This window comes from Pseudomonas paraglycinae, assembly GCF_021601625.1.
GTDB classification, from domain to species: Bacteria; Pseudomonadota; Gammaproteobacteria; order Pseudomonadales; family Pseudomonadaceae; genus Aquipseudomonas; species Aquipseudomonas paraglycinae.
This window is the reverse complement of the sequence record NZ_BQHR01000003.1, coordinates 1-110,132: the sequence shown is the minus strand read 5'-3', so window position 1 is coordinate 110,132 and position 110,132 is coordinate 1. Positions and strand designations below refer to the sequence as shown.

Here is a 110,132-nt window from a genome sequence, read left to right as displayed (position 1 = left end):
ATCTGAGCGACATGTTCATAAAGGAACGCGCGACTTCCAACATTTCCGCTGTTTTGCCGATGGGAAGCGGTGCTATTTTCGGTAACGAAACTGTAACATTCGCATCCGCAGTCAAAACAAGAAATCTGGAGCTCTTGAATGTTTGCTTTCTTTCGTCCTGCCGCACATCAGGCTCCATTGCCTGAAGAAAAAATCGACAGCACCTACCGACGCCTGCGTTGGCAGATCTTCGCCGGCATCTTCTTTGGCTATGCGGGTTACTACCTGCTGCGCAAGAACTTCTCGCTGGCCATGCCGTACCTGATCGACGAAGGCTACAGCCGTGGCGATCTGGGTCTGGCGATGTCGGCCATCGCCATCGCCTACGGTCTGTCCAAGTTCCTCATGGGCCTGGTGTCCGACCGCTCCAACCCGCGTTACTTCCTGCCGTTCGGCCTGCTGGTATCGGCCGGAGTCATGTTCATTTTCGGTTTCGCGCCTTGGGCAACCTCCAGCGTGACCATGATGTTCATCCTGCTGTTCATCAACGGTTGGGCCCAGGGCATGGGCTGGCCGCCGAGCGGACGCACGATGGTGCACTGGTGGTCGCAGAAGGAACGTGGCGGCGTCGTGTCGGTGTGGAACGTGGCGCATAACGTCGGCGGCGGCCTGATCGGCCCGCTGTTCCTGATCGGCATGGGCCTGTTCAACGACTGGCACGCCGCGTTCTACGTCCCGGCCGCCGTGGCTCTGGCAGTAGCGGTGTTCGCTTTCGTGACCATGCGCGACACCCCGCAGTCGGTCGGCCTGCCGCCGATCGAGAAGTACAAGAACGACTACCCGGAAGGCTACGACGCCAGCCACGAAGACGAATTCAGCGCCAAGGAAATCTTCGTCAAATATGTGCTGCGCAACAAAATGCTCTGGTACATCGCCATGGCCAACGTCTTCGTCTACCTGCTGCGCTATGGCGTGCTGGACTGGGCGCCGACCTACCTGAAGGAAGCCAAGGGTTTCACCGTGGATAAAACCTCGTGGGCCTATTTCTTCTACGAGTGGGCGGGGATTCCCGGCACGCTGCTGTGCGGCTGGATGTCGGACAAGATCTTCCGTGGCAACCGTGGCCTGACCGGTATGGTGTTCATGGCCCTGGTGACCGTCGCGACCCTGGTGTACTGGCTGAACCCGGCCGGCAACCCGACCGTCGACATGATCGCGCTGTTCTCCATTGGCTTCCTGATCTACGGCCCGGTGATGCTGATCGGCCTGCAGGCACTGGAACTGGCACCGAAGAAAGCCGCCGGCACTGCCGCGGGCTTCACCGGTCTGTTCGGGTATCTGGGTGGTTCGGTCGCGGCCAGTGCAGCGATGGGCTACACCGTGGACCACTTCGGCTGGGATGGCGGTTTCGTGCTACTGGTGGGCGCTTGCCTGCTGTCGATGGCCTTCCTGGCCCCGACTCTGTGGCACAAGCAAGTCGCCAGTCAGAGCCGCGAAGCAGTCGCCTGATCGGCCTTTGACTTACAGCGCTTGAGCCGCGCCTCCAGATTCCGGTCTGGCATGGCGTGGCTGCGCAGGGCGTGGGCGGTCTGCTCGACATAATCGCGAGTGGTGCCGTAACGCCCGCAAGCGCTTTCGAACACCTGGCTCAGCACATGATCCGGCAAGTTACCGGCATAGCTGGGCAGGTGTCGCTCCAATACGAATCCCAAGGCCTGAACCTGGCTGCCATCTTCGAGTCGGCAGCTGAGCCAGTGTGGCCGATAGGACGGGAACGGCATCTCGCGCTTCCATAATGCATACAGCGCGCTGTCCAGATTGTCTTCCGGCAACCGGTAGGCGAAGCCGCTGCACGAGCCGCCACGATCCAGACCAAAGACCAGTCCCGGCATTTCCGGCGTGCCGCGATGCTCGTGGGACCACAAGTACAAGCCACGGTGATAGCCATGTACGCGCCCACGCACCCGCTCCACGGCTGTGCATTCCGGCCGCCAGATCAGCGAACCGTAGGCGAACAGCCACACCGGCCCGCCCTTGTGGCGCGCCATGGTCGATTGCATGGAAGCGAGAAGTTGTTCGTGCGTCAGCTGCGGCCCAAGATCGAGCCGCGGAGGGTAAGCCAGGTTCAGAAAAGCGTTTTCAATGGCGCTCATGGCGAATAGCGTTCAGCTCCCCGCGGGTGAAGAATTACTTAATAGAACGCACCGCTGTAACAATAAGGCACATATGTTTTAAGGCAATTTGAGTGCCATGGCACAGTTCTTAATTGATTGCCTGATGGATATATAACCTACCGGCATTTATGCAATTACATAAATACCGATCGGCTATATGAAGAGTTATAACGAACTCAGGCGCGGGGTGCGTAAGCAAACACATCCGCACGCATCTGATGGGCATCCATCCCTGCTTCCACCAGCGCATCCAGCGTGCCGTAGACCATGGCCGGCGAGCCGCTGGCATAGACGTGCAGCGGTTTCAGATCAGGGAAATCCTCGCACACCGCCTCATGCAACATGCCACAGCGCCCTTCCCAGCCGCACTGGTCACTGACGACCTTGTGCAGGAACAGATTGGGCAACTTCAGCCATTCGTCCCAATGTTCGATTTCGTAGAAATCTTCCGGACGACGCACGCCCCAGTACAAGTGCACCGGATGCTTGAAGCCGCTGGCCCGGCAATGTTCGATCAGGCTATGGATCTGGCCCATGCCGGTGCCGGCGGCGATCAGCACCAGCGGCCCGTCCGGCAGTTCCGCCAGGTGGGTATCGCCGAATGGCAGTTCGACCCGCACCATCGGGTTGCGCGTGAGCTGATCGATCAGGTTCAGCGCACTGGATTCGCGCGCCAGCACATGGATTTCCAGATCGCGCCCGCCGTGGGGCGCCGAGGCCATGGAGAACGCCGACTTCTCGCCGTTCTCGCGCTCGATCATCAGATACTGGCCAGCGTGGTAGCGCGGCGGCTTGCCGGCTGGTGCCCGCAGGCGCACACGAAAGGTATCGCCACCGACGTCCCGGCATTCGATGACCTGACACGACACGCTGCGCACAGGCAGTTCTCCCAGCGCGAGCACGCCATCCCACAGCACGATGCAGTCTTCCAGCGGCTCCGCTATGCAAGTGTAGAACTCACCGTGGTCGTGCACCTTGCCGGCCTGTTCGACCCGGCCTTCCACCAGCAGCGCCGCACACACATGGCAATTGCCGTTGCGGCAGCTTTGCGGGCATTCGTAGCCCAGGCGCCGCGCACCATCGAGAATCCGCTCTCCGGGCCGTATCTCGAGTACCGCTCCGGAGGGCTGCAGGGTTACACGCATCAATCTATTCCTAACTGATTCCAGATGGCATCGATCCGTTGGGTGACGGCGTCATCCTTGACGATGACGCGGCCCCACTCGCGAGTGGTTTCGCCCGGCCACTTATGGGTGGCGTCCAGGCCCATCTTCGAGCCGAGCCCCGACACCGGCGAGGCGAAGTCGAGGTAGTCGATCGGCGTGTTGTCGATCATCACCGTGTCGCGCTTGGGGTCCATGCGCGTGGTGATGGCCCAGATCACGTCGTTCCAGTCCCGCGCGTTGATGTCGTCGTCGGTGACGATAACGAACTTGGTGTACATGAACTGTCGCAAAAACGACCAGACACCCAGCATCACGCGCTTGGCATGCCCCGGATACGACTTCTTCATCGTCACCACGGCCATGCGGTACGAGCAGCCTTCCGGCGGCAGGTAGAAATCGGTGATCTCCGGAAACTGCTTCTGCAGGATCGGCACGAACACTTCGTTCAGCGCCACGCCGAGAATCGCCGGCTCATCCGGCGGACGGCCAGTGTAGGTGCTGTGGTAGATCGGCTTGATCCGGTGGGTGATGCGCTCGACGGTGAACACCGGGAAGCTGTCGACTTCGTTGTAATAACCGGTGTGGTCGCCGTACGGGCCTTCATCGGCCATTTCGCCCGGATGGATCACGCCTTCAAGGATGATTTCGGCCGTGGCCGGCACTTGCAGGTCGTTGCCACGGCACTTCACCAGTTCCGTGCGGCTGTCGCGCAGCAGACCGGCGAAGGCGTATTCGGAGAGGCTGTCCGGCACCGGAGTAACGGCGCCGAGAATGGTCGCCGGATCCGCACCAAGGGCCACGGACACCGGGAACGGCTGACCCGGATGCTTCTCGCACCACTCTCGAAAGTCCAGCGCGCCGCCACGGTGGCTGAGCCAGCGCATGATGACCTTGTTGCGGCCGATCACTTGCTGGCGGTAGATGCCGAGATTCTGCCGGTCCTTGTTCGGGCCCTTGGTGACGGTCAGGCCCCAGGTGATCAGCGGCGCCACGTCGCCCGGCCAGCAGGTCTGTACCGGCAGCATCGCCAGATCGACGTCGTCGCCTTCGATGACCACTTCCTGGCACGGCGCGTCTTTGACGACTTTCGGCGCCATCGCGATGATCTTGCGGAAGATCGGCAGCTTCGACCACGCGTCCTTCAAGCCCTTCGGCGGCTCCGGTTCCTTGAGAAACGCCAGCAGCTTGCCGATTTCGCGCAGTTCGCTGACCGACTCGGCGCCCATGCCCATGGCCACCCGCTCGGGAGTACCGAACAGGTTGCCGAGCACCGGGATGTCATAACCGGTCGGTTTCTCGAACAGCAGCGCCGGGCCCTTGGCCCGCAGCGTGCGGTCGCACACCTCGGTCATTTCCAGCACCGGCGAGACGGGAATCTGGATGCGTTTCAACTCTCCGCGCTGCTCAAGCTGCTGCACGAAATCCCGAAGATCCTTGAATTTCATTGACGATGGCACCCTCAAAATAGGCGTACATCCTACCTGCTCTGTCGGCCGCTGGCAGCTATCGTGGCTCTGCAAACAGCAATCAGTGTCTCCCGGAAGGTCGGGGCAGCCGAACCGTGGCAAAAAAAATGGCGCCCTCCAGGGGCGCCATTTTTCTGAACCGACCAGCGATGTTACTTGCGTTTCATCGACAGGAAGAATTCGTCGTTGGTCTTGGTCGTTTTCAGCTTGTCGACCAGGAACTCGATGGCGGCAACTTCGTCCATCGGGTGCAGCAGTTTGCGCAGGATCCACATACGCTGCAGTTCGTCGTCGGCGGTCAGCAACTCTTCGCGACGAGTACCGGACTTGTTGATGTTGATGGCCGGGAACACACGTTTCTCGGCGATACGACGGTCCAGTGGCAGCTCCATGTTGCCGGTGCCCTTGAACTCTTCGTAGATCACTTCGTCCATCTTCGAGCCGGTTTCAACCAGCGCGGTGGCGATGATGGTCAGCGAGCCGCCTTCTTCGATGTTGCGCGCAGCGCCGAAGAAACGCTTCGGTTTCTCCAGGGCGTGAGCATCGACACCACCGGTCAGCACCTTGCCGGAGCTCGGGATCACGGTGTTGTAGGCACGGGCCAGACGGGTGATGGAGTCGAGCAGGATCACCACGTCCTTCTTGTGTTCTACCAGGCGCTTGGCCTTCTCGATCACCATTTCAGCCACTTGCACGTGACGGGTCGGCGGCTCGTCGAAGGTCGAGGCAACCACTTCGCCGCGCACGGTGCGCTGCATTTCGGTCACTTCTTCCGGACGTTCGTCGATCAACAGCACGATCAGGTGAACTTCAGGGTTGTTACGGGCGATGTTCGCTGCGATGTTCTGCAGCATGATCGTTTTACCGGCTTTCGGCGGTGCAACGATCAGACCGCGCTGGCCTTTGCCGATCGGGGCGCACAGGTCGATCACACGACCGGTCAGGTCTTCGGTGGAACCGTTGCCGGCTTCCATCTTCATGCGCACGGTCGGGAACAGCGGGGTCAGGTTCTCGAAGAGAATCTTGTTCTTCGCGTTCTCAGGACGATCGAAGTTGATCGTGTCGACCTTGAGCAGGGCGAAATAACGCTCGCCTTCCTTCGGCGGGCGGATCTTGCCAACGATGGTGTCACCGGTGCGCAAGTTGAAACGGCGGATCTGGCTCGGCGAGACGTAGATGTCGTCAGGGCCGGCGAGGTAGGAAGCGTCAGCGGAGCGCAGGAAGCCGAAGCCGTCCTGGAGAATCTCCAGCACGCCATCACCGGAGATTTCCTCACCGCTTTTAGCGTGCTTTTTCAGCAGGGAGAAAATCACGTCCTGCTTGCGCGAACGGGCCATATTTTCTATGCCCATCTGTTCGGCCAATTCGAGCAGTTCGGTAATCGGCTTTTGCTTGAGTTCAGTCAGATTCATATAGGAATGACGTAATCATTTATGGAGGGGGGAAATTAAGCTTTTGGCTTAATGAGGCCGCGCCGCGGAGAAGGCGACAGGATCGCGTACTTATTCGAAAAGGAGTGCGTCGGCGACGGCTAGCAGGGGGCAGTGGAGAAACCAGTGCGGGGCCGAATGTATCACCTGAGTTTCGGAGCGTCTAGCCCTGAATACGCAAAAAGCCCCGCAATTTGCGGGGCTTTTTGAGGACAATCTTTACAGCGACGCTTAGATGTTGGCGTCGAGGAAAGCAGCCAGTTGCGACTTCGACAGAGCGCCGACCTTGGTCGCTTCAACGTTGCCGTTCTTGAACAGCATCAGGGTCGGAATACCACGTACGCCGTGCTTGGCAGGGGTTTCCTGGTTTTCGTCGATGTTCAGTTTGGCAACGGTCAGCTTGCCTTTGTAAGTCTCTGCAATCTCGTCCAGAACCGGAGCGATCATTTTGCAAGGGCCGCACCATTCAGCCCAGTAGTCGACCAGGACAGCGCCTTCGGCCTTGAGTACGTCGGCTTCGAAGCTAGCGTCGCTAACGTGTTTGATCAGATCGCTGCTCATGGAATTCTCCAGGTTGTAAGCAAAAAAACGTGGCCCATCATAGCCGCCCTTCCCTTGTTCAGGAAGCCGCAGATGATTGAGTCTTGCTATGGCACTCGATGAGTTTGGGTATAGCTCAAGTCACGCGCTGGCGGGGGCAATGAAGGAAATTCCGGTGCGCAGCGCCGCATTGCGCACGTGCTCCTGCATGGCTTTCTGCGCGGCAGCGGAAGCCCGACGGGCCAGTGCGCGGAGGATCTTGCGGTGTTCCTGCCAGGTTTCCATGGCCCGTTCGGCGCGGATGAACGGTAGTTTCTGGCTCTCCAGAAAGATGTCGGCGCTGGCGGTGAGGATGCTCAGCATCGCCTGATTGCCGCTGGCCAGCAGGATCCGCCGGTGGAATTCGAAATCCAGTTTCGCCGCGGCCTCGAAGTCGCCGGCGCGCAGTTGTTCGCGCATGGCGGCGACATTGTCTTCCAGTTCGTCCAGATCAAAGGTGCTCAGCGTCACCGCCGCCAGACCGGCCGCGAACCCTTCCAGCGCATAGCGCAACTGAAAGATTTCCAGCGGCGAAGCCTGGGCTGCAAACGGCCAGGCCGGAGCGCCCTCGCCGCGCGGCAATTCCACCGGCGCCTGCACGAACACGCCCTTGCCCGGCTGAATGCTGACCACACCCAGCGCGCTTAAGGACGACAACGCCTCACGCAACGACGCGCGGCTGACACCCAGCTGAACCGCCAGATCCCGTTGCGAAGGCAGAGCATCGCCGGGGCCGAAGCCCTGCTCGGTAATCAGTTTGCGGATCGCTTGCAGCGCCACTTCGGGTACGGCGCGGGAGATCGAGTTCATGGTTTTCCAGACGGACCAGGCCAAGGTGCGGCCAGTTGTAATGCTATTCGAGGCATCAGGCAAGTCGTGCCCCAGCGGGGTTCGACGGTGCGCGTCGATGCGCTATCGCAGTGCGAAACCCGAACTCACTGTTCAGACCAGTAAGACCGAACAAACCCGCTAAACCCGTGGCTTTGCGGGGCCGAACCTCAGTCTTGGCACGGCCCATGCTCTGTCCGATCGCAGAATTCACTTCCCGCCGATCCGGAGATTGTCCATGACGAAGCGTTACAGCGCCCTCCTCGCCGCCCTGTTTGCCGGTTTGATGCTGAACCAGGCCCCTGCCCATGCCGACGGTCTGGATGACGTGGTCAAGCGCGGCACTTTGAAAGTCGCGGTGCCTCAGGACTTCCCGCCGTTCGGTTCGGTCGGCCCGGACATGAAGCCGCGCGGCCTCGATATCGATACGGCGAAACTGCTGGCCGACCAGCTCAAGGTCAAACTCGAACTGACCCCGGTCAACAGCACCAACCGCATCCCGTTCCTTACCACCGGCAAGGTCGACTTGGTGATTTCCAGCCTCGGCAAGAACTCCGAGCGCGAGAAGGTCATCGATTTTTCTCACGCCTACGCGCCGTTCTACCTCGCCGTGTTCGGTCCGCCGGACGCAGCCGTCAGCACCCTCGACGACCTCAAGGGCAAGACCATCAGCGTCACCCGTGGCGCCATAGAAGACATCGAGCTGACCAAGGTCGCCCCTGAAGGCGTGACCATCAAACGCTTCGAAGACAACAACTCGACTATCGCCGCCTACCTCGCAGGCCAGGTCGACCTGATCGCCAGCGGCAACGTGGTAATGGTCGCAATCAGCGAAAAGAACCCGAAACGCGTACCCGCGCTGAAAGTGAAGCTCAAGGATTCGCCGGTCTACGTCGGCGTGAACAAGAACGAGCCAGCATTGCTGGGCAAGGTCAACGAAATCCTGGCCACCGCCAAGTCTGACGGCGCACTGGAAAAGAACGCGCAGACCTGGCTCAAAGAGCCGCTGCCGGCCGACCTCTGACCGGCGACGCGGGAGACTTTCATGGCCTATCAGTTCGATTTCTTGCCGGTGGTGGAAAACACCGACCTGCTGTTGCGTGGGGCGTTGTTTACCCTTGAGCTGACGGCCATCGGCGCGCTGCTCGGGGTTGGCGTGGGCATCGTCGGGGCGCTGGTGCGGGCGTGGAACATCCGCCCGTTCTCGACGATCTTCGGCGTTTATGTGGAGTTGATCCGCAACACGCCATTTCTGGTGCAACTGTTCTTCATCTTCTTCGGCCTGCCGTCCCTCGGCGTGCAGATTTCCGAGTGGCAAGCGGCGGTGCTGGCGATGGTGATCAACCTCGGTGCGTATTCGACCGAGATCATCCGCGCCGGCATCCAGGCGATTCCGCGTGGGCAGCTGGAGGCCGCTGCTGCGCTGGCGATGAGCCGGTTCGAAGCGTTTCGCCACGTGGTGCTGCTACCGGCGCTGGGCAAGGTCTGGCCGGCGCTGAGCAGCCAGATCATCATCGTCATGCTCGGGTCGGCGGTGTGTTCGCAGATCGCCACCGAAGAGTTGAGCTTCGCCGCCAACTTCATTCAGTCGCGCAACTTCCGCGCCTTTGAAACCTACGCCCTGACCACCCTCATTTATCTGTGCATGGCGCTGCTGATCCGTCAGTTGCTGAACTGGCTCGGCCGGCGTTACCTGTCGAAAAGCAGTGCAAGGAGCAGCCAATGAGCGACTTCACGTTCTGGGACATCCTGCGCAATCTGCTGACCGGCCTGCAATGGACGCTGGCGCTGTCGCTGGTGGCGTTCATCGGCGGCGGGATCGTCGGGTTGCTGATCCTGATCATGCGTATCTCGAAGAACCCGCTGCCCAGCAGCATCGCCCGCACCTGGATCGAACTGTTCCAGGGCACGCCGCTGTTGATGCAGTTGTTTCTGGTGTTCTTCGGCGTGGCGCTGGCCGGGGTGGAGATTTCGCCGTGGATGGCGGCGGCGATTGCCCTGACGCTATTCACCAGCGCCTATCTGGCGGAGATCTGGCGCGGCTGCGTCGAGGCGATTCCCAATGGTCAGTGGGAAGCTTCGTCGAGCCTGGCGCTGAATCCGCTGGAGCAACTGCGCTACGTGATCCTGCCGCAAGCGCTGCGCATCGCCGTAGCGCCGACCGTGGGTTTCTCGGTGCAAGTCGTCAAGGGCACCGCGGTGACCTCGATCATCGGCTTCACCGAACTGACCAAGACCGGCGGCATGCTCGCCAACGCCACCTTCGAACCGTTCATGGTCTACGGCCTCGTTGCCCTGGGCTACTTCCTGCTCTGTTACCCCCTGTCCCTCAGTGCGCGCTATCTGGAAAGGAGACTGCATGCCTCTGCTTAGAATTTCCGCCCTGCATAAATACTACGGCGATCACCACGTGCTCAAAGGCATCGACCTGAGCGTCGAGGAAGGCCAGGTGGTGGCGATCATCGGCCGCAGCGGCTCGGGCAAGTCCACCCTGCTGCGCACCCTCAACGGTCTGGAGTCGATCAACGACGGCGTGATCGAAGTCGATGGCGAATACCTCGACGCCGCCCGCGCCGATCTGCGCAGCCTGCGGCAGAAAGTCGGGATGGTGTTTCAGCAGTTCAACCTTTTCCCGCACCTGACGGTCGGCGAAAACGTGATGCTCGCGCCACAGGTGGTGCAGAAAGTGCCCAAGGCCAAGGCGCAGGAACTGGCGCGGCAGATGCTGGAGCGCGTCGGTCTGGGCGAGAAATTCGATGCGTTCCCGGAACGCCTCTCGGGCGGCCAGCAGCAACGGGTGGCGATTGCCCGGGCGCTGGCGATGTCGCCCAAGGTGCTGCTGTGCGACGAGATCACCTCGGCGCTGGACCCGGAGCTGGTCAACGAAGTGCTCAGCGTGGTCCGCCAGCTCGCGAAAGAAGGCATGACATTGATCATGGTCACCCACGAAATGCGCTTCGCCCGGGAGGTGGGGGACAAACTGGTGTTCATGCATCAGGGCAAGGTGCACGAGGTGGGGGATCCGAAAGTGCTGTTTGCCGATCCGCAGACGCAGGAGTTGGCGAATTTCATTGGCACCGTCGAAGCGACTGCCTGAAACGGCTGCTACCCGATCATTCCCACGTCGAGGCGTCGAACCGTCCGCGTGGGAATGCAGCCCGGGACGCTCCGCATCCCAAAAGCGGACGCAGAGCGTCCATTGAGGCATTCCCACGCAGAGCGTGGGAACGATCAGCGTCATTGAGTGCACAGCGGTCCCTGGCTTTTATGCGCAGGATCAAGGGTTTGAACCATGCGCGTTGGCGGCAGCGTTTGATCGTGGCACGATGTCGGGGTTATCGACCGAGACCCCCACACCATGCCGCAATCCCAAGCCAAGAATCTGTCCCTGATCGCCGCGATCGACCTGGGCTCCAACAGCTTCCATATGGTCGTGGCCAAGGCCCAGAACGGCGAAATCCGTATTCTCGAACGGCTCGGTGAAAAGGTTCAGCTGGCCGCCGGCATCGACGATGAGCGTCAGCTCAACGAAGAATCCATGCAGCGCGGCCTCGACTGTCTCAAGCGCTTTGCTCAACTGATCAACGGCATGCCACTGGGCGCCGTGCGGATCGTCGGCACCAACGCCCTGCGCGAGGCGCGCAACCGTGGCGAATTCATCCGCCGCGCCGAAGAAATCCTCGGCCATCCGGTGGAAGTCATCTCCGGCCGTGAAGAGGCCCGCCTGATCTACCTTGGCGTGTCCCACACCCTCGCCGACACCCCGGGCAAACGCCTGGTCGCCGACATCGGCGGCGGCAGTACCGAATTCATCATCGGCCAGCGTTTCGAACCGCTGCTGCGCGAAAGCCTGCAAATGGGCTGCGTGAGCTTCACCCAGCGCTATTTCAAGGACGGCAAGATCACCCCGGCGCGCTACGCCCAGGCGTACACGGCGGCGCGGCTGGAAATCATGAGCATCGAACACGCCCTGCACCGCCTGACCTGGGATGAAGCCATCGGCTCCTCGGGCACCATCCGCGCCATCGGCCTAGCGCTGAAGGCCGGCGGTCACGGCACCGGCGAAGTGAACGCAGAAGGTCTGGCGTGGCTCAAGCGCCGCCTCTTCAAGCTCGGCGATGTCGACAAGATCGATTTCGAAGGCATCAAGCCGGATCGTCGGGCGATCTTCCCGGCAGGTCTGGCGATTCTCGAAGCGATCTTCGACGCCCTAGAACTGCAACGCATGGATCACTGCGAAGGCGCGCTGCGTGAAGGCGTGCTGTATGACCTGCTCGGCCGCCATCACCACGAAGACGTGCGCGAACGCACCCTGACCTCGCTGATGGAGCGCTACCACGTCGACCTGGAACAGGCCGCGCGCGTCGAGCGCAAAGCCTTGCACGCGTTTGATCAAGTGGCCGTGGACTGGGAGCTGGACGACGGCATCTGGCGCGAACTGCTGGGCTGGGCGGCGAAAGTGCACGAAGTCGGGCTCGACATCGCTCACTATCACTACCACAAGCACGGCGCTTACCTGATCGAGCACTCGGACCTCGCCGGGTTCTCCCGCGAAGATCAGCAAATGCTCGCCCTGCTGGTGCGTGGCCACCGCCGCAACATCCCCAAGGACAAGTTTGCCGAGTTCGGCGACGACGGCGACAAGCTGATCCGCCTGTGCGTGCTGCTGCGTTTCGCCATCCTGTTCCACCACATCCGTGGTACCCAGGCGATGCCGCAAGTGACACTGCATGCCAACGGCAACAACCTCGACGTGGAATTCCCGGAGAACTGGCTGGATGAAAACCAGCTGACCCAGGCGGATTTCGGGCTTGAGGCGGAGTGGCTGACTCGGGTGGGGGTTGTTCTGACCGTGCATTGAGTAACGGGCAGGCACAAAAAAAGGCGATCCGGGTGGATCGCCTTTTTTATGGCTATGAAATCTGCGGTCAGCTGCTCACCGGCAGAATCGGGCTGCCCAATCGCTCCAGCAACGTCGCCTGGGCACTGCGCGGGTTCTGGTTGCCGGTCGGCGTATTGCGGATGTAGCGGCCGTCCGATTGCAGGCTCCAGCTGTGGGTGTTGTCGGTCAGGTACAGCTCCAGCTCTTTCTTGACCCGGGTCAGCAGCTTCTTGCCTTCCACCGGGAAGCAGGTCTCGACGCGCTTGTCGAGGTTGCGCTCCATCCAGTCGGCGCTGGACAGGAACATCTGCTCCTCGCCGCCGTTCAGGAAGTAGAAAACCCGGGTGTGTTCAAGGAAGCGGCCGATGATCGAGCGCACGTGGATGTTGTGCGATACCCCGGCGATGCCCGGACGCAGGCAGCACATGCCGCGCACCACCAGATCGATGCGGACGCCGGACTGGCTGGCTTTGTACAGCGCGCGGATGATCTTCGGATCGGTCAGCGAGTTGAACTTGGCGATGATGTGCGCCGGTTTGCCGTCGAGCGCGAATTGCGTCTCGCGCAGGATCATGTCGAGCATGCCCTTCTTCAGGGTGAACGGCGCATGCAGCAGCTTCTTCATGCGCAACGTTTTACCCATGCCGATCAACTGGCTGAACAGTTTGCCGACGTCTTCGCACAAGGCGTCGTCGGAGGTCAGCAGGCTGTAGTCGGTGTACAGACGGGCGTTGCCGGCGTGGTAGTTACCGGTGCCGAGGTGCGCGTAACGCACGATCTCGCCGGCCTCGCGGCGCAGGATCAGCATCATCTTGGCGTGGGTCTTGAAGCCGACCACGCCGTAGATCACCACCGCACCGGCCGCTTGCAGACGGCTGGCCAGCTGCAGGTTGGATTCTTCGTCGAAGCGCGCACGCAGCTCGATGACCGCCGTCACTTCCTTGCCGTTACGCGCGGCGTCCACCAGCGCATCGACGATTTCCGAGTTGGCGCCGGAACGGTACAGGGTCTGGCGCACGGCCAGAACGTGTGGGTCTTTCGCGGCCTGGCGCAGCAGGTCGACCACCGGGGTAAACGACTCGAACGGGTGCAGCAGCAGGATGTCCTGCTTGCTGATCACGCTGAAAATGTTTTCGCTGTTTTGCAGCAGTTTCGGAATCTGCGGCGTGAACGGCGTGTATTGCAACTCCGGATGGCTGTCCAGACCGGTGATGCTGAACAGACGCGTCAGGTTCACCGGGCCGTTGACCTGATACAGCTCGGTCTCGCTCAGGTTGAACTGCTTGAGCAGGTAGTCCGACAGGTGTTTCGGACAGGTGTCGGCGACTTCCAGGCGCACGGCGTCACCGTAACGACGGGAGAACAACTCGCCACGCAGGGCGCGGGCCAGGTCTTCGACGTCTTCGGAGTCGAGCGCAAGGTCGGCGTTCCGGGTCAGACGAAACTGGTAGCAGCCCTTCACCTTCATGCCCTGGAACAGGTCATCGGCGTGGGCGTGGATCATCGACGAAAGGAACACATAGTTGTCGCCAGGGCCGCCGACTTCTTCCGGCACCTTGATGATCCGCGGCAGCAGACGCGGCGCCGGGATGATCGCCAGACCGGAGTCGCGGCCGAAGGCGTCGATACCTTCGAGCTCGACGATGAAGTTCAGGCTCTTGTTCACCAGCAACGGGAACGGGTGCGTCGGGTCGAGACCGATCGGGGTGATGATCGGTGCGATCTCGTCGCGGAAATAGCGGCGCACCCAGGTCTTGAGCTTGGTCGTCCAGTTACGGCGACGGATGAAGCGCACCTGATGCTTTTCCAGCTCCGGCAGCAGGATGTCGTTGAGGATTGCGTACTGGCGGTCGACATGACCGTGTACCAGTTCGCTGATGCGGGCCAGGGCCTGATGCGGTTGCAGGCCGTCGGCGCCGGCCTGTTCACGGGCGAAGGTGATTTGTTTCTTGAGGCCGGCGACGCGGATTTCGAAGAATTCGTCGAGGTTGCTGGAGAAGATCAGCAGGAACTTCAGCCGCTCCAGCAACGGGTAGGACTCGTCCAGCGCCTGTTCCAGCACGCGGATGTTGAACTGCAGTTGCGACAACTCACGGTGGATGTACAGGCTGCTGTCATCCAGGCCGGGAATCGCGATCGCCGGAACCGCCGTGGCAGGCTCGGTTGCCGGCGCGGGTGGCGCAGGCTCCAGTTCCGGCGGGGTTTCGGTAATCTGCTCGACCACGGGTTGAGCTTCTTTTACGGCAACTTCAGTGAGTCCTTCGGTATTCATCGAATGTTCCTGGGAGGGCTATTTCTGCTCTCGTAACAATTGAGCGGCACGGACAGCAAAGTAAGTCAGGATGCCATCAGCGCCGGCACGTTTAAAGGCGGTCAGGGATTCGAGGATCACGCCTTCGCTCAACCAGCCATTCTGGATCGCCGCCATGTGCATGGCGTATTCGCCGCTGACCTGATAGACGAAGGTCGGCACTTTGAAGGCATCTTTTACCCGGAACAAAATGTCCAGGTACGGCATGCCGGGTTTGACCATGACCATGTCCGCGCCTTCAGACAAGTCCGCGCCCACTTCGTGCAGCGCTTCGTCGCTGTTGGCCGGGTCCATCTGATAGGAGGCCTTGTTCGCCTTGCCCAGGTTCGCGGCCGAACCCACGGCATCGCGGAACGGGCCGTAATAGGCGCTCGCGTACTTGGCCGAGTAGGCCATGATCCGCACGTTGACGTGGCCAGCCAGTTCCAGCGCTTCGCGGATCGCCTGGATGCGGCCGTCCATCATGTCCGACGGGGCAACCACCTGGGCGCCCGCAGCGGCGTGGGACAAGGCCTGTTTGACCAGTGCATCGACGGTGATGTCGTTCTGCACGTAGCCTTCTTCATCGAGAATGCCGTCCTGACCGTGAGTGGTGAACGGGTCGAGGGCGACGTCGGTGATCACGCCCAGCTCGGGGAATCGGTCACGCAGCGCACGGGTGGCTCGCTGGGCGATACCTTCGGGGTTCCAGGCTTCGGCGGCATCGAGGGATTTGAGTTCGGGCGGGGTAACCGGAAACAGCGCCAGCGCCGGAATTCCCAGCTCGACCCATTTGGCGGCTTCTTCAAGCAGCAGGTCGATGGTCAGGCGCTCGACACCCGGCATCGAGGCCACGGCTTCGCGGCGGTTTTCACCGTCGAGCACGAACACCGGCAGGATCAGGTCATCGACCGTCAACACATTCTCACGCACCAGCCGACGGGAAAAATCATCACGGCGATTGCGACGCAGGCGGGTGGCAGGGAACAGACGGTTGGCTGGGGTAAAGCTCACGGCAGACTCCTGAGCCCGCGCAAACGGGCGAGCGTGACAGTTATAGACGGCCATTATGACGAACAGATGACAGTTGTGTGAGACCTGTGACGTGTAGCCGCATTCCATTCTCAGCGTAGGAAATGTTCACGTCGAGACACATTTCGACACTTTCCTGAATGTGTCCGAAGGGTTAGGCTGCGCGTTCATTTCGCCAGCACCCAGACAATGCTCCAACAATTTCTGCATGACTTCGGCTACTTTGCCCTGTTTCTCGGGACGTTTTTCGAAGGCGAAACCATCCTGGTGCTCGCGGGCTTCCTCGCGTTCCGTGAATACATGGACATCAAACTGGTGGTGGTCGTGGCGTTCTTCGGCAGCTATGCCGGCGATCAGCTGTGGTACTTCCTGGGCCGCAAACACGGGCGCAAATTACTGGCGCGCAAACCGCGCTGGCAGATGATGGGCGACCGCGCGCTGGAACACATCCGCAAGCACCCGGACATCTGGGTCCTGAGCTTTCGCTTCGTGTACGGCCTGCGCACGGTGATGCCGGTGGCGATCGGCCTGTCGGGCTATCCGCCGGGACGTTATCTGCTGCTCAACGGTATCGGCGCTGCGATCTGGGCCACCGCCCTGGCCGCTGCCGCCTACCACTTCGGCGCCGTGCTCGAAGGCATGCTCGGCAGCATCAAGAAGTATGAGTTGTGGGTACTGGGCGCGCTGCTGGTGCTTGGCCTGGGCCTGTGGCTGCGCCGCCGGTTCAAGAATGCCCGGCTGGCGAAAAAGGTCTACGAAGAAGAACAGGCCGAGCAATTGGCCAAGGCCGAACGGCACAAAGCCGAAATGGCCAAGACCGCCGACCCTAAGACGCCAGCCGAGTAAGTCGCTGGCGGCAGCAATACAGCCCGATGCCGCTGAGCAGGCTGTAACTGAGCAGGCCGACCCACATTCCCGGGCTGGCCGGCCAGAGTCCGACCAGCGGCGCCAGCCACACCAGCGGCAGATTCGATGCCAGCCGCAGCACTTCCAGCCTCCCCGCCCACGGGCGATTCTCAAGGGCCACGCCCAACACGAACAAACCGAAGGCCACCGCGCCCCAGCCGAGCAGCAATGCTCCGGTGGGCAGGCTGTGTTCCAGATTCATCAGATAACTGCCCAGCGCGACATAGACGCCGAACTGCAACCCCACGTACCACTGCTGACGGCAGTCCAGCGGCACCTCGAACTTGCGGAACTGACTCAGGTCAGGCTTGCTCATCGGGTACTTCGCCGCGACGTCCGCCGGACGCCAGCCGGTGCGCATGAACCAGATCCGGATCTTGTCCCACGTACGCTCGGCCCGGCGCGCGTCGCCCCACAGCTGCGCGTAGAACTGCAGGTTGGCCCATAACGGATTCCAGCTCGCCAGCGGCGTGGTCACGCCGAAAATCACCGGTTCGTTGTCATCCTCTTCCTGAAACGAGCCGAACAGACGGTCCCAAATAATGAACACCCCGCCGTAGTTGCGATCCATGTAGAGAGCGTTCTGTGCATGGTGGGCCCGATGATTGGATGGCGTGACGAAGCACCACTCGAACCAGCCGAGCTTGGGAATGTGCCGGGTGTGGACCCAGAACTGATACAGCAGATTCAGCGCCGCAACGCTGACAAACACCAGCAGCGGCACCCCGAGCACGGCCATCGGCAGGTAGAAGATCCAGCTCAGCAGGAACCCGGTGCTGGTCTGGCGCAAGGCCGTGGAAAGGTTGTAGTCCTCGCTCTGGTGATGCACCGAATGCGCGGCCCAGAGGATGTTGCGTTCATGGCCCATGCGATGCAGCCAGTAATAGCAGAAGTCATAGAAGACAAAGGCAAACACCCAGACCCAGACGCTGTCCGCAGGCAACCTGACCAGCGCCAGATGCTCCAGGGCAAACGCATAGGTCACCAGGCCCACGCCCTTGGTCAACAGGCCGGTGGTGGTCGACAACACCCCGGTGCTGATGCTGCTCACCGCATCGGCCAGGCGATAGTTGCTCACCCCGCGCCAGCGGTCGGCGATGAGCTCCACCGCAATCAACACGAAGAAAAACGGTACCGCATACAGGATGAAGTTCATGACGCGCCCTGGTCGGAATCTGTAGCACAGATCCTAGGTGTAGCCGCGGCTTGATCCTATGGCAACGAACGACAAATTAGAGGACATTTAGCGCCATGAATCTGGAGAGAAACCCATGAGCAAAAAAGTTGCAGTGATCCTGTCCGGTTGCGGCGTGTACGACGGCGCCGAGATCTACGAAAGCGTCATTACCCTGTTACGCCTTGACCAGCGCGGCGCACAGGTGCAGTGCTTCGCCCCGAACATCGCGCAATTGCATGTGATCAACCACCTGACCGGTGAAGAAATGCCCGAATCGCGCAACGTGCTGGTGGAATCGGCACGCATCGCCCGGGGTAACGTCAAGGATCTGCGTGAGGCCGATGTCGAGGACTTCGATGCGCTGATCGTGCCAGGCGGTTTCGGTGCGGCGAAGAATCTGTCGAACTTCGCCATCGAAGGCGCCGGCTGCACCGTACAGCCGCAAGTGCTGGCGCTGGCCGAAGCCTTTGCCGAAGCGGGCAAACCGGTGGGCCTGATCTGCATCTCGCCGGCACTGGCCGCGAAGATCTACGGCCCGGGCGTGACCTGCACCATCGGCAACGATGCCGACACGGCCGCCGCCATGAACAAGATGGGCGCCACCCATGAAGACTGCGCGGTGACCGATATCGTCGAAGACAAGGCGCGCAAACTGGTGACCACCCCGGCGTACATGCTGGCGCAGTCGATCAGCGAGGCGGCTTCGGGGATCAACAAGCTGGTGGATCGGGTGCTTGAGCTGACCCACGAAAACGACGCCTGACCGGCGATAGCGATCGTTCCCAGGCTCCGCGTGGGAATGCAGCCTTGGACGCTCCGCGTCTGCCTTGCATCGGTGGTGAGGCTGGGACGCGGAGCGTCCCGAGAGGCATTCCCAGGCAGAGCTTGGGAACGATCAATCAACTCAGGATTGGCGCGCCAGCCGTGTCAGGATCCGGTCCAGCGCATTGGCGAACGCCTGCTTCTCACGGTCACCGAACGGTGCCGGGCCGCCGCTGACCTGCCCCTGCTCTCGCAGATCGGTGAACAGGTTGCGTGTCGCCAGCCGCTCACCCATGTTCTGCGCGTCGAACTCCTTGCCGCGCGGGTCCAGCGCCGCCACGCCCTTCTTCACCAGCCGGTCGGCCAGCGGGATGTCACTGCAGATCACCAGTTCACCCGGCACCGCGTGTTCCACCAGATAATCATCCGCCGCATCCGGGCCGCTCGGCACCACGATCAGCTTGACGATCGCCAGCGCCGGTTTGCTCTGCGGCTGCCCCGCCACCAGCACCACTTCGAAGCGGCGCTTGAGGGCGAACTTGACCACCAGCTCCTTGGCCATCTTCGGGCAGGCGTCGGCATCGATCCATACGCGCATCATCTCAAGCCGCCATGCGGCGCTTTTCAGCCACCCAACTGCGACCGTACAGCACGATAATCGCCGCAATCGCCACGGCCTGCGCCGTCAGCGAATAGGCATCGGCATGAATGCCCAGCCAGTCGAAATCGAAGAACGCCACCGGCCGGGTGCCGAACATCCCGGCTTCCTGCAACGCCTTCACGCCGTGGCCGGCGAATACCACCGACAACGCACAGAGCAGCGCTGCGTTGATGCTGAAGAACAGCGTCAGCGGCAGTTTCGCCGAGCCGCGCAGAATCACCCACGCCAGACCGAACAGCAGCACCAGCGCCGTCGCGCCGCCGGCGAGTACCGCGTTATGCCCGGCAGGGCCGGCCTGCAGCCAAAGGGTTTCGTAGAACAGGATCACTTCGAACAGTTCGCGGTACACCGAGAAGAACGCCAGGATCGCGAAACCGAAACGCCCGCCTCCGCCAACCAGGCTCTGCTTGATGTAATCCTGCCAGGCCGCCGCGTGCCGACGGTCGTGCATCCACACCCCGAGCCACAACACCATGATGCTGGCGAACAGCGCCGTGGCGCCTTCGAGCAGTTCACGCTGGGAACCGCTGACGTCGATCACATACGCCGCCAGTGCCCAGGTGCCGAGGCCGGCCAGCAGCGCCAGCCCCCAACCGACGTTTACGCTGCGCACCGCCGATTGCTGGCCGGTGTTGCGCAGGAACGCGAGGATCGCTGCCAGCACCAGAATCGCTTCCAGACCTTCGCGCAGCAGAATCAGCAGACCGGAGATGTAGCTCAGCGACCAGCTCAGACCATCGCTTCCCAACAGGCCGGCGGATTCCTTGAGTTTGGCCTTGGCCGCGTCCAGACGCTGCTCGGCCTGCTCCACCGGCAAGCCGTCCTGCAGCGATTGCCGATAGGCCATCAGGGATTTTTCGGTGTCCTTGCGCACGTTGGCGTCGACGTTGTCCAGCGAGCTTTCGACCAGTTCGAAGCCTTCCAGATACGCCGCCACCGACAGGTCATAGGCCTGATCGTGCTCACCGGCGCGGTACGCCGCCAGGCTCTTGTCCAGCGTCGCGGCGGTGTAGTCGAGCAACTGCGCCGGGCCGCGCTTGACCTGCGGCGGCTGCGCCCGTTGTACACGGAAGATCGCGGCGGCTTCAGCGCCTTCGGCAGCCTGCACTTCGGCCGGGGTCTGGCGGGCCAGGTCGGCGATATTGTAGGTCTTGTCGGATTTGGCCGTGGCCGGATCGGCGCTGAACTGTGCGATGTAGGTCGCCAGGTCCCAACGCTGACGGTCATCCAGTTGATCGGCGAACGCCGGCATGTCAGTGCCTTCGACGCCCTGGCCGAGGGTGCTGTAGATCGCGTACAGGCTCAGGTGATCCATCCGCGCAGCGTCGCGCAGATTGGCCGGCGCCGGCGTCATGCCGAGACCCGCCGGGCCGTCGCCGGCACCGGTGTCGCCGTGACACACCGAGCAGTTTTGCGCGTACAACGGCGCACCACGGGTCGGATCAGGGGTGATGATCGGGGCCTGGCTGACTTCATAAGCCACCGCCAGTTTCGCCCCCAGTTGCCGGGCCTGACGGGCGACGTCCGCGCCGTCCTGTTTCGCCGAGATCGCGGCGTGCAAGGCGGTGACGCCCTGTTCGAGAGCCGCTTTCTCAGGCTTGGCAGGCAGGCCGGCGATCAGCCCTTGCAGCACCTGGGTGAACTCCAGCTGCTCGCGGTATTCGCCGTCGTCGATGACCTTGCCTGCCTGTACCGTCGGCGGGTAATCGGCGCTGATGTAATCGAGCAGGTGCAGCGCTTGCGGCGCGCCTTCCACGGTGTCGGCCAGCAGATTGAAGCTGCTCAGGGCGCACAACGGGAACACCAGCCAGGCCAGAAATCGGGACGCGGCAGTCATGAATGAGTCTCAAGTGGAAATGCGAAGTTACATATTGTTCACGTCGAGCGCGTTTCCCTCAAGCTTTCTTGGCGGCCCGACGGCTTTTAGCGCAAGGGTGCACTCGCCTTGCGGTAGTGTTCGGCCATGAATTCGACGAACACCTGCACCTTCAGCGCCACATGCCGGGCGTGAGGATAGAGCGCGTAGTAATGCCGCTGACCGAGGCTGTAGTTGGGCAGGATCTGCACCAGCCGGCCACGCAACAGATCGTCCTGCACCGTGGCCCGGGTGAACGCGGCAATCCCGACACCGGCCAGCGCCGCCGCATGCAGCGAGCTGATCGAGTCCGCCTTGAACCGCCCCTGAGCCCGCACCGCTGTCGTCAGCCCGCGCGCATCGGTCAGCGACCAGTCGCCACCGCCGGCGAACGCGAGCAATTGATGTTCGGCCAGCTCACTGACCTGGCGCACCAGACCGTGTCGCGCGACGTAGGTCGGCGAGGCCACCAGCACCAGCTCGGATACCGTCAGCAGACGCGCCACCAAGGATGAATCCGCCAGCGGCCCGCAGATGCGCAGCGCGACATCGAAGCCTTCGGCGATCAGGTCGACAAAACGGTCATCGCAGGACAGATCGACCTCAACCTCCGGATATCGCTGCTGAAACGCCGGCAACCAGCACGCCAGCTCCAGCGTGCCGATCACCACCGGCGCGCTGATGCGCAAAAGCCCACTGGGTGTCTCACGGGCCTGCCCGACCGCCAGTGCGGCCTGATCGACGCGATCGAGAATGTCCACGCACGCGGCGTAATACTGCTGCCCGGCCGTGGTCAGGCTGAAGCGCCGGGTGTTGCGGTTGATCAGGCGCGTGCCGAGCTCCGCCTCCAGTTGCTGGAGCTGGCGGGAGATCGTCGAATGCGTGGTGTCGAGCCGCTCGGCGGCGGCAGTGAAGCCGCGACACTCGACGATGCAACGGAACGCGCGCATGGCCAACAGCTGATTCATCGAAGCCCTCAGTCGAGTGGCAGGCGAACGATCTGCTGCGTGGTCATGACGTCACCGAAGGTGTCTTCGATTTCGGCCAGCGCCGCGCGGTGCAGGCTGTCCTTGTCGACGGTGTCGCCGTTGACGCGGGTGATCGCCCGGGTCGCCGAAGCATCGGATGCTACCACGACCTGATAGCCCAACGGCGCAGCGTCCCGGGCACCGCCGGCAACGCAGGCGTGGGTCATCAGCCCGGCGAAAATCACGGTCTTGATGCCGGCCTGCTTGAGCTGCCGATCGAGATCGGTGCTGGCGAACACGCTGACCGTTGTCTTTTGCAGCACGTGATCCTGCGCCCTCGGCTGCATCAGCGGATGAAACTTCACGGTCTCGCCGCCCTGTGCGAACACTGGCGAACCGGCGGGCGCGACGTGCTGGACCTGGAACACTGGAATCTTCGCCTGATCGGCAAAGCGGATCAGCTCACGGGCCTTGTTCATGGCTGCGATGCCGTCGGGAATCGGCAGGCGTCCGCTGAAGTACTCGTTCTGGAAATCGATCACCACCAGCGCGGTGGTCTTCGGGTCGAGGCGTTCGATCGGCGCCGCGCCGGATATTGCACGAAGGGTTGGATGAGCATCCGGTGCAGTACTGGCCATCGCACTGCTGACCGCAGCGAGACCAAGACTGGCGAACAGGATTCTGAAAACTGAGCTGCAGCGATACGTTTGCGAGAGAGTCATGACGCGGTTCCTGTAGAGAGGCGTATAAGTCGGGCCAAGTCTAGAAATCCGCAAACGGCCTGACCACGGCAGTATTGGCACATGATCTGTGCAACTTTTGCACAGACCATGTCAAAAAATCTGCCCGGCAATTAGCCATCATCTCCCACTATAATGCGCCACTTCAGCCGCCCTTCTGTTCAAGGAAGAACCCCTCGCCATGCGCCATTGCCTGCTGTTTTCCCTGTTGTTCAGCATCGTCTTGCAATTGAGCGGTTGCGGGGCCTACCGCAATTACGACCTGGAACTGCAACAGACCACCGATCAGTTGAAAGCGGGCGACACCAACGGTGCGCTGGCCCTGATCGAGGCGCATAACCCGGATGAAGAAAAAGACCTGCTGTATTACTTCGAGAAAGGCGCGGTACTCAGCGCTGCCGGGGAGTTGCCGCAAAGTCAGGTCGCCTGGCGCAGCGCCGAACAGATGGTGATCCAGCGTCAGGACACCATAGAAACCGCCGGCGACAAGTTGCTGTCCGCCCTGGGCAATCAATGGGGCAGCATCATCAACGACAAGATTCGTCGCTACGATGGTTACGACTATGAAAAGGTCATGCTGACCACGCAAATGGCCTTGAATCAGTTGGCCGTGAATGACTTCGACGGTGCCCGTGCGGACATCAAGAAAACCCACGAACGCGAAACAATGATCGCCCGGCAACGGGAGCTGGAATACGAGCGCATTGAAAACGCCGCCAAGGCCCAAGGCGCGCGTGTGCATTACAAGGATCTGCAAGGTTACCCGGTGGTCATGCTGGACTCGCCGGCGGTCATCGCTCTGAAGAACGGCTATCAAAGTGCGTTCAGCCACTATCTGGCCGGCTTCACTTATGAAGCCCTGGGTGAAAAGGATCTGGCCGCACCCGGTTACCGTCAGGCCATAGAACTGCGTCCTGACATGCCGTTCTTCCAACAGGCATTGCATGACCTCGACAGCCCCGGGCTCAAGGCGGGCGAAAGCGATGTGCTGATCATCGTGCAAAGCGGGCTGGCGCCGGCTCGCAGTTCGGTGCGAGTGCCGTATCCGGTGAAGCTTGAGGACGGTCAGGTGATCGTGGCCAATGTGTCGTTTCCGGTGATGGTGCCCGACACGTCCACCCCACCCTTCGATCAGATCAGCCTCGACGGTCGTCCAAAGAAGCTGATCACGGTCAACAACATTACCGACATGTCCTTGCGCACTCTGCGTGACGACATGCCCGGGATCATCCAGCGCACCACGTATCGCGCGTTCCTGGCGGCAGACGTCCAGGGCACCGACAATCGGCGCAACCCGGCCAAGGCGTCCTATGTGACCCATTACGATGGATTCGAGCACGCAGACACCCGCACCTGGCGCACCCTGCCCAACCTCACCCAGGTACTGCGCCTACGGCTGAAGAAAGGCGAGCACATGATCAATCTGCCTACCGCACCCGGTGTCGCACCGCTTAAAATCCGCATCGATCAGGATCGTCAGATCATCGGCCTGCGCGCCCTGGGCGACAGAATCTATGCCAACGGCAGCGCTTTCCAGGCCTCCACATCGCCGGAAAGCCGCGTGGTATCCGGCCTGAAATAAGTAATGGCACCTTACCAACCGGTGCAATTAAAAAGCTATTACATAGCCAGCACCGCCCGCTTATAATGCCGCGCCCGCGCTATCGCGTTGCGGCATTAAAGCTCCTCTTGTTATGAGGAATTGGCAGGAGGCCAGCGCCACTGTCGATCGGTCCCAGCAGCCCGACCCGCACCCGAGGCTGTCGCTACTCATGGAAGAAGTACCCCATGGCATTCCGCGCTCCCACTCTGATCGCGCTCAGCGCTGTCACCCTGCTGTCCGGCTGTTCGGCGTTTCGCAACTACGATTCCGAACTGGCCCAGACCAACCAGCAACTGGCCACCGGCAACGTCGACGCCGCCCTGACCCTGCTGGAAAAGAACAACACCAGCCCGGACAAGGACCTGCTCTATTACTTCGAGAAGGGTGAACTGCTGCGCGCCAAGGGCGATTTGTCCGGCAGCCAGAATGCCTGGACCAGCGCCGACCAGGTGGTGGGCAAGTGGGAAGATTCGGTCAAGCTCGACACCGACAAATACCTGGCCCAGTTCGGCAGCTTCCTGGTCAACGACAAGGTGCGCCGCTACGAAGGCTACGACTACGAAAAAGTCATGCTGACCACGCAGATGGCCCTGAACCTGCTGGCGGTCAACGATTTCGACGGCGCCCGTACCGCGATCAAGAAGACGCACGAACGTGAAGCGGTGATCGCCGACCTGCGCGACAAGGAATACCTCAAGAGCGAAGAGGAAGCCGAGAAGGAAGGCGTCAAGACCGAATACAAGGACTTGCAGGGCTACCCGGTCGCCAGCCTCGACGCGCCGGAAGTGGTCGGCCTGAAAAACAGCTACCAGAGTGCGTTCAGCCATTACTTGGCCGGTTTCGTTTATGAAGCCCTGGGCGAGAAAGACCTCGCTGCGCCGGGCTATCGCAAGGCTGCCGAACTGCGCCCGAACACCCCGCTGCTGGAGCAGGCGCTGGTCAACCTCGACAAGCCGGTCAAGAGCGACGACAGCGACATCCTGATCGTGGTGCAAAGCGGTCTGGCGCCAGCCCGCGATTCGATCCGCGTGCCGCTGCCGCTGCCAATCTCCAACAACGTAGTGATCACTCCGCTGTCGTTCCCGATCATCAAACCTGACACCTCCACCGCGCCATTCGCGCAGATCGGTGTCGATGGCCAACAGGTCGACCTGACCGCGCTGAACAGCACCACCGCCATGTCCCGCCGCGCCCTGCGCGATGACATGCCGGGGATCATCCTGCGCACCACCGTGCGCGCAATCACCAAAGGTGTGGCGCAGAAGAAGATCAACGAAACCAACCCGCTGGCCGGTCTGGCGGTCGGTATTTCTTCAGCTGTGCTCGAAGGTGCCGATACTCGTACGTGGCGCACCCTGCCGGACACCACTCAAGTGGTACGTCTGCGCTTGAAGAAAGGCGAGCACCAAGTCACTCTGCCGAGCGCCGTCGGTGGCTCTCAGGTCAAGGTGACCGTCGATCAGCGTTATCAGGTGATCACCCTGCGCGCCGTCGGCAATCAGGTGTTCGCCGCAGGCCTCGCCGCCCACGTGACCCCGAGCGCTGGCGCCACCGCCGTGGCCAGCCTCAAACAACCTTAAGAACGGAGTCTTTGCATGCGCTTCAAACTCATCGCCGTCGCCGCCCTCGCCCTGTTGGCGAGCGGTTGCGCCACCCCGCCACCACCGGAGCCGGGCAGTGCCGCGAGCAAGGTCGTGGCCATGGGCCCGCAGAAACACATCGTGGTCGGCGCGATGCGCGTGGCCCGCGAAAACGGCTTCATGACCGTCAACGTGCAGTTGAGCAACACCCTCAACAGCAACAAGACGTTCTACTACCGCTTCGCCTGGCTCGGGCCGGAAGGTTTCCCGATCGCCGAAGAAGAAGTCTGGAAGAGCCAGATGATGTACGGCGCCCAGACCAGCTTCATCCAGGGCATCGCCCCGACCCCGAAAGCCGTGGATTTCCGTCTGGAACTCAAGACGCCTTAAGCCCGACACCCTATTCCCGATTCAGAGAGCATTCCCATGTTTGCACGCTTTTCCTTCATCGCCGTCCTCGCCCTGCTGGCCTCCGGTTGCGCCAACACTTCGCCGACCCTGGGCAGCAAGAACATCAGCTACGGCGACACCAAGGCCGTTGAAACCGTGACCAACGAGTTCGGTTCGACCGACCTGCAGATGATCGCCGAGTCGATGACCCGTTCCCTGGCCCAGTCCGGCATTCTGCAGGGTCGCCCTGTAGTGCAGGTCTACGACGTGAAGAACAAGACCAGCGAATACATCGACACCCGCGAAATCACCACCAGCATCAAGACCCAGCTGATGAAGTCCGGTACCGCCCGTTTCGCCAGCGACAACACCGCGATGCAGAGCCAGGTCGACCAGCTCAAACTGCAAAACCAGAGCGGCCTGTACAAGAAGAGCACCGTGGCCAAGACTGGCAACATGATCGCTGCCAAATACCGTCTTGAAGGTTCGATCAGCTCGATCGTCAAGCGCAGCAGCGACTACAAGGACGTCTTCTACAAATTCAGCCTGCAACTGATCGACGTTGAAAGCGGTCTGGCCGAGTGGATGGACGAGAAAGAGATCCGCAAAACCACGGAGCGTTAATCGATGCGCACATGGATTGGCATGATGGCCCTGGCTTGCGCGTTCAGCGTGCAAGCGGCCCCGAAAGTCGCGGTAACGGATCTGGCGTACCAGGAACGTGTGGAGCAATACATCCACATCGTTTCGTCGAAGAACAACTACCGCGAGGGCTACTACAGCTCCAGCGGTTCTTCGAGCTACGACGAATTCGAAGCCAACACCAGCTACATCGAACAGACCGAACTGCGTAAGTTCACCGGCGACATCAAGGGTGAAATCCTGCGTACCGGCATGTTCCAGCTGGTGCAGGGCACGCCGTACACAGCGTCGTCCAAGGGTGACATCTACGATGTGATCAAGCGGATCAAGGCCGGCAACTTCAAGGGTGCCGACTACGTGCTGTTCGGCACCGTGTCGGACATCGACTTCACTCAGGACATGAACGAGCTGGCGCACACCGACAGCTATTCGGCCGTGCTGGGCCTGACGCTGGTGGCCGACTTCAGCCTGATCAATACCAAGACCTACGAAATCACCTCGGCCTTCACGGCGATGGGTGAAGCGCAGGACACCAAACTGGTGAACCACCGCGACATCAAGATCTCACTCAACCGCCCGCGGGTGGTGCGTGAAGTCTCGAAGGCACTGGGCGAAGACGTGGCCGGACAACTGAGCATGCAGCTCGGTGGTGGCGGTTACGAGCAGCCGCGCGAACCGCAGCAGCGCAACAATCTGCCGCGTGATACGGCGCCAGTGATTCTTCACTGACCGATGATCGTTCCCACGTCGAGGCGTCGAACCGTCCGCGTGGGAATGCAGCCCGGGACGCTCTGCGTTCCAGACACAAAAAAAGGCGACCTGAGAAGGTCGCCTTTTTTTGTGTCTGTACGCTTTACACGGCGGCTTTGCGCAACGTCGCCATGAACGCCGCGGCGCCAATGAACAGTCCGGCAAACGTGCGGTTCATGCGTCGCTGCTGTGTCGGTGTGCGCAACAGGCGCAGCACCTTCGACGCCAGACCGGTGTAGCCGGCCATGACGATCAGGTCGACCGCGATCATGGTCACGCCGATCACCACGTACTGGATCAGCAGCGGCGCATGCGGATTGATGAATTGCGGCAGCACCGCGAGCATGAACACCAGCGCCTTGGGGTTGCTGATGTTCACCAGAAAGCCACGGAACACCAGAGCCAGCGGTTTACCGATCGGGCGTACCGCTGCGTCATCGCTCATGTCCATAGGTAATGCGCGCCACTGCTTGATCGCGAGATAAACCAGGTAGGCGACACCGAACCATTTGATCGCATGGAACGCGGTGGCCGAAGCCGTGAGGATCGCGCCGACACCGGCGCCGACGATGGCAATCTGCACAGCCAGGCCGATCTGCAGGCCCAGGGCATTCCAGTAGCCGCGCCAGAAACCGTATTGCAGGCCGCTGGACATCGACGCAATGGCGCCGGCACCCGGAGAAAGACTGATCACCCAGCAAGCGGCAAAAAACGCCAGCCATGTTTGAAGCTCCATCGCACACCTCGACTTCGGACTCGTGACAATCCTCAAAGCTAATGCGGATTTGGCTGGATGACTACCGATTTTTTGCAGGATGTTGCGGCCGCCGACCAACGTGGCCGGCGTCCGATCACTTTTCGAAACCGCTGGAAGGGAAGATATCCGTGCCGCGCCAGCGGCGCACCGAGCGCTGGAAGAACAGGCTGTTGGGCACTTGCACCATGGCGCTGCCGGTGCCGAGTTCTTCAGCCTCGATCAACGTGGTGTAGAGCAGATTGATCGCCACCACCCGGCCTTTGACGCCGGGCTTGTCGGTGGTGTCGACCAGTTCGACCACGTCGCCGAGACGGAACGGGCCGACGGTGAAGATCAGAATCGCGCAGAGCAGGTTCGACAGCACGCTCCACATGGCGAAGAACGCCACCGCCGCCACCGCGACGAAGCCCGACAACGCAGTCCACAGCACTGTGGCCGAGACCCCGAGGCGTTCCAGCACGAAGATCAGCGCACTGCCCATGATCAGCCAGCGCAGACCGCCGCGCAGCGGCATCAGCAGCTGCGGCGGAAACGGATACTTCTCGCCCAGGCGGGTCAAGAATCGGGCGACGACGCGCTGGGCGAAGTAGCCGGCCAGCAGGATCAGCAGAATCTGCACGCCGAGCCAGATCGGCTCGACCCACATCGCCGGCAATGGAAGTTTGAAGGCGTCCATCAGGACAACGCCTCCAGCTCCGCCTGCATGCTTTCCAGCGTTTCCAGGGCTTGCATCCACGCTTCTTCAAGTTCGCCTTCGCGGACTTTCAGCTTGGCCTGTTCGGCCAGCAGGTCTCGCAATTCGTTCTTGCGCGCCGGCTCATAGAGGTCGCTGTCGCCAAGGCTGGCATCGACCTTGGCCAGTTTCTCGTGCAGCTTGCCGAGCTCGGCTTCGAGCTTGTCGGCTTCGCGCTTGTGCGGCGCCAGTTGCTGACGCAACGCAGCGGCAGCCTGACGCTGGGCCTTCTTGTCGGTCTTGTCCGGGTTGACCGGTGTGTTGCTGACCGGGGCATTGCGCTGACGGTATTCCACCAGCCAGCGGGCGTAGTCCTCGAGGTCGCCGTCGAACTCTTCGACCTTGCCGTCCGCGACCAGGAAGAAGTTGTCGGTGGTGCTCTTGAGCAGGTGCCGATCGTGGGAAACCACCAGCACCGCGCCGCTGAATTCCTGCAACGCCATGGTCAGCGCCAGGCGCATTTCCAGGTCGAGGTGGTTGGTCGGTTCGTCGAGCAGCAGCAGGTTCGGCCGTTCCCAGGCGATCAACGCCAGGGCCAGACGGGCCTTTTCGCCACCGGAGAAATTCAGCACCGGCTCATCGATGCGCGCGCCACGGAAGTCGAAACCACCAAGGAAATCGCGCAGGGTCTGCTCGCGCTCGGTCGGCGCCAGACGCTGCAAGTGCAGCAACGGACTGGCCTTGGCGTCCAGCGAATCAAGCTGATGCTGGGCGAAGTAACCGACCACGGTGTTCTCACCGCGAGTCAGGCGCCCGGCCAGCGGTTCGAGCTCACCGGCGAGGTTTTTGATCAGGGTCGATTTACCCGCGCCGTTGGGGCCGAGCAAGCCAATCCGCGCGCCGGGGGTCAGTTGCAGCTTGACCTTCTCCAGCACGGTTTTCTCGCCATAACCCAGACGCGCATCAGATAGGTCGATCAGCGGGCTGGAGATCTTGGTCGACTCGCGGAACACGAAGTCGAACGGCGAATCGACGTGGGCCGCCGACAGTTCTTCCATGCGCTCGAGGGCCTTGATCCGGCTCTGGGCCTGACGGGCCTTGGTGGCCTGGGCCTTGAAGCGGGCGATGTAGCTTTCCATGTGCGCACGCTGCGCCTGCTGCTTCTCGTAGGCCTGTTGCTGCTGGGCCAGACGCTCGGCACGGGCGCGTTCGAACGCGGTATAGCCGCCACGGTAGAGCGTCAGCTTGCGCTGATCGACGTGGGCCACGTGATCGACCACCTCATCGAGGAAGTCCCGGTCGTGAGAAATCAGCAGCAAGGTGCCGGGGTAACTTTTCAGCCACTCTTCGAGCCAGATGATGGCGTCGAGATCCAGGTGGTTGGTCGGTTCGTCGAGCAGCAACAGGTCTGATGGGCACATCAAAGCCTGCGCAAGGTTCAGACGCATCCGCCAGCCACCGGAGAAATCTCCTACCTGACGATCCATCTGCTCGTTGGTGAAACCGAGGCCGGCCAGCAATTTGCGCGCACGGGCGTCAGCAGTGTAACCATCGGCGCTGTCGAGTTCGGCGTGCAGGCGGGCCAGCGCGGTGCCGTCGTGGGCCTCTTCGGCTGCCGCGAGCTCACGCTGCACTTCGCGCAGGCGCATATCGCCGTCGAGCACATAGTCGACCGCCAGGCGTTCGAGCGTGTCGACCTCCTGGCGCATGTGGGCGATACGCCAGTCGGCCGGCAACAGGCAGTCGCCCGAGTCCGGGTGCAACTCACCGCGGAGCAAGGCGAACAGGCTGGATTTGCCGGCGCCGTTGGCACCGATGAGGCCGGCTTTGTGGCCGGCGTGCAGGGTCAGCTCGGCGTCTTCTAGCAGACGTTGCGGACCACGCTGTAAAGTCAGGTTCTGAAGTCGGATCATAATGGCGGCGGAGTCTACCAGCTTCCCCCGCAACTGGCGCGAGTAGCACGATGTCCTCTGACCTGTGGAGCTTTGCCCTTGCCGTCTACGCCCGTCCCGGCGTGGAGGATGCCTGCCTGCGCCTGCAATCGGCGGGGGCCAACGTGTGCCTGATGCTGTGCGGTTTATGGCTGGAACAACGCGATGCGACCTGTGACGAGGCGCGTGCCCGGCAGTTGCTGCAACTGACAGAGCCCTGGGACCGGGAAGTGGTCCAGCCGTTACGCGCATTGCGCATGCAGTGGAAAACCCTGGCCGACACCGATCCGGTGCTCAAGGGCATGCGCGAGCAGATCAAGGGATTGGAGCTGGAGGCGGAGCGTGCGCTGCTGTCACGACTGGAAGGTGCCGCGCAAGGCTGGAAGCGTCATTCGAAGGAATCGAGTGACTGGCTGGAAGTGCTGGCCGGCCCTGCGGCCAACCTGAACCGCGACGCGCTGCAAGTGCTGCGCGTCGCGGCGACCGACACTTAGGAAGCGCTGGACGGGTTGCTGGTGACGCTCGACACCGGCGCCGACGATGGCGTGGTTGCGGTGGTCGAGGTAGTGGCGGCGGATGCCGGTGCTGCGGTCGGAGCCGGGGTTGCCGGTGCGGCAGGTTTGGCAGCAGGTGCAGTGGCCGGTTTTGCTGCAGCTGGTTTTGCTGCTGGCTTGGCGGCAGCTGGCTTGGCGGTAGCCGGCTTGGCAGCGGCAGGTTTTTTCACTGCTGGTTTTGCAGCAGGTTTCGCGGCTGGCTTGGCGGCCGGTTTTGCAGCGGCCGCTGGCTTGGCGGCGGTCGTTGCAGGCTTCGCTGCAGCAGCCGGTTTGGCCGCTGGTTTTGCAGCGGATTTTGCCGCAGGCTTGGCCGCTGGTTTCGCCGCCGCTTTGGCTGCAGGTTTGGCAGCAACCGGCTTGGCAGCGGTTTTCGCCGCAGGCTTGGCAGCAGCAGTTTTAGCGGCTGGTTTAGCGGCGGCTTTAACGGCTGGTTTTGCTGCCGGCTTGGCGGCTGCTTTGGTGGCTGGCTTGGCAGCTGGTTTTGCAGCGGCAGTTCTTGCCGGAGCCGCTTTCGCAGCAGCGGTTTTCGCCGCAGGCTTGGCAGCTGGTTTTGCAGCAGCCGGCTTGGCGGCAGCTGGTTTGGCCGCTGTGGTTTTAGCCGCAGGTTTGGCAGCGCTGGCTGCTGCGGGTTTCTTCGCGGCTGGTTTTGCAGCGACTTTCACTGGCGCTTTGGCAGGCGATTTGGCCGGTGCTTTTGCAGCAGGTTTGGCGGCCGCTTTTTTCGCAGGTGCCGCTGCAGGTTTAGCCGAACGCAGGGACAACGCCTTGCCGACAGCCTCTTGAACACGACCGACACCCTGGGCCAGTTTCAGGCTTTCCTGGGCATCGCGTTTGAGTTGCAGAATGTAGCTGCGGGTATCGGACTGACGATCCTTCAGCGCATCGAGCAGGTCTTCGAGTTCCTTCACGGCAGCCTTGGCCTTGGTCTGCGCCTTGGCTTTACCGGCTGCTGCTGCGTCCTGCAATTTGGTGCGGGATTTGTGCAGTTTTTCTTGCGCCTTGCCGCGTTGCTTTTCCAGTTTGGCGAGCAGTTTTTCAGCATCAGCCAAGGCTTGGGAGCAAGCGTTTTCCAGATGCTCGAGCAGGCTGCCCGAGAGTTGTTGGAGTAAATGCAACGGAGTGTTTACAGGCTTCTTGGTGGCCGACATGGTTTACCTCCTGGCTGACGTGAGTGCGGCTCATACTAGACCTCTGCTGCTACCGCCGCTAGGGCATGTTGACAGTATCGAAAGCACTCGGTTGCAGGCTTGCGAAAAACTTCTGTGCATTGGCAAAAGCAGTTCACCGTTGCAGACGTTCGCGCTGGCATAATCCACCGCAATTCAGGACGGAGAGTGCCCATGTCGCGCTACCTTTTTTTATCCCTCTGCATGATTTTTTCCGTGGCTCAGGCCGACGAAAAAACCACCGCGAATGACGCTCACGATCTGGCTTACAGCCTTGGTGCCAGCCTCGGCGAACGGCTGCGTCAGGAAGTGCCGCAGCTCCAGATCCAGGCGTTGATCGAAGGCCTGCAACAGGCCTATCAAGGCAAGCCGCTGGCATTGAGCGAAGCACGCATCGAGCAGATCCTCGCCGATCACGAATCGCAGACAGCCGAGCAGGCGGCGATGCCTTCGACTGAAGCGGCGATGGAAAGCGAGCGACGTTTTCTCACCGCCGAAAAAGCCAAACCGGGTGTGAAGGAGTTGGCCGACGGCATCCTGCTGACCGAGCTGGCGCCGGGGAATGGCACGAAGGCCGGCCCGGATGGAAAAGTGCAGGTGCTGTACATCGGTCGACTGCCCGACGGCACCGTGTTCGATCAGAACAGCCAGCCGCAGTGGTTCAATCTCGACAGTGTGATCGCCGGCTGGCGCACCGCGCTGCAGAACATGCCGGTCGGCGCGAAGTGGCGTCTGGTGATTCCATCGGATCAGGCTTATGGCGCCGACGGTGCCGGCGACTTGATCGCGCCGTTCACACCGCTGGTGTTCGAAGTGGAATTGCGCGGCGCGACCAGTTGATCGCCCAATAAAAAACGGTGCGCTGTGGGCGCACCGTTTCTGTGTCTTGCGAAGTCCGATTCAGGCCTGAACCGAATCCTCTTCCTTGTGTGCGGTATGCAGCACTTCGATCAGGCAGTCTTCCAGTTCGAAGCGCTCGTGGAGCAGGCCGCCCAGTTCCTTGAATTTCTCCGCAACGCATTTGCCTTCATCGCAAAGGTCGTTGAACGCGAGCAGTTTTTCGGTGATGACATCGATCCGCGCATAGATCGTCTCGGCCAGTTCCAGGCCGCGCTTGTCGTTGAAGGCCTTGGCCTCGCCCGTCAGCTGTTCGTAGATCTCGAAGTGGCCGGCCGAGACGTAATCGACCAGCACGCCGCAGAATTCCTGCAAGGGCTTTCGATCCTCGGACAGTGCCTGAGGTTTGGCGCCCAGCTTGTCATAGGCAGCGATCAATTCCTCACGCTCCTGCAGCCAGCGGTCGATCAGCAGATGAACTCCACCCCAACGTTCCTGAGCATTCTGACAACTTTCGAGCATGGCGATCTCTCTTCCCTTGTGGGTCATGCTGCTCTACACCCGCGCCCCTTCTTGTGAATATTGCTTTGAGAGGCGGCCAGGCAGAGCGTCATCGAGCAACACAATTCCAATGACACGTGCGGGCCAGATTATGCCCGCACGCCTATGGCTTCAAGGTACGCAGGAGAGAAAGTTCATACAAGTGTTTAATCCCTGACCAGCACCGGGTGCGACGGTTGGCCGCTGAGCGGTTGCTGCAACGCCATCCAGACCTGCCGCAGCAACTGGTAAACGGCCAGGATCGACATCCCCACAAAAAACAGCAGGCTCCACTCCGGAATGCTCAGATCGAACAGCGTCCAGGACAATTCCGCGCAATCGGCCGTATCGTTGAACATCCGCATCAGCGCGCATAACCACGGCAGGCTGCTGAACATTTCTTCCGGACCCGGCGCGCAATGCGCCAACCTTTGCAGGGAATCACCTTGCAGCAGCACTTGCCGCCACGCCGCTGTCGTCCCGCCAAGACTGGTGAGCAACGCCATCATCCAGTAAAGCGACAGACCGACACGTTGCGGCCCATGGATCGCAGCCACACCACAACAAAGGGTGAGGACGCTCATGAACAGACGCTGGACCAGACACAGACTGCAAGGCACCAGACCGACCGCATATTCAAGGTAATAGGAAGCTCCCAGGGCCAGAATCCCCGCAGTAAAAGCCATAAAGAACAGGGAGCGTGAGCAGGCCAACGACATGGCTTATCCGTAACAATAAAGACAGGCAGTTACGGTAGAGGAAAGGGCCTCGGGCTTTCAAGGCAGGTCACTGGCGACACTTCAGCAGAAGTGTAGGGAAATCCCGACAGGCACCGAAGGATTCGGTGTAGCCCTCTGTAGGACGTTGCTCTGGAGGAGATTTAACGGTAACTATTCCGTCATCGGAAAGAAAAGGAGGAGCACGCTCCTCCTTTCTGATCACGCCCGAACGGCTACGGGCAATGGCGAAGCCAAAAGTCGTTCATCCAGCATACCGAGCCCTTCCTGGAACAGCAGGTTGCTGCGCTCGGTGTCACCCAGCCGGGCCAGCAGGCGCGCCAATTCGGCACACGCTTCCGGATTGCGCTGTACTCGCAGGCTGCTTTCCAGATAGTCCCGTGCCTTGCCCCACAGGCTGGCTTGCAGGCACAGGCGCCCCAGCGTCAGCAGCAGGCTGGCATCACCCGGATGATCCTTGAGCCAGCCTTCGGCCGTCTGCAACTGACGCGCCGGATCGCTGCCGCGCACCAGACCGTAAAGGCGCGCCAGATGGCTGTCGTACTTGCGCTTGAGCGCCGTGCGCAGCACTTCTTCCGCTTCGACCTGAGCGCCCAACTGACGCAATTGCTCGGCATAGGCCAACACCAGCGCCGGCTCCTGGCGCTGGGCAGAAGTCAGTTGCTGCCAGGCGCGGTTGAGCGACTGCAAACCGACAGCTCCATCCTCTTCACGCTGGGCCGCCAGGGAAAGGTTTTCCCCCCAGGCACGACGCTCGAGCTCGGACAGTTCGGCCGGTGGCAGGACTTTGTCTTTGCGCAGCTCCGGCAACAGCCGGATCACCGACGACCAGTCACCGCGCTGCTGATGCAGACGCTGCAATTGACGCAAGGTCTGGACATTGTGCGGATGGCGCTCGTGCATCGCCTGCAAGGTGACCAGCGCCCCATCGGTATCACCACGATCGGTCTGCAACTGCGCATGGCTGAGAGCGATCGCCAGCTCGGCCTGCGGCTGACGCTCGAGGGCGCGTTCCAGCAGGCGATCGCTTTCCTCGTAGTTGCCTTGTTCGTTGGCGGCGCGGGCGGCACCCAGGTAATACAGCAACGGCTGGCGCTCGGCTTCGGCGGCCCGGTAAAGGTGACGTTGGGCACTGGCCCAGCGACCTTCGGCCAGATCGAGCTGACCGTGCTCGATCGCCACTTGCACGCGACGGCTGCGGTTGCGACGCGACCAGGGATTGACCACGCCGCCCGAGGTCAGCACCAGTTCGACCAGCGCCTTGATACCCCAGACCAGCAGCCACAGCACCGCCACCACCGCCAGGGTCGCCCACAGGCTCGATTCATAACGAAAGCTTTTGTAGGCGACCAGGACGTATCCGGAATGCTCGGCAATCGCCAGGCCCAGCGCCGCCGTTGCCGCGATCACCAGAAACACGATCACATACAGGCGCTTCATGGTGTCGCCTCCTGCGCGGTGCTGGCGGCTGGTTTGGCGAAGGGTTTCACCGAGTCTTCGGCGTTGACGTTACGGCGCTCCAGATACGCCTGAACCGCACTCAAGGTTCCAGCGAGATCCGGCGTGTTGACGGTAACCGGTTGCTTGCTCAATTCCGCGACCTGCTCGAGCATGATCTTGCTCTGCGGGTTGTCCGGATTGAAGTTGCCCGTGAGGACGTCACGCGCTTCTGCAAGGGCCTGGGTGTACACCGGCGCCTGACCGTTGAGCGCGGCCCATTGCGCCTGTTCGAGCGAAAGGCTCAGGGCCAGACGCACCTGGCTCAGACTCTGGCCAGCAAGCAGCGGCCGAACATTTTTGTCAGCGTTGAAATCGATGCGGATGTAGCGCGAGATCTGATCCCACCACTGCGCCCAGCGACTGGCGCCGTCGCCATCGGAGGTCAGGCCCAGCAGCGAATCGCCGCGATCCCTGTATTCCGGCGCCAGCTCGGTGAGGCCGACGACCTGATCACGCAAGGCGCCCAGGCGCAGGAACAGCCCGGTGCGATCCGGTTGCTCGGTGCTGCGCAGCGCCACCAGGGTTTTCGCCACTTGCTCACGAGCGGCGAACGAGCCGGGATCATTCTGCTCGCGCAGGATTTCATCGGCACCCTGCACCAGCGCCTGGGCGCTGCTGATGTCCTGGAGGGCGGAAAGACGCAGGCTGGCCAGACGCAGCAAGTGCTCGGCCTCGGCCAGACGCCAGTCCTTGCGGCTGGCGCCAAGGACGGTTTCCAGACGTTGATTGAGGCGCTGCTGATCGCCCTGAAGTTGCGACACCAGACGCTGGCGATCGGCAAGTTCATCGGCGCCGGGCAATTGCGCGAGGCGCTCGGTCAGTCGTTGCTCATTGAGCTTCAGGGTCTGGGCCTGATCGTTCAACGCCTGGACCTGGCTCAACTGATTCTGAGTGCTGGTCTGCAGGTGTCGCACCTGCCAGACACCCCAGCCACCCACCGCAACACCGGCGGCGCCGAGCAGCAGCGCGAGAATGGCCAATCCGTTGCCTCGGCGCGGTTCCGCGGCCGGTGGCGGTGCATCAACCGGTGCATCGATCACAGGTTGAACGTCATCTTTAGGCAAGGCTGTTTCGCTCACGTATCCATCCTTTGCATTAGAGAACGGGCACGGGATGCTCCCGTAACGCCGTCAGCAAGGCCGCGGCACTCGCGCCGCGACAATCCACAACTGTTCGGGCCCCGGCGGCACTGGCCTGCTCGGCAACCCTTGGGCTTGGAACAAACAACGGCAACTGCGCAAGTACAGGCCAGCTGTCGCCAGCCAGTTGGCGCAGGTGCTCGAAACCCTGTCCACTGCTGACCACCAGCCCGTTCAGGCGTTCCGCTGCAATCCTGCGGGGCAGCTCCTGCGGCGGATAGTCCGGCAGGTCGCGACGGTACAACTCCAAGTATTCGACACTAGCACCAAGCGCGCGCAGGCGCTCGGCCAGCAGCTCGCGTCCGCCCTCCCCGCGCAGGATCAACACCTGCGAGCCGGGCTCTGCCACCGCCGCCAGCAGACGCGGCAATTGCAGCAAGGCTTCGCTGTCGTCACCCGCGTCGGGGAAGCTCACATCCAGTCCTTGATCCCGAAGGATAGCGGCGGTCGCCGCGCCCACGCTGAACCACGGCATCGTCAGAGTCGCCAGACCCAGAGCGTCGAGCAGATCCACCGCGATCCGCGCCGCCGGTTTGCTGACCACGATCACCGCGCTGTAACGCGGCAGTTGCGTGATCGTGCGGCGCATTGTGTCAGAGACCGGCAGTGGCGCGATTTCCAAAAGCGGCAGACAGCTGCTGAAAATCCCTTGTTCGGCCAGCACGGTGGCGAGCGCCGAACAGTCCTCCGCCGGGCGCGTCAGCAGCAGGCGCCAAGCGGTCACTCGTGACCTGCCTCGCCGTAGACTGCCTTGAGAATATCGTCGGCGCCCTGGCTGAGCAGGTCTTCAGCCACCTGCACACCCAGCGTCTCGGCTGCGGCACGCGGTGCACGAGCCTGTGCGCTGAGCAGCTTGCCGCCGCTCGGCTCGCCCACCAGGCCGCGAAGCCACAACTGATCGCCTTCGAGCACGGCGTAGCAGGCGATCGGCACCTGGCAGCCGCCATTCAGATGTTTGTTGAGGGCACGCTCGGCGGTGACACGGTCGGCGGTGTCGGCGTGATGCAGGGGCGCGAGCAAGGCATGAATCTCAGCGTCGGCGCTGCGGCATTCGATACCGACGGCGCCCTGGCCACCGGCCGGCAGGCTATCGTCGACGCTGATGGCCAAGGTGATGCGCTCTTCGAAACCGAGGCGGATCAGACCGGCTGCCGCGAGGATGATCGCGTCGTACTCGCCGGCGTCGAGCTTGGCCAGACGGGTGTTGACGTTACCGCGCAGGAAACGGATCTCGAGATCCGGACGGCGCGTCAGCAACTGTGCCTGGCGACGCAGGCTGGAGGTGCCGACGATGCTGCCGGCTGGCAACGCATCGAGGCTGGAATACGTATTGGAGACAAACGCGTCACGCGGATCTTCGCGCTCGCAGATGCAGAACAGACCGAGGCCTTCGGGGAAATCCATCGGCACGTCTTTCATCGAATGCACGGCGATGTCGGCTTCGTTTTCCAGCAGCGCGGTTTCCAGTTCCTTGACGAACAGGCCCTTGCCGCCGATTTTCGACAGGGGCGAATCAAGCAGCTTGTCGCCGCGACTGACCATGGGCACCAGCGTCACCAGCAGGCCCGGGTGGGCTGCTTCCAGACGGGCTTTGACGTATTCGGCCTGCCAGAGGGCCAGAGCACTTTTGCGGGTGGCGATGCGGATTTCGCGAGAGGACATGGATCAATCCGTACTGAATAGATACGGCGGATAATAACAGCTCAGCCAAATCCACTTTGACCTGAATCAGAAACGGCGTGGCCTCCCTGGCCTGCGATGCCTGGTGAATGAAACGAAGAACCGCCCGGAGCCTGCGGACTAAAGCCCCTGCATCATTTTGCGCACGCCCGCCACATGCCGGCGGCTGACGATCAGCGCATCTCCGTTGAGGCCCTTGAGGAACAACTGGAAGTGGCCCAGCGGTGTGCGCTGCAATCGCTCGATGCGGTCGCGGGCGACCAGCGCGTTGCGGTGGATCCGCACGAAGCGCTCGCCGAATTCGTCTTCCAGCGCCTTGAGCGGTTCATCCAGAAGGACTTCGCCACCTTCGTGGCGCAAGGTCACGTATTTGTGGTCGGCAATGAAGTACACCACCTGATCCAGCGGGATCAATTCGATGCCTTTGCGGGTCCGGGCGCTGATGTGGCTGCGCGGGCCGTTACCGCTTTCGGCGGCAGGACGGGTCAGGGCCGAGAGCTGGGCCCGGTTGGGACGTTCAGCCCGTTTCAGGGCGTCATGCAGATGTTCGGTTCGCACGGGTTTCACCACATAGCCCACGGCGCTGGCCTGCAGGGCTTCCACGGCAAATTCATCGGGACCTGCGCAAAACACCACGGCTGGCGGGGTTTCGCGTTCGCACAGACGGGCAGCCACCTGCAGGCCATCGAGGCCCGGCATGCGGATATCGAGCAGTACGATATCCGGCTTGTGGCTGTCGATCAGCGCCAACGCCTCTTCGCCATTGGTGGCGCTGGGCTCCAGGACTGTGTAGCCCTCGAGCTCGCTCACCATTCGGCTGAGTCGCTCGCGGGCCAGTGGTTCGTCATCAACGATCAGGACATTCATATTGCGCTGGATTCCTGCGTGAGTCTCGCACAAGGATAGCGTAGACAAGTGGAGTGACGTCCGTCACCGCGATCCACGCTAAGACTAGCGCGAGCGCCAAAAAGTGCCGTACGTCGGCCGGCAATATTTGCCGACACCTGCAACGTACCGCCTGACGCCCGTCGCCGACTGCGTTTTACGCAGGGTATGCCAATGGCCAATACACCCACCCCTCTCTCTTCTTATAGTCGGTGGCCGGACCTTTGCGCGATCCGCCGCCACGTCGACCCCTATGTCCTACTGTAGACGCTCGTCGGGCCGATATTGCTCAATCGAAAAATATCCTTGCGCAAATCCCCCGGCGACACCGGCGACTATGGATCAGGTCATGAGAAAAAAACGTATCGACCAGTGTCAGCGACAGGATTGGCAACCCTGTTATTATCCGCGCCAGCGTTTCACGCCTTCTTTCTTCAAGCCGATACGAGCGAATTCATGAGCACTGACAAGACCAATCAGTCCTGGGGCGGCCGCTTCAGTGAACCCGTCGACGCCTTCGTCGCCCGCTTCACCGCCTCCGTCACTTTCGACCAGCGCCTGTATCGCCACGACATCATGGGCTCGATCGCCCACGCCACCATGCTGGCCAAGGTCGGCGTGCTGACGGATGCCGAGCGCGACAGCATCATCGATGGCCTGAAGACCATCCAGGGCGAAATCGAGGCCGGCCAGTTCGACTGGCGCGTCGACCTCGAAGACGTGCACATGAACATCGAAGCACGCCTGACCGACCGCATCGGCGTCACCGGCAAGAAGCTGCACACCGGCCGCAGCCGCAACGACCAGGTCGCCACCGACATCCGCCTGTGGCTGCGTGACGAGATCGACCTGATCCTGAGCGAAATCACCCGCCTGCAAAAAGGCCTGCTGGAGCAGGCCGAGCGTGAAGCCGCCAGCATCATGCCGGGCTTCACCCACCTGCAGACCGCTCAGCCGGTGACCTTCGGGCACCACATGCTGGCCTGGTTCGAAATGCTCAGCCGCGACTACGAGCGTCTGGTCGACTGCCGCAAGCGCACCAACCGCATGCCGCTGGGCAGCGCCGCGCTGGCCGGCACCACTTACCCGATCGACCGCGAATACACCGCGCAACTGCTGGGCTTCGACGCCGTCGGCGGCAACTCGTTGGACAACGTGTCCGACCGCGACTTCGCCATCGAATTCTGCTCGGCCGCCAGCATCGCGATGATGCACCTGTCGCGCTTTTCCGAAGAGCTGGTGCTGTGGACCAGCGCGCAGTTCCAGTTCATCGATCTGCCGGACCGTTTCTGCACCGGCAGCTCGATCATGCCGCAAAAGAAAAACCCCGACGTGCCAGAGCTGGTACGCGGCAAGACCGGCCGAGTGTTCGGTGCGCTGATGGGCCTGCTGACCCTGATGAAAGGCCAGCCGCTGGCCTACAACAAGGACAACCAGGAAGACAAGGAACCGCTGTTCGACGCCGCCGACACCCTGCGCGACTCGTTGCGCGCCTTTGCCGACATGATCCCGGCGATCAAGCCTAAGCACGCGATCATGCGTGAAGCGGCGCTGCGCGGCTTCTCCACTGCCACTGACCTGGCCGACTACCTGGTACGCCGTGGCCTGCCGTTCCGTGATTGCCACGAGATCGTCGGTCATGCCGTGAAGTACGGCGTCGACACCGGCAAGGATCTGGCGGAAATGAGTCTGGAAGAACTGCGCCAGTTCAGCGACCAGATCGAGCAGGACGTGTTTGCCGTGCTGACCCTGGAAGGCTCGGTGAATGCCCGTGACCACATCGGCGGCACTGCGCCGGCGCAGGTCAAGGCTGCCGTGGTTCGCGGTCAGGCGTTGATCGCCAGCCGCTAAAAGCATCGCGGGCAATTCGAATGGTCGACTTGCCCGCGAACTTGCTCAAAACTTTCTACTTTTTGGCGGCGATCATCGCCAAAAACGCCGGCATCGCCGCATCCTTGTCCGCTGCAATTTTCTGCACATGCGCATTCTGCTCAAGCCGCTCCAGCAGCGCCTTGGCCTTCGGCATCTCCGCCAGCAAATCCAGACCGAACAGCTTGTGCCCCACGGCAACCGCCAGCGGCACGCTGTAGAGGAAATACAAATCCGCAATGCTCAAGCTGTCGCCCGCTACATACGGGGCGAACTTGCCGTGGCGCCCCAGCGCCGCAAAGCCCAGCAGCAATTCAGCCTTGGTTTTCTCCTTGATCGCCTCCGGCAGCGCCGTACCGAAAAACGCTTCGCCGTAACAGGCTCGTGCCGGCAGCTCGATATACAGCTCGATTTCCTTGGCCACTGCCAGCACCTGAGCACGGGCAAACGGCTCGGTCGGCAACAGCGGGACACCCTTTTGACTGCTTTCGAGGTATTCGAGCATCACCATCGTTTCGTTGATGTAACCACCTTCGGCCCCCAGCACCGGCACCTTGCCACGCGGGCTGATGGCCAGAGACTCAGGCGTAGGCGTCGGGTAGAACGTGACCTCTTCGAACGGCAGGCCTTTTTCCAGCAGCGCCAGTTTGACCATGTTGTAGTAGTTGCTGACGGAGAATCCATAGAGCTTGAACATCACATAGCCTCCAGGCCGTGCGGGGTGGGCAGTGCCTGTTTATAGATCGCACCAGGGATTCGCGCCAGCAGCATCACGCTGCTGAATGCGGGTAAACTGGCGCCTTTCCTTGAGGAGCCTGCCATGAGCGAGCCGACTGACATCGACAATGATGAAGAAGAGTTCACCGAATCGACGCTGATCGAAGCGATCGAGAACCAGATCGAAAGCGACAACCCGCCAGCGGCCAAGGCAACCTTCAACAAGCTGACGCTGGTCGGCTACGAGCGTGACGACATTCTGAATCTGATGGCCCACGTGCTGGCCTACGAAATCGACGCGATGCTCGACGAAGACCGCGCGTTCGATACCGAGTGGTACGAAACCGCGCTGCGCGCACTGCCCGAGCTGCCACCGGAAAAGCAGTAAACGGCCCTGCCCTGTGGGAGCAGGCCTGCTCCCACACAATTTGTCACCCATCTTCGCGGCCTTCTGCCGCCCCCTGACTACACTGGAATCCACCCCGGGACAAAAACCCTGACACGCGCACTGGACAGGCCGCGCCGGCAGGTTCACCTTAGGGGCGCTGTCGTCCAATTCCTAGAAAGTCTGGAGTCCTTATGTCGCTTACCCCTGAGTTGGTTGCCGAACTGGAAGTCCTCGCACTCTTCAACCTGGACAGTTCCCAGGAAGGTCTGAAAATTCATCAGACCGCTGCCCCGAAGCACATTGCTGCCGCACAACGCCTGTTCGAAAAAGAACTGACAGACCAGCCTGATGGCGGTTACCTGACCAGCCTCGGTCGCGATGCCGCACAAAACGTGCAAACCGTACTGACGATTCTCAAAGAGCAGCAAACCGCCTGATCCTCCCGACTTTGCCCACGGAAACCTCTGCCACGGGATTTCCGCGGGCCAGCCATGAACGTCGCCCATCGCCGCGCGATAGAAATCTGACGTCAAAAAACAAATTCAGCTTAAAACTCCTGTCGCTCAGGCGCTAAACTCCCGGACACCCGAGACCCTTTGCCTCCGAGCCCTGCGCGCCGGTTTGAGACGACATGACCCGCACCCATGAAATCCGCCCCGACCTGGACGAAGGCATCGACCGCAAGGTACTCAGCCAGCTACGTGCACGTTTTCTCAAACTCAATGAAGGCCGCCTGAACCGGGCGCTGGAAGGTCTTTCGACGCGCCAGCAAAGTGTGCTGACGCTGCTGCCGCTGTTTTTCCACGTCAATCATCCGTTGTTGCCGGGTTATGTCTCGGGCAGTACGCCGGCCGGGCTGTCGAATTACGAACCGGAAGCCGATGCGCTTGCCGAAGCCCAGCGCCTGACCCGCTCGTTCTCCTACAAGCCGCGTCACGGCAGCAACCCGCCACGGCCGATTCATGGGCTGTTCCTGATGGGCAGCCTCGGCACGCTGGCCCAGGCCGACCAGAGCGACATGGACGTGTGGGTCTGCCACGCTCCCGACCTGAGCGACAGCGAACTGGCCGAGCTGCGCAAGAAATGCCAGTTGCTCGAAACCTGGGCTGCCAGCCAGGGGGCTGAAGCGCACTTCTTCCTGATCGACCCGGTGCGCTTCGTCAAAGGCGAACGCGACACCCAGCTCAGCTCCGAAGATTGCGGCACCACCCAGCACTATCTGCTGCTGGACGAGTTCTACCGCACTGCGATCTGGCTCGCCGGGCGCACACCGATCTGGTGGCTGGTGCCGGTCTATGAAGAACGTGCCTATGACGCGTACACCCACACCCTGATTTCCAAGCGTTTCATCCGCAACGATGAAACCCTCGACCTGGGGCCGATGGCGCACATTCCGCCGGGCGAGTTCGTCGGCGCCGGGCTGTGGCAACTGTTCAAGGGCATCGAGTCACCTTACAAATCGGTGCTCAAGCTGCTGCTGACCGAGGTTTACGCCAGCGAACATCCGCAGGTGCAATGTCTGAGCCTGCGCTTCAAGCAGGCGGTGTTCGCCAACCGGCTGGATCTCGACGAGCTGGACCCGTACATGGTGGTCTACCGGCGGATCGAGGAATACCTCACCGCGCGCAACGAGCCGGAGCGCCTGGAGTTGGTACGCCGCGCGCTGTATCTCAAGGTCAACCGCAAGCTCACCGGCAACACCCGCACCCAGAGCTGGCAGCGTTCACTGCTGGAAAGACTGGCCAGCGAATGGCATTGGGATCAGCGGCAACTGGCGCTGCTCGACAGCCGCAGCCAGTGGAAAGTCCGCCAGGTCAGCGCCGAGCGCCGGGCGCTGGTCAACGAACTGAATTACAGCTACCGCTTCCTGACCCAGTTCGCCCGCACCGAACAGAATGTCAGCCTGATCAACAAGCGCGACCTCAACGTTCTAGGCCGGCGCCTGTATGCAGCATTCGAACGCAAGGCCGACAAGGTCGAGTTCATCAACCCCGGCATCGCCCCGGACCTGGCCGAAGACACCCTGACCCTGGTGCAATCACCGAACAAAAAGGAACCGGGACAAACCCAGTGGGGCCTGTACAACGGCAGCCTGACGGCGCTGGAGTGGGAACACTTCGCGCCGATCAAGCGCAGCCGCGAGTTGCTCGAACTGCTGACCTGGTGCCACCGCAACGGCGTGATCGACAGCAGCACCCGACTGGCCCTGCACCCCGGCACCAGCGATTTGAGCGAGTTCGAGCTGTTCAACCTGCTCGGCAGCCTGCAACAAAGCATCCCCCTGCCCTTGTCGACCGTCGCCGAAGAACCGCTGCTGCGCGCCGCCGTGCCGAGCGAAGTGCTGATGCTGGTGAATGTCGGGGTCGATCCGCTCAAGCATCACCGCGACCTGAACATCCTGATGACCACCGAGCGTACCGATTCGCTGAGCTACGCCGGTGTGCGCGAGAACCTGGTGTTGACCCTGGATCAGGTCACGCTCAACAGCTGGAACGAAGTGCTGGTCAACCGCTTCGATGGCCCGCATGCCCTGATGGACTGCCTGCGCGATTACCTCAACAACCTGCCGCGCGGGCCGCAACAACCCTCGCTGCGAGTGCGCTGCTTCTGTCACAACCGCGCGCAGTTCATCGCCCGCCGGGTGGAAGAAATCGTCGACACCGCGCAGACCCTGTTGCTCAGTGATCTGAATCACCGCTATCTGATCCAGGTGCAGCAGCACTATCACGTGCTGGAGCTGGTGCCGGGCCAGGTCAGCCATGTCGCCCTCGCCACCCTGCCGGCGCTGCTCGATTACCTGGGCGAGGAACAGCCGCGCTACAGCCCGCTGCACCTGGACCCGATGGCGCTGGAAGACCACGACCTGGCGTTGATCCTGCCGATGGGCCAGCCCGAATGCATTCAGGTGTTCTACCGGATCACCGAGCGAACCGCCGAGCTGTACGTACTCGACGAGTTCAATGCGCTGTGGCAACAGCACTTGCCCTATCACGACGAGCAAAGCCTGTTGGTGCCGCTGCAGCGGTTCCTGCAATCGATCCAGTTCCGCCGCGAAGCGCTGCTGCCGATGGATGCGGGCCATGCCGCCAGCCTTGAAATCTTGTATTACCAGTTATTGCCATCAGGGCCGGGACGCGCACGACGGGTCGAAATGCGCCCGGCGCCGCAGACGCCGGTCAACAAACCGTTCTACGACGTGCAGGCGATCGTCGGCAAAGCCGCACCCGGCGAAGTGCAGGTCACGCTGTATTGCAATCAACGGGAATTCAGCGAGCTGGAACATGGCGACCAGCTGTTCAGCGTGGTCGCCCGGGAGATCGTCGGGCAGCGCCGGGAAAGCGAGCGCTACCGCTGCTACATCACCGACCTGGACCTGTCGGGTGTGATCGGTGACGGGCAGAGTTCGAGCAATCTGTATCTGCGTTACAAGGCCGACCTGGAACGCTCTCTGAACGAGGCGCTCGAGCAGGTCTGAGGCGGGTTACTCCGGGAAATCACCGCCGTTGGCCGGCTGCGATTCGACTTCGAGCAAAGTCAGTTTCAGGATCTTGCCACCCGGAGCCGGCCAGTCGATGTGCTGACCAACCTTCAAGCCCAGCAGCGCACTGCCGACCGGGGCCAGGATCGAGACTTTGCCTTCGTCGGCGTTGGCGTGCTTCGGGTAGACCAGGGTCAGGTGGTAGTCCTTGCCACTGCTCTCTTCGCGGCAGTGCACACGGGAATTCATCGTCACGACATCGGCAGGCACTTCATCGTGACCGACCAGGGTATCGGCGCGGTCCAGTTCGGTTTGCAGCGCGATCACGCCCGGCAGCGTGTCATCCAGGCTGTCGATCAGGCGCTCCAGACGTTGCACGTCCAGACGGGTAAGGGTGATGGAAGGTGCGGTCATGATCCGGGCAGACTCCTTTCTTCTGCACACAAAAAAAGCAAAACCCCGCCAAAAAAGACGGGGTTTTCACCAGGCCTCGATGGGTTGAGGCGTTTCCGGACACTATCACAGCTCAAAAAATATACAAGCTACGCTCCGGCGAGCTGCCGGCGCTGAGCCGCCTGCGCGCAAATCACCCGGCGGCGCTCGTCATCGGCCGAACGCCACTCGCGGATGTCTTCGACATGGCGCATGCAGCCGAGGCAGACCTTCTGTTCATCCAGCCGGCACACGCCGGTGCACGGCGAAGGGACGGCCGGGCTGACGTTGCTGTAGAGCGGCTTCGGCGGACGGACGGGCGCAATATCAGTCACGAAATCACAGGCCTTCGAAATCGAATTCGGTGCCGGCCTGCTGCTTGACGATGCGCTCGAGCATTTCGCCCAGCTGTTCTTCGCTCTTGTCGCACATCCAGCGTTCGCTTTCTTCGTCGTAGTCGAAGTGGAAACCGCCGGACACCGCGGCCAGCCACAGCTGACGCAACGGTTCCTGACGACTGAAGATCAGCTGGGTGCCGTTCTCGAACTTGACGGTCAGCACACCGGCCGAGTTCTCCATGTCGATGTCCAGGTCGCTGTCGTCGAAGATGTCTTCCAGTTTTTCCTGGGTTTCATCGACCAGATCGTGGAAACGGGCTTCGGACAAACTCATTGCGGCAACCTCAAAAAATGTCTGATCAGGCTCAAGCGCCGCAAGATACGGACGCTGCCAGCCGATTGCAAAGGATAACGACCAAGCGCCCTGCCCGGCGACGAAATATCCACCCGCCACGCGGGAAAAGTTTCCGCGCCGCAGCCCGAGCCCCGCCGGACGGGAGTTCCGTCGCATAGGCAAGCTGCCGGGTGGCCGGTATACTCCGGCGCAATTAACGCATTTTCAAGGATTTCGCCATGAAGCGCCTGATCTCTTCCCTTGCTGCGCTCGTCGCGGTTGCCTGCCTTGTTTCGGCTTGTGGTCAAAAAGGCCCGCTGTACCTGCCCGATGAAGATCAGGACCCGGCCGAGCAAGCCCAGTCTTCGCAAAAGCAGCCTGTCTCCAAGGCACACAAGCACGACGTTTACTAAGGGATCGCCATGGACGCTTTTAACTACCGTGGCGGGGAACTGTTCGCGGAAGGTGTGGCGCTGTCCGCCATCGCCGATCGCTTCGGCACACCGACCTACGTCTACTCCCGCGCGCACATCGAGGCCCAGTACCTGGCCTACGCCGATGCGCTGGCCGGCATGCCGCACCTGGTGTGCTTCGCGGTCAAGGCCAATTCCAACCTCGGCGTCCTGAATGTCCTGGCCCGTATCGGTGCCGGTTTCGACATCGTTTCCCGTGGCGAGCTGGAGCGTGTTCTGGCCGCCGGCGGCAGCCCGGACAAGATCGTGTTCTCCGGCGTCGGCAAGACCCGTGACGACATGCGCCGTGCGCTGGAAGTCGGTGTGCATTGCTTCAACGTCGAATCCACCGACGAGCTCGAGCGCCTGCAAGTGGTCGCCGCCGAGCTGGGCGTTCGCGCGCCGATTTCGCTGCGCGTGAACCCGGACGTCGATGCCGGCACCCACCCGTACATTTCCACCGGTCTCAAAGAAAACAAGTTCGGCATCGCCATCGCCGACGCCGAAGACGTGTATGTGCGTGCCGCGCACCTGCCGAACCTGGAAGTGGTCGGCGTCGACTGCCACATCGGTTCGCAACTGACCACCCTGCCTCCGTTCCTCGATGCCCTCGATCGCCTGCTGGATCTGGTCGATCGCCTCGGCGATTGCGGCATCCACCTGCGTCACATCGATCTCGGTGGCGGCCTGGGTGTGCGTTATCGCGATGAAGAGCCGCCGTTGGCCGCCGATTACATCAAGGCTGTACGCGAGCGTCTGGTCGGTCGTGATCTGGCGCTGGTGTTCGAACCGGGCCGCTTCATTGTCGCCAACGCCGGCGTGCTGCTGACTCAGGTCGAGTACCTCAAGCACACCGAGCACAAAGACTTCGCCATCGTCGACGCGGCCATGAACGACCTGATCCGCCCGGCGCTGTACCAGGCCTGGATGGACGTGACCCCGGTCAAGCCACGCGATACTGCTGCGCGTACCTACGACATCGTCGGCCCGATCTGCGAAACCGGCGACTTCCTCGCCAAGGAACGCGAACTGGCGCTGGAAGAAGGCGATCTGCTGGCCGTGCATTCGGCCGGTGCCTACGGTTTCGTGATGAGCTCCAACTACAACACCCGCGGCCGTGCCGCTGAAGTGCTGGTGGATGGTGATCAGGCATTTGAAGTGCGTCGCCGCGAAACCGTGGCCGAGCTGTTTGCCGGCGAAAGCCTGCTGCCGGAGTAACCCCATGCTGCTGCGTTTTACCAAGATGCACGGCCTGGGCAACGACTTCATGGTTCTCGACCTGGTCAGCCAGCACGCGCATATTCAGCCCAAGCACGCAAAAATGTGGGGCGACCGGCACACCGGCATCGGTTTCGACCAGTTGCTGATCGTCGAAGCGCCGAGCAATCCGGATGTGGATTTCCGTTACCGGATCTTCAACTCCGACGGTTCCGAAGTGGAGCAGTGCGGCAACGGTGCGCGCTGCTTCGCCCGCTTCGTGCTCGACAAACGCCTGACCGCCAAACGGCAGATCCGCGTCGAGACCAAGGGCGGCATCATCGAACTGGACGTGCGTAACGACGGCCAGATCGGCGTTAACATGGGCGCCCCGCGCCTGGTGCCGGCGGACATTCCGTTCCAGGCGCCGGAGCAGGCCCTGAGTTATCAGGTCGATGTCGACGGTGCGCCGGTCGATCTGGCCGCGGTGTCCATGGGCAACCCCCATGCGGTGCTGCGGGTCAGCGATATCAACACTGCACCGGTGCATGAACTGGGGCCGAAAATCGAACACCATCCGCGCTTTCCGGCGCGGGTCAACGTCGGTTTTCTCCAGGTCATCGACCGCCATCGCGCGCAACTGCGCGTCTGGGAACGCGGCGCCGGGGAAACCCAGGCCTGCGGCACCGGTGCCTGCGCTGCTGCTGTAGCTGCGATCAGTCAGGGGTGGATGGATTCGCCACTGCTGATCGACCTGCCGGGCGGGCGTCTGTCCATTGAGTGGGCAGGCCCCGGCCAACCGGTGTTGATGACCGGCCCGGCAGTGCGCGTATACGAAGGACAAGTGCGTCTTTGAGTGAGCAGAAGCCATGACCGATAAGCCTCAGGTACCCGCCCGACAGTCCGGTGAATCAGCGTCCGAGAGCCTGGAGGCGGCAGCGGTTGCCGCGTACCTGGAGGCTCATCCGGACTTCTTCGTCGAGCATGAAGAACTGCTGCCGTCCCTGCGCATCCCCCATCAGCGCGGCGATACCGTCTCGCTGGTCGAGCGCCAGATGGCCATCCTGCGCGACCGCAACATCGAGATGCGTCATCGTCTCTCGCACTTGATGGACGTCGCCCGGGACAACGATCGCCTGTTCGACAAGACCCGCCGCTTGATCCTCGCCCTGATGGACGCCGCCACTCTGGAAGACGTGGTGATCAGCGTCGAAGACAGCCTGCGTCAGGATTTTCAGGTGCCCTTCGTCAGCCTGATCCTGCTGGGCGACAACCCGGCCCCGGTCGGCCGCTGGGTGACCCACGCCGACGCGCAAACCGCCATCGGCGGATTGCTCACCGAAGGCAAGAGCGTCAGCGGCAGCCTGCGTGAGCATGAGCTGGACTTCCTGTTCGGCGAAGAACAGCGCAAGCAGATCGGCTCCACCGCCGTGGTCGCCGTCAGCCATCAAGGCATCCACGGAATCCTGGCCATCGCCAGCCGTGATCCGCAGCACTACAAGAGCTCGGTCGGCACGCTGTTCCTCAGCTACATCGCCGAAGTCATGGGTCGCGTGCTGCCACGGGTCAACAGCTCCCTGCGCTCGGTACGCTGAGCATGGAACGACAACTGGACGCTTACTGCGAACACCTGCGCAGTGAGCGGCAGGTGTCGCCGCACACGCTGTCGGCCTACCGACGCGACCTCGACAAAGTCCTCGGCTGGTGCAACAAACAGAACATCGATAGCTGGCAGGCGCTGGACATCCAGCGCCTGCGCAGCCTGATCGCCCGCCTGCATGCCCAGGGCCAGTCCTCACGCAGTCTGGCGCGCCTGCTCTCAGCGGTGCGCGGGCTCTATCACTATCTGAATCGTGAAGGTCTCTGCGATCACGATCCGGCCACCGGCCTGGCACCGCCCAAAGGCGAACGCCGGCTGCCGAAAACCCTCGACACCGATCGCGCCCTGCAACTGCTTGAAGGTGCCGTGGAGGACGATTTCCTCGCGCGGCGCGATCAGGCGATTCTGGAGTTGTTCTATTCCTCCGGACTGCGTCTGTCGGAGCTGACCGGGCTCAATCTCGATCAGCTCGATCTGGCCGACGGCATGGTTCAGGTGCTCGGCAAGGGCAGCAAGACGCGTCTGTTGCCCGTCGGCAAAAAGGCCCGGGAAGCACTGGAGCAATGGCTGCCGCTGCGGGCGCTGACCAATCCGGCGGACGACGCGGTATTCGTCAGCCAGCAAGGCCGACGCCTCGGCCCGCGCGCGATTCAGGTTCGGGTCAAACTCGCCGGCGAGCGCGAACTGGGGCAGAACCTCCACCCGCACATGCTGCGGCACTCCTTCGCCAGCCATTTGCTTGAGTCCTCCCAGGACTTGCGCGCGGTGCAGGAACTGCTCGGCCACTCGGACATCAAGACCACCCAGATCTATACCCACCTGGACTTCCAGCACCTGGCGGCGGTCTACGACAGCGCCCACCCACGGGCCAAACGCATGAAAGGCGACGATTCATGAGCATCCAGTTGATCACCTTCGACCTCGACGACACCTTGTGGGACACCGCCCCGGTGATCGTCAGCGCCGAAGCGGTTTTGCGCGAATGGCTGAGCGAACATGCGCCGAATCTGGGCGCGGTGCCGGTCGAGCATCTGTGGTCGATCCGCGAGCGGGTGCTGGCCAACGAACCGGGCCTGAAGCACCGCATCAGCGCGTTGCGCCGGCGCGTGCTGTTCCATGCGCTGGAAGAAGCCGGGTACGCCCACGGCGAAGCGTCGGATCTGGCGGACAAGAGTTTTGAAGTGTTTCTGCATGCGCGGCATCAGATCGAAGTGTTCCCGGAGGTGGAGCCGATCCTGGAAACCCTCGCCAAACACTACGCACTCGGTGTGGTCACCAACGGCAACGCCGATGTCCGTCGTCTCGGGCTGGCGGACTACTTCAAGTTTGCGCTGTGCGCCGAAGACATCGGCATCGCCAAGCCGGATGTGCGACTGTTCCATGAAGCGTTGCAGCGCGGTGGCGTGAGCGCCGAGGCGGCGGTGCATATCGGTGACCACCCGGGGGACGACATCGCCGGGGCTCAGCAAGCGGGATTGCGTGCGATCTGGTTCAACCCGGCCGGCAAGGTCTGGGAAGCGGAGCGCCTGCCGGATGCCGAGATTCGTAGCCTGAACGATCTGCCCGCGGTGCTCGCCCGCTGGAACAGCCGCGGCTAACTTTCTTTCGCCCATGAAAAAGCCCGCAGCGACGGCGGGCTTTTTCAGCAAGCAAGCGACACGCCTCAGATAGGGCGGCTGCCGTACTTGTTGTCCGGCTTCTTGGGCGGATCGGCGACCACGTTGGCCTCCACTTCCTGCACCTTGCCGCCGCGCGCAAGGAACTCTTCCATGGCCTTGGCCAGGGCATCGCGCTCCTTGTTCTTGGCTTCGATGCTCGGCAACTCGTCGACCGACACCGCAGCCTTGGCCTTGCCTTTGGCAGCCGGGGCCGGCGTATCGTCACCGCCATCGTCTTCAGCAACGTCTTCCGCTGCTGCTTCCAGACCGTCTTCGGCCTCGTCTTCGTCGCCTACTTCGAGGTCGTCGTTTTCCAGATCATCGTCGCTCATGTTCTACCTCATGACTTGCGAAAAGCAGATTAGTTATAGACCAGCTTTGGCGACTGTCGAAAGTCGCCGGAAAAAAATCGGTAACCATTGGTGACCAACGGTTTATGCCCCTTCACCGTGCAAGGTGGCGAGGACTTTACGGGCACCGCCATGATCACGGTGCTCGCCCAGGTAAACGCCTTGCCAGGTGCCCAGTGCCAGTCGGCCCGCCGTTACCGGCAAACTGATCTGACAGCCCAGCACGCTGGCCTTGAAGTGCGCCGGGAGGTCGTCCAGGCCTTCGTCGTTATGCTCATAGCCGTCTGCTCCTTGTGGGATCAGACGATTGAAAAATCGTTCGAAGTCGCGACGTACCGCCGGATCGGCGTTCTCGTTGATGGTCAACGACGCCGAGGTATGCTGCAGCCACAAATGCAACAGACCGACCCGGCATGCCTTGAGTTCAGGCAGGCCGGCGAGCAACTCGTCCGTCACCAGATGAAAGCCCCGGGGCCGTGCCCGCAGGGTTATCAGAGTCTGTTGCCACATACAGTTCTCCGCACGTTCGGGGCGCATTCTAGCGCGCTCTGGAAAAAAACAAAGGCCCTAATATTCCTTCAATGGTGTAAGCCTTTGGCCGCAGAAAAACACTCGTCGTAAACACGACCAAAGCAGTACGAAAAATCCTTTCAGCGGTATCAGGGAAGACAAATTCCAGACAAAAAAATGCCCGGCGAGCCGGGCAAGTTTTTTGCGGCGCGTGCTTACAGGTTGTAGCCGCGCTCGTTGTGTTGTGCCAGATCCAGGCCGACCGATTCTTCTTCCTCGGTCACGCGCAGACCCATCACGGCATCCAGTACCTTGAGGATGATGAAGGTGACGATCGCGGTGTAGATCACGGTGAAGCCGACGCCTTTGCACTGAATCCAGACTTGTGCGGCGATGTCGGTGACGGTGCCGAAGCCACCCAGCGACGGTGCAGCAAACACACCGGTCAGGATCGCGCCGAGGATACCGCCGATACCGTGCACGCCGAAGGCGTCCAGGGAGTCGTCATAACCGAGTTTGCGTTTCAGGGTGGTAGCGCAGAAGAAGCACACCACGCCTGCCGCCAGACCGATCACCAGTGCGCCCATCGGGCCCACGGTGCCAGCCGCCGGAGTGATCGCGACCAGACCTGCGACGACGCCGGATGCGATACCCAGTGCGCTTGGTTTGCCGTGAGTGATCCACTCGGCGAACATCCAGCCCAGTGCCGCAGCGGCGGTCGCAATCTGGGTCACCAGCATCGCCATGCCGGCGGTGCCGTTGGCGGCAGCAGCGGAACCGGCGTTGAAGCCGAACCAGCCAACCCACAGCATCGCTGCGCCCATCAGGGTGTAACCCAGATTGTGTGGCGCCATCGGGGTGGTCGGGAAGCCTTTGCGTTTACCCAGTACCAGGCAGGCAATCAGACCGGCCACACCGGCGTTGATGTGCACCACGGTGCCGCCGGCGAAGTCGAGCACGCCCCAGTCCCACATCAGGCCGCCGTTGCCGGACCAGACCATGTGCGCGATCGGTGCATAGACCAGGGTGAACCAGATGCCCATGAAGATCAGCATCGCGGAGAACTTCATCCGCTCGGCGAACGCACCGACGATCAGCGCCGGGGTGATGATCGCGAAGGTCATCTGGAAGGTGATGAAGACCGCTTCAGGGAACAGCGCCGCCGGGCCGGTCAGGCTCGCTGGCGTGACACCGGCCAGGAACGCCTTGCCGAAACCGCCCACGAACGAGTTGAAGTTGACGACGCCCTGCTCCATGCCGGTGGTGTCGAACGCGATGCTGTAGCCATAAATGACCCACAGGACGCTGATCAGACCGGTAATGGCGAAGCACTGCATCATCACGGAAAGAATGTTTTTCGACCGGACCATGCCGCCGTAGAACAGCGCGAGGCCGGGAATGGTCATGAACAGCACGAGGGCTGTGGAGGTGAGCATCCAGGCGGTGTCGCCGGAGTTCAGGACTGGAGCTGCCACTTCGTCTGCCGCCATGGCCAGGCCGGGCATTACGATAGACAACAGGGCTCCTAGCCCTGCGAATTTACGCAGAGTCATATTGTTTTCTCCTGGGGCGTTGGGTTTGTGGCGGCGTTTAGATCGCGTCGGTATCGGTTTCGCCGGTACGGATGCGGATCGCCTGTTCCAGATTGACCACGAAGATCTTGCCGTCACCGATCTTGCCGGTGTTGGCAGCCTTGGTTATCGCCTCGATAACCCGATCCAGATCCTTGTCGTCGATGGCAACGTCGATTTTCACCTTGGGCAGAAAATCGACCACATACTCCGCGCCGCGATACAGCTCGGTGTGACCCTTCTGCCGACCGAAGCCTTTGACTTCAGTAACGGTAATGCCCTGCACGCCGATTTCGGACAGCGACTCGCGCACGTCGTCCAACTTGAACGGCTTGATGATGGCAGTGACTAGCTTCATGAAACTCTCTCCCGAATTGGTGGACTTGCCCCAGGAAAACAAACCCGACTCAAGTCTAAGCGCAGTGCCTGGCTTTGTAACGCTTCGTTGTCGACGCCAGCTAACCGCTCCAGACGAAACTCCCCGCTCCGTCTGCCGCACTGCATTCGTCACAGCGACTGCATCAGTGCATGGGTCGAAGGTGTCTAAGCAGAAAGCTTGCCATCTCGCCAAAAACCACTGATTTCAATCCCTTGGCCGCTGCAGCAGAGGCCATCACCCAAATGGCACTCGGGATACGCACAACAACGGTGCGTGGCCGTGCATCCAGTTGCGCGAAAAGCGTGCATCCGTGCCTGCGCCAATGACTATAGACACTGCGTGATACACTGCCGGCCATTGTTTCCAGGACATATCCCATGCTCGCGCCCAAAGACTTCCTCGACGCCCTGAGCGGCACCGCCTCCCGCCTGTTCAGCGGCGACACGCCCTTGCCGAAAGCCGAAATAGAAAGCCAGTTCAAGATGCTGCTGCAAAGCGCCTTCAGCAAACTGGACCTGGTGAGCCGCGAAGAGTTTGACAGTCAGATGGTGGTACTGGCGCGCACTCGCGCCCGGCTCGAGAGCCTTGAGGCGAAGGTGGCGGAGCTGGAAGCGAAGCTGACGCCGCCGGCTGAGTGAGTCCTCATCCCAGCCTGCCACTGGCTGGCGGAATTTCGTTGATGCTTGCGCCAGCGATCAAACATGCATAACCTCGGGATACGCGAGTGTGTCCACTAAGGATGCGCAGGCCTTGGCCTCACCGAAGCCTGCAACTGAAAACCGTCTCCTCAAGGCGGTTTTTTTTCGCCTCGAGATAGCTGCAACAATCGGTTTTCTGAGGAGTAGTCACAGCAACTGTTCAGCTCCCCGCCGTACGACCTTGGATTCAGATCAAGCGCAATGCGCCAGCCGCTCCACTTGATCACGGACGGAAGCTCCTCTCTAAACTTCAGCTTTTCGCAAATCGTAAGTCGACTGAAGATCCATCCAGAACTCAGGCGTGGTGTTGAGGTGAATGGCCAGCCTGATTGCCAGATCGGCGCAGATCCTGAGCTGGCATTTCACAAGCTTTTCGATCTCGGTTTCAGGCCAGTTCGTGGGCATGGCCAAGTCCATGACCGTCATGCCCAATGGCTCCATGAATTCCTTATCCAGCACCTCGCCCGGATGAATCGGGCGCATACCATTGCGGTCCATTTTTCGCCTCCAGAGGCTGCATTGAGCGGCCAAACTGGAGCATCCGACTTTGCGATACAAGACCGTCGAGTCGCTTTCGCTGGCGTCCTACAACTATTAGGGCATGCCCCTACAAAAATCAGCGCCTGCGCCTATTTAAGTTGTCCTTACGCCTGTCATTACATTAGCGACACCCATCAGGAAGGAGGTCTCTGTGAAGGATAAAAAGAGAAAGACAAAGCTACTTCAGGTTGTTGAACTACACCTCGAAGCACTCCGACTGGCTGGAAATTGTCAGCCAATCAACGGAGGTTTATTGAAGTTGCCGTTACGTGCGGACCTGAGCTTGAGCCAAGTGGTCCGTTAGCAGGCAGAAGATGAATGCATAGGCCCGCACAACCGCTTTCTGATACGTCTTGTAAACCTCTACTCAAACGCTAGCACCCCGCTCAACTACCCTTCAAAAACCCGCAGGAAGCGGCCCCCGATTCAACTCAAGGAACGACCATGTCCCTCGCCATCGTCCATAGCCGCGCCCAGATTGGCGTGGATGCTCCCGCCGTCACCGTCGAAGTCCACCTGGCCAACGGCCTGCCCTCGCTGACCATGGTCGGCCTGCCCGAAGCCGCGGTGAAAGAGAGCAAGGACCGGGTGCGCAGTGCGATCATCAATTCGGGGCTGCAGTTTCCGGCGCGGCGGATCACGCTGAATCTGGCGCCGGCTGATTTGCCCAAGGATGGCGGGCGGTTCGATCTGGCGATTGCGCTGGGGATTCTGTCGGCGAGTGTGCAGGTGCCGACGTTGACGCTGGATGACGTGGAGTGCCTTGGCGAACTGGCGTTGTCCGGTGCCGTGCGGGCGGTGCGCGGGGTGTTGCCGGCGGCACTGGCAGCGCGCAAGGCCGGGCGGACGCTGGTGGTGCCACGGGCGAATGCCGAGGAGGCTTGTCTGGCATCTGGGCTGAGGGTGATCGCGGTGGATCATCTGCTGGAGGCCGTGGCGCATTTCAACGGGCATACGCCGGTCGAGCCTTATGTCTCGGATGGGCTGATCCATGCCGCGAAACCCTATCCCGACCTGAATGAAGTACAGGGCCAACTGGCCGCCAAACGGGCGCTGCTGATTGCCGCCGCCGGTGCCCACAACCTGCTGTTCAGCGGGCCACCGGGGACGGGCAAGACGTTGCTGGCAAGTCGATTACCCGGTTTGCTGCCACCGCTGGCCGAGAGCGAAGCGCTGGAGGTGGCGGCGATTCAATCCGTCGCCAGCGGCGCACCGTTGACCCACTGGCCGCAGCGCCCGTTTCGCCAGCCGCATCACTCGGCCTCCGGGCCGGCACTGGTCGGTGGCAGCTCAAAACCGCAACCCGGCGAAATCACGCTCGCCCATCACGGCGTACTGTTTCTCGATGAACTGCCCGAGTTTGATCGCAAGGTGCTGGAGGTTCTGCGCGAACCGCTGGAATCCGGCTGCATCGTCATCGCACGGGCCAAGGAAAGGGTGCGGTTTCCCGCGAGATTCCAGCTGGTGGCGGCGATGAATCCCTGTCCCTGTGGATATCTTGGCGAACCGAGCGGCAAGTGTTCGTGCACGCCGGACATGGTGCAGCGCTATCGCAACAAACTGTCGGGGCCGTTGCTGGACCGGATCGATTTGCACCTGACGGTGGCGCGGGAGGCGACAGCGTTGAACCCTGCGGTGAAACCGGGAGAGGACAGCGCCAGCGCGGCCACATTGGTCGCAGAGGCCCGCGATCGTCAGCAAAAACGCCAGGGCTGTGCCAATGCATTTCTCGATTTGCCGGGGCTGAAGAAGCACTGCAAGTTATCCACAGCCGATGAAACCTGGCTGGAGACGGCGTGCGAAAGACTGACCTTGTCGCTGCGCTCGGCGCATCGGCTGCTCAAGGTCGCGCGGACGCTGGCGGATCTGGAGAAGTGCGCGGATATCAGTCGCGAACATCTGGCCGAAGCGTTGCAGTATCGGCCGGCGACTCAGTAAGTGTCGAGGTCGTGGCGGGCCCAAACGCAAGCAGGCTCGCTCTCACAGGTCCAACAAAAAACCTGTGGGAGCGAGCCTGCTCGCGATAGCTATTTCAGAGACGCCTCACCGGAAGCGGTCGACTTCCTGGCGCAGGTCGGCTGCGAGGCCTTCCAGTTCCTTGGCGGTGATTGCCAGGTTCGATACCACTTCGCGCTGCTCGCTGTTGGCCATCGCGATGCTCTGCAAGTTGCTGCTGAGCAAAGTCGCGGTGCTGCTCTGCTCCTGAGTCGCGGTGGTGATCGCGGCAAACTGCTCACCCGCCGAGCGGCTTTGCTCGTCAATGCGCGCCAGCGCCGACGCCACATTGGCATTGCGCGACAGGCCTTCCTGCATCAGCAGGTTGCCCTGCTCCATGTTGCTGATGGCGTTGCCGGTTTCCTGCTGAATGCTGTGAATCATGCTGGAAATTTCATCCGTCGCCTGACGGGTACGCGAGGCGAGGCTGCGCACTTCGTCGGCCACCACGGCAAACCCGCGACCTTGTTCACCGGCACGGGCCGCTTCGATGGCAGCGTTGAGTGCCAGCAGGTTGGTCTGTTCGGCAATCGAGGTGATCACGCTGACGATGCCGCCGATTTCCTGGGAGCGCTGACCGAGCGTGTTGATCACGGTCGCGGTGGTGTTCAGTGCGCCGGCAATCTGCTCCAGCGAGGAAGACGCTTCTTCCATCGACGTGCGACCGATCTGGGTCTGCTGGGCGTTTTCCTGGGCCAGACGCTGGGTGTTGCCCATGTTGTCGGCAATGTTCAGCGAAGTGGCGGAGAACTCTTCAACGGCGCCGGCCATGCTGGTGATTTCGCCAGACTGTTGCTCCATGCCTTCATAGGCGCCGCCAGACAGACCGGACAGCGCTTGAGCCCGACGGTTGACCTCTTCCGAGGCGCGGCGGATGTGCTCGACCATGGTCGACAGGGCTTGGCTCATCTGGTTGAACGCGCGGGCCAACTGGCCAATCTCGTCGTTGCTCGACACACTCAGGCGCACGCTCAGATCGCCGGCGCCCAGGGCTTCAGCCTGGCGGACCAGATCGCCCAGCGGTGCCAGTTTGCTGCGCAGCAACCAGACCACGGAGCCGACCGCCAGCAGCATCGCCAGCAGACTGCCGATGGCCAGCTGGGTGCCGACGCTCCAGGTCACCGCGCGGATCTCGGCTTTCGGCATGCTCGCCACCACCGACCACGGGCCACCCTCGAACGGCACGGCGATGCTGTAGAAGTCTTCGGACTTGTCGCTCCAGAACTGTCCTTTACCCGGCGTTTTCGCCAGACCGTTGATTACAGGAACCGCTTGATCCAGCGCCTGCACACCGGCCGGCGCCACCAGCCACTGGTTCTTCTCGTCCAGCAGCGCCAGCGAGCCGGTCTGGCCGATACGGAAGCGCTTGAGATTGGCGAACTGGGCGTTCTGCGCGTCGGTGTAATCGAAGCCGACGAACAACACCGCGATTACCTTGCCGCTACTGTCACGCACCGGGGTGTACTGAGTCATGTAGGAGCGATCGAACAGCAAGGCGCGACCGACGTAACCCTGCCCCGCCATCAATTTCGCATAGGCCGGGTGAGCGTGGTCGAGCACGGTGCCGATGGCGCGGGTGCCGTCCTGTTTGCTCAGAGAGGTGCTGACGCGAATGAAGTCTTCGCCGCTGCGCACGAACAGCGTGGCAACGCCCGCCGTCATCTGCTTGAACTCGTCGACTTCCTTGAAGTTGTTGTTCAACACTTCGCTGCCCAGGTGCAGGCCCGGGGTCTGGGTGCCCGCAACATTGACCGGCTCGCTCGGGTGAATGCTCAGGCCCGCGATGAAGCGCTTCTCGAACAACCCGCTCAGGCGCTGGGTGCTTTCGCGCAGCGTGCCGTGAAAAGTGCTCAGCTGGTCGGCGAGCAGGCGTGCCTCGCTGGCCAGGTGTTCTTCACGGGTGGCGAGATTGGCGGTGTCCAGCGAACGCAGGGCGAACACCGTACTGCCGCTGATGACTATCGCCAGTATCACGGCGAGCGCGAGGCCCAGCTGCGAGGCGATCCGAGCGCGAGGTTGAGACATGGACAGCTCCTGGCCGAACTTCCGATCCTCCTTGATCGCAGCTCGGGTAATTTTCTAATGGGGGTAAATCGTGGCCACCGGCACGACGGTTCCACATGCACGTATTCGGCGGTAAAACCGAATACTTGAGCGAACAGCAGGGTTATGGCGAAAGGCCGGCATTGTGCAGGCTCGAACGTTTCAGCTCAAGCGCGTGACCGCCGGCAGCGCCATGGCGCGGACTTCGCCTTGCAGGAAGTCGCTCAGACGGCGCAAACGTTCACCTCCCGGACGAGTCTTTGGCCACACCAGGTAATAATTCAGGCCGCTGGCGACCGCCGTCGGCCACGGCAGACTCAAGCGTCCTTGCGCGACATCCTCGGCCACCATCAGCAGATCGCCCATGGAAACCCCATAGCCCCGAGCCGCCGCAATCATCCCCAGTTCCAGAGTATCGAACACCTGTCCGCCCTTGAGCGACACCTGATCCGACAGCCCCATGTGCTCCAGCCAACTGCGCCAGTCGCGGCGGTCCGGCGTCGGGTGCAGCAATTCGGCGCTGGCCAGCCGCGCCACGTCCCACGGCTGATCGTTGAGCAGATTCGGCGCGCCGACCGGAATCAGCTCCTCTGGAAACAGCAGGCTGGCTTCCCAGTCCGGCGGAAAATGCCCGTCACTCAACAACACCGCGCAATCGAAGGGTTCGTTATTGAAGTCCACCGAATCCACGTCCATCCACGCGCTGGTCAGTTGCACCTCGTTTCCTGGCTGCAAATGGCGGAAGCGACTGAGCCGGGCCAGCAACCAGCGCATCGTCAGGGTCGACGGGGCTTTCATGCGCAGGATGTCATCTTCGGCGCGCAAGGTATTGCAGGCCCGTTCCAGCGCGGCAAAGCCATCACGGATGCCCGGCAGCAGAAGGCGTGCCGACTCGGTCAGTTGCAGGTTGCGCCCGCTGCGGTGGAACAAGCGGCAGGCGAAATGCTCTTCGAGCGTGCGGATGTGCCGGCTCACCGCACTCTGAGTGATCGACAACTCTTCGGCTGCCCGGGTGAACGAACTGTGGCGGGCCGCCGCTTCGAATGCGCGCAGAGCATACAAGGGTGGAAGACGACGGGACATGCACAACGCTCCAATGGCGGGATTGCGCCAACTTAGCAGAATCGCGACAGGATGAGTTTTAATCATGCTACCCATCCTTTTTATCCCTTTGTGCAACCCGCGCCAAACCCTGAGAATCGACGGTCTCTTGCTCCCTCTTTTATAAGGATGTGAAAACATGCAGCGTCCTGTGCGTACCGAACTCTGGGCCATCCTGCGGCTGGCGGGGCCGTTGATCGCCTCGCAGTTGGCGCACATGCTGATGGTGCTGACCGACACCCTGATGATGGCCCGCCTCAGTCCCGAAGCGCTGGCCGGCGGCGGTCTGGGCGCGGCGAGTTATTCGTTCGTGTCGATCTTCTGCATTGGCGTGATTGCGGCGGTCGGCACTCTGGTGGCGATTCGTCAGGGCGCCGGCGACATCATCGGCGCCGCCCGCCTGACCCAGGCCGGGCTATGGCTGGCGTGGCTGATGGCACTCGGTGCCGGGCTGCTGTTGTGGAATCTGAAACCGGTGCTGTTGCTGTTCGGCCAGACCGAGACCAACGTCAACGCCGCCGGGCAGTTCCTGATCGCCCTGCCATTCGCCCTGCCCGGCTACCTGAGCTTCATGGCCCTGCGCGGTTTCACCAGCGCCATCGGCCGGGCGACACCGGTGATGGTCATCAGCCTCGCCGGCACGGTGGCCAACTTCCTGCTCAATTACGCGCTGATCACCGGCATGTTCGGCCTGCCGCAGCTCGGGCTGACCGGTATCGGCCTGGTCACGGCGATTGTCGCCAACTGCATGGCACTCGCACTGGCCTGGCACATTCGCCGGCATCCGGCCTACGACGCTTACCCGCTGCGTGAAGGCCTGTCGCGGCCGAACCGGCAGTACCTCAAAGAGCTCTGGCGCCTGGGTCTGCCGATCGGCGGGACCTACGCGGTGGAAGTCGGGCTGTTCGCCTTCGCGGCGCTGTGCATGGGCACCATGGGCAGCACGCAACTGGCGGCGCACCAGATCGCTCTGCAAATCGTCTCGGTGGCGTTCATGGTTCCGGCGGGGATGTCGTATGCGATCACCATGCGCGTCGGCCAGCATTACGGCGCCGGGCAATTGAGCGATGCGCGGATGTCCGGGCGGGTCGGCATCGTCTTCGGAGCAGTGGTAATGCTGGGGTTTGCGATGGTGTTCTGGCTGCTGCCGAATCAGTTGGTCGGCTTGTTCCTCGACCATAACGATCCGGCGTTTGCCGAGGTGATTCGTCTGGCGGTGAGCCTGCTCGCCGTGGCAGCGTGGTTCGAGCTGTTCGACGGCACGCAGACGATCGCCATGGGCTGCATTCGCGGGCTCAAGGATGCCAAGACCACGTTTCTGGTCGGGCTCGGTTGCTACTGGCTGATCGGCGCGCCGGCGGCGTGGCTGATGGCGTTCCATTTGCACTGGGGGCCGACCGGCGTCTGGTGGGGTCTGGCGCTGGGGCTGGCGTGTGCGGCGGTGAGCCTGACGCTGGCGTTCGAATGGAAGATGAAGCGGATGATTCGGCTCGAACCGCAAGCTCAAGGCTTCAAGATCGCTCAGCCGGAATGACAGGTCGGCGGGAGCAACCTTGCTCCCGCTTACTGGTTCGTCAGACCACAATGCCCAGCGGCGGCTGACTGGCATCAGCCACCAGGTAATCAACCAGTTCCGTCAACGGCAATGGCTTGCTGATCAGGTAACCCTGCACCTGATCGCAACCGAACCCGCGCAACAGATCCAGTTGCTCGCGGGTTTCCACCCCTTCGGCCACCACTTCCAGGTGCAGGTTGTGCGCGAGATTGATCATCGCGTGCACCAGTTTGCGGTTCTCTTCGCGCTGCTCCATGCCACCGACGAAACTCTTGTCGATCTTCAGCAAGGTGATCGGCAGGCTGTTGAGATGCACGAACGACGAGAACCCGGTGCCGAAATCATCCAGCGAGAAACGCACGCCGAGGCGACCGAGCGCGTCCATGGTCTGCTTGACCAGATCGCTGCGGCGCATCACGGCGGTTTCGGTGAGTTCGAATTCCAGCCACTGCGCTTCGACTCCGCGCTCGGCGATCAGACGGCTGAGCGTCGGCAGCAACTGGCTGTCCTGAAACTGGCGGAACGACAGGTTGATCGCCATATGCAGCGCCGGCAATCCGCGTTCGCGCAACGCCTGCATATCGCGCAGGGCCCGGGAAATCACCCAGTAACCCAGCGGCACGATCAGACCGCTCTGCTCCGCCAGCGGCACGAACTCGCTCGGCGGCAGCAGGCCGCGCTCACTGTGGCGCCAGCGCACCAAGGCTTCGAGGCCGACGATCTGGCCGTCCTGCAGGTTCAGGCGCGGCTGGTAGTGCAGCTCCAGCTCGTCGCGACGCAAGGCCCGGCGCAGCTCGCTTTCGAGGTCGGCCATGCTTCGCGCGTTGCGGTTGATTCGTTCGTTGAAGATGTGAAAGGTGCAGCCTTGCGTGCTCTTGGCCTGCTGCATGGCGATGTGCGCGTGCCACATCAGCGGATCGGCGCCGCCCTGGGCGCGGGCATGGGCGATACCGAGGCTGGAGCCTATCAGCAGGCTTTCGCCATCGACCCAGTAGGGTTCGGCCAAAGCCTCGGTGATGCGTTCGGCCATCCATTCGGCCCGTTGCGGGGCGCGGCGGGTATCGATCAGCAAGGCGAATTCATCGCTGCCGAGGCGCGCCAGTTGATCGCCGACTTCCAGCTGGCTTTTCAGGCGTGCGACGACTTGCAGGATCAGGCGGTCGCCGGCCTGGTGGCCGAGGGCGTCGTTGGCGTGGCGGAAGTTGTCGAGATCAAGATGCCCGAGGGCCAGACCGCGGCCGTCGTTTTCGGCGAGGCGCGCCGTCAGAAGAGTCTGGAAACCCTGACGGTTGGCGATGCCGGTCAGCGGATCCTGCTCGGCCAGGCGTTGCAGGGTGTTTTCCAGCACGCCGCGTTCGCGCACATGCCGCAGGCAACGCCGTAGCATGCCGGCATCGAGGGCATCGAATACCAGCCAGTCGCTGACGCCGTCGGGCGCGGTCGCCGGCTCGTGTTCCAGAAGCAATACCGTCGGCAGGCTGCAACGGCCGGGCGCCGGCTGCAACGCGGGAACGGTCAACAACACCGCGTGGCGGTTGTCTTCGAACAGACTGCTGACCGACTCCCAGCTCGGCGCGCTGATCAGCACCGCCGCACTCCCCAACGGAGCCAGACACTCGCGCAATAACGCTGTCCACGCTGGCTCTTCGGCCAGTAGCAGCAAACGCAAGGGTTCGACAGGCGTAGTCAAGCTGACTCCCTAGACTCTGCAATGATGTGGGCGGCGGGCATTATGCCGTTGCGGCTACCAATGACCAAACGACAACGGTTATCAAAACGTTATTTTGTGTCACGAATGAGAACATTAGCCGCAAAATCACCGCGCATCCTGCGTGAAAGTAACAAAACCGGCAAATTTGAATCGCGTGCTGCGTCACAAGTCGGAGAGAGCAGCACAAATCGCTGAGCCTGTTAAAATGCCGGCCCATTTCGTCAACGACTCCCGAATTTTCGTATGTCCCGACTCAATCCCCGGCAGCAAGAAGCCGTGAACTACGTCGGCGGCCCTCTATTGGTGCTCGCCGGTGCTGGCTCCGGCAAGACCAGTGTGATCACGCGCAAGATCGCGCACCTGATCCAGAACTGCGGCATCCGTGCCCAGTACATCGTCGCCATGACCTTCACCAACAAGGCCGCGCGTGAGATGAAGGAACGGGTCGGCACCCTGCTGCGTGCAGGCGAAGGTCGCGGCCTGACGGTCTGCACCTTCCACAACCTGGGCCTGAACATCATCCGCAAGGAACATGAACGGCTGGGCTACAAACCCGGTTTCTCGATCTTCGACGAAACCGACGTCAAGTCGCTGATGACCGACATCATGCAGAAGGAATATGCAGGCGACGACGGCGTCGACGAGATCAAGAACATGATCGGCGCCTGGAAAAACGACCTGATCCTGCCGGCCCAGGCCCTGGAAAACGCCCGTAACCCCAAGGAACAGACCGCCGCCATCGTCTACACCCACTATCAGCGCACGCTCAAGGCGTTCAACGCGGTGGACTTCGACGACTTGATCCTGCTGCCGGTGAAACTCTTCGAAGAGCACGCCGACATCCTCGAAAAGTGGCAGAACAAGGTGCGTTACCTGCTGGTCGACGAATACCAGGACACCAACGCCAGCCAGTATTTGCTGGTGAAAATGCTCATCGGCAAGCGTAACCAGTTCACCGTGGTGGGCGACGACGACCAGTCGATCTACGCCTGGCGCGGCGCGCGGCCGGAAAACCTGATGCTGCTCAAGGACGACTATCCGTCCCTGAAAGTGGTGATGCTGGAACAGAACTACCGCTCCACCAGCCGCATCCTGCGCTGCGCCAACGTGCTGATCTCGAACAACCCGCACGAATTCGAAAAGCAGTTGTGGAGTGAAATGGGCCACGGCGACGAGATCCGCGTGATCCGCTGCCGCAACGAGGACGCCGAAGCCGAGCGCGTGGCCATGGAAATCCTCAGCCTGCACTTGCGCACCGACCGCCCGTACAGCGATTTCGCGATCCTCTATCGCGGCAACTACCAGGCCAAGCTGATCGAGCTGAAACTGCAGCACCATCAGGTGCCGTACCGTTTGAGCGGCGGCAACAGCTTCTTCGGGCGTCAGGAAGTGAAAGACCTGATGGCCTACTTCCGCCTGATCGTGAACCCGGACGACGACAACGCCTTCCTGCGGGTGATCAACGTGCCGCGCCGTGAAATCGGCTCGACGACCCTGGAAAAACTCGGCAACTACGCCACCGAACGCAAGATCTCGATGTACGCCGCCACCGACGAACTCGGCCTGGGCGAGCATCTGGACAGCCGCTTCACCGATCGCCTGTCGCGCTTCAAGCGCTTCATGGACAAGGTACGCGAGCAATGCGCCGGCGAAGACCCGATCTCCGCCCTGCGCAGCATGGTCATGGACATCGACTACGAGAACTGGCTGCGCACCAACAGTTCCAGCGACAAGGCTGCGGACTACCGGATGAGCAACGTCTGGTTCCTGATCGAAGCCTTGAAGAACACCCTGGAAAAAGACGAAGACGGCGAAATGACCGTCGAGGACGCCATCGGCAAACTGGTCCTGCGTGACATGCTGGAACGTCAGCAGGAAGAGGAAGACGGCGCCGAAGGCGTGCAGATGATGACCCTGCATGCGTCCAAGGGCCTGGAATTCCCTTACGTGTTCATCATGGGCATGGAAGAGGAAATCCTCCCGCACCGTTCCAGCATCGAAGCCGACACCATCGAAGAAGAACGCCGCCTGGCCTACGTGGGCATCACCCGCGCGCGCCAGACTCTCGCGTTTACCTTCGCCGCCAAGCGCAAACAGTACGGCGAGATCATCGACTGCGCGCCAAGCCGCTTCCTCGATGAACTGCCGCCGGACGACCTGGCCTGGGAAGGCAACGACGACACACCGACCGAAGTCAAAGCCGTGCGGGGCAACAGCGCATTGGCTGATATACGCGCGATGTTAAAGCGCTAGAATTGACCACTTTTTACTAGACCTTCGACGCACAAAGCGTCAAATGAGGACAGCTTCATGGAAGCATTGCACCAGAAAATCCGCGAACAAGGCATTGTGCTTTCCGACCAGGTCCTGAAGGTCGACGCCTTCCTGAACCACCAGATCGACCCGGCCCTGATGAAGCTGATCGGCGACGAATTCGCCACGCTGTTCAAGGATTCGGGCATCACCAAGATCGTCACCATCGAAGCCTCTGGCATCGCCCCGGCGATCATGACCGGCCTGAACCTCGGCGTGCCGGTGATCTTCGCCCGCAAGCAACAGTCCCTGACCCTGACTGAAAACCTGCTGTCGGCCACCGTTTACTCGTTCACCAAGAAGACCGAAAGCACCGTGGCCATCTCCCCGCGTCACCTGACCAGCAGCGACCGCGTGCTGATCATCGACGACTTCCTGGCCAACGGTAAGGCGTCCCAGGCGCTGATTTCGATCATCAAGCAGGCCGGCGCCACCGTCGCGGGTCTGGGCATCGTGATCGAGAAGTCGTTCCAGGGCGGCCGTGCGGAACTGGATTCGCAGGGTTACCGCGTCGAGTCGCTGGCTCGCGTGAAGTCGCTGAAGGATGGCGTGGTGACTTTCATCGAGTAATCGCTGATAGGCGCAAACACACTGCAATACCTGTGGGAGCTGGCTTGCCAGCGATGGGGCCATATCCTTCAACATCCTAGTTGAGTGATAAACCGCCATCGCGGGCAAGCCCGCTCCCACAGGTTTTTTGTTGTTTGTTATTGCGCGGTGGCCTTCAGGCCCGTTAGCAACAACCGCTGAAACAGGTCTTCCTTCAGACCTTCCGGATCAGTGAGCTGCATGCGCGCCAGATGCTCCGGATACAGCGAAGCCTCAGGCGCATCCAGCGCCGCCTTGCCCAGCTCCAGAATCTCGGTCAGCTTGAATTTGCTCTTGAGCCAGTTCAGCGCCCGCAACAGATCCTTCTCGACCTCAGTGAAATCACAGCCCAGCGGATACTCCGGAAACAGGTTCGGATGCCGCGCGGCAATCGCCTGCAAGCGTTGCGGGGTGTTGTCGGTAAAGCGCGGATCGAGACGGAAATCCTTCGGCAGCTTGCCGACCTTCTGCGCCTGCTCGATCAGCCCCTGCTGGAAGCGCGAATCGCTGATGTTCAACAGCGCCTCTATCACCACCGCATCCGACTTGCCGCGCAGATCGGCGATGCCGTACTCGGTGACCACGATATCGCGCAGGTGCCGTGGAATCGTGCAATGGCCGTATTCCCAGACAATGTTCGAGCTGACATCGCCGCCGGATTCGCGCCAGCTGCGCAGCAGCAGGATGGAGCGCGCATCGTGCAGCGCATGCCCTTGGGCAACGAAGTTGTACTGCCCGCCGACGCCGCTGAGCACCCGCCCGTCTTCCAGTTGATCCGCCACTCCGGCGCCCAGCAGGGTCATGGTGAACACGGTGTTGATGAACCGCGCATCCAGACGCTGCAGACGTTTGAGTTCTTCCTGACCGTACAGCTCGTTGATGTAGCTGATGCGGGTCATGTTGAATTCAAGGCGTTTGCTCAGCGGCAACTCACGCAAGCGTTCATAGAAACTGCGCGGCCCGAGGAAGAAACCGCCGTGGATCGACAGGCCGTCGGTTTGCGCCGCTTCGTCGAGGGTCCCGGCGTTGGCTTGCTCCTGAGTCTGTACATCCGGGTAGACCTTGCGACGGATGATCCCGGCTTCGGCCAGCACCAGCAGGCCGTTGACGAACATTTCGCTGCAACCGTACAGGCCTTTGGCGAAGGGTTCGATGCCGCCCTCGCGTTCGATCAACTGCGCCCACTGGCTGAGGTTCACATCGGCCAGCAAGTCTTGGTATCCGGCGTTGTCGGCCTGACGCGCCAGCAATGCAGCGGTCAGCGCATCGCCCATCGAGCCGATGCCGATCTGCAAAGTACCGCCATCGCGCACCAAGGTACTGGCGTGCAAACCGATAAAGTGATCCTGAAATCCCACGGGCATGTTCGGCGTGGAAAACAGCGTGCTGCTGTCCTTCTGGTCGATCAGCAGGTCGAAGGTATCGATGTCGACTTCGGCGTCACCCGGCATGTACGGCAACTCGGTGTGCACCTGGCCGACCAGCAGGATCGTTTCCCCCGCTGCCCGGCGTTTGGCGATCATCGGGAACAGGTCGAGGGTGATGTCCGGATTGCAACTGAGGCTCAGACGATCCGGGTGTTCGCTGCTGCTGGCGAGCAACTGCGCCACCAGGTTCAGGCCGGCGGCGTTGATGTCGCGGGCGGCGTGGCTGTAGTTGCTGCTGACGTAATCCTGCTGGGCCGGCGCGCTGTTAAGCAGGCTGCCGGGCTGCATGAAGAATTGCTCGATGCGGATGTTGGACGGCAAGCTGTCACGGTGCAGGTCGGCGAGAAATTCCAGTTCCGGGTAATCACCGAACACCCGCTCGACGAAGGGCTCGATAAAGCGCTTCTGCAAACCATCGCCCAGGGCCGGACGGCCGAGGCACAAGGCCGTGTAAATCGTCAGTTGCCGTTCGGGCAATCCGGCAATACGCCGGTACAGCGCGTTGACGAAGGGATTGGGTTTGCCCAGCCCCAGCGGCAGGCCCATGTGGATGTGCGCCGGCAACCGCGCCAGCACGTCGTCCACTGCCTGTTCGATCGAACACAACTGCACCATCTGAAGCCTCCTGCCCATTCCGTGAATAGAGGTACGACCGAGATTGCCGGTTGTTTGCTGCAAAGAACAGCCTCAGGCCCGAATCGCGGGCACAAAAAAACCGTCCGAAGACGGTTTTTTTCGTCAGAAGCGCGGCTTATTTCAGGCCGGACATCTTCTGGATCGCGCCCTTCAGCTCGTCGTCCGAGCAATCGGCGCAGGTGCCTTTCGGCGGCATGGCGTTGATGCCGGTGATGGCCTTGGCCAGGATGCCGTCGAGGCCGCCCTGGTGATCGGCGCGCTCTTTCCAGGCTGCGGTGTCACCGATTTTCGGTGCGCCCAGCAGGCCGGAGCCGTGGCAAGCGTTGCAATGTTTGGCAATCACTTCGTCCGGCGTCTTGGCGCCGCCACCGCCGCCTGCCGAAGCAGCGACTTCCATCCCCTTGCACTCTTGCCCTTGAACACACACCTGGCCGACCGGCTCGAGGCGTTTGGCAATGTCGTCATTCGTCGCAGCTTGAGCGCTGACAGCCCAGAGGGCCAGTACGGTTGCTGGTGCAGCCAGCATTTTCATAATTAGGTTCACGCGTTCACCCTCAATGGTGGCTATTCACGCCTGCGGCCACGGTTCGCAGGCGGGCGCAAGTATAGCGGTTAGCCCGCTTCACTGAAACAACCCCAAAGTCGAAGGGGTTATATCGCGCTGTGGAAAAACGTTTCGGGTGCCTTCGCCGGTATGGCCTGGCGCCTCTTTGTTTAAAAATTCGCCGGCGTGGCTGCGCTGATTAGTCGCGCCGGTGCATCGAACGGATTACGGAAACGATGCGGCTTGGTACTTTCAAAGTAGTAGCTGTCGCCGGCTTCGAGGATAAAAGTTTCAAGGCCCACCACCAGCTCCAGGCGCCCTTCCACCAGAATCCCGGTTTCCTCGCCTTCGTGGGTGAGCATTTCTTCGCCGGTGTCGGCGCCCGGCGGGTAGATTTCATTGAGGAACGCGATGGCCCGACTCGGGTGCGCGCGGCCGACCAGTTTCATGGTCACGGCGCCGTCGGAAATGTCGATCAGCTCGTTGGCCTTGTAGACGATCTGGGTCGGTTTTTCCTGCAGGATCTCTTCGGAAAAGAACTCGACCATGGACATGGGAATCCCGCCAAGAACTTTCCTCAGCGAACTGATCGAAGGGCTGACGCTGTTCTTTTCGATCATCGAAATGGTGCTGTTGGTGACGCCCGCGCGCTTGGCGAGTTCACGCTGGGAAAGCCCTTTGAGCTTGCGGATCGATTGCAGTCGTTCACCGACGTCCAAGGCTGGAGCCTCCTGATGTTGTAGAAATATTGAGCGTTATCATGGCGACAGCGTTCAGTATTTACAACACTTGGGCCCCGCTAGCGCTTCAACCCTCGGAATAGAGCCTTGGCACCCGGCGCAGGTTGCAGAAGATCTGGTACGGAATGGTGTCCGCCCACTTCGCCACGTCGCTGGCGAGGATGTTCTTGCCCCACAACTCGACAGTCGATCCGAGGCCGGCTTGCGGCACGTCGGTCAGGTCGATGCACAGCATGTCCATCGACACCCGGCCAAGAATGCGGCTGCGCTGACCGGCCACCAGTACCGGAGTGCCGGTCGGCGCCTGACGCGGATAACCGTCGGCGTAACCCATGGCGACCACGCCGATGCGCATCGGTTTGTCGGTGATGAATTTCGCACCGTAACCCACCGGTTCGCCGGCCGGCAGCTCGCGCACGCTGATGACTTTCGATTCCAGGGTCATCACCGGTTGCAGGCGCTCGGCCACGGCGTTGGCTTCTTCGAACGGAGTGGCGCCGTAGAGCATGATGCCCGGACGCACCCAGTCGCTGTGAATCTGAGGCCAGCCCAGCACCGCCGGCGAATTGCGCAGGCTGACTTCAGCGGCCAGGCCCTGACGCGCGGCCTCGAACACGGCAACTTGCTCGGCGCTGCTCTGCTCGTGCAGCTCATCGGCCCGGGCGAAGTGGCTCATCAGCACGACTTTCGCTACGTTGCCGCTGGCCAGCAGACGCTGATAAGCCGCCGGGTAATCCTTCGGATGCAGGCCCACACGGTGCATGCCCGAATCGAGCTTCAGCCACACGGTGATCGGTTTGCCCAACGCCGCCTGCTCGATCGCTTCGAGCTGCCACAGCGAATGCACCACGCACCAGAAGTCGTGCTCGACGATCAGCGCCAGCTCATCGGCCTCGAAAAAGCCTTCGAGCAACAGCACCGGCGCGCGAATCCCGGCGGCACGCAGTTCCAGGGCTTCTTCGATGCACGCCACCGCGAAGCCGTCCGCTTCAGCCTCCAGCGCCTGGGCGCAACGCACTGCGCCATGGCCGTAGGCATCGGCCTTGATCACCGCCAGTGCCTTGGCACCGGTGACTTCACGGGCGATACGGTAGTTGTGACGCAGGGCTTGAAGGTCGATCAGGGCACGGGCAGGACGCATGGCAGCAGACTTCTTGGCGGTCATGGGAATAAAAACCGGCGCTGGCTGACGGCGTGAACCGCCAACAGCACCGGGAGAGGGATCTTTACAACGGGTTACGGCAGCGCGGCGACGATGGAGATCTCGACCAGGATGCTCGGCTTGGCCATCTTCGCTTCAACCGTGGCACGGGCCGGGGCGGCGCCTTTGGGCAGCCACTGATCCCACACCGAATTCATGCCGGCAAAGAGCGCCTCGATGTCGTTCAGGTAGATCGTCGCCGACAGCAGGTGCTGTTTGTCGGTGCCGGCCAGATCGAGCAGTCGCTCGATGTTGGCGAGGACGTCGCGGGTCTGCTGTTCGACACCGGCGTTGAAGTCATCGCCGACCTGCCCGGACAGATACACCGTACCGTTGTGGCTGACGATCTGACTCATGCGCTCATTGGTGAGCTGGCGCTGGATTGCCATGCTTTGCGGACTCCTGGGTGGTGTTGCCATAACGGGAAATATCGAGGCCTTCGGCGCTGATCTGTGGCTTTTTCTTCGCCATCAAATCAGCCAGCAAGCGACCGGAGCCGCACGCCATGGTCCAGCCGAGGGTGCCGTGACCGGTGTTCAGGAAGAGGTTCTTGAACGGGGTGGCGCCGACGATCGGCGTGCCATCCGGGGTGGTTGGACGCAGGCCGGTCCAGAAACTCGCTTCGGCCAGATTGCCGCCCTGAGGATAAAGGTCGTTGACGATCATCTCCAGGGTTTCGCGCCGACGCGGGTTCAGCGACAGGTCAAAACCGGCGATCTCCGCCATGCCGCCGACGCGGATGCGGTTATCGAAACGGGTGATCGCGACTTTGTAAGTCTCGTCGAGAATGGTCGAAGTCGGGGCCATCGCCGGGTTGGTGATCGGCACGGTCAGCGAGTAGCCCTTCAACGGATACACCGGGGCCTTGATGCCCAGCGGCTTGAGCAGTTGCGGCGAGTAGCTGCCGAGGGCCAGCACGTAGCGGTCAGCGGTTTCCAGCTTGCCGTCGATCCACACGCCGTTGATGCGGTCACCGGCGAAGTCGAGCCGCTGGATGTCCTGGCCGAAACGGAACTCCACACCGAGCTTGGTGGCCATTTCGGCCAGGCGGGTGGTGAAGATCTGGCAGTCGCCGGTCTGGTCGTTCGGCAGGCGCAGGGCACCGGCGAGGATGTCGGTGACACCGGCCAGAGCCGGTTCGACGCGGGCAATGCCGGCACGATCGAGCACTTCGAACGGTACGCCGGACTCTTTCAATACAGCGATGTCCTTGGCGGCGTTATCCAGTTGCGCCTGGGTGCGGAACAACTGGGTCGTACCGAGGCTGCGGCCTTCGTAGGCGATGCCGGTTTCGGCGCGCAATTCGTCGAGGCAGTCGCGGCTGTACTCGGACAGACGCACCATGCGCTCCTTGTTCACCGCGTAACGGTTGGCAGTGCAGTTGCGCAGCATCTGCGCCATCCACAGGTACTGGTCGATGTCGGCGGTGGCCTTGATCGCCAGCGGTGCGTGGCGTTGCAGCAGCCACTTGATGGCTTTGAGGGGTACGCCCGGCGCGGCCCACGGCGAGGCGTAGCCCGGCGAGACCTGGCCGGCGTTGGCGAAACTGGTCTCCATGGCCGCGGCGGGCTGCCGGTCGACCACCACCACTTCAAACCCGGCACGGGCCAGATAGTAAGCACTGGCGGTACCGATGACGCCGCTACCCAAGACCATAACGCGCATTTTGTATCCCTCATCGCGGCGTGCCGCGTACGTCTGTTGTTAGAGCAATGATGCGCGCAGTGTAAAAAAGATTTGCCAGTGCTTTTCACTGTATAAGCGCCTATATTTGGCGACAATTCTCGGCAAAAACCCTTTTCACGGAGGCGCATCCCCTATGCGTACCAACACTCAGACCAAACGTGAGCTGGACAAGATCGACCGCAACATCTTGCGGATCCTGCAGGCGGACGGGCGGATTTCATTCACCGAGCTGGGCGAGAAGGTCGGGCTCTCCACCACGCCTTGCACGGAGCGGGTGCGGCGCCTGGAGCGCGAGGGGATCATCATGGGCTACAACGCCCGCCTGAATCCGCAGCACTTGAAGGGTAGTCTCCTGGTGTTCGTCGAGATCAGCCTCGACTACAAATCCGGCGATACTTTCGAAGAGTTCCGACGTGCGGTGCTGAAATTGCCCCACGTGCTGGAATGCCATCTGGTGTCAGGGGATTTCGACTATCTGGTGAAGGCGCGGATTTCCGAGATGGCCTCGTACCGCAAGCTGCTGGGCGACATCCTGCTCAAGCTGCCGCACGTGCGTGAATCCAAGAGCTACATCGTGATGGAAGAAGTGAAAGAGAGCCTGAGCCTGCCGATTCCGGACTGAACGCTCAGACCAGCACCTGCCGGTTTTCGGCCATGTACTCGAACACCTGCTTCTCGACCCGTGGGTGAATCAGCTCCACCGGCCGCCGGCCGTTGGGGCACGGCAAGGTCTGGGTGGTGCCGAACAACCGGCAGATCAGCGGCCGTTCGTCATACACCGTGCAGCCATTCGGTCCCAAGTGCACACAGTTGAGCTCCTCCATCGCTGCGTCCTGCTCGGCGCTGGTCTTGCGCGGCAGGCGGGACATTTCCTCGGGCGAGGTGGTCACCGGCCCGCAGCAGTCATGGCAGCCCGGCACGCACTCGAACGTGGGAATCTGCTGACGCAGGGTGCGGATTTTCTGACTGTTGCAGCTCATTGCAGCGGTAACCGGAGCGGAATAGGCGGCAATTGTGCCGCAAAAGCCGTGATCCAGACACCACGGGCCGACCAATGTTGCCCGGCCTCGGGCCTGCGGCTTATGCTCCGTCAAATTTTCTCGACACCCGCTCAGGATGACGCCCATGAATGCCCGCGCCCAAGCCACCGCGAGCCAACCCCACGTTGCCTCTTATTACGCCGCCAGCAGCCTGCCGCAGCCCGACCATCCGGTGCTGAAAGGTGAACTGATCGCCGACGTGTGCGTGGTCGGTGGAGGTTTCTCCGGGCTGAACACGGCGCTGGAATTGGCTGAACGGGGTTTGAGCGTGGTGCTGCTGGAAGCGCACCGGATCGGCTGGGGCGCCAGCGGACGCAACGGCGGGCAACTGATTCGCGGGGTCGGTCACGGCCTCGATCAGTTCGCCAACGTGATCGGCGCCGACGGCGTGCGTCAAATGAAACTCATGGGCCTGGAAGCGGTGGAAATCGTCCGCCAGCGCGTCGAAAAATTTCAGATTCCCTGCGACCTGACCTGGGGTTACTGCGACCTCGCCAACAAACCTTCCGATCTGGAAGGCTTTGCCGAAGACGCCGAAGAGTTGCGCAGCCTCGGTTACCGCTACGAAACCCGCCTTCTGCAAGCGAACGAAATGCACACCGTAGTCGGCTCCAACCGCTACGTCGGCGGTTTGATCGACATGGGTTCCGGGCATCTGCACCCGCTGAACCTGGCACTCGGAGAAGCCGCAGCGGCGCAACAACTGGGCGTCAAACTGTTCGAACAATCGGCGGTCACCCGCATCGACTATGGCCCCGAAGTAAGGGTGCACACGGCGCAAGGCTCGGTACGGGCGAAGACGCTCGTGCTGGGCTGTAACGCGTACCTCAACAATCTGAATCCGCAACTCAGCGGCAAGGTGCTGCCAGCCGGCAGCTACATCATCGCCACTGAACCCCTGAGCGAAGAACAGGCCCACGCCCTGCTGCCGCAGAACATGGCGGTCTGCGACCAGCGTGTAGCGCTTGATTACTACCGGCTCTCGGCGGATCGTCGTCTGTTGTTCGGCGGCGCCTGCCATTACTCGGGGCGTGATCCAAAGGACATCGGCGCCTACATGCGGCCCAAGATGCTGGAGGTGTTCCCGCAGCTCGCCTCGGCGAAGATCGATTATCAGTGGGGCGGGATGATCGGCATCGGTGCCAACCGTCTGCCGCAGATTGGCCGGCTCGCGAATCAGCCGAATGTGTATTACGCCCAGGCTTATTCTGGTCACGGCGTGAATGCCACGCACCTGGCGGGCAAGCTGCTGGCCGAGGCTATCAGCGGCCAGCACAGCGGTGGCTTCGACCTGTTCGCCAAAGTGCCACACATCACCTTCCCCGGCGGCAAGCATCTGCGCTCGCCGCTGCTGGCGTTGGGGATGCTGTGGCACCGGCTTAAAGAGTTGGTCTGAGATCGTTCCCACGCAGAGCGTGGGAACGATCCCTCTAAATCCGCCAGAACGGCTTCAACCCTTCCTCCAGCGCCTGCTCGCGGGTCAGCCCGATGTCCTTGAGCTGTTCCGGCGTCAGGCGCAGCAACGCCTTGCGCGTGTGCAGACGATGCCAGAACAGGTCCCAGCGACTCAGGCCGGACGGTGCGTTGCACATGCTCTCGTTGCGCGCTTTGTCCTGTTGCCCTGCCTCCAGTTCCTGACTGTGTAACGTCAGCCGCACATCGCTCAAACCGTTCATTTTCATTGCTCCTGTTTACTTGGGTAGCCAGAGATTCCATGATGCGCGGGCGAGCAAAAGCATTACAGATTCAACACATCTGTATTATTTCCATACAGATTTGCTGTCTCTGAGACTGAATTGTCGATTTACGCCGCATCTGTACTGGTTTAACGAATCATCTGCATCGAGGCAGTGCCATGACGCTCTATGTGAATCTCGCCGAATTGCTCGGCACCCGCATCGAACAAGGCTTCTACCGTCCTGGTGATCGCCTGCCCTCGGTGCGCGCCTTGAGCGTAGAACACGGAGTCAGCCTGAGCACGGTGCAGCAGGCCTATCGGATGCTGGAAGACAGCGGCCTGGCCACGCCGAAACCCAAATCCGGGTACTTCGTGCCGGTCGGGCGTGAGTTGCCCGAACTGCCGGCAGTCGGGCGCCCCGCGCAACGGCCGGTGGAAATTTCCCAGTGGGATCAGGTGCTGGAACTGATTCGCGCCGTGCCGCGCAAGGACGTGGTGCAGCTGGGTCGCGGCATGCCGGACATCTCGTCGCCGACGATGAAGCCGCTGCTGCGCGGACTGGCCCGTATCAGCCGCCGTCAGGACATGCCCGGTCTGTATTACGACAACATCCACGGCACCCTAGAACTGCGCGAACAGATCGCCCGGCTGATGCTCGATTCCGGCTGCCAGTTGAGCGCCAGCGATCTGGTGGTCACCACCGGTTGCCATGAAGCGCTGTCTACCAGCATCCACGCAATCTGCGAGCCCGGTGACATAGTCGCAGTGGATTCGCCAAGCTTCCACGGCGCCATGCAGACTCTCAAAGGGCTGGGCATGAAAGCCCTGGAAATCCCCACCGACCCGCTCACCGGCATCAGCCTCGAAGCCCTGGAACTGGCACTGGAACAATGGCCGATCAAGGTCATCCAGCTCACGCCCAACTGCAACAACCCGCTCGGCTACATCATGCCGGAGTCGCGTAAACGCGCCCTGCTCAACCTGGCCCAGCGCTTCGACGTGGCGATCATCGAGGACGACGTGTATGGCGAACTGGCCTACACCTACCCGCGTCCGCGCACGATCAAATCCTTCGACGAAGATGGCCGAGTCTTACTCTGCAGTTCATTTTCCAAGACGCTCGCGCCGGGATTGCGCATCGGCTGGGTCGCGCCCGGTCGCTACCTCGAACGCGTGCTGCACATGAAATACATCAGCACCGGCTCCACCGCGCCCCAGCCGCAGATCGCCATCGCCGAATTTCTCAAGGCCGGGCACTTCGAACCGCATTTGCGGCGGATGCGCACGCAATACCAGCGCAATCGCGACGTGATGATCGACTGGGTGACGCGTTACTTCCCGGCCGGTACCCGCGCGAGCCGTCCGCAAGGCAGCTTCATGCTCTGGGTCGAACTGCCGGAAGGTTTCGATACGCTGAAACTGAATCGTGCGCTGCACGATCAGGGCGTACAGATTGCCGTCGGCAGCATCTTTTCCGCCTCGGGCAAGTACCGCAATTGCCTGCGCATGAACTACGCTGCCAAACCGACAGCTTTGATCGAAGAGGCAGTGCGCAAGGTCGGTGCGGCAGCGATCAGACTGCTGGCCGAAGCCGACTGACTTTTCACGAGCAAACAGCGTCCATATGCCCAACCCTGCCGCCAACCGGAACGATCCCACGTGAGCTTCAGACAGCCCCTACCCGCTCTGCTGGTACTCTCCACGTTCCTTGGCGGTTGTGCGTCTATCGACGTACCGCGCGAACCGAGCCAGGCGTTGCCGGCGGCCGACTCCGCGTTCGGCCGTTCGATACAGGCCCAGGCGGCGCCCTACAAGGGCCAGTCCGGCTTTCGCCTGCTGTCCAACAGCACCGAAGCCTTCACCGCTCGCGCCGAGCTGATCCGCAACGCACAACGCAGCCTCGACTTGCAGTACTACATCGTCCATGACGGCATCAGCACGCGAATGCTGGTGGAGGAAGTGTTGAAGGCCGCCGATCGTGGCGTGCGGGTGCGGATCCTGCTGGACGACACCACCAGCGACGGCCTCGACCTGATCATTGCCACACTGGCGGCACATCCGCAGATCCAGATTCGCCTGTTCAATCCGCTGCACCTGGGGCGCAGCACCGGCGTGACCCGGGCGGCCGGGCGGCTGTTCAACCTGTCGCTGCAACACCGGCGGATGCACAACAAGTTGTGGCTGGCGGACAATAGCGCGGCCATCGTTGGCGGGCGCAATCTGGGCGACGAATATTTCGACGCCGAGCCCAACCTGAATTTCACCGATATCGACATGCTGAGTGTCGGGCCGGTCGCCGAACAGCTCGGGCACAGTTTCGACCAGTACTGGAACAGTGCCCTGAGCAAGCCGATCGACGAATTCCTCTCCAGCAAACCCTCGGCCAAAGACCTGCAGAACACCCGCACACGCCTGGAAGAATCCCTCGAAGAAACCCGCAAACAGAATCACGCGCTGTATCAGCAGTTGATGACCTACCGCACCGACCCGCGCATGGATATCTGGCGCAAAGAGCTGATCTGGGCCTGGAACCAGGCGCTGTGGGATGCGCCGAGCAAGGTGCTGGCCAAGGGCGAACCCGAACCGCAATTGCTGCTGACGACCCAACTGGCACCGGAGCTCACGGGTGTCAGCAAAGAACTGGTGATGATTTCTGCCTACTTCGTGCCGGGGCAACCGGGGTTGGTCTACCTGACCGGCCGCGCTGATGCCGGCGTGTCGGTGAGCCTGCTGACCAACTCGCTGGAAGCCACCGATGTGCCAGCGGTGCACGGCGGTTATGCGCCGTATCGCAAGGCGCTGCTGGAACATGGCGTGAAACTGTTTGAGCTGCGGCGCCAGCCTGGGGATAACTATGGCAGCGGCCCGCACCTGTTTTACAGCAAGTCCTATCGTGGCTCGGACTCGAGCCTGCATAGCAAGGCGATGATCTTCGACGGCAAAAAATCGTTCATCGGCTCGTTCAATTTCGACCCGCGCTCGGTGCTGTGGAACACCGAAGTCGGGGTGTTGGTGGACAGTCCCGAACTGGCAGCCCACGTACGCGAACTGGCCTTGCAAGGCATGGCGCCAGCGCTCAGCTACGAAGCGAAACTGCAGGACGGAAAAGTGGTGTGGGTCACCGAGGACAACGGCCAGATGCACACGCTGACCAAGGAGCCGGGGAGTTGGTGGCGGCGCTTCAATGCGTGGTTCAGCACCACCGTGGGACTGGAGCGGATGCTGTAACAGCCCGCTCCAACCGGCTTATCAAGCGGGCGCCGACACCTTGCCGAACGCCCCTTGCCGTGACAGAAGAATCACCAGTCCGAATGCCCCGGCCGCCATCAGCCACGGCAGCGCATGCCCGCTGATCCACTGACTGCCCGCCCCCGCCATCAACGGCCCGATCAAACAACCGACACCCCACAGCTGCGCGACATGCGCATTCGCCCGCACCAGCGCATCGTCGCGGTAGCGCTCGCCAATCAAAATCAGCGACAGAGTGAACAGGCCACCGGCACTGGCGCCGAACAGCACCCACAGCGGCCAGATCAGCAAAGTGTCGAGCAGCATCGGGATCGCCAGACTCGACAGCATCAACACCACAGCGCAGCCGGTAAACAGGGTCCGCCGTGACAGATAATCGGCCAGCGCACCGATGGGCAATTGCAGCAGCGCATCACCCACCACCACGGTGCTGACCATCGCCAGCGCGATTTCGGCGGTGAAGCCCTGTTGCAGGCAATACACCGGCAATAGGGTCAGGATCATCGCCTCGAACGCGGCGAACAACGACACCGCCCAGGCGATTGCCGGCAGCTCGCGAGCGAACCCCCACAGATCGCCGAAGGTCACGCTGCTGGCCTCGCTGCTTGGCGCGCCGCTGCGACCCAGCAGCAGAAACGGCGAAGCGATCAGCAGACCGACACCCACCCAGAAACCGTAATCGTGATCGGTGCCCAGTGCGCCCAACAGCAACGGACCAGACAGTTGGCTCAACGCATAACTGCTGCCATACAGCGCCACCAATCGACCGCGCCAGTGCTCGACCACCAGTTGATTGATCCAGCTCTCGCCGAGGATGAACACAATGGTCAGGATCACCCCGATCATCAGCCGCAGCACCAGCCAGATCGGGTAGCTCGGCAGCAGCGCCAGCAGACCGATGGACAGTGCCCCGGCCCACAGGCACAGGCGCATCAGGTTCGCAGTGCCGAAACGTGCCGCCAGATGACTGGAAATCTTCGCCCCCAGCAACACGCCAATGGCCGGCATTGCCGCCATCACGCCGATGGCGAACGAGCCGTAGCCCCAGCCCTCCAGGCGCAACGACACCAGCGGCATGCTGACACCGAGGGCCAGGCCAACACTCAAGACAGACGCCAACACGGCGAAATACGTCGCCCAACGCATGGTCCACGCTCCTGTGGATAATTTTTATTCACACAAAACCAATGTGGGAGCGAGCCTGCTCGCGATAGCGGTGTCACATTCAACATTGATGTCGACTGTCACACCGCTATCGCGAGCAGGCTCGCTCCCACAGGGATCTCTGTTCGATTCGAGAGCCTGATTCACTCAGGCTCCCGTCAACGATTTACAGCTTGATCCAGGTCGCCTTCAGCTCGGTGTATTTGTCGAAGGCGTGCAGCGACTTGTCGCGACCGTTGCCCGACTGCTTGAAGCCGCCGAACGGTGCGGTCATGTCGCCGCCGTCGTACTGGTTGACCCACACACTGCCGGCACGCAGGGCCTTGGCGGTCAGGTGCGCCTTGGAAATGTCCTGAGTCCAGACCGCTGCCGCCAAGCCGTAAGGCGTGTCGTTGGCGATGTTGATCGCTTCTTCAGCGGTATCGAACGCAATGACCGACAGCACCGGGCCGAAGATCTCTTCCTGGGCAATCTTCATCGCGTTGCTCACGCCGTCGAAAATCGTCGGCTCGACGTAGGTGCCACCGGTTTCCTGAAGAATGCGCTTGCCGCCGGCCACCAGTTTGGCGCCGTCGGTGTGTCCCGACTCGATGTAGGAAAGCACGGTGTTCATCTGTTGGGTATCGACCAGCGCGCCAACGTTGGTGGCCGGATCCAGCGGGTTGCCAGGCTTCCAGGTTTTCAGCGCCTCGATCACCATCGGCAGGAACTTGTCCTTGATCGAACGCTCGACCAGCAGACGCGAACCGGCGGTGCAGACTTCGCCCTGGTTGAAGGCGATGGCGCTGGCGGCGGATTCGGCGGCGGCTCGCAGATCCGGAGCATCGGCAAACACGATGTTCGGGCTCTTGCCGCCGGCTTCCAGCCAGACGCGCTTCATGTTCGATTCGCCGGAATAGATCATCAGTTGCTTGGCGATCTTGGTCGAACCGGTGAACACCAGGGTGTCGACATCATTGTGCAGCGCCAGCGCCTTGCCGACGGTGTGGCCGTAACCTGGCAGTACGTTCAGCACGCCTTTCGGAATGCCGGCTTTAACGGCCAGTTCGGCAATGCGGATGGCGGTCAGCGGGGATTTTTCCGACGGCTTGAGGATCACCGAGTTGCCGGTCGACAGGGCCGGGCCGAGTTTCCAGCAGGCCATCATCAGCGGGAAGTTCCACGGCACGATAGCGCCAACTACGCCCACTGGCTCACGGGTCACCAGACCCAGTTGATCGTGCGGCGTAGCGGCGACTTCGTCGTAGATCTTGTCGATCGCCTCACCGCTCCAGCTCAGGGCTTGCGCAGCGCCCGGCACGTCGATGTACAGCGAATCGCTGATCGGCTTGCCCATGTCGAGGGTTTCGAGCAGGGCCAGTTCTTCGGCGTGCTGCTTGAGCAGGCCGGCGAAACGGATCATGGTGGCTTTGCGTTTGGTCGGCGCCAGGCGCGACCAGACGCCGGAATTGAACGTGGCGCGGGCGTTTTCCACGGCGCGCTGAGCGTCGGCGGCGTCACAGCTGGCAATCTTGCCCAGCAGACGGCCATCGACCGGACTGATGCACTCGAAGGTCTCGCCGGAGACGGCATCGGTGTACTCGCCATTAAGGTAGGCGCGGCCTTCGATCTTCAGGTCGCGGGCGCGTTGTTCCCAGTCGGCACGAGTCAGGGTGGTCATTCGAGTGTCCTCCTCTTGTTCAATACGAGCGCCGCGATCGTCGCGGTCGTCCTCAGGAATACTGCCCGGCCAGCCTGCTTTTCGGCCCAAGGCATCCGCCACCCTAAACCAGCGGCCGGGGTTGTTTCAATATATTTGACATAAGCTCGCCATACGGCCTTGCGGCGTTCAATTTAATCAACATAGACTTTGGCCCTTTCACGCCATCGCGCCGTCATCACGGGAGAAAACAACAATGAACATCCAGAACGTCGTCGACATCAGCCTGACCACAACCGAAGCCGAACGCTATCGCCCGGACCCGGCCAAAGTGCTCAAGGGTGATCCCGAGCAAGCGGTGTTCAATCAGTACGACAGCCCTTGCGGGCAAATGGGTGTCGGCGTGTGGGAAGGTGCGGTAGGTCAGTGGACGGTGAATTACACCGAGCACGAATACTGCGAAATCCTGCAGGGCGTATCGGTGCTGCGTGACAGTGAAGGCAATGCCAAGACCCTGCGTGTCGGCGACCGCTTTGTGATTCCGGCCGGCTTCCGTGGCACCTGGGAAGTGCTGGAGGCTTGCCGCAAGATCTACGTGATCTTCGAAGAAAAATAACTATGTAACGCACGACCGAATGCTGACGGGTTGAAAATCGGGTCGTCCATAAGGACATTCCCGTCACGTATAAGGAAATGCGGCATGACCAAAATAGAAGCTTTCAACAAGATTCACCACTTGATCGGCACCCCGTATGTAGAGACCGTAAAGGCCTATATCAACGAACTGACCGGTTTCACCGCCAACGGGCCAATTCAAGGGCCAGATAACCTCCGGGCCAGGTATAGGACCGTAGACATCTTCATCTGCAACGAGGGCAAGATCCTGTCGTTTCAGATCCACGAATAATTGGCGCCACTGAAAGGCTTACCTTTCGAAGGCCTGCATCGCGAGATGCAGGCCTTTTTTGTCGCGATCCCACCGGCCACCACAATTGCCGGACAACAAAAAAGGCCCGTATCGTGAGATACGGGCCTTTTTCGTAAGTCGGGAAAAATCAATTACTTGATTTTGCCTTCCTTGTAGATCACGTGCTTGCGAACAACCGGATCATATTTCTTGATCTCGATTTTGTCCGGGGTAGTACGCTTGTTCTTGTCGGTAGTGTAGAAGTGACCAGTACCGGCGCTCGAGATCAAACGAATCAATTCACGCATGATTAGCTCCCTTAAACCTTGCCGTCGCGACGCAGCTCGGCCAGCACAACGCTGATGCCACGCTTGTCGATGATACGCATGCCTTTGGCGGAAACGCGCAGGCGTACGAAACGTTTCTCTTCTTCAACCCAGAAGCGGTGATGCTGCAGGTTCGGCAGGAAACGACGACGGGTTTTGTTGTTTGCGTGGGAAATGTTGTTCCCAGTCACCGGACCCTTACCGGTAACTTGACATACTCTAGACATGCCTCAGCCCTCTAAAACCACATGCCCAACCCGGCATGGGTTGGCCGCTTAATCTCTAGTCATTGTGGCGCCAGGCGCCGCGATTCTTTAGAGGTCTTACCGGCTACACCTACAAGCGAAGGAACCGGGCCCCTAGAAAAGAGCGCTGCTTTATACCAGAAAGACCACGGAGCAACAACTTTCCGTGTGGAAAGAATGGCTAAAAAGCCGCTTTTTCCGGCTGAAAGCGCTTTGGGCAAAGGCTGCCGGCAATTTTTACCATTCGTCGAAGAAAACCGATCATACCCGCGATCGGGACTTTTCCCATCGCCTCTTCCGACAAATCCTCAGCCGCGCAGCCCCGAAAATGCAAAAAGGGGATAGTCATTTGCAATCGCGACCACTAGGGTAGACCTTTTCCAGACTGCACTTGCAGATGGGCCTTCGATCTGTAAAGGAAGCCGACCATGCGCCTCGCTGCCCTCCCCCTGCTCTTCGCCCCGCTGTTACTGAGTCCACTGGCCCAGGCCGCCGCCCTGAGCGTCTGCACCGAGGCCAGCCCCGAAGGGTTCGACGTGGTGCAATACAACTCGTTGACCACCACCAACGCCTCGGCGGACGTGCTGATGAATCGCCTGGTGGACTTTGACACCGCCAGCGGCAAGGTCGTCCCTAGCCTGGCCGACAGCTGGGAAGTCAGCACTGACGGCCTTACCTACGTGTTCAAGCTGCACCCGCAGGTGAAGTTCCACAGCACCGACTACTTCAAGCCGACCCGCGAACTGACTGCCGAAGACGTCAAATTCAGCTTCGACCGCATGCTCGACCCGGCCAACCCGTGGCACAAAGTCGCCCAGAGCGGCTTCCCACACGCCCAGTCGATGCAGCTGCCGAGCCTGATCAAGAAGATCGACGCGCTGGATCCGCTGACCGTTCGTTTCACCCTCGACCACCCGGACTCGACGTTCCTCGCGACCCTGAGCATGGGTTTCGCCTCCATTTATTCTGCTGAATACGCCGACAAGCTGCTGAAGGCCGATGCCACCGACAAGCTCAACAGCCAGCCGGTCGGCACCGGTCCGTTCGTGTTCACCCGGTTCCAGAAAGACGCCTCGATCCGCTACAAGGCCAACCCGGACTACTTCCGTGGCAAGCCTGCGGTGGACCCGCTGATTTTCGCCATCACTCCGGACGCCAACGTGCGCCTGCAAAAGCTGCGGCGCAACGAGTGCCAGATTGCCTTGTCGCCAAAACCGCTGGACGTACAGGCCGCGAAGCAGGAGCCGACGCTGAAAGTCGAAAAAACTGACGCGTTCATGACCGCATTCGTTGGCATCAACAGCCAGCATCCGCCGCTGGACAAACCGGAAGTGCGCCAGGCGATCAACCTCGCGTTCGACAAGGCCAACTACCTCAAGGCTGTATTCGAAGACACCGCCGAAGCCGCCAACGGTCCATATCCGCCGAACACCTGGAGCTACGCGAAGAACCTGCCGGGTTACGCCCACGACGTGAACAAGGCCAAGGCCCTGCTGGCCAAGGCCGGATTGAAGGACGGTTTCCAGACCACCATCTGGACCCGCCCGTCCGGCAGCCTGCTGAACCCGAATCCGAGCCTCGGCGCACAACTGCTGCAATCGGATCTGGCGGAAATCGGCATTCAGGCAGAAATCCGCGTGATCGAATGGGGCGAGCTGATTCGTCGCGCCAAGGCTGGCGAACATGACCTGCTGTTCATGGGCTGGGCTGGCGACAACGGCGACCCGGACAACTTCCTGACCCCGCAGTTTTCCTGCGCGGCGGTGAAGTCCGGCACCAACTTCGCCCGCTACTGCAATGCCGATCTGGACAAACTGATCAGCGCCGGCAAGACCACCAGCGAGCAAGGCGTACGCACCAAGCTCTACGAACAGGCACAGGCGCAGATCCAGCAGCAGGCGTTGTGGCTGCCGCTCGCGCATCCTACGGCGTATGCGCTGACGCGTAAGGACGTTCAGGGTTACTCGGTCTCCCCGTTCGGTCGGCAAGACTATTCCAAAGTCACCCTCAAATAACCCGCCACAACACAAAACCTGTTGGAGCTGGCTTGCCAGCGATAGCGGACTGACAGCCAACATTGTGCTGAATGTGCCGCCGTCATCGCTGGCAAGCCAGCTCCCACAGGGTTTTGCATTCTCCCCTCGGATCTACATCCAGCCACACTCCGCCATCGACAACGGCTCGCCATCGCCAACGATGAAGTGATCGAGCACCCGCACATCGACCAACTCCAAAGCCTTCTGCAAGCGCTTGGTCAATAATCGATCAGCCTGACTCGGATCGCTGTTCCCCGACGGATGGTTGTGGCACAGGATCACCGCCGCCGCGTTGTTGGCCAGCGAACGCTTCACGACTTCCCGGGGATGCACGGCGGTGTTGTCGATCGAGCCGCGAAACAGCGTCTCGAAGGTCAGCACCTGATGTTTGGAGTCGAGAAACAGGCAACCGAACACCTCGTGCGGCTCGTGGCGCAGCATGGCTTTGAGGTAATCACGTACCACTTGTGGATTCTCCAGCGCCGTTTTCTGGCGCATGCGCTCGGCCAGATGTCGCCGCCCCATCTCCAACACAGCTTGCAGTTGGGCAAACTTCGCCGGCCCCAGGCCCAATTGCTCGCTGAACGCCCCGAGATCAGCCTCCAGCAATGCACGCAGACTGCCGAACTGACTCAACAAGTGTCGCGCCAGATCCACCGCGCTTTTACCGGATACGCCAGTCCGTAGAAAAATCGCCAGCAATTCGGCATCGGAAAGACTTCCCGAGCCCTGTTCCAACAGCTTCTCCCGCGGCCTTTCCGCCGCCGGCCAATCGCGAATACTCATACACCTTCCTTGTCTGTGGGCGCCGCTGTTCCGTAGCGGTCGCTGTGATATCGTAGCCCATCTTTTTTGCGGGCGAATTCACTCTGGGGAGGGGGTTTCGCCACGTATGTCACCAACGAAATGAAAGGCAGACCTATGCAGCGGCTGTATCGGAAACGCATCGTTCTGGGCGTCGGCGGCGGCATTGCTGCCTACAAGAGCGCCGACCTTGTGCGCCGCCTGATCGACCAGGGCGCCGAAGTGCGCGTGGTCATGACCCGCGGCGGCAGCGAATTCATCACCCCGCTGACCATGCAGGCCCTGTCCGGCCACCCGGTTCACCTGGACTTGCTCGACCCGGCTGCTGAAGCCGCAATGGGCCACATCGAACTGGCCAAATGGGCCGATTTGGTGCTGATCGCCCCGGCGACCGCCGACTTGTTGGCCCGTCTGGCCCAAGGCATTGCCAACGACCTGCTGACCACGCTGGTGCTGGCCACCGATGCCATCGTCGCGGTCGCTCCGGCCATGAACCAGGCCATGTGGCGCGACCCGGCGACTCAGGCCAACCTGCAACTCCTTGAAAGTCGCGGCCTGAAGACCTTCGGCCCGGCCTCCGGCAGCCAGGCCTGCGGCGACGTCGGCATGGGCCGCATGATGGAAGCCACCGACCTGGCCCAGCTCGCGGCGGACTGCTTCCAGCGTCAGGCGTTGACCGGCAAACACGTAGTGATCACCGCCGGCCCGACCCAGGAAAACATCGACCCGGTGCGCTACATCACCAACCACAGCTCCGGCAAAATGGGTTTCGCCCTGGCGGAGGCGGCGGTGGAAGCCGGCGCCCGCGTCACACTGATCAGCGGCCCGGTGCATTTGCCGACGCCGGATCGCGTCACCCGGATCGACGTGGTCAGCGCCCGCGACATGCTCGCCGCGTGTGAAGCCGCGATCCCTTGCGACATCTTTATCGCCTCGGCGGCGGTTGCGGACTACCGTCCGGAAGTCGTCGCCCCGCAAAAATTGAAGAAAGACCCTACGAGCGGCGACGGCTTCGTCCTGCAAATGGTGCGCAATCCGGACATCCTGGCCACCATCGCGACCCGTCCCGACCGTCCGTTCAGTGTCGGCTTCGCCGCCGAGACCGAACACCTGCTCGACTACGCTGCGCGCAAGCTGAAGGACAAGAATCTCGATCTGATCGTCGCCAACGACGTCGCCAACCCGAGCATCGGTTTCAACAGCGAAGAAAACGCCTGCAGCGTCATCGACCGTGCGCTGCACGCCACGGTTTTCGCCCAGACCAGCAAGAGCAAGATCGCTCGCCAACTGGTCACTTTTATCGCCGAACGTCTGAACCAGGTTTAATTTACATGCACGCTTTGCAAGCCAAGATCCTCGACCCACGCATCGGTACCGAATTCCCGCTGCCGCAATACGCCACACCGGGCTCCGCCGGCCTCGACCTGCGCGCCATGCTGCAAGAGGACATCGTGATCAAGCCGGGTGAAACCGTGCTGATCCCTACCGGTCTGTCGGTCTATATCGGCGATCCGAACCTCGCCGCGTTGATCCTGCCGCGTTCGGGCATGGGCCATAAGCACGGGATCGTGCTGGGCAACCTCGTCGGCCTGATCGACTCCGACTACCAGGGCCCGCTGATGGTGTCCTGCTGGAACCGTGGCCAGACCGAATTCACCATGCCGGTCGGCGAGCGCCTGGCTCAACTGGTACTGGTACCCGTGGTGCAGGCGCACTTCGAAATGGTTGAAGAGTTCGTCGAGACCGAGCGCGGCACGGGTGGTTTCGGCCATTCCGGCACCAAGTGATCGACTAGAAAATCGTCGTGGCGAGGGCCTTTTCCTCGCCACGAATTTCAAATTGTCATCTGCAAGGTTTAGCGCCGAAAATCAAGGCATTGACAGGCCAAAGCCACGCCGTACAAGGCGTCATGGCCCTTTCACACCACGAACTCTCTGTGAAAACCGCCGTCATACCCTTCAGTTTGAGCTTGCCGTCGAATGAATCGTCGGTGTGTCCAGCCACTTTCGAGATGGAGCATTTTTGCAGATGAGCACCCCCGCCCAAGTCGCCCCGAAGCTTCCCGACAGCATCTTCCGCGCCTACGACATTCGCGGCACCGTGCCGGAATTCCTAAATGCCGAAACCGCCTACTGGATCGGCCGCGCCATCGGCTCCCAGAGCTTGGCCCAGGGCGAGCCGAACGTGTCCGTCGGTCGTGACGGCCGCCTGTCCGGCCCGGAACTGGTTGCCGAACTGATCCGCGGTATCGCCGAAAGCGGCTGCCACGTCAGCGACGTCGGCCTGGTGCCGACCCCGGCGCTCTACTACGCCGCCAATGTGCTGGCCGGCAAATCCGGCGTGATGCTCACCGGCAGCCACAACCCGTCGAACTACAACGGCTTCAAGATCGTGATCGCCGGCGACACCCTCGCCAACGAACAGATTCAGGTCCTGCATGAACGCATCAAGACCGGCAATCTGAGCAGCGGCACGGGCAGCGTGACCCAGGTCGAGATTCTCGACCGCTACACCACCGAAATCGTCCAGGACATCAAACTGGCCCGCCGCCTGAAAGTCGTGGTGGATTGCGGCAACGGCGCGGCCGGCGTGATCGCCCCGCAATTGATCGAAGCGCTGAACTGCGAAGTCATCCCGCTGTTCTGCGAAGTCGACGGCAACTTCCCGAACCATCACCCGGATCCGGGCAAGCCTGAGAACCTCGTCGACCTGATCGCCAAGGTCAAGGAAACCCAAGCTGACATCGGCCTGGCCTTTGACGGTGACGGCGACCGCGTCGGTGTGGTGACCAACACCGGCACCATCGTCTTTCCGGACCGTCTGCTGATGCTGTTCGCCCGTGACGTGGTGGCGCGCAACCCGGACGCGGAGATCATCTTCGACGTCAAATGCACCCGTCGCCTGATCCCGCTGATCAAGGAATATGGCGGTCGGCCGCTAATGTGGAAGACCGGTCACTCGTTGATCAAAAAGAAAATGAAACAGTCCGGCGCACTGCTGGCCGGCGAAATGAGCGGGCACATTTTCTTCAAGGAACGCTGGTTCGGTTTCGACGACGGCATTTACAGCGCCGCACGGCTGCTGGAAATCCTCAGCAAGGAAAAATCTTCGGCCGAGGAGCTGTTCGCGACCTTCCCGAACGATATTTCCACGCCGGAAATCAATATCCATGTGACCGAAGAGAGCAAATTCAGCATCATTGATGCACTGCACGATGCGCAGTGGGGCCCAGGCGCCGACCTGACCACCATTGACGGCGTGCGGGTCGACTACGCCAAAGGCTGGGGCCTGGTGCGCGCGTCCAACACCACACCGGTGCTGGTGCTGCGCTTCGAGGCCGATGACGAGGCGGAACTGCAGCGCATCAAGGCTGTGTTCCATGCCCAACTGAAACGCGTTGCACCTGATCTCCAACTACCGTTCTGATTGCTGATTCACCCGGAGCCCTGAATGACCCTCGAACGCGATGCCGCCGCCAACACTGCCAAGGTCCTGTCCGAAGCGCTGCCTTACATCCGCCGATACGTCGGCAAGACCCTGGTGATCAAATACGGCGGCAACGCGATGGAAAGCGAGGAGCTGAAAACCGGCTTCGCCCGCGACATCGTGCTGATGAAGGCCGTGGGCATCAACCCGGTGGTCGTGCACGGCGGTGGCCCGCAGATCGGTGATCTGCTCAAACGCCTGTCGATCGAAAGCCATTTCGTCGACGGCATGCGCGTCACCGATGCCGCGACCATGGACGTGGTGGAAATGGTCCTCGGCGGCCAGGTCAACAAAAGCATCGTCAACCTGATCAACCGTCACGGCGGCAGCGCCATCGGCCTGACCGGTAAAGACGCCGGGCTGATTCGCGCGAAGAAGCTCACCGTCACCCGCCAGACCCCGGAGATGACCCAGCCGGAAATCATCGACATCGGCCATGTGGGCGAAGTGGTCGGAATCAACACCGAACTGCTGAACCTGCTGGTCAAAGGCAACTTCATCCCGGTGATCGCACCGATCGGTGTGGGTGAAAACGGCGAGTCGTACAACATCAACGCGGACCTGGTGGCCGGCAAGGTTGCTGAAGCGCTGAAAGCCGAGAAGCTGATGCTGCTGACCAACATCGCCGGCCTGATGGACAAGTCGGGCACCGTACTGACCGGCCTGAGCACCCAGCAGGTCGACGACCTGATCGCCGACGGCACCATCTACGGCGGCATGCTGCCGAAGATCCGCTGCGCGCTGGAAGCGGTACAGGGCGGCGTTGGCAGTTCGCTGATCATCGACGGTCGCGTGCCGAACGCGATCCTGCTGGAAATCTTCACCGACACCGGTGTGGGTACGCTGATCAGCAATCGCAAGCGTCCATAAGCGCTCGCGCAAACAAAAAGACCCCGCTCAGCCTGGCTGAGCGGGGTCTTTTTTTGCCTGAAGCTGCGATCAGACGCCGAACTGGGCGCGGTATGCTTCAACGGCTGGCAGGTGCTGCTTGAGCTGCGGATCGTCAGCCAGGAATTCCAGCACCTGGTTCAGCGACACGATGCTGATGACCGGGATACCGAAATCACGCTCGACTTCCTGAATCGCCGACAGCTCGCCGTTGCCGCGCTCCTGACGGTTCAGGGCGATCAGCACACCGGCGGCCTTGGCGCCGTCCTGGGAAGCGATGATCTGCATCACTTCACGGATCGCGGTGCCGGCAGTGATCACGTCGTCAATGATCAGCACTTCACCGGTCAGCGGTGCGCCGACCAGGCTGCCGCCTTCGCCGTGGGCCTTGGCTTCCTTGCGGTTGAAGCACCATGGCAGATCACGGTTGTGGTGTTCGGCCAGCGCCACGGCAGTGGTTGCCGCCAGCGGGATGCCTTTGTAGGCCGGGCCGAACAGCACGTCGAACGGAATGCCGCTCTCGGCGATGGCTGCGGCGTAGAAACGCCCCAGCTGCGCCAGCGCGGAACCCGAGTTGAACAGGCCGGCATTGAAGAAGTAAGGACTGGTGCGCCCGGACTTCAGGGTGAACTCACCGAAGCGCAAAACGCCGCGATCGATGGCAAAACGAATGAAATCGCGCTGATACGCTTGCATGAAAAAAACCCCAAATACCACGGATTTAGCTAATTAGCTTGACGCCGTGTATCATACACGCACGCGATTTTTGGGGCCATTTATGCGGATCATCAGTGTGAACGTCAATGGTATTCAGGCTGCAGTCGAGCGCGGTTTGCTCAGTTGGCTGCAGGCACAGAATGCCGACGTCATCTGCCTGCAGGACACCCGTGCCTCCGCCTTTGAACTGGATGACCCAGCCTTCCAACTGGATGGCTACTTCCTTTATGCCTGCGATGCTGAAGTCCCTGCCCAAGGCGGCGTGGCTTTGTATTCGCGGTTGCAACCGAAGGCTGTCATCAGCGGTCTCGGATTCGAGACGGCCGACCGCTACGGGCGCTACCTGCAAGCAGATTTCGACAAAGTCAGTATTGCCACCTTGCTGCTTCCTTCGGGGATGAACGGCGATGAGGACTTGAACCAGAAGTTCAAGCTCATGGACGACTTCGGCAAGTACCTGGACAAACAGCGGCGCAAACGTCGCGAGTACATTTATTGTGGCTCGCTGTACGTCGCGCAGCAGAAGCTCGACATCAAAAACTGGCGCGACAGCCAGCAATCACCGGGCTTCCTGGCGCCGGAACGCGCCTGGATGGACGAGATTGTCGGCAACATGGGCTACGTAGATGCCCTGCGCGAAGTCAGCCGCGAAGGCGACCAGTACAGCTGGTGGCCGGACAACGAACAGGCCGAGATGCTGAATCTGGGCTGGCGCTTCGACTACCAGATCCTGACTCCAGGGCTACGGCGCTTCGTGCGCAGCGCACGCCTGCCACGTCAGCCACGGTTCTCGCAGCATGCGCCGCTGATCGTCGACTACGACTGGACGCTGACCATCTAAGCGGCCTTTCGCAGACACAAAAAAACCGACATCACTGTCGGTTTTTTTGTGGGCGATCGTTCGTTATTTGATCAACCGCCAGGTGAACGGATAACGGTACGGGAAGCCTTCGTTGGCTTTCACCCCGCCGATAATCGTCAACACCAGCGCCGCAATGGCCAGCAGGCCGAACAGCACGAACCCGATAAGCAACAGCATCAGCACGAAACAGATCATCGAAGCGATTGCCACGGTGATCTGAAAATTCAGCGCTTCTTTACCCTGTGCATCGATGAACGGATCGGTCTCGCGCTTCATCTGCCACAGGACCAGCGGCCCGATCAGCGTGCCGAACGGAATCCAGATCCCCAGCAAGGCGGACAAGTGACAAAACATGGCCCATTGGCGAACCTCCTGGCTCGGCTTGGGCAGCAACTCTTGCTCATCACTCATCGCGTCCTCCTTGCGGGTTACGAACCTGCTCAGTCGGCCAGTGCAGCCTTTTGCAGTTCGAAGATCTCGTTCATGCCTTTCTTCGCCAGTTCCAGCATCGCGTTCAGCTCTTCAGGCTGGAACGGCGCGCCTTCGGCGGTGCCCTGCACTTCGATGAAACCACCGGTGCTGGTCATCACCACGTTGAGGTCGGTCTCGGCGGCGGAATCTTCAAGATAGTCCAGATCCAGCACCGGCTCGCCCTGGTACATGCCCACGGAAACGGCGCCGATCATTTGCTTGAGCGGGTCGCCGCCTTTCAGGCCGCCGCGCTTCTTGATCACTTTCAGTGCATCGACCAGCGCAACCATGGCGCCGGTGATCGACGCGGTGCGGGTACCGCCATCGGCCTGGATCACGTCGCAGTCGACGTACAGGGTGACGTCGCCCAGCTTGGACATGTCCAGCGCAGCGCGCAGGGAACGGCCGATCAGGCGCTGGATTTCCAGGGTACGACCACCCTGCTTGCCACGGCTGGCTTCACGCTGGTTACGCTCGCCAGTGGCGCGCGGCAGCATGCCGTATTCGGCGGTCAGCCAACCCTGGCCCTGGCCTTTGAGGAAACGCGGCACGCCGTTTTCGACGCTGACGGTGCAGATGACTTTGGTATCACCGAATTCGACCAGTACGGATCCCTCGGCGTGTTTGGTGTAGTTGCGGGTAATGCGGATCGAGCGGAGCTGATCGGCAGCGCGACCACTTGGACGTTTCATAGGAGATACCTGTACTGGGGACGGAAAACTGCGGAGCATTATAGAGCCGCGCACCGCGCCTGGGCACTCGTTAAAAAATCCGGCCGACGACCGAGGGCCCTGAAACGCGCTTCGCCGACGGCCTGCAGCCCTTTGTCACACCGTGTGTTTGGGCGCATCTGCCGCACTGCGCTACAATCCTGCGCCTTTGCTGCCAGTCGGCTTAAATTCATTGATATCGAGCTGCGGAGCTTCAATTCGCGCCGATCTGTATCGCGAGGTCACCCCATGGTGCACAGCATGACCGCCTTCGCCCGCGTCGAAAAAGCCGGCGTTCAGGGCACCCTGAGCTGGGAGCTGCGCTCGGTCAACAGCCGCTACCTGGAACCCCATCTGCGCCTGCCGGAGTCGTTTCGCGACCTCGAAGGCGCCGTCCGCGAAGCCCTGCGCCAGGGCCTGTCGCGCGGCAAACTGGAATGCACCCTGCGCTTCACCGAGGAAAGCACCGGCAAGCCGCTGCAGGTGGATCGCGAGCGCGCTGCACAACTGGTTGCCGCGGCCGAAACCGTCGCCGGCCTGATCAAGAACCCGGCCGCGCTGAACCCGCTGGAAGTACTGGCCTGGCCGGGCGTACTGGTCGCCGACGCCACCGACCCGCAGGCGCTGAATGCCGAGGCGCTGGCCCTGTTCAATCAAGGCCTGAAAGACCTCAAGGCCGGCCGCGAGCGCGAAGGCGCGGAGCTGGCCCGCCTGATCAACGACCGCCTGACCTCCATCGAGGAAGACGTGGTGACCCTGCGCGAACTGGTTCCGCAGATGCTCGCTACCCAGCGCCAAAAAGTCCTCGACCGTTTCGCCGACATGAAGGCCGAGATGGACCCGCAGCGTCTGGAACAGGAAATGGTCATGCTCGCACAAAAGAGCGACGTGGCCGAAGAACTGGATCGCCTGAGCACCCACATCATCGAAGTTCGCCGGGTGCTCAAGTCCGGCGGTGCCGCCGGCCGGCGCCTGGACTTCCTGATGCAGGAGCTCAACCGCGAAGCCAACACACTGGGCTCCAAGGCCTTCGACCCGCGCAGCACCCAGGCGGCGGTCAACCTCAAGGTGTTGATCGAGCAGATGCGCGAACAAGTGCAGAATATTGAGTAAGGCTACCCCCGACATGACCCACAGCACCGGCACCCTGTACATCATTTCCGCCCCTTCGGGCGCGGGCAAGAGCAGCCTGGTCAAGGCCCTGACCGACGCCAACCCGGAAATCCGCGTCTCGATTTCCCACACCACCCGCGCCATGCGCCCGGGCGAAGTGGACGGCGTGAACTATCACTTCGTAACCCGCGAAGAGTTCGTGAAGATGGGCGAGCACGGCGACTTCCTGGAACGCGCCGAAGTCTTCGGCAACTTCTACGGCACTTCGCAAAGCCGTCTGCAGCAGACCCTGGATGAAGGTCACGACCTGATTCTCGAGATCGACTGGCAAGGCGCCGAGCAAGTGCGAAAGCTGATGCCGCAGGCCCGTTCGATCTTCATTCTGCCGCCATCGCTGCAGGCCCTGCACCAGCGCCTGACCAACCGTGGCCAGGACAGCGACGAGATCATCGACGGCCGGATGCGTGAAGCGGTCAGCGAGATGAGCCACTACGTCGAGTACGACTACCTGATCATCAACGATGATTTCGCCCACGCGCTGGACGATCTGAAAGCGATTTTCCGCGCCAATCAGCTGCAACAGAAACGCCAACAAGTGCGTTTCGGCAAATTGCTGGCGGAATTGCTGGGCTGAAACAGCACTTCCCAAAACCGCTGCAAGGGCTTTACATTGGCACTTGCAGCGCGTTGAAGAGTCTGGTCAAAAAATCAGCGCTTCCCTAATCGCTGGTGATTTTTTAAACTGTTGAGTCCGCTCGCCCAACCGGGCAGCGCGCATATTGCATTCGCTCCGAGGAATACCATGGCCCGCGTAACCGTTGAAGACTGCCTAGAACACGTGGAAAACCGCTTTGAGCTGGTCATGCTCTCTACCAAGCGTGCCCGTCAACTGGCCACCGGCGGCAAAGAGCCCCTGGTTCAGTGGGAAAACGACAAACCGACCGTAGTTGCGCTGCGTGAAATCGCTGAAGGCCTGATGAGCTACGAGTTCATCGCCGAGCAGGAAATCGTTCACGAAGACCCTGTCTTCGCTGCGTTCGAGGACGAGTCCAACGAGGCCGTCTAAGCCTATGCCTGGTCGACGTAGCACGGCGCGGGATCACAGCCTACGGCAGGAGACATCATGCCGAGCATAGACGCCCTCGCCGATCGCTTATCGACCTACCTCGGCAATGACCAGGTCAACCTGGTCCGCCGAGCGTATTTCTACGCCGAACAAGCCCACGACGGCCAACGCCGCCGTAGCGGCGAGGCGTACGTCACGCATCCTCTTGCCGTGGCCAATATTCTTGCCGACATGCACATGGACCATCAGAGCCTGATGGCCGCGATGCTGCATGACGTGATCGAAGACACCGGTATCGCCAAGGAAGCGCTGCAAGCGCAGTTCGGTGAAACCGTGGCCGAACTGGTCGACGGGGTCAGCAAACTGACCCAGATGAACTTCGAAACCAAGGCTGAAGCCCAGGCGGAAAACTTCCAGAAGATGGCCATGGCCATGGCGCGCGACATTCGCGTGATCCTGGTCAAGCTCGCCGACCGTCTGCACAACATGCGTACGCTGGAAGTGCTGTCCGGCGAAAAACGCCGGCGTATCGCCAAGGAAACCCTCGAGATCTACGCCCCCATCGCCAACCGCTTGGGCATGCACGCGATCCGCATCGAATTCGAAGACCTCGGCTTCAAGGCGATGCATCCGATGCGTTCCGCGCGGATCTACCAGGCCGTCAAACGCGCCCGGGGCAACCGCAAGGAAATCGTCAACAAGATCGAAGAGTCCCTTGGCCACTGCCTCGCCATCGACGGCATCCAGGGTGAAGTCAGCGGTCGCCAGAAACACCTCTACGGCATCTACAAGAAAATGCGCGGCAAGCGTCGGGCCTTCAACGAGATCATGGACGTCTACGCGTTCCGGATCATCGTCGACAAGGTCGATACCTGCTACCGCGTGCTGGGTGCCGTACATAATTTGTACAAACCGTTGCCGGGGCGATTCAAGGATTACATCGCGATCCCCAAGGCCAACGGCTATCAGTCGCTGCACACCACGCTGTTCGGCATGCACGGTGTACCGATCGAGATCCAGATCCGCACCCGCGAAATGGAAGAGATGGCCAACAACGGCATCGCCGCCCATTGGCTGTACAAATCCAGCGGCGACGAACAGCCGAAAGGCACCCATGCCCGCGCTCGCCAGTGGGTCAAGGGCGTGCTGGAGATGCAGCAACGTGCCGGCAACTCGCTGGAATTCATCGAGAGCGTGAAGATCGACCTGTTCCCGGACGAGGTCTACGTGTTCACGCCCAAAGGCCGGATCATGGAGCTGCCCAAAGGCTCCACAGCGGTCGACTTTGCCTACGCGGTACACACCGACGTCGGCAACAGCTGCATCGCCTGCCGGATCAACCGTCGTCTCGCACCGCTGTCCGAACCGCTGCAAAGCGGCTCCACGGTCGAGATCGTCAGCGCCCCCGGCGCGCGGCCGAACCCGGCGTGGCTCAACTTCGTGGTCACCGGCAAGGCGCGCACACACATCCGCCATGCGCTGAAACTGCAGCGCCGCTCCGAATCCATCAGCCTCGGCGAACGCCTGCTGAACAAGGTGCTCAACGGCTTCGACAGCGCGCTGGAACAGATTCCGGCCGAACGCGTGAAGGCGATGCTCACCGAGTACCGCCTCGAACTGATCGAAGACCTGCTCGAAGACATCGGCCTGGGCAACCGCATGGCCTATGTCGTGGCGCGCCGCCTGCTCGGCGAAGGCGAACAACTGCCAAGCCCGGAAGGCCCGCTGGCGATTCGCGGCACCGAAGGCCTGGTCCTCAGCTACGCCAAATGCTGCACGCCGATCCCGGGCGACCCGATTGTCGGTCACCTGTCGGCGGGCAAAGGCATGGTCGTGCACCTGGACAACTGCCGCAACATCAGCGAAATCCGTCACAACCCGGAAAAATGCATCCAGCTCTCGTGGGCCAAGGATGTCACCGGCGAATTCAACGTCGAACTGCGCGTCGAGCTGGAACACCAGCGCGGCCTGATCGCCCTGCTGGCCAGCAGCGTCAACGCAGCCGACGGCAATATCGAGAAAATCAGCATGGACGAACGCGATGGCCGCATCAGCGTTGTCCAGTTGGTGGTCAGCGTCCACGACCGTGTGCACCTGGCCCGCGTGATCAAGAAACTGCGCGCCCTGACCGGGGTGATCCGCATCACCCGCATGCGTGCATAACTCAAACATTACAAGGAGTCATACATGACCAAGACCGTTATCACCAGCGACAAGGCCCCGGCCGCCATCGGTACTTACTCCCAGGCGATCAAGGCCGGTAACACCGTTTACATGTCGGGTCAGATTCCCCTCGATCCAAAAACCATGGAGCTGGTCGAAGGCTTCGAAGCCCAGACCGTCCAGGTGTTCGAGAACCTGAAAGCCGTGGCCGAAGCCGCCGGCGGTTCGTTCAAGGACATCGTCAAGCTGAACATCTTCCTCACCGACCTGAGCCACTTCGCCAAGGTCAACGAGATCATGGGCAAGTACTTCGACCAGCCGTACCCGGCGCGCGCCGCCATCGGCGTGGCAGCCCTGCCAAAGGGTTCGCAGGTTGAAATGGATGCCATTCTGGTCATCGAGTAATGCGCACGGCGCGGTCTAATACACCGCGCCGACTGCTCTGCGGTAAAGAAAAGGTTTTGAAAGGATTCCACCATGCGCAAAGCGCTTGCTCTCTCGCTGCTCGCCATTTTCCTCGGCGGTTGCGCCAGCAACCCTGCCGACCGTGACATCAGCGGCACCTGGATCAATCAGGTCGCCATCGATGCTGCTGCCAAGGGCGGCCCCCTGCGCGAAGCGCTTCAGGCTTACGGCCCGAACCTGGAGTGGGACGTCAACACCAAGGCCGGTCAGGCCCGCTACACCAACGGTTTCGAAAACGTAGAAGGTCGACTGCTCGGCGAACAGTCCGGTGCCTGGAAAGTCGATTTCTATGGCAGCTCCGCCAGCGAGCTGAAACGTGATGGTGGTCAACTGCAACAAGCCGCCAATGAAAACGAACCGGAACAGGTCTTCGACCGCGCACAGATTCCGGTGCCGGAAGGCGCACCGATCGGCGCCAGCTTCGAACGCGCACTGTATTCCGCTTATATGGGCGGCAACTGGACGATCACCAGCGGCCAGGGCGAAGGCGCCACCGTGCAATTCCAGGCTGACGGACAAGTCTCCGGCCTGCCGGGTGCCGACCGCTATGCGCTGTGCCTCGCAGGCGATTGCGCATCGATGAGCAGCGGCAACGACAGCATGTGGTTGCAGCAGAACGGTCAGGGCAATAACTGGATCTTTGTGCGCAAGGGCAAAGAGCTGGAAATCCTGCATGCCGTGAACACCGCGCTGGCGGACGAACAACCGCAGTTCACCCCGGGTGAACGCAAGTGGTTGCTTGAGAAGCAGTGATCGGCGCTTGAGACAAAAAAGGCGGGAGCAAGCATTTGCTCCTGCCTTTTTTACGCCCGAAGATCAGCAGCGCCCCTCAAGAATCGCGGCATAGCCCTCGCGATAACTCGGATACTTCGGCACCCAACCCAGCGCCTTCGCCCAGGCATTGCTGCAACGCTTGCTGCCGGTGCGACGCACGCTCTCGTCTTCCGACCATTCGGTGACACCCAGATACTCACGCAACCACGCCACCACCTCGGCCAGCGGCGCCGGCGCATCGTCCACGCCGATATAGATGTCATCCAGCGTCACGCCTTTGCGATCCGCCTCCAGCAAGAACGCCATCAACCCCGCCGCGTCATCGGCATGGATGCGATTGCCATACAGCGGTGGATCGACCGCCACCCGATAACCCCGACGCACCTGGGTCAGCAGCCACTCACGGCCGGGGCCGTAAATGCCGGTCAGGCGCACGATGCTCGCGGGGATGCCAGAGTTGAGCGCAACCTGCTCGGCCTCCAGCATCAATCGACCGGAATAACCCGCAGCGACAGTTTCGGATTTTTCATCGACCCATTCGCCGTTCTGCTGCCCGTAAACACTGCTGCTGGAAACGAACAGCAGCCGCTCCGGCTCCTGACCGTAATCGTTCAGCCAACCCAGCACATGCTGCAAACCCTGCACATACGCCGCGCGATAACCGGCCTCATCGTGATCAGTGGCCGCCGCGCTATACACCAGGTAATCGATAGCGCCCACCGGCCACGTCTCGGGGCAATCCTCATTGAACAAGTCACCGGCCACACCGATAACGCCGTCCGGCAAACGTGAAATATCACGGCGCAGGCCGTAGACCTGGAAGCCGGCAGCCAGCAATTGCGTGGCCAGACGGCTGCCGACATCACCGCAACCGGCGATCAAAACAGAAGGCGCGGACATCAAAAATCTCCCATCGGAAAGCGACAGACTAGCCTCGACAAGGGACGAGCGGCTAGCAATGAAGGAAAAAAAGCAACTCTATTACTTCTGTTAACAAGAATTACTTGCAATAATGCACGCCACTTTTGTTCTCGGCCTCACGAGGCCTGGAAGAGCATTACCGTTTTTCTATCTCAGGTCCGGCCAGCATGACACGCATTCAAAACTCCGCTTCGCCAACCAACCGACCTCGCGCCTGGAGCGCCGTGGCTGCCCTGCTGCTCAGCCTGATGCTGGCGCCAGTCGCCGCATTCGCTGACGCCCAGGCCCCGGCCGCGCCAGCCGCCACCGAGCAAAGCGCTCCGGCCGCCGCACCCGCGACCGACCCGGTGCAGGCCGTAGAGGCCAGCGCCGCCGACGCGCCGGAAGTCCTCGAAGCCGACAACACTCTGGGCATGGCCCACGACCTGTCGCCATGGGGCATGTACCAGAACGCCGACGTGATCGTTAAAGCCGTGATGATCGGCCTGGCCATCGCCTCGATCATCACCTGGACCATCTGGATCGCCAAGGGCTTCGAGCTGATGGGCGCCAAGCGTCGTCTGCGCGGCGAGATTGCCGCCCTGAAAAAAGCCGCCACGCTCAAAGAGGCCAGCGCCACCGCCGCGAAGGAAGGCACCCTCGCCAACCTGCTGGTACACGACGCGCTGGAAGAAATGCGCCTGTCGACCAACGCCCGCGAGAAAGAAGGCATCAAGGAACGCGTCAGCTTCCGCCTCGAGCGCCTGGTTGCCGCCTGTGGCCGCAACATGAGCAGCGGCACCGGCGTCCTCGCCACCATCGGTTCCACCGCACCGTTCGTCGGTCTGTTCGGTACCGTGTGGGGCATCATGAACAGCTTCATCGGCATCGCCAAAACCCAGACCACCAACCTTGCCGTCGTAGCACCGGGTATCGCTGAAGCGCTGCTGGCTACCGCACTGGGTCTGGTAGCCGCGATTCCTGCCGTGGTCATCTACAACGTCTTCGCCCGCTCCATCGCCGGTTACAAGGCTCAGGTGTCCGATGCGTCGGCTCAGGTGCTGCTGCTGGTCAGCCGCGACCTCGACCACCAGCCTGAGCGCAACAGCTCGCAACCGCACATGGTGAAAGTGGGGTAATCGGCCATGGGCCTGCATTTGAAAGAAGGCGCAGACGACGATCTGGCCGAGAACCACGAAATCAACGTCACGCCGTTCATCGACGTGATGCTGGTGCTGTTGATCATCTTCATGGTGGCCGCGCCGCTGGCCACCGTGGACATCAAGGTTGACCTGCCTGCCTCGACCGCCAAACCGGCGCCGCGGCCGGAGAAACCGGTGTTCCTCAGCGTGAAGGCTGACCAGCGCCTGTTCCTGGGCGATGACGAAGTGAAGGCCGAAACCCTCGGCGCCGCACTCGACGCCAAGACCCAGGGCAAGAAAGACACGACGATCTTCTTCCAGGCCGACAAAGGCGTGGATTACGGCGACCTGATGAGCGTGATGGATAACCTGCGCGCCGCCGGTTACCTGAAGGTCGGTCTGGTCGGACTCGAGAGCGCAGTCAAGAAATGATCACGACGCGCCATAAGCTGACGCGTTACAGCGGTAGCCTGGCCGTGGTGCTGGGTGTTCACGCGCTGGCCATCGCGCTGGCGCTGAACTGGACCGCCCGCCCGCCCATCGAATTGCCGCCGCAGGCAATGATGGTCGAGCTGGCACCGGTTCCGGCCCCACCACCGCCCGCACCGCCGAAAGTCGTCACGCCACCGCAGCCACCGGCTCCGGTTGAAGAACTGCCGATCCCGAAACTGGCCGAAGCGCCGAAAGCCGAGATCGCGGTGCAGAAACCGAAACCCAAGCCGAAACCCAAACCGCCGAAGCCGATCGAGAAGAAACTGCCCGATCCGCCGAAGGAGAAACCGTCCGAAGAGAAGCCGGCCGATACCCAGCCGACTCAGGCCCCGACGGAGAAATCAGTCCAGCCTGCACCGGGCCCGTCGCCTGCACAATTGGCCGCCAAGGCCAGCTGGCAAGGTACCCTGCTCGCGCATCTGGCCAAGTACAAGAAGTACCCGGCCAGCGCTCAGGCACGGGGCAAGGAAGGCTTGAACCGGTTGCGTTTCGTGGTTGATGGCGAAGGCAACGTGCTGTCGTTCGAACTGGTGGGCCGCTCCGGCAACGCCGATCTGGACCGGGCCACCCTGGAAATGATCCGCCGCGCCCAACCGCTGCCCAAGCCGCCGGCCGACATGCTGACCAATGGCGCGATCGAAATCGTTGCGCCGTTTGTGTACTCGCTGGAACGCCGCCGCTGATCCGCACTCGCGGATCCCGGCCTGATCCAGCCCAGAAGGCACCGAAAGGTGCCTTTTGCTTATCCATCCACGGCAAACCGGCATTGCCCGGTGTCGCATTCATCACTCAGTCTGATAACGTGCGTCTATCGATTGCAGCCGGTATGCTTGGCCCGCATCTTCATGGACGCTTGCTATGACTCTCACAGAATTACGCTACATCGTTACCCTCGCCCAAGAGCAGCATTTCGGCCACGCGGCCGAGCGTTGCCACGTCAGCCAGCCGACCCTGTCGGTGGGCGTGAAAAAGCTTGAAGACGAACTCGGTGTGCTGATTTTCGAGCGCAGCAAAAGCGCCGTACGCCTGACACCCGTCGGCGAAGGTATCGTCGCCCAGGCGCAGAAAGTGCTGGAGCAGGCCCAAGGCATTCGCGAACTGGCCCAGGCCGGCAAGAACCAGTTGACCGCCCCGCTGAAAGTCGGCGCGATCTACACCGTCGGCCCGTACCTGTTCCCGCACCTGATTCCGCAACTGCACCGGGTCGCCCCGCAGATGCCGTTGTACATCGAAGAAAACTTCACCCACGTGCTGCGCGACAAATTGCGCAACGGCGAACTGGACGCGATCATCATCGCCCTGCCGTTCAACGAAGCCGACGTGCTGACCCTGCAACTCTACGACGAGCCGTTCTACGTCCTGATGCCGGCCCAGCACCCGTGGACCCAGAAAGAATCCATCGACGCCGCGCTGCTCAACGACAAGAGCCTGTTGCTGCTTGGTGAAGGCCACTGCTTCCGCGATCAAGTGCTGGAAGCCTGCCCGACCCTGACCAAGGGCAACGACGGCGCCAAGCACACCACGGTCGAATCCAGCTCGCTGGAAACCATCCGCCACATGGTCGCGTCCGGCCTGGGCATCTCGATCCTGCCGCTGTCGGCAGTGGACAGCCATCACTACGCCCCGGGCGTGATCGAAGTGCGCCCGCTGTCGGCACCGGTGCCGTTCCGCACCGTGGCCATCGCCTGGCGCGCCAGCTTCCCACGGCCGAAAGCCATCGAGATCCTCGCCGACTCCATTCGCCTGTGCTCGGTCGCCAAGCCTGCCGCGCCGGTTACGGCCGGTTAAGCCAGCGTCATGACGGAGCTGTCGCAGGTGTCGGTCACCGCACTCAAGGGTGTCGGTGAAGCCATGGCCGAGAAACTGGCCAAGGTCGGCCTGGAAAACCTTCAGGACGTGCTGTTCCACCTGCCGCTGCGTTATCAGGATCGCACCCGCGTGGTGCCGATCGGCGCGTTGCGGCCGGGGCAGGACGCCGTGGTCGAAGGCACCGTCAGCGGCGCCGACGTGGTCATGGGCCGACGCCGCAGCCTCGTCGTGCGCTTGCAGGACGGCACCGGCGGACTGAGCCTGCGCTTCTATCACTTCAGCAACGCGCAGAAAGAAGGCCTAAAGCGCGGCACGCGGATTCGCTGCTACGGCGAAGCCCGGCCCGGTGCCTCGGGGCTGGAGATCTACCACCCGGAATACCGCGCCATCAATGGCGACGAACCGCCGCCGGTGGATGAAACCCTGACCCCGGTCTACCCGCTGACCGAAGGCCTGACCCAGGCGCGTCTGCGTCAGTTGTGCATGCAGACCCTGACCCTGCTCAAGCCATCCACCCTGCCCGACTGGCTACCGACCGAACTGGCCCGCGACTATCAACTGGCGCCGCTGGCCGACGCGATCCGCTACCTGCACAACCCGCCCGCCGATGCCGACGTCGACGAACTCGCCCTTGGCCATCACTGGGCCCAGCACCGCCTCGCTTTCGAGGAACTGCTGACTCATCAACTGTCCCAGCAACGCCTGCGCGAGAGCATGCGCTCCCTGCGCGCGCCGGCGATGCCGAAAGCCACCAAGCTGCCGGCAAAATACCTGGCCAACCTCGGCTTCAATCCGACCGGCGCTCAGCAACGGGTCGGCAACGAAATCGCCTACGACCTCAGTCAGCACGAACCTATGCTGCGGCTGATTCAGGGCGACGTTGGCGCCGGCAAAACCGTGGTCGCCGCCCTCGCCGCGCTGCAAGCGTTGGAAGCGGGTTATCAGGTCGCACTGATGGCGCCGACCGAGATCCTTGCCGAACAGCACTTCATCACCTTCAAGCGCTGGCTCGAACCGCTGGGCATCGACGTGGCGTGGCTGGCCGGCAAGCTCAAGGGCAAGAACCGCGTCGCCGCGCTGGAACAGATCGCCAGCGGCACGCCGATGGTGGTCGGCACTCACGCGCTGTTCCAGGATGAAGTGCAGTTCAAGAACCTCGCGCTGGTGATCATCGACGAACAGCACCGCTTCGGCGTGCAGCAACGTCTGGCGCTGCGGCAGAAAGGCGTCGGCGGGCGCATGTGCCCGCATCAACTGATCATGACCGCCACGCCGATTCCGCGGACGCTGGCGATGAGCGCCTACGCCGACCTCGACACCTCGATCCTCGACGAACTGCCGCCCGGCCGAACCCCGGTCAACACCGTGCTGGTCACCGACACCCGTCGCGTCGAAGTCATCGAGCGGGTACGCAGCGCCTGCGCCGAAGGTCGACAGGCCTATTGGGTGTGCACGCTGATCGAAGAGTCCGAAGAGCTGACCTGTCAGGCCGCCGAAACCACGTTCGAAGACCTCACCGCCGCACTCGGCGAGTTGAAAGTCGGGCTGATCCACGGCCGCATGAAACCCGCCGAGAAAGCCGCCGTCATGGCCGAATTCAAGGCCGGCAACCTGCAACTGCTGGTCGCCACCACCGTGATCGAAGTCGGCGTGGACGTACCCAACGCCAGCCTGATGATCATCGAAAACCCCGAGCGCCTGGGCCTTGCGCAGTTACACCAGCTACGCGGTCGGGTCGGCCGGGGCAGCGCGGTCAGCCATTGCGTGCTGCTCTACCATCCGCCGCTGTCACAGATCGGCCGCCAGCGCCTGGGCATCATGCGCGAGACCAACGACGGTTTCGTCATCGCCGAAAAAGACCTCGAACTGCGCGGCCCCGGCGAAATGCTCGGCACCCGCCAGACCGGTCTGCTGCAATTCAAGGTCGCCGACCTGATGCGCGACGCCGATCTGCTGCCCGCCGTGCGCGATGCCGCCCAGGCCTTGCTCGAACGCTGGCCCACCCACGTCAGCCCGTTACTAGACCGCTGGCTGCGACACGGGCAGCAATACGGCCAAGTGTGAGCACCGTCGCAGTTTCTGACAGCTCGTTCCAACCAAGCTGGTTATACTCCAGCAATTGTTTCAAAAACGGATACAGACCATGACCGAAGCTGCTCTCGCCCCCGAACTCCCGCACGCTCCGTCTGTTATTCGGCTGCTGCTCAACAAGCTGGGCGTCGCCTACGAAGAAGTGCTCGACCACCACGGCCTCAATGCCTCGCGCAAAGTGCAGGCCGTGTTGCTGGACGACGCGGTCGGTGCGCTGATGGTGCTGTTTCCACAGAGCCAGTTGCTGGATCTCAACCGCCTCGCCGAACTGACTGGCCGTCGCCTGACCGCCGTGTCCACCGAGCGCCTGGAAAAGATGCTCGGCAAACACAGCCTGAGCCTGCTGCCGGGCCTGCCGGCGCTGACCAGCTCGCCGTGCCTCTACGAAGAAGGCCTGCTGCGCGAGCCGAAGTTGCTGATCAACTCCGGAGAGCCGGGCCTGCTGCTGGAAATCGCCAGCGAAGACTTCAAGACCATGCTGACCAAGGCCAGCGCCGCCAACTTCGGCGAAGCCCTGAGCAGCATCCGCCCGAACCTCGACCGCCCGGACGATGACCGCGAGGAAATCACCCAGGCCGTGCAGGCGTTCACCGCGCGGCGCATCCAGCAGCGTCTGGAAGCTACCATCGAAATTCCGCCGCTGGCCGAAACCGCACAAAAAATCATCAAGCTGCGCGTCGACCCGAACGCCACCATCGACGACATCACCGGCGTGGTCGAAACCGACCCGGCGCTGGCTGCGCAAGTGGTGAGCTGGGCGGCGTCGCCGTACTACGCCTCGCCGGGCAAGATCCGTTCGGTGGAAGACGCGATCGTCCGCGTGCTGGGCTTCGATCTGGTGATCAACCTGGCGCTGGGCCTGGCCCTTGGCAAGACCCTGAGCCTGCCCAAGGATCACCCGCAACACACCACGCCGTACTGGCAGCAGTCGATCTACACCGCTGCCGTCATCGAGGGCCTGACCCGCGCCATGCCGCGCGCCCAGCGTCCGGAATCCGGCCTGACCTACCTCGCCGGCCTCCTGCACAACTTCGGCTACCTGCTGCTGGCCCACGTGTTCCCGCCGCACTTCTCGCTGATCTGCCGCCACCTGGAGGTCAACCCGCACCTGTGCCACAGCTATGTCGAGCAACACCTGCTGGGCATCAGCCGCGAACAGATCGGCTCCTGGCTGATGCGCTACTGGGACATGCCGGACGAACTGGCCACCGCCCTGCGCTTCCAGCACGACCCGAACTACGACGGCGCCTACGCCGAATACCCGAACCTCGTCTGCCTGGCCGTGCGCCTGCTGCGCAGTCGCGGGATCGGCTCCGGGCCGGATGAAGATATTCCGGATGCGCTGCTGGAGCGTGTTGGCCTGACTCGCGATAAGGCCAATGATGTGGTCAGCAAAGTGCTTGAGGCGGAAGTGTTGTTGCGTGAACTGGCTTCGCAGTTCAGCCAGGCTTAAAGCATTCTTCGGAACGTCAACCAGGGCCTGTTTTGATTGCAGATAGGGCCCTGGCTCCACAGATTTCGGCCACTTTGCCAGCAACGACAGCAAACAAGCGCCCTGCTATGATTTGACGGCATTCAGAGGAATTTCCGATGACCCAAACAGATGCTGTCAGCGTTGCAAGCGAAGTGCGCAAGCTTGCCAAAAACAACAAGGTTACAGCCAGTCGTGACGGCATGAGTCGTATGGCCGTGGGTATTACCCGCTTGTCTGGCGATGTCGTCGAGCTGGATGGCATCGAACAGCTGCTCGTCAATCTCAAGAGAAAAGGCGTTCTGAGCAAATCTGAAATCTTGGCGCTCCAAGGGCGCTATCTTCAAGAAAGGCGCGCACAGAAACGTAGCGCATGACTTTTGATCCGTTCGGCGACTTCGACACGGCTGGATATCTTCAAAACTCGCTGCAACTGAAAGATCCCGTTGAAGTAAAAGAGTCAGAGCATCTTTCGTTCGAATTGAGTATCGAAGAGGCGCTTGCCTATCTGGCCAAGAAAAAGCCAATCGATTACCAGACTGTACTCAAGGTTCACGAAATCCTGTTCTCCGGCTTCTATCACTGGGCAGGAAAAGACCGGAACGAGCTTGTCCCCCACCTGGCAGTCTTCAAGGGCTCTCTCGACGACCCTCGCAGCACCGCCTTCGAGCGCCCGGACTCCATCAAAATATCTGTCGACTATGCGCTCAAGCTCGCATCAGACAAAAAACGCTTCAGAGACCATCCCGGTGGAGTGATGGGCCAACTGGCTTTCGCACACCCCTTCCTGGACGGCAATGGCCGCGCGATTCTATTGGTCTTCATGGAACTCTGTTATCGAGCCGGGTTCGCCATCGACTGGTCAAGAACAAACAAAGACGACTACCTGCGGGCCCTCAGCGACGAGATCCGAGAGCCGCGCGAAAGGCATCTCGATAACTACCTCAACCCGTTCGTAATCGATATATGCAGTCGTGACGAATGGCCAGAGACCATCAGTGGCATCCGAGGCCTGGATGGCCTGGACAAGGAAGACATCACTTACGAGAACCTGGACAACCCGCAAGTCCAGCAGATCTACAAGACATACCGGGCCCAGCCCCTGGACGCCGAGCCTCCCGAGCCCGAAAGCTGAAGAGGCAGGCCCGTCCCGACAAGCTGCCTGAAAGCCCTATGACTTCGGCTTGGCCTTCCGCGGCTTCAAATACTTCATCAACCCCTGGAACCACATCACCAGCGCCGGGTTGCCCTTGAGCTGGATCGACTTGTCCTGAATCCCCTGCATGAACGCCAGCTGCTTGTTCTTCGCCTGCATCGTGGCAAACCCGAACGCCGCGTCTTTAAAGGCAATCGCAAACGCCGGCTCCGCCACCACCCCGGACTTGCTGGTAATGCGCTGATCCTTCACCACGAAATGCCGCGCCACTTTCCCGTCCAGAGTCTGTAGCTGAAACACCAGATCCTTGTCACCCAACTGCTGCTGGAACGCAGGATTTGTCCGACTGGCCTTACCCATCAACAGACCCAGCATCCACAGAAGAAAACGAAATTTCATGCGCACAGCCTCAAAAGGGAAATGAACGGCTGGGGGAGTGTAAGGGATTCGGACGGATTAGCCACTATCTAGGATTGATAGAAGACGATGTAGGTCTTTTCCTGCCAGATGACTACCAAGTCACGAATTCCAACCCCCGAACCTGATCGTTCCCACGCTCCGCGTGGGAATGCATCCCGTGACGCTCCGCGTCACACCATCCCCCCGTCCTACACCTGAAGAAACACATTCCTGTAGGAGCTGCCGAAGGCTGTGGTTTCTTGTTCCTCTACCTCGCAAATCCTTGGGAAATGTCCTTCAAACTGCGGTGCTGTCCATGAACTAGGCAGGCTGGACCATCGTCGATAGCCTCTGTGTGTCACCGCAAAATCGGTGACCGGATGTGCAAGTCCGAAAACCGGGGCAAATCTTTCCAACTCCAAAAGGATTTACACCGATGATCGACCCAACCCTCACTGACGAAGAAGTTTCCCCCTACGAATTCCCATACTCAAAGAAACTCCACGAAGCCGCCGAACGCGCCCTCGACCACCATTTCAAACCCACCACCCCACGCCCC

At 61.5% G+C, this 110,132-nt stretch carries 110 protein-coding genes and 2 pseudogenes (1 of these 112 running past the window's edge); 56 read left to right on the top strand and 56 right to left on the bottom strand.

Translation table 11 applies throughout. From position 1 onward, the window contains the following. Positions 1 to 166 carry the start of an energy transducer TonB gene (locus L6D82_RS28580; protein ID WP_309295554.1) on the bottom strand. It extends 803 nt beyond the left edge of the window, so only the first 166 of its 969 coding nucleotides appear in the window; its start codon is at positions 164 to 166; its stop codon lies beyond the left edge, outside the window. On the opposite strand from L6D82_RS28580, the gene glpT reads away from it, so the two are divergent. Beyond that, positions 139 to 1,488, top strand: coding sequence for a glycerol-3-phosphate transporter (glpT, locus tag L6D82_RS05110; protein ID WP_007951819.1), 1,350 nt, complete (start codon positions 139 to 141; stop codon positions 1,486 to 1,488). The genes L6D82_RS28580 and glpT overlap by 28 nt on opposite strands. On the opposite strand, the gene L6D82_RS05105 is transcribed toward glpT, so the two are convergent. The 6 genes from L6D82_RS05105 to L6D82_RS05080 form a co-directional block, all read right to left on the bottom strand. Next, positions 1,464 to 2,132, bottom strand: coding sequence for a gamma-glutamylcyclotransferase (locus L6D82_RS05105; protein ID WP_236188250.1), 669 nt, complete (start codon positions 2,130 to 2,132; stop codon positions 1,464 to 1,466). The genes glpT and L6D82_RS05105 overlap by 25 nt on opposite strands. 197 nt (positions 2,133 to 2,329) lie before the next feature. Continuing rightward, positions 2,330 to 3,298: a CDP-6-deoxy-delta-3,4-glucoseen reductase gene (locus tag L6D82_RS05100; RefSeq protein ID WP_085746755.1), complete on the bottom strand. Its 969-nt coding sequence runs from the start codon at positions 3,296 to 3,298 to the stop codon at positions 2,330 to 2,332. Then, the gene (ubiD, locus tag L6D82_RS05095) at positions 3,298 to 4,764 is read right to left on the bottom strand and encodes a 4-hydroxy-3-polyprenylbenzoate decarboxylase (protein ID WP_007951823.1); all 1,467 of its coding nucleotides are present in this window, start codon (positions 4,762 to 4,764) and stop codon (positions 3,298 to 3,300) included. Before ubiD ends, L6D82_RS05100 begins: the two co-directional genes overlap by 1 nt. A gap of 173 nt (positions 4,765 to 4,937) precedes the next feature. Next, on the bottom strand, positions 4,938 to 6,197 hold the full coding sequence (rho, locus tag L6D82_RS05090; protein ID WP_011336486.1) for a transcription termination factor Rho: 1,260 nt from the start codon (positions 6,195 to 6,197) through the stop codon (positions 4,938 to 4,940). A 249-nt stretch (positions 6,198 to 6,446) separates the two neighbouring features. Beyond that, positions 6,447 to 6,776: a thioredoxin TrxA gene (gene trxA / locus L6D82_RS05085; RefSeq protein WP_003206727.1), complete on the bottom strand. Its 330-nt coding sequence runs from the start codon at positions 6,774 to 6,776 to the stop codon at positions 6,447 to 6,449. A 120-nt stretch (positions 6,777 to 6,896) separates the two neighbouring features. Further along, positions 6,897 to 7,604: a FadR/GntR family transcriptional regulator gene (locus L6D82_RS05080; RefSeq protein WP_007951828.1), complete on the bottom strand. Its 708-nt coding sequence runs from the start codon at positions 7,602 to 7,604 to the stop codon at positions 6,897 to 6,899. A 256-nt stretch (positions 7,605 to 7,860) separates the two neighbouring features. Between L6D82_RS05080 and L6D82_RS05075 the strand changes: the two genes are divergently transcribed. From L6D82_RS05075 to ppx, 5 genes are all read left to right on the top strand, one after another. Then, complete coding sequence (locus L6D82_RS05075) at positions 7,861 to 8,646, top strand: transporter substrate-binding domain-containing protein (protein WP_236188248.1); 786 nt, start codon at positions 7,861 to 7,863, stop codon at positions 8,644 to 8,646. A 21-nt stretch (positions 8,647 to 8,667) separates the two neighbouring features. Beyond that, positions 8,668 to 9,348 carry an amino acid ABC transporter permease gene (locus L6D82_RS05070; protein WP_085606035.1) on the top strand — a complete coding sequence of 227 codons (681 nt, stop codon included), beginning with the start codon at positions 8,668 to 8,670 and terminating at the stop codon, positions 9,346 to 9,348. Next, positions 9,345 to 9,995 carry an amino acid ABC transporter permease gene (locus L6D82_RS05065; protein ID WP_007951832.1) on the top strand — a complete coding sequence of 217 codons (651 nt, stop codon included), beginning with the start codon at positions 9,345 to 9,347 and terminating at the stop codon, positions 9,993 to 9,995. The genes L6D82_RS05070 and L6D82_RS05065 overlap by 4 nt, the downstream gene beginning before the upstream one ends. After that, the gene (locus L6D82_RS05060; RefSeq protein WP_236188247.1) at positions 9,982 to 10,719 is read left to right on the top strand and encodes an amino acid ABC transporter ATP-binding protein; all 738 of its coding nucleotides are present in this window, start codon (positions 9,982 to 9,984) and stop codon (positions 10,717 to 10,719) included. Before L6D82_RS05065 ends, L6D82_RS05060 begins: the two co-directional genes overlap by 14 nt. 261 nt (positions 10,720 to 10,980) lie before the next feature. Next, a complete protein-coding gene (gene ppx, locus L6D82_RS05055) occupies positions 10,981 to 12,483 on the top strand; it encodes an exopolyphosphatase (RefSeq protein ID WP_129973016.1) in 1,503 nt (500 codons plus the stop codon). 67 nt (positions 12,484 to 12,550) lie between these two features. Here ppx and ppk1 read toward each other — a convergent pair whose 3' ends face one another. Beyond that, complete coding sequence (ppk1, locus tag L6D82_RS05050; protein WP_085746759.1) at positions 12,551 to 14,776, bottom strand: polyphosphate kinase 1; 2,226 nt, start codon at positions 14,774 to 14,776, stop codon at positions 12,551 to 12,553. A gap of 18 nt (positions 14,777 to 14,794) precedes the next feature. Next, the gene (gene hemB / locus L6D82_RS05045; RefSeq protein WP_007951836.1) at positions 14,795 to 15,808 is read right to left on the bottom strand and encodes a porphobilinogen synthase; all 1,014 of its coding nucleotides are present in this window, start codon (positions 15,806 to 15,808) and stop codon (positions 14,795 to 14,797) included. Between the two features lie 207 nt (positions 15,809 to 16,015). Here hemB and L6D82_RS05040 point away from each other — a divergent pair, with 207 nt between their 5' ends. Beyond that, a complete protein-coding gene (locus tag L6D82_RS05040) occupies positions 16,016 to 16,672 on the top strand; it encodes a DedA family protein (protein ID WP_085746760.1) in 657 nt (218 codons plus the stop codon). Here L6D82_RS05040 and L6D82_RS05035 read toward each other — a convergent pair. Then, positions 16,653 to 17,888 carry a sterol desaturase family protein gene (locus tag L6D82_RS05035; RefSeq protein ID WP_085746761.1) on the bottom strand — a complete coding sequence of 412 codons (1,236 nt, stop codon included), beginning with the start codon at positions 17,886 to 17,888 and terminating at the stop codon, positions 16,653 to 16,655. The genes L6D82_RS05040 and L6D82_RS05035 overlap by 20 nt on opposite strands. Before the next feature lie 115 nt (positions 17,889 to 18,003). Here L6D82_RS05035 and elbB point away from each other — a divergent pair, with 115 nt between their 5' ends. Beyond that, a complete protein-coding gene (gene elbB / locus L6D82_RS05030; protein WP_102685843.1) occupies positions 18,004 to 18,672 on the top strand; it encodes an isoprenoid biosynthesis glyoxalase ElbB in 669 nt (222 codons plus the stop codon). Between the two features lie 141 nt (positions 18,673 to 18,813). On the opposite strand, the gene L6D82_RS05025 is transcribed toward elbB, so the two are convergent. The 4 genes from L6D82_RS05025 to L6D82_RS05010 all read right to left on the bottom strand — a co-directional run bounded on the left by L6D82_RS05025 (position 18,814) and on the right by L6D82_RS05010 (position 22,877). Beyond that, a complete protein-coding gene (locus L6D82_RS05025) occupies positions 18,814 to 19,269 on the bottom strand; it encodes a YaiI/YqxD family protein (protein ID WP_085746828.1) in 456 nt (151 codons plus the stop codon). A gap of 4 nt (positions 19,270 to 19,273) precedes the next feature. After that, positions 19,274 to 21,169, bottom strand: coding sequence for an FTR1 family protein (locus tag L6D82_RS05020; RefSeq protein WP_236188246.1), 1,896 nt, complete (start codon positions 21,167 to 21,169; stop codon positions 19,274 to 19,276). Positions 21,170 to 21,255: 86 nt separating this feature from the next. After that, positions 21,256 to 22,155 carry a LysR family transcriptional regulator gene (locus L6D82_RS05015; protein ID WP_085746764.1) on the bottom strand — a complete coding sequence of 300 codons (900 nt, stop codon included), beginning with the start codon at positions 22,153 to 22,155 and terminating at the stop codon, positions 21,256 to 21,258. A gap of 8 nt (positions 22,156 to 22,163) precedes the next feature. Then, positions 22,164 to 22,877: a cysteine hydrolase family protein gene (locus tag L6D82_RS05010; RefSeq protein WP_236188245.1), complete on the bottom strand. Its 714-nt coding sequence runs from the start codon at positions 22,875 to 22,877 to the stop codon at positions 22,164 to 22,166. A 199-nt stretch (positions 22,878 to 23,076) separates the two neighbouring features. Here L6D82_RS05010 and L6D82_RS05005 point away from each other — a divergent pair, with 199 nt between their 5' ends. The 5 genes from L6D82_RS05005 (at position 23,077) to L6D82_RS04985 (ending at position 27,839) form a co-directional block, all read left to right on the top strand. After that, complete coding sequence (locus L6D82_RS05005; protein ID WP_085746765.1) at positions 23,077 to 24,477, top strand: COG3014 family protein; 1,401 nt, start codon at positions 23,077 to 23,079, stop codon at positions 24,475 to 24,477. 206 nt (positions 24,478 to 24,683) lie between these two features. Further along, positions 24,684 to 26,078, top strand: coding sequence for a COG3014 family protein (locus L6D82_RS05000; protein WP_236188244.1), 1,395 nt, complete (start codon positions 24,684 to 24,686; stop codon positions 26,076 to 26,078). Between the two features lie 15 nt (positions 26,079 to 26,093). Then, positions 26,094 to 26,468, top strand: coding sequence for a YcfL family putative periplasmic lipoprotein (locus L6D82_RS04995; protein ID WP_011336502.1), 375 nt, complete (start codon positions 26,094 to 26,096; stop codon positions 26,466 to 26,468). 36 nt (positions 26,469 to 26,504) lie between these two features. Continuing rightward, positions 26,505 to 27,092, top strand: coding sequence for a penicillin-binding protein activator LpoB (gene lpoB / locus L6D82_RS04990; protein ID WP_007951848.1), 588 nt, complete (start codon positions 26,505 to 26,507; stop codon positions 27,090 to 27,092). Between the two features lie 3 nt (positions 27,093 to 27,095). Further along, on the top strand, positions 27,096 to 27,839 hold the full coding sequence (locus tag L6D82_RS04985) for a penicillin-binding protein activator LpoB (RefSeq protein ID WP_102685846.1): 744 nt from the start codon (positions 27,096 to 27,098) through the stop codon (positions 27,837 to 27,839). A 124-nt stretch (positions 27,840 to 27,963) separates the two neighbouring features. Here L6D82_RS04985 and L6D82_RS04980 read toward each other — a convergent pair whose 3' ends face one another. The 3 genes from L6D82_RS04980 to L6D82_RS04970 form a co-directional block, all read right to left on the bottom strand. After that, a complete protein-coding gene (locus L6D82_RS04980) occupies positions 27,964 to 28,596 on the bottom strand; it encodes a LysE family transporter (RefSeq protein WP_102685847.1) in 633 nt (210 codons plus the stop codon). 115 nt (positions 28,597 to 28,711) lie between these two features. After that, positions 28,712 to 29,293, bottom strand: a complete 582-nt coding sequence (locus L6D82_RS04975; protein WP_007951853.1) for a mechanosensitive ion channel family protein — start codon at positions 29,291 to 29,293, stop codon at positions 28,712 to 28,714. Continuing rightward, complete coding sequence (locus tag L6D82_RS04970; protein WP_236188243.1) at positions 29,293 to 31,203, bottom strand: ATP-binding cassette domain-containing protein; 1,911 nt, start codon at positions 31,201 to 31,203, stop codon at positions 29,293 to 29,295. Before L6D82_RS04970 ends, L6D82_RS04975 begins: the two co-directional genes overlap by 1 nt. 50 nt (positions 31,204 to 31,253) lie before the next feature. On the opposite strand from L6D82_RS04970, the gene L6D82_RS04965 reads away from it, so the two are divergent. Continuing rightward, entirely contained in the window at positions 31,254 to 31,715 is a 462-nt protein-coding gene (locus L6D82_RS04965) for a TIGR02444 family protein (RefSeq protein ID WP_134022777.1), read from the top strand. Here L6D82_RS04965 and L6D82_RS04960 read toward each other — a convergent pair. Next, positions 31,712 to 32,923, bottom strand: coding sequence for an AlgP family protein (locus L6D82_RS04960; protein ID WP_236188236.1), 1,212 nt, complete (start codon positions 32,921 to 32,923; stop codon positions 31,712 to 31,714). The genes L6D82_RS04965 and L6D82_RS04960 overlap by 4 nt on opposite strands. Positions 32,924 to 33,115: 192 nt before the next feature. Between L6D82_RS04960 and L6D82_RS04955 the strand changes: the two genes are divergently transcribed. Then, positions 33,116 to 33,781: an FKBP-type peptidyl-prolyl cis-trans isomerase gene (locus L6D82_RS04955; RefSeq protein WP_085746772.1), complete on the top strand. Its 666-nt coding sequence runs from the start codon at positions 33,116 to 33,118 to the stop codon at positions 33,779 to 33,781. Positions 33,782 to 33,841: 60 nt separating this feature from the next. Here the strand turns inward: L6D82_RS04955 and rsd are convergent, their stop codons facing one another. The 7 genes from rsd to L6D82_RS04920 all read right to left on the bottom strand — a co-directional run bounded on the left by rsd (position 33,842) and on the right by L6D82_RS04920 (position 40,241). After that, on the bottom strand, positions 33,842 to 34,300 hold the full coding sequence (gene rsd / locus L6D82_RS04950; protein WP_236188234.1) for a sigma D regulator: 459 nt from the start codon (positions 34,298 to 34,300) through the stop codon (positions 33,842 to 33,844). Positions 34,301 to 34,485: 185 nt separating this feature from the next. After that, positions 34,486 to 35,037 (bottom strand): disulfide bond formation protein B, encoded by a 552-nt coding sequence (locus L6D82_RS04945; protein ID WP_085746773.1) that lies wholly within the window; start codon positions 35,035 to 35,037, stop codon positions 34,486 to 34,488. 219 nt (positions 35,038 to 35,256) lie between these two features. After that, positions 35,257 to 36,495 carry a heme biosynthesis protein HemY gene (locus L6D82_RS04940; RefSeq protein WP_102685852.1) on the bottom strand — a complete coding sequence of 413 codons (1,239 nt, stop codon included), beginning with the start codon at positions 36,493 to 36,495 and terminating at the stop codon, positions 35,257 to 35,259. Further along, entirely contained in the window at positions 36,492 to 37,634 is a 1,143-nt protein-coding gene (locus tag L6D82_RS04935) for a uroporphyrinogen-III C-methyltransferase (RefSeq protein WP_236188233.1), read from the bottom strand. Before L6D82_RS04935 ends, L6D82_RS04940 begins: the two co-directional genes overlap by 4 nt. A 16-nt stretch (positions 37,635 to 37,650) precedes the next feature. After that, a complete protein-coding gene (locus tag L6D82_RS04930; RefSeq protein ID WP_102717324.1) occupies positions 37,651 to 38,418 on the bottom strand; it encodes a uroporphyrinogen-III synthase in 768 nt (255 codons plus the stop codon). Beyond that, positions 38,415 to 39,356, bottom strand: coding sequence for a hydroxymethylbilane synthase (gene hemC / locus L6D82_RS04925; RefSeq protein ID WP_102717323.1), 942 nt, complete (start codon positions 39,354 to 39,356; stop codon positions 38,415 to 38,417). The genes L6D82_RS04930 and hemC overlap by 4 nt, the downstream gene beginning before the upstream one ends. Positions 39,357 to 39,494: 138 nt before the next feature. After that, positions 39,495 to 40,241, bottom strand: coding sequence for a LytR/AlgR family response regulator transcription factor (locus tag L6D82_RS04920; protein WP_007951875.1), 747 nt, complete (start codon positions 40,239 to 40,241; stop codon positions 39,495 to 39,497). Between the two features lie 474 nt (positions 40,242 to 40,715). Here L6D82_RS04920 and argH point away from each other — a divergent pair, with 474 nt between their 5' ends. Further along, a complete protein-coding gene (argH, locus tag L6D82_RS04910) occupies positions 40,716 to 42,110 on the top strand; it encodes an argininosuccinate lyase (RefSeq protein ID WP_011336517.1) in 1,395 nt (464 codons plus the stop codon). A 55-nt stretch (positions 42,111 to 42,165) separates the two neighbouring features. On the opposite strand, the gene L6D82_RS04905 is transcribed toward argH, so the two are convergent. Then, the gene (locus L6D82_RS04905) at positions 42,166 to 42,825 is read right to left on the bottom strand and encodes a glutathione S-transferase family protein (protein ID WP_085746778.1); all 660 of its coding nucleotides are present in this window, start codon (positions 42,823 to 42,825) and stop codon (positions 42,166 to 42,168) included. 123 nt (positions 42,826 to 42,948) lie between these two features. On the opposite strand from L6D82_RS04905, the gene L6D82_RS04900 reads away from it, so the two are divergent. From L6D82_RS04900 to L6D82_RS04890, 3 genes are all read left to right on the top strand, one after another. Further along, the gene (locus L6D82_RS04900; RefSeq protein ID WP_064379885.1) at positions 42,949 to 43,233 is read left to right on the top strand and encodes a hypothetical protein; all 285 of its coding nucleotides are present in this window, start codon (positions 42,949 to 42,951) and stop codon (positions 43,231 to 43,233) included. A 191-nt stretch (positions 43,234 to 43,424) separates the two neighbouring features. After that, positions 43,425 to 43,670 carry a TIGR02647 family protein gene (locus L6D82_RS04895; protein ID WP_007951883.1) on the top strand — a complete coding sequence of 82 codons (246 nt, stop codon included), beginning with the start codon at positions 43,425 to 43,427 and terminating at the stop codon, positions 43,668 to 43,670. Positions 43,671 to 43,864: 194 nt separating this feature from the next. Then, positions 43,865 to 46,708, top strand: coding sequence for a class I adenylate cyclase (locus L6D82_RS04890; protein ID WP_236188231.1), 2,844 nt, complete (start codon positions 43,865 to 43,867; stop codon positions 46,706 to 46,708). Between the two features lie 6 nt (positions 46,709 to 46,714). Here L6D82_RS04890 and rnk read toward each other — a convergent pair whose 3' ends face one another. From rnk to cyaY, 3 genes are all read right to left on the bottom strand, one after another. Beyond that, positions 46,715 to 47,125: a nucleoside diphosphate kinase regulator gene (rnk, locus tag L6D82_RS04885; RefSeq protein ID WP_102685857.1), complete on the bottom strand. Its 411-nt coding sequence runs from the start codon at positions 47,123 to 47,125 to the stop codon at positions 46,715 to 46,717. A 128-nt stretch (positions 47,126 to 47,253) separates the two neighbouring features. Then, positions 47,254 to 47,478, bottom strand: a complete 225-nt coding sequence (locus tag L6D82_RS04880) for a DUF1289 domain-containing protein (RefSeq protein WP_236188230.1) — start codon at positions 47,476 to 47,478, stop codon at positions 47,254 to 47,256. Between the two features lie 4 nt (positions 47,479 to 47,482). Then, positions 47,483 to 47,815 (bottom strand): iron donor protein CyaY, encoded by a 333-nt coding sequence (cyaY, locus tag L6D82_RS04875; protein ID WP_007951887.1) that lies wholly within the window; start codon positions 47,813 to 47,815, stop codon positions 47,483 to 47,485. Positions 47,816 to 48,054: 239 nt separating this feature from the next. On the opposite strand from cyaY, the gene lptM reads away from it, so the two are divergent. The 6 genes from lptM to L6D82_RS04845 are packed head-to-tail and all read left to right on the top strand — an operon-like array spanning position 48,055 to position 52,662. Then, on the top strand, positions 48,055 to 48,228 hold the full coding sequence (gene lptM, locus L6D82_RS04870; RefSeq protein ID WP_007951888.1) for an LPS translocon maturation chaperone LptM: 174 nt from the start codon (positions 48,055 to 48,057) through the stop codon (positions 48,226 to 48,228). Between the two features lie 9 nt (positions 48,229 to 48,237). Further along, positions 48,238 to 49,485 carry a diaminopimelate decarboxylase gene (lysA, locus tag L6D82_RS04865; RefSeq protein ID WP_102685858.1) on the top strand — a complete coding sequence of 416 codons (1,248 nt, stop codon included), beginning with the start codon at positions 48,238 to 48,240 and terminating at the stop codon, positions 49,483 to 49,485. Positions 49,486 to 49,489: 4 nt separating this feature from the next. Further along, positions 49,490 to 50,320: a diaminopimelate epimerase gene (gene dapF, locus L6D82_RS04860; RefSeq protein WP_102685859.1), complete on the top strand. Its 831-nt coding sequence runs from the start codon at positions 49,490 to 49,492 to the stop codon at positions 50,318 to 50,320. Between the two features lie 13 nt (positions 50,321 to 50,333). Continuing rightward, on the top strand, positions 50,334 to 51,059 hold the full coding sequence (locus L6D82_RS04855; protein WP_007951894.1) for a DUF484 family protein: 726 nt from the start codon (positions 50,334 to 50,336) through the stop codon (positions 51,057 to 51,059). 2 nt (positions 51,060 to 51,061) lie between these two features. Then, entirely contained in the window at positions 51,062 to 51,961 is a 900-nt protein-coding gene (gene xerC, locus L6D82_RS04850; RefSeq protein ID WP_085746782.1) for a tyrosine recombinase XerC, read from the top strand. After that, on the top strand, positions 51,958 to 52,662 hold the full coding sequence (locus L6D82_RS04845) for an HAD family hydrolase (RefSeq protein ID WP_236188228.1): 705 nt from the start codon (positions 51,958 to 51,960) through the stop codon (positions 52,660 to 52,662). Before xerC ends, L6D82_RS04845 begins: the two co-directional genes overlap by 4 nt. A gap of 65 nt (positions 52,663 to 52,727) precedes the next feature. Here L6D82_RS04845 and sutA read toward each other — a convergent pair whose 3' ends face one another. From sutA to glnK, 4 genes are all read right to left on the bottom strand, one after another. Then, complete coding sequence (sutA, locus tag L6D82_RS04840) at positions 52,728 to 53,054, bottom strand: transcriptional regulator SutA (protein ID WP_007951900.1); 327 nt, start codon at positions 53,052 to 53,054, stop codon at positions 52,728 to 52,730. 102 nt (positions 53,055 to 53,156) lie between these two features. Next, positions 53,157 to 53,582: a secondary thiamine-phosphate synthase enzyme YjbQ gene (locus tag L6D82_RS04835; protein ID WP_011336526.1), complete on the bottom strand. Its 426-nt coding sequence runs from the start codon at positions 53,580 to 53,582 to the stop codon at positions 53,157 to 53,159. 215 nt (positions 53,583 to 53,797) lie between these two features. Continuing rightward, a complete protein-coding gene (locus L6D82_RS04830; protein WP_007951904.1) occupies positions 53,798 to 55,135 on the bottom strand; it encodes an ammonium transporter in 1,338 nt (445 codons plus the stop codon). A 37-nt stretch (positions 55,136 to 55,172) separates the two neighbouring features. Then, positions 55,173 to 55,511, bottom strand: coding sequence for a P-II family nitrogen regulator (glnK, locus tag L6D82_RS04825; RefSeq protein ID WP_002555808.1), 339 nt, complete (start codon positions 55,509 to 55,511; stop codon positions 55,173 to 55,175). A 398-nt stretch (positions 55,512 to 55,909) separates the two neighbouring features. Between glnK and L6D82_RS04820 the strand changes: the two genes are divergently transcribed. After that, positions 55,910 to 56,170, top strand: a complete 261-nt coding sequence (locus tag L6D82_RS04820) for an accessory factor UbiK family protein (RefSeq protein WP_011336527.1) — start codon at positions 55,910 to 55,912, stop codon at positions 56,168 to 56,170. 303 nt (positions 56,171 to 56,473) lie between these two features. On the opposite strand, the gene L6D82_RS04815 is transcribed toward L6D82_RS04820, so the two are convergent. Then, positions 56,474 to 56,728 carry a HigA family addiction module antitoxin gene (locus L6D82_RS04815; RefSeq protein WP_236188227.1) on the bottom strand — a complete coding sequence of 85 codons (255 nt, stop codon included), beginning with the start codon at positions 56,726 to 56,728 and terminating at the stop codon, positions 56,474 to 56,476. 486 nt (positions 56,729 to 57,214) lie between these two features. Between L6D82_RS04815 and L6D82_RS04810 the strand changes: the two genes are divergently transcribed. Next, the gene (locus L6D82_RS04810) at positions 57,215 to 58,708 is read left to right on the top strand and encodes a YifB family Mg chelatase-like AAA ATPase (protein ID WP_085746788.1); all 1,494 of its coding nucleotides are present in this window, start codon (positions 57,215 to 57,217) and stop codon (positions 58,706 to 58,708) included. Positions 58,709 to 58,813: 105 nt separating this feature from the next. On the opposite strand, the gene L6D82_RS28655 is transcribed toward L6D82_RS04810, so the two are convergent. From L6D82_RS28655 to L6D82_RS04800, 3 genes and pseudogenes are all read right to left on the bottom strand, one after another. Next, entirely contained in the window at positions 58,814 to 59,536 is a 723-nt protein-coding gene (locus L6D82_RS28655) for a methyl-accepting chemotaxis protein (protein WP_371914080.1), read from the bottom strand. A gap of 132 nt (positions 59,537 to 59,668) precedes the next feature. Further along, a pseudogene (locus tag L6D82_RS28650) lies at positions 59,669 to 60,790 on the bottom strand (Cache 3/Cache 2 fusion domain-containing protein); the annotation flags it as partial. Positions 60,791 to 60,970: 180 nt separating this feature from the next. Further along, positions 60,971 to 61,891, bottom strand: a complete 921-nt coding sequence (locus tag L6D82_RS04800) for a LysR substrate-binding domain-containing protein (protein ID WP_085746790.1) — start codon at positions 61,889 to 61,891, stop codon at positions 60,971 to 60,973. Between the two features lie 157 nt (positions 61,892 to 62,048). On the opposite strand from L6D82_RS04800, the gene L6D82_RS04795 reads away from it, so the two are divergent. Continuing rightward, the gene (locus tag L6D82_RS04795; protein WP_236188224.1) at positions 62,049 to 63,443 is read left to right on the top strand and encodes a NorM family multidrug efflux MATE transporter; all 1,395 of its coding nucleotides are present in this window, start codon (positions 62,049 to 62,051) and stop codon (positions 63,441 to 63,443) included. A 40-nt stretch (positions 63,444 to 63,483) separates the two neighbouring features. Here L6D82_RS04795 and L6D82_RS04790 read toward each other — a convergent pair whose 3' ends face one another. After that, on the bottom strand, positions 63,484 to 65,154 hold the full coding sequence (locus L6D82_RS04790) for a putative bifunctional diguanylate cyclase/phosphodiesterase (protein WP_085746792.1): 1,671 nt from the start codon (positions 65,152 to 65,154) through the stop codon (positions 63,484 to 63,486). 264 nt (positions 65,155 to 65,418) lie between these two features. Between L6D82_RS04790 and rep the strand changes: the two genes are divergently transcribed. Continuing rightward, positions 65,419 to 67,428: a DNA helicase Rep gene (rep, locus tag L6D82_RS04785; RefSeq protein ID WP_007954499.1), complete on the top strand. Its 2,010-nt coding sequence runs from the start codon at positions 65,419 to 65,421 to the stop codon at positions 67,426 to 67,428. 57 nt (positions 67,429 to 67,485) lie between these two features. Further along, positions 67,486 to 68,058, top strand: a complete 573-nt coding sequence (locus tag L6D82_RS04780; RefSeq protein ID WP_003229440.1) for a xanthine phosphoribosyltransferase — start codon at positions 67,486 to 67,488, stop codon at positions 68,056 to 68,058. 137 nt (positions 68,059 to 68,195) lie between these two features. Here the strand turns inward: L6D82_RS04780 and L6D82_RS04775 are convergent, their stop codons facing one another. The 6 genes from L6D82_RS04775 to dadA form a co-directional block, all read right to left on the bottom strand. Beyond that, on the bottom strand, positions 68,196 to 70,118 hold the full coding sequence (locus L6D82_RS04775) for an acetyl-CoA hydrolase/transferase C-terminal domain-containing protein (protein WP_236188222.1): 1,923 nt from the start codon (positions 70,116 to 70,118) through the stop codon (positions 68,196 to 68,198). A 136-nt stretch (positions 70,119 to 70,254) separates the two neighbouring features. Next, complete coding sequence (locus tag L6D82_RS04770; RefSeq protein ID WP_085746794.1) at positions 70,255 to 70,671, bottom strand: c-type cytochrome; 417 nt, start codon at positions 70,669 to 70,671, stop codon at positions 70,255 to 70,257. 182 nt (positions 70,672 to 70,853) lie between these two features. Further along, entirely contained in the window at positions 70,854 to 71,402 is a 549-nt protein-coding gene (locus tag L6D82_RS04765; RefSeq protein ID WP_003229444.1) for a cupin domain-containing protein, read from the bottom strand. Positions 71,403 to 71,490: 88 nt separating this feature from the next. Beyond that, complete coding sequence (alr, locus tag L6D82_RS04760) at positions 71,491 to 72,564, bottom strand: alanine racemase (RefSeq protein WP_085746795.1); 1,074 nt, start codon at positions 72,562 to 72,564, stop codon at positions 71,491 to 71,493. A 95-nt stretch (positions 72,565 to 72,659) separates the two neighbouring features. Next, entirely contained in the window at positions 72,660 to 73,013 is a 354-nt protein-coding gene (locus L6D82_RS04755; protein ID WP_236188221.1) for a RidA family protein, read from the bottom strand. Next, positions 72,985 to 74,289 carry a D-amino acid dehydrogenase gene (gene dadA / locus L6D82_RS04750; protein ID WP_007954487.1) on the bottom strand — a complete coding sequence of 435 codons (1,305 nt, stop codon included), beginning with the start codon at positions 74,287 to 74,289 and terminating at the stop codon, positions 72,985 to 72,987. The genes L6D82_RS04755 and dadA overlap by 29 nt, the downstream gene beginning before the upstream one ends. Before the next feature lie 154 nt (positions 74,290 to 74,443). Between dadA and L6D82_RS04745 the strand changes: the two genes are divergently transcribed. Further along, positions 74,444 to 74,932: an Lrp/AsnC ligand binding domain-containing protein gene (locus tag L6D82_RS04745; RefSeq protein WP_003177284.1), complete on the top strand. Its 489-nt coding sequence runs from the start codon at positions 74,444 to 74,446 to the stop codon at positions 74,930 to 74,932. 4 nt (positions 74,933 to 74,936) lie between these two features. Here L6D82_RS04745 and L6D82_RS04740 read toward each other — a convergent pair whose 3' ends face one another. Next, positions 74,937 to 75,290, bottom strand: a complete 354-nt coding sequence (locus L6D82_RS04740; protein WP_236188220.1) for a YkgJ family cysteine cluster protein — start codon at positions 75,288 to 75,290, stop codon at positions 74,937 to 74,939. 145 nt (positions 75,291 to 75,435) lie between these two features. Between L6D82_RS04740 and L6D82_RS04735 the strand changes: the two genes are divergently transcribed. Beyond that, complete coding sequence (locus L6D82_RS04735) at positions 75,436 to 76,746, top strand: NAD(P)/FAD-dependent oxidoreductase (protein WP_236188219.1); 1,311 nt, start codon at positions 75,436 to 75,438, stop codon at positions 76,744 to 76,746. A 34-nt stretch (positions 76,747 to 76,780) separates the two neighbouring features. Here the strand turns inward: L6D82_RS04735 and L6D82_RS04730 are convergent, their stop codons facing one another. Further along, complete coding sequence (locus L6D82_RS04730) at positions 76,781 to 77,026, bottom strand: DUF1127 domain-containing protein (protein WP_102685867.1); 246 nt, start codon at positions 77,024 to 77,026, stop codon at positions 76,781 to 76,783. A 179-nt stretch (positions 77,027 to 77,205) separates the two neighbouring features. On the opposite strand from L6D82_RS04730, the gene L6D82_RS04725 reads away from it, so the two are divergent. Continuing rightward, a complete protein-coding gene (locus L6D82_RS04725) occupies positions 77,206 to 78,627 on the top strand; it encodes an aminotransferase-like domain-containing protein (RefSeq protein ID WP_102685868.1) in 1,422 nt (473 codons plus the stop codon). A gap of 60 nt (positions 78,628 to 78,687) precedes the next feature. Then, entirely contained in the window at positions 78,688 to 80,256 is a 1,569-nt protein-coding gene (locus tag L6D82_RS04720; RefSeq protein ID WP_102685869.1) for a phospholipase D family protein, read from the top strand. A 21-nt stretch (positions 80,257 to 80,277) separates the two neighbouring features. Here the strand turns inward: L6D82_RS04720 and L6D82_RS04715 are convergent, their stop codons facing one another. Both L6D82_RS04715 and L6D82_RS04710 read right to left on the bottom strand, forming a co-directional pair. After that, a complete protein-coding gene (locus tag L6D82_RS04715) occupies positions 80,278 to 81,423 on the bottom strand; it encodes an MFS transporter (RefSeq protein ID WP_085746799.1) in 1,146 nt (381 codons plus the stop codon). A gap of 184 nt (positions 81,424 to 81,607) precedes the next feature. Then, positions 81,608 to 83,101: an aldehyde dehydrogenase gene (locus L6D82_RS04710; RefSeq protein ID WP_236188218.1), complete on the bottom strand. Its 1,494-nt coding sequence runs from the start codon at positions 83,099 to 83,101 to the stop codon at positions 81,608 to 81,610. Between the two features lie 235 nt (positions 83,102 to 83,336). Between L6D82_RS04710 and L6D82_RS04705 the strand changes: the two genes are divergently transcribed. After that, positions 83,337 to 83,696 (top strand): cupin domain-containing protein, encoded by a 360-nt coding sequence (locus tag L6D82_RS04705; protein WP_085746800.1) that lies wholly within the window; start codon positions 83,337 to 83,339, stop codon positions 83,694 to 83,696. An 84-nt stretch (positions 83,697 to 83,780) separates the two neighbouring features. Next, positions 83,781 to 83,987, top strand: a complete 207-nt coding sequence (locus L6D82_RS04700) for a hypothetical protein (protein WP_085746801.1) — start codon at positions 83,781 to 83,783, stop codon at positions 83,985 to 83,987. Positions 83,988 to 84,139: 152 nt separating this feature from the next. Here the strand turns inward: L6D82_RS04700 and rpmG are convergent, their stop codons facing one another. Further along, positions 84,140 to 84,295 carry a 50S ribosomal protein L33 gene (rpmG, locus tag L6D82_RS04695; RefSeq protein WP_003177274.1) on the bottom strand — a complete coding sequence of 52 codons (156 nt, stop codon included), beginning with the start codon at positions 84,293 to 84,295 and terminating at the stop codon, positions 84,140 to 84,142. An 11-nt stretch (positions 84,296 to 84,306) separates the two neighbouring features. Then, positions 84,307 to 84,540, bottom strand: coding sequence for a 50S ribosomal protein L28 (gene rpmB, locus L6D82_RS04690; protein ID WP_003177273.1), 234 nt, complete (start codon positions 84,538 to 84,540; stop codon positions 84,307 to 84,309). Positions 84,541 to 84,986: 446 nt separating this feature from the next. Between rpmB and L6D82_RS04685 the strand changes: the two genes are divergently transcribed. Continuing rightward, entirely contained in the window at positions 84,987 to 86,573 is a 1,587-nt protein-coding gene (locus L6D82_RS04685) for an ABC transporter substrate-binding protein (protein ID WP_102685871.1), read from the top strand. 132 nt (positions 86,574 to 86,705) lie between these two features. Here L6D82_RS04685 and radC read toward each other — a convergent pair whose 3' ends face one another. After that, a complete protein-coding gene (gene radC / locus L6D82_RS04680; RefSeq protein WP_129973035.1) occupies positions 86,706 to 87,380 on the bottom strand; it encodes a RadC family protein in 675 nt (224 codons plus the stop codon). Positions 87,381 to 87,515: 135 nt separating this feature from the next. Between radC and coaBC the strand changes: the two genes are divergently transcribed. From coaBC to argB, 4 genes and pseudogenes are all read left to right on the top strand, one after another. Further along, positions 87,516 to 88,724: a bifunctional phosphopantothenoylcysteine decarboxylase/phosphopantothenate--cysteine ligase CoaBC gene (gene coaBC / locus L6D82_RS04675; protein WP_085606127.1), complete on the top strand. Its 1,209-nt coding sequence runs from the start codon at positions 87,516 to 87,518 to the stop codon at positions 88,722 to 88,724. Positions 88,725 to 88,729: 5 nt separating this feature from the next. Next, positions 88,730 to 89,185, top strand: coding sequence for a dUTP diphosphatase (gene dut / locus L6D82_RS04670; RefSeq protein ID WP_011336556.1), 456 nt, complete (start codon positions 88,730 to 88,732; stop codon positions 89,183 to 89,185). Between the two features lie 262 nt (positions 89,186 to 89,447). Beyond that, positions 89,448 to 90,824, top strand: a pseudogene (locus tag L6D82_RS04665) (phosphomannomutase/phosphoglucomutase); the annotation flags it as partial. A 24-nt stretch (positions 90,825 to 90,848) separates the two neighbouring features. Further along, complete coding sequence (gene argB, locus L6D82_RS04660) at positions 90,849 to 91,754, top strand: acetylglutamate kinase (protein ID WP_007954443.1); 906 nt, start codon at positions 90,849 to 90,851, stop codon at positions 91,752 to 91,754. Positions 91,755 to 91,823: 69 nt separating this feature from the next. Here the strand turns inward: argB and pyrE are convergent, their stop codons facing one another. Next, positions 91,824 to 92,468 carry an orotate phosphoribosyltransferase gene (gene pyrE, locus L6D82_RS04655; RefSeq protein WP_007954442.1) on the bottom strand — a complete coding sequence of 215 codons (645 nt, stop codon included), beginning with the start codon at positions 92,466 to 92,468 and terminating at the stop codon, positions 91,824 to 91,826. 82 nt (positions 92,469 to 92,550) lie between these two features. Here pyrE and L6D82_RS04650 point away from each other — a divergent pair, with 82 nt between their 5' ends. Beyond that, complete coding sequence (locus L6D82_RS04650) at positions 92,551 to 93,330, top strand: exodeoxyribonuclease III (protein WP_007920349.1); 780 nt, start codon at positions 92,551 to 92,553, stop codon at positions 93,328 to 93,330. A 63-nt stretch (positions 93,331 to 93,393) separates the two neighbouring features. On the opposite strand, the gene L6D82_RS04645 is transcribed toward L6D82_RS04650, so the two are convergent. Together L6D82_RS04645 and rph are read right to left on the bottom strand one after the other, a co-directional pair. Then, complete coding sequence (locus L6D82_RS04645) at positions 93,394 to 93,762, bottom strand: DUF4870 domain-containing protein (protein ID WP_007954441.1); 369 nt, start codon at positions 93,760 to 93,762, stop codon at positions 93,394 to 93,396. A gap of 29 nt (positions 93,763 to 93,791) precedes the next feature. Continuing rightward, the gene (rph, locus tag L6D82_RS04640; RefSeq protein WP_003229494.1) at positions 93,792 to 94,514 is read right to left on the bottom strand and encodes a ribonuclease PH; all 723 of its coding nucleotides are present in this window, start codon (positions 94,512 to 94,514) and stop codon (positions 93,792 to 93,794) included. A 267-nt stretch (positions 94,515 to 94,781) separates the two neighbouring features. Here rph and L6D82_RS04635 point away from each other — a divergent pair, with 267 nt between their 5' ends. From L6D82_RS04635 to L6D82_RS04610, 6 genes are all read left to right on the top strand, one after another. Beyond that, entirely contained in the window at positions 94,782 to 95,645 is an 864-nt protein-coding gene (locus L6D82_RS04635; protein ID WP_007954440.1) for a YicC/YloC family endoribonuclease, read from the top strand. A 13-nt stretch (positions 95,646 to 95,658) separates the two neighbouring features. Beyond that, positions 95,659 to 96,279 (top strand): guanylate kinase, encoded by a 621-nt coding sequence (gene gmk / locus L6D82_RS04630; protein ID WP_003229498.1) that lies wholly within the window; start codon positions 95,659 to 95,661, stop codon positions 96,277 to 96,279. 168 nt (positions 96,280 to 96,447) lie between these two features. Then, positions 96,448 to 96,711, top strand: coding sequence for a DNA-directed RNA polymerase subunit omega (rpoZ, locus tag L6D82_RS04625; protein WP_003229503.1), 264 nt, complete (start codon positions 96,448 to 96,450; stop codon positions 96,709 to 96,711). Between the two features lie 57 nt (positions 96,712 to 96,768). Beyond that, positions 96,769 to 98,874: a bifunctional GTP diphosphokinase/guanosine-3',5'-bis pyrophosphate 3'-pyrophosphohydrolase gene (gene spoT, locus L6D82_RS04620; RefSeq protein WP_007954439.1), complete on the top strand. Its 2,106-nt coding sequence runs from the start codon at positions 96,769 to 96,771 to the stop codon at positions 98,872 to 98,874. A gap of 24 nt (positions 98,875 to 98,898) precedes the next feature. Then, on the top strand, positions 98,899 to 99,279 hold the full coding sequence (locus tag L6D82_RS04615) for a RidA family protein (RefSeq protein WP_003229509.1): 381 nt from the start codon (positions 98,899 to 98,901) through the stop codon (positions 99,277 to 99,279). Between the two features lie 72 nt (positions 99,280 to 99,351). Continuing rightward, positions 99,352 to 100,092 carry a putative periplasmic lipoprotein gene (locus L6D82_RS04610; protein WP_236188217.1) on the top strand — a complete coding sequence of 247 codons (741 nt, stop codon included), beginning with the start codon at positions 99,352 to 99,354 and terminating at the stop codon, positions 100,090 to 100,092. Positions 100,093 to 100,155: 63 nt separating this feature from the next. On the opposite strand, the gene L6D82_RS04605 is transcribed toward L6D82_RS04610, so the two are convergent. After that, positions 100,156 to 101,013, bottom strand: coding sequence for an SDR family oxidoreductase (locus L6D82_RS04605; RefSeq protein WP_129973038.1), 858 nt, complete (start codon positions 101,011 to 101,013; stop codon positions 100,156 to 100,158). Positions 101,014 to 101,201: 188 nt separating this feature from the next. Between L6D82_RS04605 and exbB the strand changes: the two genes are divergently transcribed. From exbB to L6D82_RS04565, 8 genes are all read left to right on the top strand, one after another. Beyond that, on the top strand, positions 101,202 to 102,152 hold the full coding sequence (gene exbB, locus L6D82_RS04600) for a tonB-system energizer ExbB (protein WP_085746806.1): 951 nt from the start codon (positions 101,202 to 101,204) through the stop codon (positions 102,150 to 102,152). A gap of 6 nt (positions 102,153 to 102,158) precedes the next feature. Next, positions 102,159 to 102,587 carry a TonB system transport protein ExbD gene (gene exbD, locus L6D82_RS04595; protein ID WP_011336565.1) on the top strand — a complete coding sequence of 143 codons (429 nt, stop codon included), beginning with the start codon at positions 102,159 to 102,161 and terminating at the stop codon, positions 102,585 to 102,587. After that, a complete protein-coding gene (locus L6D82_RS04590) occupies positions 102,584 to 103,330 on the top strand; it encodes a TonB family protein (RefSeq protein WP_129973039.1) in 747 nt (248 codons plus the stop codon). The genes exbD and L6D82_RS04590 overlap by 4 nt, the downstream gene beginning before the upstream one ends. Positions 103,331 to 103,505: 175 nt before the next feature. Beyond that, entirely contained in the window at positions 103,506 to 104,435 is a 930-nt protein-coding gene (locus L6D82_RS04585) for a hydrogen peroxide-inducible genes activator (RefSeq protein WP_007954418.1), read from the top strand. A 9-nt stretch (positions 104,436 to 104,444) separates the two neighbouring features. Beyond that, positions 104,445 to 106,520: an ATP-dependent DNA helicase RecG gene (gene recG, locus L6D82_RS04580; RefSeq protein WP_074689971.1), complete on the top strand. Its 2,076-nt coding sequence runs from the start codon at positions 104,445 to 104,447 to the stop codon at positions 106,518 to 106,520. 79 nt (positions 106,521 to 106,599) lie between these two features. Next, on the top strand, positions 106,600 to 108,000 hold the full coding sequence (locus tag L6D82_RS04575; RefSeq protein WP_108563569.1) for an aminoacyl-tRNA deacylase and HDOD domain-containing protein: 1,401 nt from the start codon (positions 106,600 to 106,602) through the stop codon (positions 107,998 to 108,000). A 137-nt stretch (positions 108,001 to 108,137) separates the two neighbouring features. Further along, the gene (locus L6D82_RS04570) at positions 108,138 to 108,395 is read left to right on the top strand and encodes a hypothetical protein (protein WP_236188215.1); all 258 of its coding nucleotides are present in this window, start codon (positions 108,138 to 108,140) and stop codon (positions 108,393 to 108,395) included. Next, entirely contained in the window at positions 108,392 to 109,153 is a 762-nt protein-coding gene (locus tag L6D82_RS04565) for a Fic family protein (RefSeq protein WP_102685877.1), read from the top strand. Before L6D82_RS04570 ends, L6D82_RS04565 begins: the two co-directional genes overlap by 4 nt. 36 nt (positions 109,154 to 109,189) lie before the next feature. Here the strand turns inward: L6D82_RS04565 and L6D82_RS04560 are convergent, their stop codons facing one another. Next, complete coding sequence (locus L6D82_RS04560) at positions 109,190 to 109,573, bottom strand: SCP2 sterol-binding domain-containing protein (protein ID WP_039765176.1); 384 nt, start codon at positions 109,571 to 109,573, stop codon at positions 109,190 to 109,192. Between the last annotated feature and the right edge of the window lie 559 nt (positions 109,574 to 110,132).

What these genes read in the sequence shown, in the direction of transcription:
- L6D82_RS04920 (WP_007951875.1), bottom strand. Translation starts at nt 40,241, where the DNA reads ATGAATGTCCTGATCGTTGATGACGAACCACTGGCCCGCGAGCGACTC.
- L6D82_RS04945 (WP_085746773.1), bottom strand. Translation starts at nt 35,037, where the DNA reads ATGTCGTTGGCCTGCTCACGCTCCCTGTTCTTTATGGCTTTTACTGCG.
- L6D82_RS04745 (WP_003177284.1), top strand. Translation starts at nt 74,444, where the DNA reads ATGCGTACCAACACTCAGACCAAACGTGAGCTGGACAAGATCGACCGC.
- L6D82_RS05100 (WP_085746755.1), bottom strand. Translation starts at nt 3,298, where the DNA reads ATGCGTGTAACCCTGCAGCCCTCCGGAGCGGTACTCGAGATACGGCCC.
- L6D82_RS04780 (WP_003229440.1), top strand. Translation starts at nt 67,486, where the DNA reads ATGGAAGCATTGCACCAGAAAATCCGCGAACAAGGCATTGTGCTTTCC.
- L6D82_RS04755 (WP_236188221.1), bottom strand. Translation starts at nt 73,013, where the DNA reads ATGGCAATCCAGCGCCAGCTCACCAATGAGCGCATGAGTCAGATCGTC.
- ubiD (WP_007951823.1), bottom strand. Translation starts at nt 4,764, where the DNA reads ATGAAATTCAAGGATCTTCGGGATTTCGTGCAGCAGCTTGAGCAGCGC.
- L6D82_RS04565 (WP_102685877.1), top strand. Translation starts at nt 108,392, where the DNA reads ATGACTTTTGATCCGTTCGGCGACTTCGACACGGCTGGATATCTTCAA.
- rpmG (WP_003177274.1), bottom strand. Translation starts at nt 84,295, where the DNA reads ATGCGTGAATTGATTCGTTTGATCTCGAGCGCCGGTACTGGTCACTTC.
- hemC (WP_102717323.1), bottom strand. Translation starts at nt 39,356, where the DNA reads ATGTCCTCTCGCGAAATCCGCATCGCCACCCGCAAAAGTGCTCTGGCC.
- L6D82_RS04815 (WP_236188227.1), bottom strand. Translation starts at nt 56,728, where the DNA reads ATGGACCGCAATGGTATGCGCCCGATTCATCCGGGCGAGGTGCTGGAT.
- L6D82_RS04820 (WP_011336527.1), top strand. Translation starts at nt 55,910, where the DNA reads ATGCTCGCGCCCAAAGACTTCCTCGACGCCCTGAGCGGCACCGCCTCC.
- L6D82_RS04895 (WP_007951883.1), top strand. Translation starts at nt 43,425, where the DNA reads ATGTCGCTTACCCCTGAGTTGGTTGCCGAACTGGAAGTCCTCGCACTC.
- L6D82_RS04610 (WP_236188217.1), top strand. Translation starts at nt 99,352, where the DNA reads ATGCGCAAAGCGCTTGCTCTCTCGCTGCTCGCCATTTTCCTCGGCGGT.
- L6D82_RS05035 (WP_085746761.1), bottom strand. Translation starts at nt 17,888, where the DNA reads ATGAACTTCATCCTGTATGCGGTACCGTTTTTCTTCGTGTTGATTGCG.
- alr (WP_085746795.1), bottom strand. Translation starts at nt 72,564, where the DNA reads ATGCGTCCTGCCCGTGCCCTGATCGACCTTCAAGCCCTGCGTCACAAC.
- rpmB (WP_003177273.1), bottom strand. Translation starts at nt 84,540, where the DNA reads ATGTCTAGAGTATGTCAAGTTACCGGTAAGGGTCCGGTGACTGGGAAC.
- L6D82_RS04855 (WP_007951894.1), top strand. Translation starts at nt 50,334, where the DNA reads ATGACCGATAAGCCTCAGGTACCCGCCCGACAGTCCGGTGAATCAGCG.
- rnk (WP_102685857.1), bottom strand. Translation starts at nt 47,125, where the DNA reads ATGACCGCACCTTCCATCACCCTTACCCGTCTGGACGTGCAACGTCTG.
- L6D82_RS05025 (WP_085746828.1), bottom strand. Translation starts at nt 19,269, where the DNA reads ATGCGCGTATGGATCGATGCCGACGCCTGCCCGAAGATGGCCAAGGAG.
- rph (WP_003229494.1), bottom strand. Translation starts at nt 94,514, where the DNA reads ATGAAACGTCCAAGTGGTCGCGCTGCCGATCAGCTCCGCTCGATCCGC.
- L6D82_RS04985 (WP_102685846.1), top strand. Translation starts at nt 27,096, where the DNA reads ATGCGCACATGGATTGGCATGATGGCCCTGGCTTGCGCGTTCAGCGTG.
- L6D82_RS04710 (WP_236188218.1), bottom strand. Translation starts at nt 83,101, where the DNA reads ATGACCACCCTGACTCGTGCCGACTGGGAACAACGCGCCCGCGACCTG.
- coaBC (WP_085606127.1), top strand. Translation starts at nt 87,516, where the DNA reads ATGCAGCGGCTGTATCGGAAACGCATCGTTCTGGGCGTCGGCGGCGGC.
- cyaY (WP_007951887.1), bottom strand. Translation starts at nt 47,815, where the DNA reads ATGAGTTTGTCCGAAGCCCGTTTCCACGATCTGGTCGATGAAACCCAG.
- dut (WP_011336556.1), top strand. Translation starts at nt 88,730, where the DNA reads ATGCACGCTTTGCAAGCCAAGATCCTCGACCCACGCATCGGTACCGAA.
- L6D82_RS04590 (WP_129973039.1), top strand. Translation starts at nt 102,584, where the DNA reads ATGATCACGACGCGCCATAAGCTGACGCGTTACAGCGGTAGCCTGGCC.
- rho (WP_011336486.1), bottom strand. Translation starts at nt 6,197, where the DNA reads ATGAATCTGACTGAACTCAAGCAAAAGCCGATTACCGAACTGCTCGAA.
- L6D82_RS04705 (WP_085746800.1), top strand. Translation starts at nt 83,337, where the DNA reads ATGAACATCCAGAACGTCGTCGACATCAGCCTGACCACAACCGAAGCC.
- L6D82_RS04650 (WP_007920349.1), top strand. Translation starts at nt 92,551, where the DNA reads ATGCGGATCATCAGTGTGAACGTCAATGGTATTCAGGCTGCAGTCGAG.
- L6D82_RS04845 (WP_236188228.1), top strand. Translation starts at nt 51,958, where the DNA reads ATGAGCATCCAGTTGATCACCTTCGACCTCGACGACACCTTGTGGGAC.
- L6D82_RS05000 (WP_236188244.1), top strand. Translation starts at nt 24,684, where the DNA reads ATGGCATTCCGCGCTCCCACTCTGATCGCGCTCAGCGCTGTCACCCTG.
- L6D82_RS04810 (WP_085746788.1), top strand. Translation starts at nt 57,215, where the DNA reads ATGTCCCTCGCCATCGTCCATAGCCGCGCCCAGATTGGCGTGGATGCT.
- lpoB (WP_007951848.1), top strand. Translation starts at nt 26,505, where the DNA reads ATGTTTGCACGCTTTTCCTTCATCGCCGTCCTCGCCCTGCTGGCCTCC.
- L6D82_RS04960 (WP_236188236.1), bottom strand. Translation starts at nt 32,923, where the DNA reads ATGTCGGCCACCAAGAAGCCTGTAAACACTCCGTTGCATTTACTCCAA.
- L6D82_RS04975 (WP_007951853.1), bottom strand. Translation starts at nt 29,293, where the DNA reads ATGGACGCCTTCAAACTTCCATTGCCGGCGATGTGGGTCGAGCCGATC.
- glnK (WP_002555808.1), bottom strand. Translation starts at nt 55,511, where the DNA reads ATGAAGCTAGTCACTGCCATCATCAAGCCGTTCAAGTTGGACGACGTG.
- L6D82_RS04770 (WP_085746794.1), bottom strand. Translation starts at nt 70,671, where the DNA reads ATGAAAATGCTGGCTGCACCAGCAACCGTACTGGCCCTCTGGGCTGTC.
- L6D82_RS04995 (WP_011336502.1), top strand. Translation starts at nt 26,094, where the DNA reads ATGCGCTTCAAACTCATCGCCGTCGCCGCCCTCGCCCTGTTGGCGAGC.
- dadA (WP_007954487.1), bottom strand. Translation starts at nt 74,289, where the DNA reads ATGCGCGTTATGGTCTTGGGTAGCGGCGTCATCGGTACCGCCAGTGCT.
- L6D82_RS04635 (WP_007954440.1), top strand. Translation starts at nt 94,782, where the DNA reads ATGGTGCACAGCATGACCGCCTTCGCCCGCGTCGAAAAAGCCGGCGTT.
- L6D82_RS04615 (WP_003229509.1), top strand. Translation starts at nt 98,899, where the DNA reads ATGACCAAGACCGTTATCACCAGCGACAAGGCCCCGGCCGCCATCGGT.
- sutA (WP_007951900.1), bottom strand. Translation starts at nt 53,054, where the DNA reads ATGAGCGACGATGATCTGGAAAACGACGACCTCGAAGTAGGCGACGAA.
- L6D82_RS04905 (WP_085746778.1), bottom strand. Translation starts at nt 42,825, where the DNA reads ATGTTCAAGCTCTATGGATTCTCCGTCAGCAACTACTACAACATGGTC.
- L6D82_RS04700 (WP_085746801.1), top strand. Translation starts at nt 83,781, where the DNA reads ATGACCAAAATAGAAGCTTTCAACAAGATTCACCACTTGATCGGCACC.
- L6D82_RS04575 (WP_108563569.1), top strand. Translation starts at nt 106,600, where the DNA reads ATGACCGAAGCTGCTCTCGCCCCCGAACTCCCGCACGCTCCGTCTGTT.
- L6D82_RS05010 (WP_236188245.1), bottom strand. Translation starts at nt 22,877, where the DNA reads ATGACTCTCTCGCAAACGTATCGCTGCAGCTCAGTTTTCAGAATCCTG.
- L6D82_RS04570 (WP_236188215.1), top strand. Translation starts at nt 108,138, where the DNA reads ATGACCCAAACAGATGCTGTCAGCGTTGCAAGCGAAGTGCGCAAGCTT.
- L6D82_RS04645 (WP_007954441.1), bottom strand. Translation starts at nt 93,762, where the DNA reads ATGAGTGATGAGCAAGAGTTGCTGCCCAAGCCGAGCCAGGAGGTTCGC.
- L6D82_RS05105 (WP_236188250.1), bottom strand. Translation starts at nt 2,132, where the DNA reads ATGAGCGCCATTGAAAACGCTTTTCTGAACCTGGCTTACCCTCCGCGG.
- L6D82_RS04800 (WP_085746790.1), bottom strand. Translation starts at nt 61,891, where the DNA reads ATGTCCCGTCGTCTTCCACCCTTGTATGCTCTGCGCGCATTCGAAGCG.
- radC (WP_129973035.1), bottom strand. Translation starts at nt 87,380, where the DNA reads ATGAGTATTCGCGATTGGCCGGCGGCGGAAAGGCCGCGGGAGAAGCTG.
- L6D82_RS04605 (WP_129973038.1), bottom strand. Translation starts at nt 101,013, where the DNA reads ATGTCCGCGCCTTCTGTTTTGATCGCCGGTTGCGGTGATGTCGGCAGC.
- L6D82_RS05065 (WP_007951832.1), top strand. Translation starts at nt 9,345, where the DNA reads ATGAGCGACTTCACGTTCTGGGACATCCTGCGCAATCTGCTGACCGGC.
- L6D82_RS04940 (WP_102685852.1), bottom strand. Translation starts at nt 36,495, where the DNA reads ATGAAGCGCCTGTATGTGATCGTGTTTCTGGTGATCGCGGCAACGGCG.
- elbB (WP_102685843.1), top strand. Translation starts at nt 18,004, where the DNA reads ATGAGCAAAAAAGTTGCAGTGATCCTGTCCGGTTGCGGCGTGTACGAC.
- argB (WP_007954443.1), top strand. Translation starts at nt 90,849, where the DNA reads ATGACCCTCGAACGCGATGCCGCCGCCAACACTGCCAAGGTCCTGTCC.
- L6D82_RS05075 (WP_236188248.1), top strand. Translation starts at nt 7,861, where the DNA reads ATGACGAAGCGTTACAGCGCCCTCCTCGCCGCCCTGTTTGCCGGTTTG.
- exbD (WP_011336565.1), top strand. Translation starts at nt 102,159, where the DNA reads ATGGGCCTGCATTTGAAAGAAGGCGCAGACGACGATCTGGCCGAGAAC.
- recG (WP_074689971.1), top strand. Translation starts at nt 104,445, where the DNA reads ATGACGGAGCTGTCGCAGGTGTCGGTCACCGCACTCAAGGGTGTCGGT.
- L6D82_RS04970 (WP_236188243.1), bottom strand. Translation starts at nt 31,203, where the DNA reads ATGATCCGACTTCAGAACCTGACTTTACAGCGTGGTCCGCAACGTCTG.
- L6D82_RS04775 (WP_236188222.1), bottom strand. Translation starts at nt 70,118, where the DNA reads ATGGTGCAGTTGTGTTCGATCGAACAGGCAGTGGACGACGTGCTGGCG.
- trxA (WP_003206727.1), bottom strand. Translation starts at nt 6,776, where the DNA reads ATGAGCAGCGATCTGATCAAACACGTTAGCGACGCTAGCTTCGAAGCC.
- L6D82_RS04955 (WP_085746772.1), top strand. Translation starts at nt 33,116, where the DNA reads ATGTCGCGCTACCTTTTTTTATCCCTCTGCATGATTTTTTCCGTGGCT.
- ppk1 (WP_085746759.1), bottom strand. Translation starts at nt 14,776, where the DNA reads ATGAATACCGAAGGACTCACTGAAGTTGCCGTAAAAGAAGCTCAACCC.
- L6D82_RS04835 (WP_011336526.1), bottom strand. Translation starts at nt 53,582, where the DNA reads ATGTGGCAACAGACTCTGATAACCCTGCGGGCACGGCCCCGGGGCTTT.
- L6D82_RS05040 (WP_085746760.1), top strand. Translation starts at nt 16,016, where the DNA reads ATGCTCCAACAATTTCTGCATGACTTCGGCTACTTTGCCCTGTTTCTC.
- exbB (WP_085746806.1), top strand. Translation starts at nt 101,202, where the DNA reads ATGACACGCATTCAAAACTCCGCTTCGCCAACCAACCGACCTCGCGCC.
- L6D82_RS04715 (WP_085746799.1), bottom strand. Translation starts at nt 81,423, where the DNA reads ATGCGTTGGGCGACGTATTTCGCCGTGTTGGCGTCTGTCTTGAGTGTT.
- dapF (WP_102685859.1), top strand. Translation starts at nt 49,490, where the DNA reads ATGCTGCTGCGTTTTACCAAGATGCACGGCCTGGGCAACGACTTCATG.
- spoT (WP_007954439.1), top strand. Translation starts at nt 96,769, where the DNA reads ATGCCGAGCATAGACGCCCTCGCCGATCGCTTATCGACCTACCTCGGC.
- L6D82_RS05080 (WP_007951828.1), bottom strand. Translation starts at nt 7,604, where the DNA reads ATGAACTCGATCTCCCGCGCCGTACCCGAAGTGGCGCTGCAAGCGATC.
- L6D82_RS04965 (WP_134022777.1), top strand. Translation starts at nt 31,254, where the DNA reads ATGTCCTCTGACCTGTGGAGCTTTGCCCTTGCCGTCTACGCCCGTCCC.
- rep (WP_007954499.1), top strand. Translation starts at nt 65,419, where the DNA reads ATGTCCCGACTCAATCCCCGGCAGCAAGAAGCCGTGAACTACGTCGGC.
- L6D82_RS05015 (WP_085746764.1), bottom strand. Translation starts at nt 22,155, where the DNA reads ATGAATCAGCTGTTGGCCATGCGCGCGTTCCGTTGCATCGTCGAGTGT.
- L6D82_RS04830 (WP_007951904.1), bottom strand. Translation starts at nt 55,135, where the DNA reads ATGACTCTGCGTAAATTCGCAGGGCTAGGAGCCCTGTTGTCTATCGTA.
- lysA (WP_102685858.1), top strand. Translation starts at nt 48,238, where the DNA reads ATGGACGCTTTTAACTACCGTGGCGGGGAACTGTTCGCGGAAGGTGTG.
- L6D82_RS05005 (WP_085746765.1), top strand. Translation starts at nt 23,077, where the DNA reads ATGCGCCATTGCCTGCTGTTTTCCCTGTTGTTCAGCATCGTCTTGCAA.
- L6D82_RS04740 (WP_236188220.1), bottom strand. Translation starts at nt 75,290, where the DNA reads ATGAGCTGCAACAGTCAGAAAATCCGCACCCTGCGTCAGCAGATTCCC.
- xerC (WP_085746782.1), top strand. Translation starts at nt 51,062, where the DNA reads ATGGAACGACAACTGGACGCTTACTGCGAACACCTGCGCAGTGAGCGG.
- glpT (WP_007951819.1), top strand. Translation starts at nt 139, where the DNA reads ATGTTTGCTTTCTTTCGTCCTGCCGCACATCAGGCTCCATTGCCTGAA.
- pyrE (WP_007954442.1), bottom strand. Translation starts at nt 92,468, where the DNA reads ATGCAAGCGTATCAGCGCGATTTCATTCGTTTTGCCATCGATCGCGGC.
- L6D82_RS04685 (WP_102685871.1), top strand. Translation starts at nt 84,987, where the DNA reads ATGCGCCTCGCTGCCCTCCCCCTGCTCTTCGCCCCGCTGTTACTGAGT.
- L6D82_RS04890 (WP_236188231.1), top strand. Translation starts at nt 43,865, where the DNA reads ATGACCCGCACCCATGAAATCCGCCCCGACCTGGACGAAGGCATCGAC.
- ppx (WP_129973016.1), top strand. Translation starts at nt 10,981, where the DNA reads ATGCCGCAATCCCAAGCCAAGAATCTGTCCCTGATCGCCGCGATCGAC.
- L6D82_RS04980 (WP_102685847.1), bottom strand. Translation starts at nt 28,596, where the DNA reads ATGGAGCTTCAAACATGGCTGGCGTTTTTTGCCGCTTGCTGGGTGATC.
- rpoZ (WP_003229503.1), top strand. Translation starts at nt 96,448, where the DNA reads ATGGCCCGCGTAACCGTTGAAGACTGCCTAGAACACGTGGAAAACCGC.
- L6D82_RS04735 (WP_236188219.1), top strand. Translation starts at nt 75,436, where the DNA reads ATGAATGCCCGCGCCCAAGCCACCGCGAGCCAACCCCACGTTGCCTCT.
- L6D82_RS04560 (WP_039765176.1), bottom strand. Translation starts at nt 109,573, where the DNA reads ATGAAATTTCGTTTTCTTCTGTGGATGCTGGGTCTGTTGATGGGTAAG.
- L6D82_RS05020 (WP_236188246.1), bottom strand. Translation starts at nt 21,169, where the DNA reads ATGACTGCCGCGTCCCGATTTCTGGCCTGGCTGGTGTTCCCGTTGTGC.
- gmk (WP_003229498.1), top strand. Translation starts at nt 95,659, where the DNA reads ATGACCCACAGCACCGGCACCCTGTACATCATTTCCGCCCCTTCGGGC.
- L6D82_RS04585 (WP_007954418.1), top strand. Translation starts at nt 103,506, where the DNA reads ATGACTCTCACAGAATTACGCTACATCGTTACCCTCGCCCAAGAGCAG.
- L6D82_RS04730 (WP_102685867.1), bottom strand. Translation starts at nt 77,026, where the DNA reads ATGAACGGTTTGAGCGATGTGCGGCTGACGTTACACAGTCAGGAACTG.
- rsd (WP_236188234.1), bottom strand. Translation starts at nt 34,300, where the DNA reads ATGCTCGAAAGTTGTCAGAATGCTCAGGAACGTTGGGGTGGAGTTCAT.
- L6D82_RS04900 (WP_064379885.1), top strand. Translation starts at nt 42,949, where the DNA reads ATGAGCGAGCCGACTGACATCGACAATGATGAAGAAGAGTTCACCGAA.
- L6D82_RS04795 (WP_236188224.1), top strand. Translation starts at nt 62,049, where the DNA reads ATGCAGCGTCCTGTGCGTACCGAACTCTGGGCCATCCTGCGGCTGGCG.
- argH (WP_011336517.1), top strand. Translation starts at nt 40,716, where the DNA reads ATGAGCACTGACAAGACCAATCAGTCCTGGGGCGGCCGCTTCAGTGAA.
- L6D82_RS05070 (WP_085606035.1), top strand. Translation starts at nt 8,668, where the DNA reads ATGGCCTATCAGTTCGATTTCTTGCCGGTGGTGGAAAACACCGACCTG.
- L6D82_RS04725 (WP_102685868.1), top strand. Translation starts at nt 77,206, where the DNA reads ATGACGCTCTATGTGAATCTCGCCGAATTGCTCGGCACCCGCATCGAA.
- lptM (WP_007951888.1), top strand. Translation starts at nt 48,055, where the DNA reads ATGAAGCGCCTGATCTCTTCCCTTGCTGCGCTCGTCGCGGTTGCCTGC.
- L6D82_RS05060 (WP_236188247.1), top strand. Translation starts at nt 9,982, where the DNA reads ATGCCTCTGCTTAGAATTTCCGCCCTGCATAAATACTACGGCGATCAC.
- L6D82_RS28655 (WP_371914080.1), bottom strand. Translation starts at nt 59,536, where the DNA reads ATGGCCGGCGCCGTTGAAGAGTTCTCCGCCACTTCGCTGAACATTGCC.